This window comes from Pseudomonas sp. S3_C06, from assembly GCF_054667675.1.
The window spans coordinates 4,596,716-4,711,741 of record NZ_CP162747.1; the positions used below are offsets into that span (position 1 = coordinate 4,596,716).

97 protein-coding genes (2 of these 97 only partly in view) are annotated in these 115,026 nt (G+C 60.7%); 39 read left to right on the top strand and 58 right to left on the bottom strand.

What is annotated here, in order from left to right; all coding sequences use genetic code 11:
• The 3 genes from AB4N44_RS20360 to AB4N44_RS20370 form a co-directional block, all read left to right on the top strand.
• Window positions 1-682: the 3' portion of a DnaJ C-terminal domain-containing protein gene (locus tag AB4N44_RS20360; RefSeq protein WP_116031808.1), read on the top strand. 269 nt of this gene lie to the left of the window's left edge; the window shows 682 of its 951 coding nt (coding positions 270-951); its start codon lies off the left edge, out of view; the stop codon is at window positions 680-682.
• 23 nt (window positions 683-705) lie between these two features.
• A complete protein-coding gene (locus AB4N44_RS20365) occupies window positions 706-1,011 on the top strand; it encodes a chaperone modulator CbpM (RefSeq protein WP_102899419.1) in 306 nt (101 codons plus the stop codon).
• 203 nt (window positions 1,012-1,214) lie between these two features.
• Window positions 1,215-2,621: a hypothetical protein gene (locus AB4N44_RS20370; RefSeq protein ID WP_316917542.1), complete on the top strand. Its 1,407-nt coding sequence runs from the start codon at window positions 1,215-1,217 to the stop codon at window positions 2,619-2,621.
• A 60-nt stretch (window positions 2,622-2,681) separates the two neighbouring features.
• Here AB4N44_RS20370 and ureC read toward each other — a convergent pair whose 3' ends face one another.
• The 11 genes from ureC to urtA all read right to left on the bottom strand — a co-directional run bounded on the left by ureC (window position 2,682) and on the right by urtA (window position 13,330).
• Window positions 2,682-4,382, bottom strand: coding sequence for an urease subunit alpha (gene ureC, locus AB4N44_RS20375; RefSeq protein ID WP_127925650.1), 1,701 nt, complete (start codon window positions 4,380-4,382; stop codon window positions 2,682-2,684).
• Between the two features lie 139 nt (window positions 4,383-4,521).
• On the bottom strand, window positions 4,522-4,827 hold the full coding sequence (locus AB4N44_RS20380) for an urease subunit beta (RefSeq protein WP_127925651.1): 306 nt from the start codon (window positions 4,825-4,827) through the stop codon (window positions 4,522-4,524).
• Window positions 4,827-5,360, bottom strand: a complete 534-nt coding sequence (locus AB4N44_RS20385; protein WP_460107807.1) for a GNAT family N-acetyltransferase — start codon at window positions 5,358-5,360, stop codon at window positions 4,827-4,829. The genes AB4N44_RS20380 and AB4N44_RS20385 overlap by 1 nt, the downstream gene beginning before the upstream one ends.
• 5 nt (window positions 5,361-5,365) lie before the next feature.
• Window positions 5,366-5,899: a GNAT family N-acetyltransferase gene (locus AB4N44_RS20390; RefSeq protein WP_150775863.1), complete on the bottom strand. Its 534-nt coding sequence runs from the start codon at window positions 5,897-5,899 to the stop codon at window positions 5,366-5,368.
• Between the two features lie 9 nt (window positions 5,900-5,908).
• Window positions 5,909-6,211, bottom strand: a complete 303-nt coding sequence (gene ureA, locus AB4N44_RS20395) for an urease subunit gamma (protein ID WP_016984788.1) — start codon at window positions 6,209-6,211, stop codon at window positions 5,909-5,911.
• A 330-nt stretch (window positions 6,212-6,541) separates the two neighbouring features.
• On the bottom strand, window positions 6,542-7,381 hold the full coding sequence (locus AB4N44_RS20400) for an urease accessory protein UreD (protein WP_127925654.1): 840 nt from the start codon (window positions 7,379-7,381) through the stop codon (window positions 6,542-6,544).
• A gap of 43 nt (window positions 7,382-7,424) precedes the next feature.
• The gene (gene urtE / locus AB4N44_RS20405) at window positions 7,425-8,123 is read right to left on the bottom strand and encodes an urea ABC transporter ATP-binding subunit UrtE (RefSeq protein WP_460107802.1); all 699 of its coding nucleotides are present in this window, start codon (window positions 8,121-8,123) and stop codon (window positions 7,425-7,427) included.
• A gap of 134 nt (window positions 8,124-8,257) precedes the next feature.
• Entirely contained in the window at window positions 8,258-9,127 is an 870-nt protein-coding gene (gene urtD / locus AB4N44_RS20410) for an urea ABC transporter ATP-binding protein UrtD (protein WP_007918913.1), read from the bottom strand.
• Window positions 9,124-10,203 (bottom strand): urea ABC transporter permease subunit UrtC, encoded by a 1,080-nt coding sequence (gene urtC / locus AB4N44_RS20415; protein WP_460107799.1) that lies wholly within the window; start codon window positions 10,201-10,203, stop codon window positions 9,124-9,126. The genes urtD and urtC overlap by 4 nt, the downstream gene beginning before the upstream one ends.
• Window positions 10,203-11,705 carry an urea ABC transporter permease subunit UrtB gene (gene urtB, locus AB4N44_RS20420; RefSeq protein WP_322845743.1) on the bottom strand — a complete coding sequence of 501 codons (1,503 nt, stop codon included), beginning with the start codon at window positions 11,703-11,705 and terminating at the stop codon, window positions 10,203-10,205. Before urtB ends, urtC begins: the two co-directional genes overlap by 1 nt.
• A gap of 359 nt (window positions 11,706-12,064) precedes the next feature.
• A complete protein-coding gene (gene urtA / locus AB4N44_RS20425; protein ID WP_007914554.1) occupies window positions 12,065-13,330 on the bottom strand; it encodes an urea ABC transporter substrate-binding protein in 1,266 nt (421 codons plus the stop codon).
• 306 nt (window positions 13,331-13,636) lie between these two features.
• On the opposite strand from urtA, the gene AB4N44_RS20430 reads away from it, so the two are divergent.
• Complete coding sequence (locus tag AB4N44_RS20430) at window positions 13,637-18,439, top strand: DUF4329 domain-containing protein (RefSeq protein ID WP_460107795.1); 4,803 nt, start codon at window positions 13,637-13,639, stop codon at window positions 18,437-18,439.
• A gap of 41 nt (window positions 18,440-18,480) precedes the next feature.
• On the opposite strand, the gene AB4N44_RS20435 is transcribed toward AB4N44_RS20430, so the two are convergent.
• The 9 genes from AB4N44_RS20435 to cbiE all read right to left on the bottom strand — a co-directional run bounded on the left by AB4N44_RS20435 (window position 18,481) and on the right by cbiE (window position 27,343).
• A complete protein-coding gene (locus AB4N44_RS20435; RefSeq protein ID WP_150775127.1) occupies window positions 18,481-19,854 on the bottom strand; it encodes a PepSY-associated TM helix domain-containing protein in 1,374 nt (457 codons plus the stop codon).
• A gap of 161 nt (window positions 19,855-20,015) precedes the next feature.
• Window positions 20,016-22,136, bottom strand: a complete 2,121-nt coding sequence (locus AB4N44_RS20440) for a TonB-dependent copper receptor (RefSeq protein WP_460107792.1) — start codon at window positions 22,134-22,136, stop codon at window positions 20,016-20,018.
• Window positions 22,137-22,220: 84 nt separating this feature from the next.
• Window positions 22,221-22,667, bottom strand: coding sequence for a DUF2946 domain-containing protein (locus tag AB4N44_RS20445; protein WP_460107790.1), 447 nt, complete (start codon window positions 22,665-22,667; stop codon window positions 22,221-22,223).
• A gap of 21 nt (window positions 22,668-22,688) precedes the next feature.
• Complete coding sequence (locus AB4N44_RS20450; protein WP_127925662.1) at window positions 22,689-23,168, bottom strand: copper chaperone PCu(A)C; 480 nt, start codon at window positions 23,166-23,168, stop codon at window positions 22,689-22,691.
• Window positions 23,169-23,217: 49 nt separating this feature from the next.
• Complete coding sequence (locus tag AB4N44_RS20455) at window positions 23,218-23,616, bottom strand: DUF2946 domain-containing protein (RefSeq protein ID WP_134175775.1); 399 nt, start codon at window positions 23,614-23,616, stop codon at window positions 23,218-23,220.
• Window positions 23,617-23,663: 47 nt separating this feature from the next.
• Window positions 23,664-23,975 (bottom strand): hypothetical protein, encoded by a 312-nt coding sequence (locus AB4N44_RS20460; protein WP_127925664.1) that lies wholly within the window; start codon window positions 23,973-23,975, stop codon window positions 23,664-23,666.
• Between the two features lie 341 nt (window positions 23,976-24,316).
• Window positions 24,317-25,045, bottom strand: coding sequence for a cobalt-precorrin-6A reductase (locus AB4N44_RS20465; protein WP_460107787.1), 729 nt, complete (start codon window positions 25,043-25,045; stop codon window positions 24,317-24,319).
• Window positions 25,042-26,139 carry a cobalt-precorrin-5B (C(1))-methyltransferase gene (locus tag AB4N44_RS20470; protein ID WP_160038056.1) on the bottom strand — a complete coding sequence of 366 codons (1,098 nt, stop codon included), beginning with the start codon at window positions 26,137-26,139 and terminating at the stop codon, window positions 25,042-25,044. The genes AB4N44_RS20465 and AB4N44_RS20470 overlap by 4 nt, the downstream gene beginning before the upstream one ends.
• On the bottom strand, window positions 26,132-27,343 hold the full coding sequence (gene cbiE / locus AB4N44_RS20475; RefSeq protein ID WP_460107784.1) for a precorrin-6y C5,15-methyltransferase (decarboxylating) subunit CbiE: 1,212 nt from the start codon (window positions 27,341-27,343) through the stop codon (window positions 26,132-26,134). The genes AB4N44_RS20470 and cbiE overlap by 8 nt, the downstream gene beginning before the upstream one ends.
• A 132-nt stretch (window positions 27,344-27,475) precedes the next feature.
• On the opposite strand from cbiE, the gene cobG reads away from it, so the two are divergent.
• From cobG to AB4N44_RS20500, 5 genes are all read left to right on the top strand, one after another.
• Window positions 27,476-28,771: a precorrin-3B synthase gene (cobG, locus tag AB4N44_RS20480; protein WP_460107783.1), complete on the top strand. Its 1,296-nt coding sequence runs from the start codon at window positions 27,476-27,478 to the stop codon at window positions 28,769-28,771.
• Window positions 28,764-29,390 carry a precorrin-8X methylmutase gene (locus AB4N44_RS20485; RefSeq protein WP_150750043.1) on the top strand — a complete coding sequence of 209 codons (627 nt, stop codon included), beginning with the start codon at window positions 28,764-28,766 and terminating at the stop codon, window positions 29,388-29,390. The genes cobG and AB4N44_RS20485 overlap by 8 nt, the downstream gene beginning before the upstream one ends.
• Window positions 29,387-30,121, top strand: a complete 735-nt coding sequence (locus AB4N44_RS20490; protein WP_370872600.1) for a precorrin-2 C(20)-methyltransferase — start codon at window positions 29,387-29,389, stop codon at window positions 30,119-30,121. The genes AB4N44_RS20485 and AB4N44_RS20490 overlap by 4 nt, the downstream gene beginning before the upstream one ends.
• Window positions 30,121-31,821 carry a precorrin-3B C(17)-methyltransferase gene (gene cobJ, locus AB4N44_RS20495; RefSeq protein ID WP_460107780.1) on the top strand — a complete coding sequence of 567 codons (1,701 nt, stop codon included), beginning with the start codon at window positions 30,121-30,123 and terminating at the stop codon, window positions 31,819-31,821. The genes AB4N44_RS20490 and cobJ overlap by 1 nt, the downstream gene beginning before the upstream one ends.
• 400 nt (window positions 31,822-32,221) lie before the next feature.
• Window positions 32,222-39,274 carry a TcdA/TcdB pore-forming domain-containing protein gene (locus tag AB4N44_RS20500; RefSeq protein WP_460107779.1) on the top strand — a complete coding sequence of 2,351 codons (7,053 nt, stop codon included), beginning with the start codon at window positions 32,222-32,224 and terminating at the stop codon, window positions 39,272-39,274.
• 86 nt (window positions 39,275-39,360) lie between these two features.
• On the opposite strand, the gene AB4N44_RS20505 is transcribed toward AB4N44_RS20500, so the two are convergent.
• Window positions 39,361-39,957 (bottom strand): MarC family protein, encoded by a 597-nt coding sequence (locus AB4N44_RS20505; protein ID WP_025111770.1) that lies wholly within the window; start codon window positions 39,955-39,957, stop codon window positions 39,361-39,363.
• A gap of 4 nt (window positions 39,958-39,961) precedes the next feature.
• Between AB4N44_RS20505 and AB4N44_RS20510 the strand changes: the two genes are divergently transcribed.
• The 3 genes from AB4N44_RS20510 to AB4N44_RS20520 are packed head-to-tail and all read left to right on the top strand — an operon-like array spanning window position 39,962 to window position 42,388.
• The gene (locus AB4N44_RS20510; protein WP_224790082.1) at window positions 39,962-40,993 is read left to right on the top strand and encodes a hypothetical protein; all 1,032 of its coding nucleotides are present in this window, start codon (window positions 39,962-39,964) and stop codon (window positions 40,991-40,993) included.
• 55 nt (window positions 40,994-41,048) lie between these two features.
• On the top strand, window positions 41,049-41,750 hold the full coding sequence (locus AB4N44_RS20515; RefSeq protein WP_160038066.1) for a hypothetical protein: 702 nt from the start codon (window positions 41,049-41,051) through the stop codon (window positions 41,748-41,750).
• A complete protein-coding gene (locus AB4N44_RS20520; protein ID WP_150750039.1) occupies window positions 41,747-42,388 on the top strand; it encodes a hypothetical protein in 642 nt (213 codons plus the stop codon). The genes AB4N44_RS20515 and AB4N44_RS20520 overlap by 4 nt, the downstream gene beginning before the upstream one ends.
• A 22-nt stretch (window positions 42,389-42,410) precedes the next feature.
• On the opposite strand, the gene AB4N44_RS20525 is transcribed toward AB4N44_RS20520, so the two are convergent.
• The 12 genes from AB4N44_RS20525 to gcbA all read right to left on the bottom strand — a co-directional run bounded on the left by AB4N44_RS20525 (window position 42,411) and on the right by gcbA (window position 58,629).
• The gene (locus AB4N44_RS20525; RefSeq protein ID WP_460107776.1) at window positions 42,411-45,185 is read right to left on the bottom strand and encodes a hybrid sensor histidine kinase/response regulator; all 2,775 of its coding nucleotides are present in this window, start codon (window positions 45,183-45,185) and stop codon (window positions 42,411-42,413) included.
• A 99-nt stretch (window positions 45,186-45,284) separates the two neighbouring features.
• Window positions 45,285-46,580 (bottom strand): phosphoribosylamine--glycine ligase, encoded by a 1,296-nt coding sequence (gene purD, locus AB4N44_RS20530; RefSeq protein ID WP_127925676.1) that lies wholly within the window; start codon window positions 46,578-46,580, stop codon window positions 45,285-45,287.
• A 155-nt stretch (window positions 46,581-46,735) separates the two neighbouring features.
• The gene (gene purH / locus AB4N44_RS20535; RefSeq protein WP_007914589.1) at window positions 46,736-48,343 is read right to left on the bottom strand and encodes a bifunctional phosphoribosylaminoimidazolecarboxamide formyltransferase/IMP cyclohydrolase; all 1,608 of its coding nucleotides are present in this window, start codon (window positions 48,341-48,343) and stop codon (window positions 46,736-46,738) included.
• A gap of 83 nt (window positions 48,344-48,426) precedes the next feature.
• The gene (gene fis, locus AB4N44_RS20540) at window positions 48,427-48,747 is read right to left on the bottom strand and encodes a DNA-binding transcriptional regulator Fis (protein WP_003221275.1); all 321 of its coding nucleotides are present in this window, start codon (window positions 48,745-48,747) and stop codon (window positions 48,427-48,429) included.
• Window positions 48,744-49,754: a tRNA dihydrouridine synthase DusB gene (dusB, locus tag AB4N44_RS20545; protein WP_150750037.1), complete on the bottom strand. Its 1,011-nt coding sequence runs from the start codon at window positions 49,752-49,754 to the stop codon at window positions 48,744-48,746. The genes fis and dusB overlap by 4 nt, the downstream gene beginning before the upstream one ends.
• A 185-nt stretch (window positions 49,755-49,939) precedes the next feature.
• Window positions 49,940-51,217 (bottom strand): DUF3426 domain-containing protein, encoded by a 1,278-nt coding sequence (locus AB4N44_RS20550; protein WP_460107773.1) that lies wholly within the window; start codon window positions 51,215-51,217, stop codon window positions 49,940-49,942.
• A gap of 30 nt (window positions 51,218-51,247) precedes the next feature.
• Complete coding sequence (gene prmA / locus AB4N44_RS20555; RefSeq protein ID WP_460107770.1) at window positions 51,248-52,126, bottom strand: 50S ribosomal protein L11 methyltransferase; 879 nt, start codon at window positions 52,124-52,126, stop codon at window positions 51,248-51,250.
• 254 nt (window positions 52,127-52,380) lie between these two features.
• A complete protein-coding gene (gene accC / locus AB4N44_RS20560; protein ID WP_007914602.1) occupies window positions 52,381-53,739 on the bottom strand; it encodes an acetyl-CoA carboxylase biotin carboxylase subunit in 1,359 nt (452 codons plus the stop codon).
• Window positions 53,740-53,756: 17 nt separating this feature from the next.
• Window positions 53,757-54,218 (bottom strand): acetyl-CoA carboxylase biotin carboxyl carrier protein, encoded by a 462-nt coding sequence (gene accB, locus AB4N44_RS20565; RefSeq protein ID WP_007914603.1) that lies wholly within the window; start codon window positions 54,216-54,218, stop codon window positions 53,757-53,759.
• Between the two features lie 48 nt (window positions 54,219-54,266).
• Entirely contained in the window at window positions 54,267-54,719 is a 453-nt protein-coding gene (gene aroQ / locus AB4N44_RS20570; protein ID WP_007914604.1) for a type II 3-dehydroquinate dehydratase, read from the bottom strand.
• 241 nt (window positions 54,720-54,960) lie between these two features.
• Window positions 54,961-56,907: a methyl-accepting chemotaxis protein gene (locus AB4N44_RS20575; RefSeq protein WP_460158124.1), complete on the bottom strand. Its 1,947-nt coding sequence runs from the start codon at window positions 56,905-56,907 to the stop codon at window positions 54,961-54,963.
• A 51-nt stretch (window positions 56,908-56,958) separates the two neighbouring features.
• Window positions 56,959-58,629 (bottom strand): diguanylate cyclase GcbA, encoded by a 1,671-nt coding sequence (gene gcbA, locus AB4N44_RS20580; protein WP_127925682.1) that lies wholly within the window; start codon window positions 58,627-58,629, stop codon window positions 56,959-56,961.
• 434 nt (window positions 58,630-59,063) lie between these two features.
• Here gcbA and AB4N44_RS20585 point away from each other — a divergent pair, with 434 nt between their 5' ends.
• The 7 genes from AB4N44_RS20585 (at window position 59,064) to AB4N44_RS20615 (ending at window position 66,637) form a co-directional block, all read left to right on the top strand.
• Entirely contained in the window at window positions 59,064-60,131 is a 1,068-nt protein-coding gene (locus AB4N44_RS20585) for a DUF2333 family protein (RefSeq protein WP_016984927.1), read from the top strand.
• 3 nt (window positions 60,132-60,134) lie between these two features.
• A complete protein-coding gene (locus AB4N44_RS20590; protein WP_127925683.1) occupies window positions 60,135-60,692 on the top strand; it encodes an NUDIX hydrolase in 558 nt (185 codons plus the stop codon).
• Window positions 60,693-60,879: 187 nt separating this feature from the next.
• Window positions 60,880-61,251 carry a translation initiation factor Sui1 gene (locus AB4N44_RS20595; protein ID WP_007914613.1) on the top strand — a complete coding sequence of 124 codons (372 nt, stop codon included), beginning with the start codon at window positions 60,880-60,882 and terminating at the stop codon, window positions 61,249-61,251.
• Between the two features lie 219 nt (window positions 61,252-61,470).
• Window positions 61,471-63,384 carry an arginine decarboxylase gene (gene speA / locus AB4N44_RS20600; protein WP_102901631.1) on the top strand — a complete coding sequence of 638 codons (1,914 nt, stop codon included), beginning with the start codon at window positions 61,471-61,473 and terminating at the stop codon, window positions 63,382-63,384.
• Between the two features lie 231 nt (window positions 63,385-63,615).
• Window positions 63,616-64,953, top strand: a complete 1,338-nt coding sequence (locus AB4N44_RS20605) for a type VI secretion system Vgr family protein (RefSeq protein WP_150750034.1) — start codon at window positions 63,616-63,618, stop codon at window positions 64,951-64,953.
• Window positions 64,950-65,744, top strand: a complete 795-nt coding sequence (locus AB4N44_RS20610; protein WP_127925685.1) for a DUF4123 domain-containing protein — start codon at window positions 64,950-64,952, stop codon at window positions 65,742-65,744. The genes AB4N44_RS20605 and AB4N44_RS20610 overlap by 4 nt, the downstream gene beginning before the upstream one ends.
• 17 nt (window positions 65,745-65,761) lie before the next feature.
• Window positions 65,762-66,637: an alpha/beta hydrolase gene (locus tag AB4N44_RS20615; RefSeq protein WP_460107767.1), complete on the top strand. Its 876-nt coding sequence runs from the start codon at window positions 65,762-65,764 to the stop codon at window positions 66,635-66,637.
• Here the strand turns inward: AB4N44_RS20615 and AB4N44_RS20620 are convergent.
• Window positions 66,631-67,980, bottom strand: coding sequence for an MATE family efflux transporter (locus AB4N44_RS20620; RefSeq protein ID WP_460107764.1), 1,350 nt, complete (start codon window positions 67,978-67,980; stop codon window positions 66,631-66,633). The two genes, AB4N44_RS20615 and AB4N44_RS20620, sit on opposite strands and share 7 nt — an antisense overlap.
• A gap of 215 nt (window positions 67,981-68,195) precedes the next feature.
• The gene (locus AB4N44_RS20625) at window positions 68,196-68,489 is read right to left on the bottom strand and encodes a hypothetical protein (protein ID WP_064388791.1); all 294 of its coding nucleotides are present in this window, start codon (window positions 68,487-68,489) and stop codon (window positions 68,196-68,198) included.
• A 243-nt stretch (window positions 68,490-68,732) separates the two neighbouring features.
• On the opposite strand from AB4N44_RS20625, the gene AB4N44_RS20630 reads away from it, so the two are divergent.
• The 5 genes from AB4N44_RS20630 (at window position 68,733) to AB4N44_RS20650 (ending at window position 73,263) form a co-directional block, all read left to right on the top strand.
• Window positions 68,733-69,035 (top strand): MazG-like family protein, encoded by a 303-nt coding sequence (locus AB4N44_RS20630; protein WP_007914625.1) that lies wholly within the window; start codon window positions 68,733-68,735, stop codon window positions 69,033-69,035.
• Complete coding sequence (locus tag AB4N44_RS20635) at window positions 69,035-69,784, top strand: methyltransferase (RefSeq protein ID WP_127925688.1); 750 nt, start codon at window positions 69,035-69,037, stop codon at window positions 69,782-69,784. The genes AB4N44_RS20630 and AB4N44_RS20635 overlap by 1 nt, the downstream gene beginning before the upstream one ends.
• A 12-nt stretch (window positions 69,785-69,796) precedes the next feature.
• Window positions 69,797-70,411: a DUF4136 domain-containing protein gene (locus tag AB4N44_RS20640; RefSeq protein WP_460107761.1), complete on the top strand. Its 615-nt coding sequence runs from the start codon at window positions 69,797-69,799 to the stop codon at window positions 70,409-70,411.
• A 53-nt stretch (window positions 70,412-70,464) separates the two neighbouring features.
• Window positions 70,465-71,022: a DUF4136 domain-containing protein gene (locus tag AB4N44_RS20645; protein ID WP_127925690.1), complete on the top strand. Its 558-nt coding sequence runs from the start codon at window positions 70,465-70,467 to the stop codon at window positions 71,020-71,022.
• A gap of 237 nt (window positions 71,023-71,259) precedes the next feature.
• Window positions 71,260-73,263 (top strand): pilus assembly protein TadG-related protein, encoded by a 2,004-nt coding sequence (locus AB4N44_RS20650; protein WP_460107759.1) that lies wholly within the window; start codon window positions 71,260-71,262, stop codon window positions 73,261-73,263.
• On the opposite strand, the gene AB4N44_RS20655 is transcribed toward AB4N44_RS20650, so the two are convergent.
• Window positions 73,260-76,013 carry a PAS domain-containing sensor histidine kinase gene (locus AB4N44_RS20655; protein ID WP_160038088.1) on the bottom strand — a complete coding sequence of 918 codons (2,754 nt, stop codon included), beginning with the start codon at window positions 76,011-76,013 and terminating at the stop codon, window positions 73,260-73,262. The genes AB4N44_RS20650 and AB4N44_RS20655 overlap by 4 nt on opposite strands.
• Window positions 76,010-76,453 (bottom strand): TadE/TadG family type IV pilus assembly protein, encoded by a 444-nt coding sequence (locus AB4N44_RS20660; RefSeq protein ID WP_123376941.1) that lies wholly within the window; start codon window positions 76,451-76,453, stop codon window positions 76,010-76,012. Before AB4N44_RS20660 ends, AB4N44_RS20655 begins: the two co-directional genes overlap by 4 nt.
• Before the next feature lie 75 nt (window positions 76,454-76,528).
• On the opposite strand from AB4N44_RS20660, the gene AB4N44_RS20665 reads away from it, so the two are divergent.
• The 3 genes from AB4N44_RS20665 (at window position 76,529) to AB4N44_RS20675 (ending at window position 79,649) form a co-directional block, all read left to right on the top strand.
• The gene (locus tag AB4N44_RS20665; protein WP_150750028.1) at window positions 76,529-76,999 is read left to right on the top strand and encodes an A24 family peptidase; all 471 of its coding nucleotides are present in this window, start codon (window positions 76,529-76,531) and stop codon (window positions 76,997-76,999) included.
• 126 nt (window positions 77,000-77,125) lie between these two features.
• Window positions 77,126-77,914: a response regulator transcription factor gene (locus AB4N44_RS20670; RefSeq protein WP_460107755.1), complete on the top strand. Its 789-nt coding sequence runs from the start codon at window positions 77,126-77,128 to the stop codon at window positions 77,912-77,914.
• 1,372 nt (window positions 77,915-79,286) lie between these two features.
• A complete protein-coding gene (locus AB4N44_RS20675) occupies window positions 79,287-79,649 on the top strand; it encodes a DUF6124 family protein (protein WP_460107753.1) in 363 nt (120 codons plus the stop codon).
• A gap of 118 nt (window positions 79,650-79,767) precedes the next feature.
• On the opposite strand, the gene AB4N44_RS20680 is transcribed toward AB4N44_RS20675, so the two are convergent.
• Genes AB4N44_RS20680 through cpaB form a run of 8 tightly spaced genes read right to left on the bottom strand, consistent with a single transcriptional unit; the run spans window position 79,768 to window position 87,216 of the window.
• Window positions 79,768-80,040 carry a DUF3613 domain-containing protein gene (locus AB4N44_RS20680; protein ID WP_460158125.1) on the bottom strand — a complete coding sequence of 91 codons (273 nt, stop codon included), beginning with the start codon at window positions 80,038-80,040 and terminating at the stop codon, window positions 79,768-79,770.
• 10 nt (window positions 80,041-80,050) lie between these two features.
• Window positions 80,051-80,773, bottom strand: coding sequence for a hypothetical protein (locus AB4N44_RS20685; protein ID WP_460107750.1), 723 nt, complete (start codon window positions 80,771-80,773; stop codon window positions 80,051-80,053).
• A 22-nt stretch (window positions 80,774-80,795) separates the two neighbouring features.
• On the bottom strand, window positions 80,796-81,680 hold the full coding sequence (locus AB4N44_RS20690) for a type II secretion system F family protein (protein ID WP_460107748.1): 885 nt from the start codon (window positions 81,678-81,680) through the stop codon (window positions 80,796-80,798).
• 1 nt (window position 81,681) lies between these two features.
• A complete protein-coding gene (locus AB4N44_RS20695; protein ID WP_160038092.1) occupies window positions 81,682-82,566 on the bottom strand; it encodes a type II secretion system F family protein in 885 nt (294 codons plus the stop codon).
• Between the two features lie 18 nt (window positions 82,567-82,584).
• Entirely contained in the window at window positions 82,585-83,853 is a 1,269-nt protein-coding gene (locus AB4N44_RS20700; RefSeq protein WP_127925700.1) for a CpaF family protein, read from the bottom strand.
• Window positions 83,850-85,040 carry an AAA family ATPase gene (locus tag AB4N44_RS20705; protein ID WP_127925701.1) on the bottom strand — a complete coding sequence of 397 codons (1,191 nt, stop codon included), beginning with the start codon at window positions 85,038-85,040 and terminating at the stop codon, window positions 83,850-83,852. The genes AB4N44_RS20700 and AB4N44_RS20705 overlap by 4 nt, the downstream gene beginning before the upstream one ends.
• Entirely contained in the window at window positions 85,037-86,254 is a 1,218-nt protein-coding gene (locus AB4N44_RS20710) for a type II and III secretion system protein family protein (RefSeq protein ID WP_127925702.1), read from the bottom strand. Before AB4N44_RS20710 ends, AB4N44_RS20705 begins: the two co-directional genes overlap by 4 nt.
• Before the next feature lie 20 nt (window positions 86,255-86,274).
• Complete coding sequence (gene cpaB / locus AB4N44_RS20715; RefSeq protein WP_460107744.1) at window positions 86,275-87,216, bottom strand: Flp pilus assembly protein CpaB; 942 nt, start codon at window positions 87,214-87,216, stop codon at window positions 86,275-86,277.
• A gap of 330 nt (window positions 87,217-87,546) precedes the next feature.
• Here cpaB and AB4N44_RS20720 point away from each other — a divergent pair, with 330 nt between their 5' ends.
• The 4 genes from AB4N44_RS20720 to AB4N44_RS20735 all read left to right on the top strand — a co-directional run bounded on the left by AB4N44_RS20720 (window position 87,547) and on the right by AB4N44_RS20735 (window position 91,507).
• Window positions 87,547-87,756 (top strand): Flp family type IVb pilin, encoded by a 210-nt coding sequence (locus AB4N44_RS20720; RefSeq protein ID WP_007914649.1) that lies wholly within the window; start codon window positions 87,547-87,549, stop codon window positions 87,754-87,756.
• A gap of 18 nt (window positions 87,757-87,774) precedes the next feature.
• The gene (locus tag AB4N44_RS20725; protein ID WP_150750022.1) at window positions 87,775-87,987 is read left to right on the top strand and encodes a Flp family type IVb pilin; all 213 of its coding nucleotides are present in this window, start codon (window positions 87,775-87,777) and stop codon (window positions 87,985-87,987) included.
• A gap of 71 nt (window positions 87,988-88,058) precedes the next feature.
• Entirely contained in the window at window positions 88,059-88,466 is a 408-nt protein-coding gene (locus tag AB4N44_RS20730; RefSeq protein WP_127925706.1) for a response regulator, read from the top strand.
• A gap of 635 nt (window positions 88,467-89,101) precedes the next feature.
• Window positions 89,102-91,507, top strand: a complete 2,406-nt coding sequence (locus tag AB4N44_RS20735; protein ID WP_460107740.1) for an autotransporter family protein — start codon at window positions 89,102-89,104, stop codon at window positions 91,505-91,507.
• 78 nt (window positions 91,508-91,585) lie between these two features.
• Here AB4N44_RS20735 and AB4N44_RS20740 read toward each other — a convergent pair whose 3' ends face one another.
• The 4 genes from AB4N44_RS20740 to AB4N44_RS20755 all read right to left on the bottom strand — a co-directional run bounded on the left by AB4N44_RS20740 (window position 91,586) and on the right by AB4N44_RS20755 (window position 97,457).
• A complete protein-coding gene (locus AB4N44_RS20740; RefSeq protein WP_127925708.1) occupies window positions 91,586-93,256 on the bottom strand; it encodes a ShlB/FhaC/HecB family hemolysin secretion/activation protein in 1,671 nt (556 codons plus the stop codon).
• Window positions 93,257-93,390: 134 nt separating this feature from the next.
• Window positions 93,391-94,947, bottom strand: coding sequence for a collagen-like triple helix repeat-containing protein (locus AB4N44_RS20745; RefSeq protein ID WP_460107738.1), 1,557 nt, complete (start codon window positions 94,945-94,947; stop codon window positions 93,391-93,393).
• A gap of 299 nt (window positions 94,948-95,246) precedes the next feature.
• Window positions 95,247-96,101: a MaoC family dehydratase gene (locus AB4N44_RS20750; RefSeq protein ID WP_460107736.1), complete on the bottom strand. Its 855-nt coding sequence runs from the start codon at window positions 96,099-96,101 to the stop codon at window positions 95,247-95,249.
• 3 nt (window positions 96,102-96,104) lie between these two features.
• Window positions 96,105-97,457 carry a 3-oxoacyl-ACP reductase gene (locus AB4N44_RS20755; RefSeq protein ID WP_127925711.1) on the bottom strand — a complete coding sequence of 451 codons (1,353 nt, stop codon included), beginning with the start codon at window positions 97,455-97,457 and terminating at the stop codon, window positions 96,105-96,107.
• A 257-nt stretch (window positions 97,458-97,714) separates the two neighbouring features.
• Between AB4N44_RS20755 and AB4N44_RS20760 the strand changes: the two genes are divergently transcribed.
• From AB4N44_RS20760 to AB4N44_RS20770, 3 genes are all read left to right on the top strand, one after another.
• Window positions 97,715-98,992 (top strand): acetyl-CoA C-acetyltransferase, encoded by a 1,278-nt coding sequence (locus tag AB4N44_RS20760; RefSeq protein WP_455807466.1) that lies wholly within the window; start codon window positions 97,715-97,717, stop codon window positions 98,990-98,992.
• 474 nt (window positions 98,993-99,466) lie between these two features.
• On the top strand, window positions 99,467-100,363 hold the full coding sequence (locus tag AB4N44_RS20765; RefSeq protein ID WP_007914672.1) for a PA4780 family RIO1-like protein kinase: 897 nt from the start codon (window positions 99,467-99,469) through the stop codon (window positions 100,361-100,363).
• A 334-nt stretch (window positions 100,364-100,697) separates the two neighbouring features.
• Window positions 100,698-101,906 (top strand): MFS transporter, encoded by a 1,209-nt coding sequence (locus AB4N44_RS20770; RefSeq protein WP_460107733.1) that lies wholly within the window; start codon window positions 100,698-100,700, stop codon window positions 101,904-101,906.
• On the opposite strand, the gene cueR is transcribed toward AB4N44_RS20770, so the two are convergent.
• The 3 genes from cueR to AB4N44_RS20785 all read right to left on the bottom strand — a co-directional run bounded on the left by cueR (window position 101,860) and on the right by AB4N44_RS20785 (window position 105,241).
• On the bottom strand, window positions 101,860-102,273 hold the full coding sequence (cueR, locus tag AB4N44_RS20775; protein WP_025111722.1) for a Cu(I)-responsive transcriptional regulator: 414 nt from the start codon (window positions 102,271-102,273) through the stop codon (window positions 101,860-101,862). The two genes, AB4N44_RS20770 and cueR, sit on opposite strands and share 47 nt — an antisense overlap.
• The gene (gene cueA / locus AB4N44_RS20780) at window positions 102,270-104,663 is read right to left on the bottom strand and encodes a copper resistance metal-translocating P1-type ATPase CueA (RefSeq protein ID WP_460158126.1); all 2,394 of its coding nucleotides are present in this window, start codon (window positions 104,661-104,663) and stop codon (window positions 102,270-102,272) included. Before cueA ends, cueR begins: the two co-directional genes overlap by 4 nt.
• Before the next feature lie 194 nt (window positions 104,664-104,857).
• The gene (locus AB4N44_RS20785; RefSeq protein ID WP_093430287.1) at window positions 104,858-105,241 is read right to left on the bottom strand and encodes a hypothetical protein; all 384 of its coding nucleotides are present in this window, start codon (window positions 105,239-105,241) and stop codon (window positions 104,858-104,860) included.
• A 147-nt stretch (window positions 105,242-105,388) separates the two neighbouring features.
• On the opposite strand from AB4N44_RS20785, the gene AB4N44_RS20790 reads away from it, so the two are divergent.
• Complete coding sequence (locus AB4N44_RS20790) at window positions 105,389-105,586, top strand: cation transporter (RefSeq protein WP_127925715.1); 198 nt, start codon at window positions 105,389-105,391, stop codon at window positions 105,584-105,586.
• Window positions 105,587-105,675: 89 nt separating this feature from the next.
• A complete protein-coding gene (locus AB4N44_RS20795; RefSeq protein WP_127925716.1) occupies window positions 105,676-106,878 on the top strand; it encodes a multidrug effflux MFS transporter in 1,203 nt (400 codons plus the stop codon).
• A 6-nt stretch (window positions 106,879-106,884) separates the two neighbouring features.
• Here the strand turns inward: AB4N44_RS20795 and AB4N44_RS20800 are convergent, their stop codons facing one another.
• The 3 genes from AB4N44_RS20800 to AB4N44_RS20810 all read right to left on the bottom strand — a co-directional run bounded on the left by AB4N44_RS20800 (window position 106,885) and on the right by AB4N44_RS20810 (window position 108,558).
• The gene (locus AB4N44_RS20800) at window positions 106,885-107,058 is read right to left on the bottom strand and encodes a hypothetical protein (protein WP_007914687.1); all 174 of its coding nucleotides are present in this window, start codon (window positions 107,056-107,058) and stop codon (window positions 106,885-106,887) included.
• Window positions 107,059-107,218: 160 nt separating this feature from the next.
• The gene (locus AB4N44_RS20805) at window positions 107,219-108,232 is read right to left on the bottom strand and encodes a zinc-binding alcohol dehydrogenase family protein (RefSeq protein WP_460107728.1); all 1,014 of its coding nucleotides are present in this window, start codon (window positions 108,230-108,232) and stop codon (window positions 107,219-107,221) included.
• A gap of 32 nt (window positions 108,233-108,264) precedes the next feature.
• A complete protein-coding gene (locus AB4N44_RS20810; RefSeq protein WP_127925718.1) occupies window positions 108,265-108,558 on the bottom strand; it encodes a putative quinol monooxygenase in 294 nt (97 codons plus the stop codon).
• Between the two features lie 119 nt (window positions 108,559-108,677).
• On the opposite strand from AB4N44_RS20810, the gene AB4N44_RS20815 reads away from it, so the two are divergent.
• The 3 genes from AB4N44_RS20815 (at window position 108,678) to AB4N44_RS20825 (ending at window position 112,179) form a co-directional block, all read left to right on the top strand.
• A complete protein-coding gene (locus tag AB4N44_RS20815) occupies window positions 108,678-109,607 on the top strand; it encodes a LysR family transcriptional regulator (RefSeq protein WP_160038112.1) in 930 nt (309 codons plus the stop codon).
• 317 nt (window positions 109,608-109,924) lie between these two features.
• Window positions 109,925-110,659, top strand: a complete 735-nt coding sequence (locus AB4N44_RS20820) for an ArsR/SmtB family transcription factor (protein ID WP_127925720.1) — start codon at window positions 109,925-109,927, stop codon at window positions 110,657-110,659.
• Window positions 110,660-110,796: 137 nt separating this feature from the next.
• Window positions 110,797-112,179, top strand: a complete 1,383-nt coding sequence (locus tag AB4N44_RS20825) for an MFS transporter (RefSeq protein ID WP_460107724.1) — start codon at window positions 110,797-110,799, stop codon at window positions 112,177-112,179.
• 121 nt (window positions 112,180-112,300) lie between these two features.
• On the opposite strand, the gene AB4N44_RS20830 is transcribed toward AB4N44_RS20825, so the two are convergent.
• The 3 genes from AB4N44_RS20830 to AB4N44_RS20840 form a co-directional block, all read right to left on the bottom strand.
• Window positions 112,301-113,254: an adenosine deaminase gene (locus AB4N44_RS20830; protein ID WP_008082147.1), complete on the bottom strand. Its 954-nt coding sequence runs from the start codon at window positions 113,252-113,254 to the stop codon at window positions 112,301-112,303.
• A gap of 80 nt (window positions 113,255-113,334) precedes the next feature.
• Window positions 113,335-114,300 carry a 2-oxoglutarate and iron-dependent oxygenase domain-containing protein gene (locus AB4N44_RS20835; RefSeq protein ID WP_460107721.1) on the bottom strand — a complete coding sequence of 322 codons (966 nt, stop codon included), beginning with the start codon at window positions 114,298-114,300 and terminating at the stop codon, window positions 113,335-113,337.
• A gap of 148 nt (window positions 114,301-114,448) precedes the next feature.
• Window positions 114,449-115,026 carry the 3' portion of a BMP family ABC transporter substrate-binding protein gene (locus AB4N44_RS20840; protein ID WP_460107719.1) on the bottom strand. The gene runs 496 nt beyond the window's last position, so the window shows 578 of its 1,074 coding nt (coding positions 497-1,074); the start codon falls outside the window, past its right edge; the stop codon is at window positions 114,449-114,451.

Sequence of the window (115,026 nt, forward strand, 5' to 3'; positions counted from 1 at the left end):
TGGCGGTGGCGGTGGCGACACCGGCGACTTCTCGGACTTCTTCAGTTCGATCTTCGGCAATCGCGGCCCCGGTTTCGGTGGCGGCGAAGGTCGGCAACAACGCAGTGCAGGGCGCCGAGGGCAAGACGTGGAAATGGAACTGCCGATCTTCCTCGAGGAGACGCTGGCGAACGAGTCGAAGAAAGTCACCTTCCAGGTGCCGCAATACAACGCCAACGGCCAGCACGTCAGCAATACCAGCAAGAGCCTTAACGTGAAGATCCCGGCGGGCGTGACCGACGGCGAGCGCATCCGCCTCAAAGGCCAGGGCGCACCGGGCGTCGGTGGCGGGGCGAATGGCGATCTGTACCTGACCATTCGTTTTGCGCCGCACCCGAAATTCGATGTCGAAGGCGAAAACCTGATCATCACCCTGCCACTGGCTCCGTGGGAGCTGGCGCTGGGTGCCGAAGTGGCGGTGCCGACCCTGACCGGCAAAATCAACCTCAAGGTGCCCGCTGGCAGCCAGAACGGCCAGCGCATGCGCGCCAAAGGTCATGGCCTGAAAAACAAGGCCGGTGAGCGCGGTTATCTGTTTGTGCAACTCAAAGCGGTGATGCCGAAAGCGGCCGACGACGAGGTCAAGGCGCTGTGGCAGGAACTGGCGAAGAAAGCCGCCTTCAATCCGCGAGAGAACTTCTGAATTCGACGACGGAGTAGCCCATCATGAGCAGCCCCCTGATCGTTCAACTGGACCTGGCAGAATTCTGTGAGGCGGCCGATTTGTCGGACGTCTACGTGATCGAAATCGTCGAACACGGCATCCTCGAACCTCAGGGCGCGCAGCCCCGGGAATGGCGCTTCACCGATTACGAATTGGCCTTGGCCAAACGGGCGGTGAAGTTGCGTCGTGATCTGGAGCTGGAGTGGGAAGGCGTCGCCCTGGCGCTGGATCTGTTGGAAGAGGTGCGTGAATTGCGCGCTGAAAACCGCATGTTGCGCCAGCGCCTTGGGCGTTTGGTGGTCGAGTAGTTTTGCGCTGGGTTTGCATGGCCGGATCGACCTTGTTCGCGAAGCGTAGCCGCTTGCGCAAGGTTATTGTTTGCAGGTGTTTCTCCGGTTTTAACCGGCGAATCTCTCTGATAGTTTCGAGTAAGGATCGGCAATGGACGCCGGTCACCGCAGCGCCAGCCATGCCGGCGGGCGCTGCGTAACGCTTACAAGGAAACGTAAAAATGCCAGTCAAACCCAAACCGCCAACGCCGGCAACGGGCCGGGTCGATGTTCCCGCGAGTCCGCGTACATCCGCTGATGCGGACTCTTCAGGAACCGGGACACCGCATGTCGCCCCAGACCCCTTTCTTCGCAAAACGCCCGGTACTACGCCTGAAACGGCTGATGGCACGCCTGAGTCCTCGGTGGCTGCGGCGACGTCGAGAGTGCATGTGCACGAGTCGACGTCCGTTTCCGCCGGGGTCAGTACTTCCGATGCCCCTGGGCTGCAGCAATACCTGATCCCCGCGTCGAGCGCGTTACCCGGCGCCGATGCCGAGGGTTTTCGCACTTTCAAGGGCCGGCAGTACGCCGATATTCAGGGTGGCGGCACGGTGTTGCTTGCCGTCGATCCGCAAACCGGTCTGCACAGGGCCCGTCTGGCGAGCGAACTGCAGCCGTCAGGGCCGGCGCTTGCATTTGATCTCGCGAGCAATCACTGGTTTGAATTGCAGGACTTCTCCGTTTCCACGCCGCAGGCTGTCATGCCGCGCAAGAGTCGTCGCTCTCCGCACAAAAGTGACGATGAGTTCGAGTTGGCCCTGGAAGAGTTGCCGCGCAATGACGCCGGTGCGTCGGAGCAGTTTTATCTGGCCTCCGAATCCATGCCGATCAAACCGTACACGACTCAAGAGCTGATGATGATGCGCAGTGAAACACGCTATTCGTTTCTCGGTAATCAACTGGGCACTTACAACCGCGCAAATAACGGCAAGTACCCGCTGCGGGACATTGCCGGCAGGCCGATCCGCATCCGTAAACTGGAGACCAAAGTGCGTCTTGTAGAAGGCGATTTGTTTACCTCCGAACAGATCAAGCCCTATATCAAGTTTGAAGGTCATGAAGACGTCGCGATGCTTTATGAGCAGAAGCTGCAATGGCGATTGTTCACCGCGGCCGATGTAAAAGTGCCCGGTGAAAAAGCCTTGATCGGGCAGTCCATGGTGGTGGCGAACAGACGCATCGCCAAGGGTGAGGCGATTGGTGTCTATGGCGGAGTCATTACCCCGGCACGCTTCGTAGGGCCCCATGAACAGACGTTCAGCATGCTGGCCGGAATGCGTTTGCAGTATGGGCCGGGACAATTTCTGCCCGACCCGTTGGCCATACTGGGCGACAACATCATTTCCAGAATCAACTCCAACTTTGAGTACGACGCTACAGGCAAGCCCGTTCGCCAGGCGCCGGATGGCTATAACGTTGTAGCGGTGCCATTCAATATCGAGGCGCAGCAGTGGGTCGGCAAGCAATTGGTGACCAAGGACTTTATCCTCAACGCCGTGTTCGCCTCGCACGACATACCGGCAGGCACTGAGCTACGCCTGGATTACAACTACAACGAGCAACAGATGTCGTGGGCATTTCCCTGATTGATCAGGCAACGCCGCTGAATACGGATTTCAACGTCCGTATTCAGACGGCGACGCTTGTCAGAACAGGAAATAGCGCTGCGCCATCGGTAGTGTTTCCGCTGGCTCACACCACAACAGCACGCCATCAGCCTTGACCTGATACGTCTGCGGATCGACATCGATGTCCGGCAAGTAGTCGTTGTGAATCAGATCGGTTTTCTGCACATCACGACAGCCTTTGACCACGCCGATTTTCTTCTTCAACCCCAATGCCTCAGGCAGCCCGGCTTCCTGTGCCGCCTGACTGATAAAGGTCAGGCTGGTGGCATGCAGAGAGCCACCGTAACTGGCGAACATCGGGCGGTAGTGCACTGGTTGTGGCGTCGGAATCGAGGCGTTGGCATCGCCCATCAGGCTGGCGGCAATCGCGCCGCCCTTGAGAATCAGCGTCGGTTTCACGCCGAAAAATGCCGGGCGCCAAAGCACCAGATCCGCCCACTTGCCGACCTCGATCGAACCGACTTCATGGCTGATGCCATGGGTGATCGCCGGGTTGATCGTGTACTTGGCGATGTAGCGTTTGGCGCGGAAGTTGTCATTGCCTTCGCCATCCTGAGGCAGCGGGCCACGCTGTTTTTTCATCTTGTCGGCGGTTTGCCAGGTGCGCGTGATGACTTCGCCGACGCGGCCCATGGCCTGGCTGTCGGAGCTGATCATCGAGAACGCGCCGAGGTCATGGAGGATGTCTTCGGCGGCAATCGTTTCGCGGCGGATGCGGCTTTCGGCAAACGCGACGTCTTCGGCAATGCTCGGGTCGAGGTGGTGGCAGACCATCAGCATGTCGAGGTGTTCATCGATGGTGTTACGGGTAAACGGCCGGGTCGGGTTGGTCGAACTCGGCAGCACGTTGGGGAAACCGCAGGCCTTGATGATGTCCGGCGCATGGCCGCCACCGGCACCTTCGGTGTGATAGGTGTGGATAGTGCGGCCCTTGAACGCGCCGAGGGTGGTTTCGACGAAACCGGATTCATTGAGGGTGTCGGTGTGGATCGCCACTTGCACGTCGAACTGATCGGCGACGCTCAGGCAGTTGTCGATGCTCGCCGGCGTAGTGCCCCAGTCTTCGTGCAGTTTCAGGCCGATCGCGCCGGCCTTGACCTGTTCGATCAACGGCTCCGGCAGGCTGGCGTTGCCCTTGCCGGTGAGGCCGATGTTCATCGGGAAGGCGTCGGCAGCCTGAAGCATGCGCGCCAGATGCCACGGTCCGGAGGTGCAGGTGGTGGCGTTGGTCCCGGTGGCCGGACCGGTGCCGCCGCCGATCATGGTGGTGACGCCGCTCATCAGCGCTTCTTCGATTTGCTGCGGGCAAATGAAATGGATGTGCGTGTCGATGCCGCCAGCGGTGAGGATCATGCCTTCACCGGCGATCACTTCGGTGCCGGCACCGATGGCGATGGTCACGTTCGGCTGCACATCCGGGTTGCCGGCCTTGCCGATCGCGGCGATGCGCCCGTCCTTGAGGCCGACGTCGGCTTTGACGATGCCCCAGTGGTCAATGATCAGCGCGTTGGTGATCAGGGTGTCGACCACTTCGGCAGCCAGTAACTGACTTTGGCCCTGACCATCGCGGATGACTTTGCCGCCACCGAACTTCACTTCTTCGCCGTAGGTGGTGAAGTCTTTTTCGACCTCGATCCACAGCTCGGTGTCGGCCAGGCGCACCTTGTCGCCGACGGTGGGGCCGAACATGTCGGCGTAGGCTTGACGGGAGATTTTCATTCGTTCGCCTTGGGATTCAATTGGTTTTGAGATCGCTCGCATTACTCGCTTTCGCGAGCAGGCTCGCTCCCACATTTGATCGCGTTCTCATGTGGGAGCGAGCCTGCTCGCGAATGGGCCAGTGCGGACACCGCGTTAGTTACAGGTCGCCCATGATTCGTCCGGCAAACCCGAACACCCGCCGATGCCCGGCGTAATCGACCAGCTCCACCTCACGACTCTGCCCCGGCTCAAAACGCACCGCCGTGCCCGCCGGAATATTCAGACGCATGCCCCGGCTGGCCGCGCGATCGAAGGTCAGCGCGTCGTTGGTTTCAAAAAAGTGATAGTGCGAGCCGACCTGAATCGGCCGGTCGCCGCTGTTGGCGACTTTCAGGCTGAGGGTGCGGCGGCCGACGTTGAGTTCGATATCGCCGGGCTGGATCTGGTACTCGCCAGGAATCATCACTGGGCTCCTTGCAGAATCTTGTAATAGAGGGCGGTCGCGCGATAGGTGCCGTTCGGGTCGCAGGCGTAATCAGGAATTTCGCCGGCGCGGCTGTAGCCCAACGACTTGTAGAAATCTTCAGCCGGCGAACCCGCCTCGGTGTCGAGGTAGAGCATGCCGCGCTTGTGATGGCGCGCTTCCCGCTCCAGCGCGCTCATCAATTGCTGTCCGAGCCCGCGCCGACGGGCGTCTTCACGCACCAGCAGTTTCTGCACTTCGGCGCGATTGAGGCCGTTGGCTTTCTGGCACAACCCCAGTTGCACACTGGCCAGCACTTGCTCGTCCTGGACCACCACCCAGAGCAGCACGCTGCCTTTGTTCACATTGTCCTGAACGTCATCGAAGTAAGCGTGCGCCTGCGCGGCATCGAGATCGGCCATGAAGCCGACGCTGGCGCCGTAACCCACGGCATCGAGCAGCAGATCGATCAGACCCTGACGGTAGTGGGCAAAACTTTCCGCGTTGACGCGGCGCAGCTGGGCGGCATTCATCGGTGTCACTCCTTGTTGGTGTCAGGCGGCTCCGCGCCAGGGTTGAGGGTCAGTTGCATGAAGGTCAGGTCGAGCCAGCGGCCGAACTTGGTGCCGACCTGCGGCATCTGCCCGGTGATGCTGAAACCGGCGCGTTCGTGCAGGCGAATCGAGGCGGCGTTGCCGCTTTCAATGGCGGCGACCATCACGTGTTTGCCGCAGGTCCTGGCCCGCTCGATCAGCGCGGTCATCAGTTGCGGGCCGAGGCCGTTGCCGCGCTGATCGCTGCGCACGTAGACCGAGTGCTCGACGGTGTGACGGAAGCCGTCGAACGGCCGCCAGTCACCGAACGAAGCGTAGCCGAGCACGCTGTTGTCGGCGTCGACGATCACCAGAATCGGATAAGCCTGGGCCTGACGCGCGCTGAACCACGCTTGACGATTGCCGAGGTCGACGGCCTGTTCATTCCAGATCGCCGTGGTGTTGAGTACGGCGTCGTTGTAGATGTCACGGATCGCCGGCAGGTCGGCGTGAACAGCATCGCGAATGGAGTAAGTCACGGCGCGGCCTCAGACGATCGGTTGGTGAACGGTGACCAGTTTGGTGCCGTCGGGGAACGTCGCTTCGACCTGGATTTCCGGGATCATTTCCGCGATGCCTTCCATCACTTGCTCGCGGCTGAGCAGGGTGGTGCCGAAGTGCATCAGCTCAGCGACGGTCTGACCGTCACGCGCACCTTCGAGCAGCGCGGCAGAAATGTAGGCCATGGCTTCCGGGTAATTGAGTTTCACGCCGCGCGCCAGTCGCCGTTCAGCGACGAGGCCGGCGGTGAAGATCAGCAGCTTGTCTTTTTCGCGTGGGGTCAGGTCCATTGTGGGGTTCCGTCAGGGCAGTTTTGTGAGGTTCTTGCGGGCGAGGGGTGCCAGTTGGAGCAGCCCCTCACCCTAGCCCTCTCCCGAGGGAGAGGTGACTGATCTCGGTTGTTTTCAATGGCCGGTTCAGTCAGCGGTATTCGTTCAGGCAGTTAAATTCATTTCAAACGACTCGGTCGGGCGCCCTCTCCCGAAAGAGAGGGGACTGATCTCGGTTGTTTTCAATGGCCGGTTCAGTCAGCGGTATTCGTTCAGGCAGTTAAATTCATTTCAAACGACTCGGTCAGGCTCCCTCTCCCTCCGGGAGAGGGCGGGGGGTGAGGGGCTTTTTCAGGTACTCCATATTCGCGGCGATACCGCTTCGCGGCCCAGCAGCACCGGGCGCAGCAAGCGCCATAAATCGATGAGCCACGCACGGGCGAGCAACGCTTCGCTGGCCAGACAACGAGCCACCAGCAGCCCAGGCAACTGGGTCAAATCCCCACGCACTTCATGGCCCAGCGAGCGACAACGCTCAAGCAACTCGGCATCAATCTCACCGGTCACCAACAACGTCGCAAACACCGGATTGCCATCCAGTCCGATCGGCGAATCAAGCAAACCGTCGCCACCGACAATGCGCTGGCGCTCATGCCAGAGCAATCGGCCATCGCGGCGAATATCCAGGTGCGCCTGAAAATGCCCACGGTCGAAACGCTCGCCACTGGCCGGACGACCCAGCGCAACCACGTCCCAGTAGAACAGTCGCGCGTCACCTTGAAGATCAATCGAAGTGCTGAGCTCCGCCTGTGCGGCGCTGTAGACGATGGTCTCCTGCGGCAGCCATTCCAGCGTCGCCCCGGCCGCCACTTTCAAGTCGAGCTGCTGATAAGCCGGCCCACCGGCGCGATACCACTTGGCCGCGCCGGGGCTGGTGATCTGCGCCCAGGCGTCTTGCTCGACGCGGGCGCTGATGTCCAGTCGATCACCGCCGGCAATCCCGCCGGGCGGGTGGACGATGATGTGCTGGCAGACCTCGGGGCCTTCGGCGTACAGGTGCTTTTGCACCCGCAGCGGGCCGAGGTGCCGGCGCAGGACCGGGCGCGTGCAGTCGCCGAAACGGGCGTAGGCGAGTTCCAGCTCGGCGTGCCAGCTCGGGGTAAACAGGGCAGGTGCAACAGTCGAATTCATGGTGTGTAATTATCGTTAGGAAGCTACAGATTAGTTCGTTGTACTAGATCGTTACCAGCCCGCGTACACCCTCCGCCTCCATATTTTCACCGCGACCCTGCTGAACGATCTCGCCCCGGGACATCACCAGGTATTGATCGGCCAGTTCTGCGGCGAAATCGTAGAACTGCTCGACCAGCAAAATCGCCATATCACCGCGCTCCGCGAGTTTCTTGATCACTGCGCCGATCTCCTTGATCACCGAGGGTTGGATGCCCTCGGTGGGTTCGTCGAGGATCAGCAAACGTGGACGACTGGCCAAGGCGCGGCCAATCGCAAGCTGTTGCTGCTGACCGCCGGAGAGGTCACCGCCGCGACGCTGCTTCATTTGTAGCAGCACCGGGAACAATTCATAAATGAAACCTGGGACTTCTTTGGCTTCACTGCCGGGAAAGCGTGACAGTCCCATCAGCAGATTTTCTTCCACGGTCAGGCGTCCGAAGATCTCCCGGCCCTGTGGCACGTAGGCGATCCCGGCGTGAACGCGCTGGTGTGGCTTGAAGGTGGTGATCGGTTTGCCTTCCCAATTCACCATGCCTTCTTTGGCCGGCAGCAGACCCATCAGGCACTTGAGCAGAGTGGTTTTACCGACGCCGTTGCGGCCAAGCAGGCAGGTGACTTCGCCGACTTTCACGTCGAACGAGAGGCCACGCAGGATGTGGCTACCGCCGTAGTACTGGTGCAGCTTGTCGACTTGCAGCATGTTCAAATTCTCCCCGGTGATCGTTCCCACGCTCTGCGTGGGAACGCATCCCGTGACGCTCCGCGTCACATAACGGCGGACGCAGAGCGTCCATGGCGGCATTCCCACGCGGAGCGTGGGAACGATCTGAGTCCTTAGCGGCCGAGGTAGACCTCGATCACGCGCTCGTTTTCCTGCACTTGTTCAAGCGAGCCTTCCGCCAAAACGCTGCCCTGGTGCAGCACGGTCACATGGTCGGCAATCGAGCCGACAAACCCCATGTCATGCTCCACCACCATCAACGAATGCTTGCCCGCCAGGCTCTTGAACAGTTCAGCGGTGAACTCGGTTTCCGCATCAGTCATCCCCGCCACTGGCTCATCGAGCAGCAACAATTGCGGGTCCTGCATCAACAGCATGCCGATCTCGAGAAACTGCTTCTGTCCATGAGAGAGCAACCCGGCTTGACGATTGACCGAGGTGGTCAGGCGAATCGTCTCCAGCACTTCGCTGATCCGGTCCTTCTGCTCACCACTCAAACGCGCACGCAAACTGGCCCACACCGACTTGTCGGTTTTCTGTGCCAGCTCCAGGTTTTCAAACACGCTCAGCGCCTCGAACACTGTCGGCTTCTGAAACTTGCGGCCGATGCCAGCCTGGGCGATCTGCACTTCGCTCATTTGCGTCAGATCCAGCGTTTCGCCGAACCACGCCTTGCCGTGACTCGGGCGGGTCTTGCCGGTGATCACGTCCATCAGCGTGGTTTTGCCCGCACCGTTGGGGCCGATGATGCAGCGCAATTCGCCGACGCCGATGTACAGATTGAGATTGTTCAGTGCGCGAAAGCCATCGAAGCTGACGCTGATGTCTTCCAGTGTGAGGATCGTGCCGTGACGGGTGTCGAGGCCCGGACCGACGCGCTGGCCGAGGCCGATCGAATCGCGGCTGGTGCCGGCGTCCTTGTTCGGTTCGACGGGGAAGAAGGCCGGTTCCAACATGAATTCAGCGCTCGCCGTGACTCTCATTGTTCACCTCGTTTCTTCAGCAGGCCGATCACGCCTTTGGGCAGGTACAGCGTCACGACGATGAACAGCGCGCCGAGGAAGAACAGCCAATACTCGGGGAACGCCACGGTGAACCAGCTCTTCATGCCGTTGACCACACCGGCGCCGAGCAACGGCCCGATCAAGGTGCCCCGACCGCCGAGGGCTACCCACACCGCCGCTTCAATCGAGTTGGTCGGCGACATTTCGCTGGGGTTGATGATCCCGACTTGCGGCACGTACAACGCACCGGCCAGACCACACAACACCGCGCTCAACACCCACACGAACAACTTGAAACCGCGCGGGTCGTAGCCGCAGAACATCAAGCGGTTTTCCGCATCGCGCAATGCTGTCAGCACGCGACCGAACTTGCTCTGCGCCAGGCGCCAGCCGATGAACAGACTCGCCACCAGCAACAACACCGTGGCCAGAAACAACACCGCGCGAGTGCCCGGTTCAGTGATGCCGAAACCGAGAATCGTGCGGAAATTGGTGAAGCCGTTGTTGCCGCCAAACCCGGTCTCGTTGCGGAAAAACAAGAGCATGCCGGCGAAGGTCAGGGCCTGGGTCATGATCGAGAAATACACGCCTTTGATCCGCGAGCGGAAGGCGAAGAAACCGAACACCAGCGCCAGCAAGCCCGGCGCCAATACCACCAGACACATCGCCCAGACGAAGCTGCTGGTGCCGGTCCAGTACCACGGCAATTCGCTCCACGACAGGAAAGTCATGAACGCCGGCAAGCCATCACCGGCAGCTTGACGCATCAGGTACATGCCCATCGCATAACCGCCGAGGGCGAAGAACAGACCGTGACCCAGCGACAGCAAACCGGCATAACCCCAGACCAGATCCAGCGCCAGGGCGACGATGGCGTAGCAGAGGATTTTACCAATCAGCGTCAGCGTGTACGCCGAGACCGACAGGGCATTTTCCGCCGGCAACAACGACAGCAGCGGCAGGGCGATCAGCAGGGCGAGGATCACCGCACCGACGGCGATCGTGACTTTCGGGCCGGCCTTTTGTGTGGCCGTGACTAACAGAGGCTGGTTCATCAGTCGATCACCCGTCCTTTCAGTGCGAAGAGGCCTTGCGGACGTTTCTGGATAAACAGAATGATCAGCGCGAGGATCAGGATCTTGCCGAGCACCGCACCGATCTGCGGTTCGAGAATTTTGTTGGCGATGCCCAGGCCGAACGCGGCGAGCACGCTACCAGCCAATTGACCGACGCCGCCGAGTACCACCACCAGGAACGAGTCGATGATGTAGCTCTGGCCGAGATCCGGGCCGACGTTGCCGATCTGGCTCAGCGCCACACCGCCGAGGCCGGCGATGCCCGAGCCGAGGCCGAACGCGAGCATGTCCACGCGCCCGGTCGGCACACCGCAGCAGGCGGCCATGTTGCGGTTCTGGGTGACGGCGCGAACGTTGAGGCCGAGGCGGGTTTTGTTCAGCAGCAGCCACGTCAGCACGACGACGAACAAAGCGAAGGCGATGATGACGATGCGGTTGTATGGCAGCACCAGATTCGGCAGCACTTGAATGCCGCCGGACAGCCATGCCGGGTTGGCGACTTCAACGTTCTGCGCGCCGAACAGCAAGCGCACCAGTTGAATCAGCATCAGGCTGATGCCCCAGGTGGCGAGCAAGGTTTCCAGGGGGCGGCCGTAGAGGTGGCGAATCACCGTGCGCTCCAGCGCCATGCCGATCGCCGCTGTGACGAAGAACGCCACCGGCAGCGCGATCAACGGGTAGAACTCAATCGCCTGTGGTGCGTAGCGCTGGAACATCAACTGCACCACGTACGTCGAGTAGGCACCGAGCATCAGCATCTCGCCGTGGGCCATGTTGATCACGCCGAGCAGGCCGAACGTGATCGCCAGACCGAGTGCCGCCAACAGCAGAATCGAACCGAGGGACATGCCGCTGAAGGCTTGACCGAGGATCTCGCCGATCAGCAGTTTGCGTTTGACTTGAGCAAGGCTGGTTTCGGCTGCGGTGCGTACGTTGGCGTCGGCTTCAACGCCGGGTTCGAGCAAACCTTCGAGGCGCGTGCGTGCCAGCGGATCACCGGTTTCGCCGAGCAGGCGTACTGCAGCGAGGCGCACGGCCGGATCGGTATCGACCAGTTGCAGATTGGCCAGCGCCAGGCTCAGGGCGGCATGGACGTTTTCATCTTTTTCGCCAGCCAGTTGCTGGTCGAGGAATTTCAGCTGCGCGGGTTTCGCGCTTTTCTGCAATTGCTGCGCGGCGCTCAGACGGATTTTGGCGTCGGCGGCGAGCAATTGGTGGCTGGCCAGAGCGGTGTCGATCAGACCCCGCAGGCGATTGTTCAGGCGCAGGGTTTTGGGTTGGCCGTCGATGGTCAGTTCGCCTTGTTGCAGAGCGTTGATCAATTCGATACGGGCCGGATCGGGCTGCGCGGCCCAGGTTTCCAGCAGTTTGGCTTGCTGCACAGGATTGGCCGCGACGAAGTCTTCGGCGTCGCCGGCGTGGGCCAGCATCGGCAGCAATAGTGCGATGGCTATGAGAAAGCGGTGTATGGCAGTGGGCATTAGTGGTGTTTCCTTTCTTGCGGTGGCCGATGGAGCGGTGTTCGGCTGTGAATCCGCCCCTCACCCTAACCCTCTCCCAGAGGGAGAGGGGACTGACCGGGTTGTCAGGTCATCCAACACCGACCTGACATTCCTGCGTCGAACTCAGGATCTGAAAGCCATAGAGATCTGCTCCCTTCCCCCACTCCCGGAGGGAGAGGGGGCTGGCCGAGGTGTCTGGACGATGTGCTGCGACCTGCGAATTCGAGCCGAACTCAGGCTTTGAAAAACATGAAGATCGGCTCCCTTTCCCCTCTCCCTGAGGGAGAGGGCTGGGGTGAGGGGGAAATCTAAAGCCCACCTCAAAAACTGAATCCGCCTCAGTTGCTCTTCACCGCATAATCGGGCTTCTTGTCGTTGCCCTGAATGAACGGGCTCCACGGTTGCGCGCGAATCGGCCCTTCGGTCTGCCAAACCACGTTGAACTGACCATCAGCCTGAATCTCGCCGATCATCACCGGTTTGTGCAGGTGGTGGTTGGTCTTGTCCATGGTCAGCGTGTAGCCCGACGGCGCGGCAAAGGTCTGGCCGGCGAGGGCCTCGCGGACTTTGTCGACGTCTGTCGATTTGGCTTTCTCAACCGCCTGCGCCCACATGTGGATGCCGACGTAAGTGGCTTCCATCGGGTCATTGGTCACGGCTTTGTCGGCGCCCGGCAGGTTGTGTTTCTTCGCGTAGGCTTTCCAGTCCGCGACGAATTTCTTGTTCTGCGGGTTCTCTACCGACTCGAAGTAGTTCCACGCCGCGAGGTTGCCCACCAGCGGTTTGGTGTCGATGCCGCGCAGTTCTTCTTCGCCGACCGAGAACGCCACAACCGGTACGTCGGTCGCCTTCAGACCCTGGTTGGCCAGCTCTTTATAGAACGGCACGTTGGAGTCGCCGTTGACCGTCGAGATCACCGCAGTCTTGCCACCAGCGGAGAATTTTTTGATGTTGGCGACGATGGTTTGATAGTCGCTGTGACCGAACGGCGTGTAGACCTCTTCGATGTCCTTGTCGGCCACGCCTTTGGAGTGCAGGAACGAGCGCAGGATCTTGTTGGTGGTGCGCGGGTAGACGTAGTCGGTGCCGAGCAGGAAGTAGCGCTTGGCACTGCCACCTTCTTCACTCATCAGGTATTCAACCGCCGGGATCGCTTGCTGGTTCGGTGCAGCGCCGGTGTAGAAGACGTTCGGCGACATCTCTTCGCCTTCGTATTGCACCGGGTAGAACAGCAAACCGTTGAGCTCTTCGAACACCGGCAGCACCGATTTACGCGACACCGAGGTCCAGCAGCCGAACACCACGGCGACCTTGTCCTGGGTCAGCAACTGCCGGCCCTTTTCGGCGAACAGCGGCCAGTTCGACGCCGGGTCAACCACCACCGGCTCAAGCATCTTGCCGTTGACGCCGCCCTTGGCGTTGATCTCGTCGATGGTCATCAGCGCCATGTCTTTGAGCGACGTTTCGGAGATCGCCATGGTGCCGGACAACGAATGCAGAATCCCGACCTTGATGGTCTCGGCGGCCTGGACGGTCCAGGTCATGCCCATTGCGGCAATGGATGCCGTGAGTGTGAAAGCCTTGATCAAACTGCGACGCTTCATTGTGCGATCTCCATGAACGTTTGAAGTTTTTCTGGTTGGCAGATGCGGACGACTGAAGGTGTGTTTTGCAAGGGCTGTGCCCGGTCGGGATCGGGCAGGAAAATGTCGTTTCAGAGCGCTCGCATGACCGCGGTGCGCACCACGAACGGACAGGGTGTGGGCGTTGGTGCGTCGAGGTGCGCCAGATTGGGGCGCGGCCTGACGCTATAGATGCGGATACATAAACGATAAACATGTACCGCGGCTCGCTTGGTCCGCAGGCACACACTCATTCGCAGCCATCCCGATTTTCTCCCAGGATTTTTTATGAATGATGTGTCTGGCCGATCCGGCCGCGCTGCAAGGACTTCCGCAAAATTCAAGCTGCCCCCTCTGAGCCCGGCGTTTCTGACTGAGGAGGACGCGGCGTATTGGGCCCACACGCGCATTGCGCGGAAATCGGACAAGGAGTACGGCAGCGTTATTCTGCTGCGTCCGGATGGAAAATTCGTGGTCACCTCACCGATAGCGGGTGAACCCACACGCTTCGACTTTGGCTCCCTTCTCGAAATCGATGCCGCTGGCATGATGCTCCATCCGCTGGGCTACCGATGCGTCGCCAGCTTGCATAGCCATCCGCCGCTGCATGATGAGTTCCGCAAGGACAATCCGCGTCAGGATGAAAGGCTGGTCAGGCTCTTCATCAGTTTCTTTTCGGCGGCCGACTTCATTGGCGATGTGACGGCGCGGGATTTTTTTCGCAGCGCTTATCTGTCGGGTGCCGACGGCACATTGCTCAAATATGTGTCGAGCGGCTCGCCTGAGGAGCGCGATTACTACCTCTGGCATCAATCCGGCGCGCCTTCTGGGCATCCGTCGGGGGCTTATGAGTTGATGAGCCTGATCAACAAGCTCGCGACCGTGGGAGAACTCAAAGTCATTGTTTCGAGTGCCGACTGGGGACATTCCGTTGGGCAGGTCCCCGCAGCCTGGAAAGCCGGCGCACCTTTTTCCGCCGGTGTGATCACCGAGCTGCCTCTGATGACGCGCGTCTGCGTCAATGCCGAACGTGCCGTGCTCGCAGCGCTGAAATCCCGAGGTGCGCAGACGACGGGCCTGCTCTTGAAAAAGCGCGGTGCAGAAGAATATGTCGCGACCCATGCGCGTCCTGCCGGGCTGGACGCGTGGGATCCGGAAAAAATCTTTCCGCTGGAGGCCAGCGGTCAATTGCGCCTGCCGGCCGGCTATGCGCTGGAAGGCTTTTACTTTGCGTCACGCCCTGACCCGACGCAGTTTCCGCCGGTGCAACCGTGGCTCTATGAGAACTTTTTCACCCCGCAGGAAATGGCTCTGGCCATCGCAGCCCGTGCCCGCAGTCAACGCTGGTTGGCTGCCAGCCGGCCATTGTCGCTGTTCATGCAGGCCACAGACTACGCGATGCTGCAATACCAGTTCAGCGGCAGTCCGGTCGAAGCGGCGCTGAGTGTCGAACAGGCCGACGGCACGATCGGCGACAACGGGGTGCAATCCAGACTGCTGGCTGACACGCTTCGTCCGCGTATGTTTGTCTCGATGCTGGTGTTGGCCGGCAGGCTCAACGTCGTGCGTGGCAGTGCCTTGTGGGCGCAACTGGGGCCGGTGGATCTGCAATGGCAACCTTTCGCGCATTTCCCCTGGCCGGTGCTGAGCCGGGATTTTCTGAGCGCCGATGACGCAGCCCGGTATGCCCATGATCAGATCGGCATTCGCCGTGATCGACAGTATGCCGGGTATGTTTTTCAGCGCAGCGACAAACGCTTCGTCGTGACCGAGCCGCGGGAAGGCGATATCGACACGCTGAGCCAGGGACGGCTCTATCCGCTGGACAACCACGGGCAGACGATATTTCCCGATGATCATCGCTTGCAGGCGCGCTATGTGTCCCATGTTGCGTTGTCGCGGCTCGATCCGGTGCACGTCGGGTATCACCGCTGGACGCCGCGGGAGGCGTTGCTCAGCCTGCAGATGTTGAGCGTCGAAGAAGTGCGCCAGGCTTTGGCCGACACGCTTGTTCTGTATTGCTCTGGCGGCCGGGACAGTCTGATCCGCTACACGCCTTCAGTGACCCTGGCCGCGAAGGATCTTGCCACTCGCCTCGGCACTCGCCAGCACCCCGGCACGTTGGCCAGGGATCTGGACGCGGGAAGCAAGCGGCCGCAGGCGTTTGTCCGTGAGCAGGCGGCAGCCGGCGAGTTGGTGAGCCTGATCGATGATGCGTTGTGGGGGTATCGAGGGCCGATAGTTGCAGGCTGGGCATTCGCAGAGTTACCCCTGCCAGCGTCAACCGAGCCCCCGCCTCCCGAATTGCCTGGTCCGCCGTTATCCCAGCCGGATCTGCCGCCGTACCCCGAACTGACGCCGCCCGGGCCGACTTCGCCAGCACCGTTGCCGTGGAAACGACCGGTGCACCTTCTGTACGGCGCGCTCTTCGCGTCGGCGGACGAAGCGGCGCAGAGTCAGTACGCTCGCGATACGCGCTTGCAGGACGACAAGCGCGCATGGTTCGGATTCATTCTCAAGCACAGGGAGCGGGAGGAATTTATCGCTACCGAACTGATTCCGGTCAGTGAACGGCGCGACAACCTGTTCGATCTGGATAGCGTGTTTGCCTCTATGACCACCGAGCCCTGGTATCGATATCCCGAAGGCTTCGATCTGTTTGCCAGCTTTTATTCGCATCAGCGCGTAAAGGATCTGTCTGAGCGGCCCGCCGACTGGCTGGCGCATTACTTCATCACGCCGGACGATCTCACCGTTGCGATGTATTACTCGCCGCGGCGTCCGCTGGTCGCTTCGGACTTGCCGGCAGCGTTGTATATCGCCAACCGAGAGGGTGCGCTGTTGAAATACCGGCGCAGCGCGACCAGTAAACTGTTTCATGACAACACCTCGCAAGCGACGCTCGACAGCATCAAGCGCGATCTGCTTTCCGGTGCGAAGGTCGCGACGGATTTCGTCCATGTGGTGGCCAGCAGTGGCGAACTGTCGGTCATCAGAACGAGCGAGTGCTGGGATCGCCCGGGCAAGGTCAAGCCGACCTGGCAGCCTTTTGCAAACCTGGAGCGGCGCTGGCTCAGCCCGGCTTTCCAAAGCGCTGACGACGCGGCGGTGTATGTCCGATCGCTTCTGCCCAGCGCTAGCGAGAAGACGTGGGGTGGCCTGATTCTGCGCCGAGCGGATGCGCTGTACGTGGCCACGCTACCGGTCGAAGTTTCACGGGAAAATTTCGACAGCACAGAGATCTTCCCGGATGAGAGCAAGCGCGCAGGCCTGTTTCCCTTGGGTTGCAAGATTGCGGCACGCTATCGATCCCGGGTCGTTCGGGAATTGTCGGTCACGTTTTCGCCGGTTCAGAAGCAGATTTACCTGAACATGCTGTCGGTCGACACCGTGTACTCGGCGTTCACTCGCCACTTCAAGGATTGGGATGAATACCTGTTCGCCCCGGACGGTGCGTTGATCTGCTATTACCCGGGTTTGTGGGAGCGCTTGCGGGCTGACCTTGCAGCGGCGCTGTCGGACAACACCAAGGTTCCCGCCGCTCTCGATGCAGACGCCATCAGACAGCGCATCCGCAACGGTGAGTTGCAACCGGTTGCCTGGATCAACTCCTTGGCCAGAATCGGCTATTTGCAGGTTGTGACCGGCAGCGAAATCTGGGGCTCGCCCCGCGCCGTGGAGCAATGGACACCTTATGCCAACGATCTGCGATCTGCCGCTGACTACACTCAAGCCATGCGTGACCCGGTGTGCAGTCCGCTGTTCCTGCAGGCCGATGCGACTGCCCGTTACGTGCATGAGGCTTCGGTCAGTCGCGACACACTGACGTTCGGATTCGTCCTGTACGCTCGCGAGGGCGTGTACCTCGCCACGTTGCCGCTGCCAGCGCAGCGTTCCGAGCTGGCGCTGGATCGGGTTTTCCCCCAAGGCCGATGGCTGCGCGGATATGCCTGGGACGCGCTGTATCTGCGTGCGCCGTTGCCGCCGGTTGGCGTTCGAGCCGATGATGTGCGCCATTTCCTTTTTGCGCCAAACGATATTCAGCAAGCCTGTAGGCGCGCCAGCACGCCTCAGGGGTACAAGCTGATTTACTTGTCCTGCGCCGACGGCGCTCTGTTGAAATGGCAATTGCATGCGTTCGAGCCTGGCGAGTTTTATGACGAGTTTGGCCAGATCAAGCTGCTTCCCAACTCGTTCGTATCGCCTGAGCAGGCAACGGTCGATGAGCGCGATATGGCCAGAGGCCGGTTCAGTTTGGCCGGGTACGTTCAGCGGATGGCCAAAGCTGGCCGACTCGAGGTCATTGAAACCAGTGACTGCTGGTCGCGTCATGGTCAGGTGACAGAAGACTGGCAGCCGCAACTTGCCGATACGCCCCACGAGCAGCGTTGGCAACGTCATCCGGTGCCGGCACTGGGACCGATTTTCCATCACCCCGACGATGCCGCGCGCTATGCCCAGCAGCGAGTGGATAAAGAAACACTTGGCCGAACCGGGTACGAAGGGGCGATTCTGGCGCGGTCGACGCGCCAGCGCTTTGTGCCCCTTGAACCGATTGCCGGTTTCGCCAATGGTGACCGTCTACGTGAGCAACTATTCAATACGGCCAAGGATTCTTCGTCTCGCAATCCTGCGTTGAGTCTGTTCGACGGTTACACGTGTGTGGCCAGCCACCAGTTCAATTTGTCGCCCAACATCACGCTGTCAGCGGACGTCGAGCAAGTCAGGGCCCATTTCCCTGCGCCTGATCGAATGCATGCACATACCCATGCACTGAAAAACAAAGGGCTGAATATTCAGGCCTATTACTATTCGACGCCCGAGCAAGTGTTGCTCAAGTACACCCCCGATTATTCCGCCGCCGAAAATGATCTGCTGCTGTCGGCTCGATCGCTTGTTTTCAAGGACGGGCGGTGGATCAGTCGGTTAAGCCCTGCCGAGTTTGTCTCGCAACTCATGCAATTGGGCGAGTTGCGCGTGCTGGTCGCCGGACGCTACTGGCGTCAGACGGGGCGAATGGGCGATGGCTGGAAAATACGTCGTCAGCAATCATCGGTTGAAGGCACCGTGCGCAGAAAAGACGAGCTGTAAGACGCAGGCGCGGGCAGATGAGGCTGCCCGCGCCTGTGACGTCAGGGCGCCAGATCGGCGGTGCGCTGGGCGAAACGGGTCAATAAGAGCCTGTCCAGCAACCACACCACCACCAGCGAAGCCCCCACCAGCGGAAAGACCACCGCCAGCGCCAGCATGATCACCACGCCGGTTTTCCATTTCGGCAGGTCATGACGCAGCGGCGGTACGCCGAACTTGCCCTGTGGCCGGCGCTTCCACCAGATCACCACGCCGCTGACGGCGCTGAGCAGAATCATCAGGCAGATCAGCAGCACGACGATCTGATTGAAGGTACCGAACATCTTGCCTTCGTGGAGCATCACGCCGATTTCCGTGGCGCGGGCAACGCTGCCGTATTGTTCGAAACGCACATCGGCGAGAACCTTGCCGGTGTACTGATCGACATGCAGGGTCGCATCGTTGCGTGGGTCATCGGCGAACACAGCGATGGTGAATACACCGGTGGCGGTGGTCGGCAGAGTGATGCTGTAGCCCGGTTCGACTTTGCGCTGAGTGGCGATGTTCTGCACGTCTTGCAGGCTGATCCCCGGTGCGGCGGGACCGGCGTTGGCGTTGCCGTGGGCCATGTGTTCGGCATGGTCGCCGGACATCGGCATCGGTGTGTTTTCCATCGCCCATGGCACGGTCTGGCGGGTGGCGGTGTTAAGGGTGCGCGCCTCGATGTCGGAGGTCGGTACGTTGTCCCACATCGCGGCTGGGAACACGTTCCACACCTGGGCGTATTGCTTGCCCCAGAAACCGGTCCAGGTCATGCCGCTGAGCAACATCACCAGCAGCAGGGTGGCGCCCCAGAATCCGGTCACCGCGTGCAGATCACGCCACAACACGCGGCCGCGACTGTTCAGGCGTGGCCACAGAATGCCCGCTGCCTGACCGCGCGGCCACCACAGAAACAGGCCCGACACCACCAGCACCACACCCCACCCGGCAGCCATTTCGATGAGGCGGTCACCGACGGTGCCGATCATCAATTCGCCGTGAATGGCGCGAGCGATGGCTTGCAGGTTTTGCTTGGCATCCTGTTCGCCAAGGATGTCGCCATGGTACGGATCGACGAATACATTGAGTTCCTGGCCGGCGTTCTTCACCACAAACTGTGCGCTGCGTTCAGCATTCACCGGCGGCAGGTACTGGGTGATCTGACCTTGTGGATAAGCGCTTTTTACCCTCTGCAGCAGGTCATCGGCTGGGACAGTGTGATGGCCGGCCGGGACGTTGAGCAGGCTGCTGTACATCAGCGAATCGAGCTGCGGTTTGAACAGGTAGATGATGCCGGTCAGGGCCAGCATCACCATGAACGGGGCGACGAACAGGCCGGCGTAAAAATGCCAACGCCAGGCCAGGTTGTAGAAATTCGGTTTGGGCTGTTTCATCACGTGTGCTCCGCTTGGCTTGGATCTTCTAGTTGTTCTGCAACCCTGTGGGAGCGACGGTGCGACGATTCGACCTGCTCGCGAAGGCGTCGTGCCAGACGACATCAACGTTGGATGTGCCGTCCCCTTCGCGAGCAGGCTCGCTCCCACATGGGTGGGTGTTAGAAACTCATGTCGACCTTGGTCCAGAGCGTGCGCCCCGGTTCATTGATCGCTTGCGGGTCGTTGGCCGGGTAGCCGAATCCGGCGTTGCCCGCCAGGTTCAGGTGTTCGGCGTAAGCCTTGCCGAACAGGTTGTCGACGCCGCTGCTGACCTTCCAGTGTTTGTTGATCCGATAGGCACCGTTGAGTGAGAACACGCCGAAGCCGGAACTCTTGTCGTAATCCTTGCCGACCACGTTGCCCTTGTTCTGGTCGATACGGTTTTGCGCGGCAACCACCCTCCACAGTGCGCCAGCGCTCCAGTTGTCTTCGGTATAGGTCAGGCCGAAGCGTGCATCCAGTGGCGGCATTTGCGGCAGGGCCGTGCCGTCGCTGCTGTTTTTGCCCCAGGCGTAAGCCAGGGTCGCATCGGCTTTCCAGTTATCGGTGAGTCTGTACGCGGCACCGAGTTCACCGCCCATGATTCGCGCGTCGATGTTCTCGGCGCGCGAAGTGCTCATGCCCATCATTCCCGGGGTGTAGTCGAAGAGGATGTAATCGCGGATCACGCCGACGTAACCCGAGGCCCAGGCTTCGAGTTCGGCGCTCTTGTAGTTCACGCCGAAGTCGAACTGGGTGGTCTTTTCCGGTTTGATCGAATCGAACGCGTTGACCGATCCGGCCGGGCCGGACTTGGGCGAAAACAGCTCCCAATAATCCGGAAAGCGCTGCGCGTGACCCAAACCTGCATAGAGCGTGGTCGGACTGTCGGCCAGGTCATGCTCGTAGCGAATGAACCCGCTGGGCAGGGTGTCGGCGCGGGTATCGTCGGCGGTCGGGTTGGGGCGGCTCATCATTCCCGAACCGGTGGTTTGCCGGTAATCCTTGGCCGAAGCGCGGTCGACACGGGCGCCGTTGATCAGCCGATCACGGTCGGCGGCGTACCAGGTCATCTCGCTGAACACACCGTAGTTATGGAAATCGGCGTCCTTGGTGTACGGCTGATCCTTGTAGGTGTCGATGCCCATGCCGCTGCGTTGGCGGTGTTCGTTGGTCTGCGCGTCGAGGCCGGTGATCAGCTGAATATCAGCCCAGCGCCAGGTCGCCTTGATCCGTGCGCCGAGGGTGCGGCGGTCGACATTGGACGCCATCGGGCCCGCCATCATCCCGGTGCCGGACGGCGTGCGCAGGGTGTAGTTGTCCATCACGTGGTCGGCGTAGTTGTAGTAGACCTGCGCTTCGAGTTTCTCCAGCACGTCGGTGATGCTGGATTTTTCCAAACGCAGGCCGAGGCTTTCCCGCAGGAACTGCGAACCGTCCATGCCGCGCCCGGCGTAGCGCGCTTCACCGTCGCCCTTGCCGGCGGTGAGTTCGATCAGGGTGTCGGCGTCCGGGGTCCAGCCGACGGCGATATCGCCGTTCCACTTGTCGTAGCGCGAGGCGACGATATCGTTGTTGCCGTCGCGGTAATCGTCGGAATGCGCGGTGTTGCCGATCATTCGCACGTAGCCCAGCGGGCCACCGGCAGCGGCGTCGACGACTTTGTCGAAGCGTCCGTGGGAGCCGGCCAGAATGCTCGCATTCACCCGTGTGCCGAGTTCGCCAAAGCTCTCCGGCTCACGATCAAACAGCACCGTACCCGCCGACGCGCCCGGACCCCAAAGCACGGTTTGCGGGCCTTTGATCACGGTGAGTTTGTCGTAGGTTTCCGGCGAGATGTACGAAGTCGGCGCGTCCATCCGGCCGGGGCACGCACCGAGCATCATGCTGCCGTTGGTGAGGATGTTCAGGCGTGAGCCGAACATGCCGCGCAGCACCGGATCACCGTTGGTGCCGCCATTGCGCACCAGGGCGAAGCCCGGAATGGTCTTCAGATAATCGCCGCCGTCACTGGCCGGCACCGGTTGGCGCGGATCTTTTGGATTGGTGACGATGGTCAGTGGCGAGCTCGGCGCAATTGCGGTGATCACCGTTGGACTGAGTTCTTCGTTGTGGCCGGCGTGATCATCGGCCAGCACCAGCGGGGACAGAAGAACGCCGCAAAGGACGGCGGTAGCGTGCCTGAAACGAATCCGCGATTCGGTCAAAGCGAAGGACGCCGGGGCACAGCCCGAGCGTGAAACAGCAGCAAACCTGGACATGACAATTTCCATCAAACAGTCGTAAACGACACGGCCGGCAGCCTGAAGCTGTCTTCTCAACCGTGTGCAATCAAAGGTGCGTGTTTACGTGGCGATGGGCGGGGCGCGGGTGCGGGCGCCGGGGAAGAAGGGTTGCCGGGCATGGCCCAGGCGTGGGGAGGGCGGGGTGAAGGTGTTGAGCGGTGGGATGTTGAAGGCGACGAAATCGCCGCCGCCGGTCAGTGCCGGGCAATTGAACAGCAGGCTGCAATAGCCGCACTTTTCCCACAGCACGTGGTGCGAGGATTGTGGCGGGCAGTGTTCGGCTGAGGGCTTGGCGTCGTGGCCGCTGTGATCCATGCGCGGCATGTCCATCGACATGTCCATGCTCATCGGCATCGATGTCGAGGCGTGCTGATCCATCGGCATCGACTGAGAAATCAGTGGGCCGATGAAGATCATCAACATGGCGAACAGGGCGATCCAGCTGCCGCGAGTCAGAGTTTGAGTCTGACGGCGTTGCCGCAAAGGCCTGGCGCTCAGCGGGCGCATGGGCGGAGTCTGCCGAAAGGCTTACTGAGCGTGCGCGTGGGCCTGCGTGGTTTCCGGTGGCTTCTTCTGCACCGAGACGTCGACGGTGACGTCACCGGCCTTCTCGAAATGCATCGTCAGCGGGAAGCGTTTGCCATCGCTGAGCAGGCTGCGATCGGTCGGGTTGAGCAGCATCACGTGCCAGGCCATCGGCGCGAATGTCACGTTGCCGCCGGCCGGGATTTCCACGCTCGGCACTTGCTGCATCTTCATGAGATCGCCCTGCATGACGTGCTCGTGCAGTTGGGCTTCGGGGGCGATGGGCGAGTCGACGCTGAGCAAACGGTCGGCAGTTTTGCCTGCATTGTGAATGATGAAATACGCGGCGACGGTCGGCGCGTTGGGCGGCAGCTCCTGCGACCATGGGTGGGCGATTTCCAGTTCGCCGGCCTTGTATTCGTGGGCATGGGCAAAGCACGCCGGCAGCAACAGCGCAGCGATTACGATGAGTTTGTTCAACATGGCAGTCTCTCCAGAACGATTTGAAACGCAGGTCAATTGCGCGAACAAATCAAACCAGAGGGGAAGCACGGGGATTGAGACTCGGCCATTGCTGGCGCGGCGTGGGTGTTTGCAGTGAGGCGGGCGCCACGCTGCGATTACTTTCATAACGGGCGAAATACAGCTGCGGCGAGTGCGCCGGCAGCGCCACCAATGGCGCCGAGCCCGAGCAGCACCAGCAATGCTGCATGTTCGAATGAGTGTCGTTGGTCGGGGCTTTTTGATCGCTGGCGCCGATGTTGATCGCCACCATCTTGGTTCCGCTGCCGGTGCAGAAACTGCTCCAGAGCCATTGTTCGGCCGGTGAATTGGCCGCCTGCGCCATCGCCCCGGTCATCGGCATGGCGAGCATGTTGAACAGCACTGCAAAGCAGGCGATCCAGGCAATTGCTAGCCGGTGTCGGTTCATGGGACAGATCCATTGGGTGGGCGATCAGGCGCGGCTATTTAGCCTGATCAGGGCCGATAAGTAAAAAAGCGTCGTGCGGTTTGGTGTCGCAGCGCTGCCTGCAAGAGCTTGAGAAGCCTGCGCCCCAGCTCGATTTCGCCGTTATAAATGAGTGTAGCGGCTTCGATTCGCATTGCCTGGGCGAAATTCGAGTCGCTTTCTATTCGTGCACGAATGGTCTGCTTGTAGTCTCGGAGCGCCACCCGGTTGAGCTGCCCATCGCCCGAGTCTTCGATCTCACAACCCTTGATGTATTCGCTAAGATCGGCAGGCGTTTTGAGGTAATCCTTGACGTCGAAACGGGAGAATTTTTCTGACATTGGATGTGTACGCCCTTGGAATCAAAGACGTTGAGCGTAGAGGTGGACGCTGACTGCCGATAGTCAGTGATTCGTTAAGTTGTTGTGGGCAGTGTCCGGCGCGTTTGTAGGATTCAAGTCAGATATCCAGTCGAGCTCGTGACATTGTGGGAGCGAGCCTGCTCGCGAAAGCGGTGGGGCAGGCAATGATGTGCAGACGTTGCCGACGTCTTCGCGAGCAGGCTCGCTCCCACAGTGGTCGGTGGCGAACACGTAGTCTGTGTACGTCGCGAACCTTGTGGAAGCGGCGGTGCGACTATTCGACTTGCCCGCGAAGGCGTCCGTGAGAACTGCGCTTGTTTTTAGATAAGGTTAACGGTCGCGAGGGCCATGAGGATTTCGTCGACCGAGGCAAACTCCCGATCAACCCCCGGTAACCCGGGTCGCTTCAACACCAGCACCGGCACCCCACGCTCACGCGCGACTTCCAGCTTCGGCTCGGTCGCGGTGCTGCCGCTGTTCTTGCTGATCAACACATCGACCTGCCGCCGCTCGAACAGCGCTCGCTCATCCTCCAGCAGAAACGGCCCGCGTGCGCCGATCACTTCGCAGCGTTCATTGCCCGGATAGACGTCGAGGGCGCGCAGAGTCCAGAACTGCTCCGCAGGGATTTCATCGAGGTGCTGCAGCGGTTCGCGGCCGAGGGTGAACAATGGACGGCGGAAAGGCTTGAGGGCAGCGATCAACTCGGCCCAGTCGCTGACTTCGCGCCAGTCATCACCGGGCTGCGGCTGCCACGCCGGACGGCGCAAAGCCCAGCAGGTGATGTCGGTCAGTCGTGCGGCGGTCGCGGCGTTCTGGCTGATCTGTGCGGCATAGGGATGCGTGGCATCGAGCAGCAAGTCGATGCCTTCGTCGCGAATGAACTGCGCCAGCCCTTCAGCGCCCCCGTAGCCACCGACGCGCACCTGACAAGTCAGATCCGTCGGCACCCGGCCAACACCGGCGAGGCTGTAGATATGTTCTGGCCCGAGCGTGCGGGCAATCGCCAGCGCTTCCGTCACGCCGCCCAACAGCAGAACCCGCTTCATGCAAAACCTCCGGCGTGCCCGACGATCCCGCCCTGACGATCAATCGCAAACACCTCGACCTGCACCTGCGCCGGCACCACGCTGCGGGCAAAATTCAGCGCATGGCGGCAGACTTCATCACCGAGCGCGATCCCTGCCGCACTGGCCATGGCCAGCGCCTGCTGACTGGTATTGGCCTCACGAATGCCTTGCAGCAATGGCTCATCGGCGCCTATCGCTGCCGCCCACTCCGCCAGTTGCGGCAAATCAATACTCGAGTGCCGCGAATGCAAATCCATGTGCCCGGCGGCCAGTTTGCTGATCTTGCCGAAGCCGCCGCACAAGCTGAGTTTATCCACAGGTACTTTGCGCAAATGCTTGAGCACCGCGCCGACGAAGTCACCCATTTCGATCAGGGCGATTTCCGGCAGATCGTAGACCCGGCGCATGGTGTCTTCGCTGGCGTTGCCGGTGCAGGCAGCGATGTGCAGATAACCGTTGGTTTTCGCCACGTCGATGCCTTGATGAATCGAGGCGATGTAAGCCGCGCAGGAAAACGGCCGGACAATGCCGCTGGTGCCGAGGATCGACAGCCCACCAAGAATGCCCAGTCGCGGATTCATGGTTTTCAGTGCCAGCGCTTCGCCGCCCTCGACGTTGACCGTGACGTCGAAGCCGCCGGCATAACCAGTCTCGGCGGCGAGCAGCGTCAGGTGATCGCTGATCATTTTGCGCGGTACCGGGTTGATCGCCGGCTCACCGACCCCGAGCACCAGTCCCGGCCGGGTCACGGTGCCCACGCCGGCACCGGCATTGAAGCGAATCCCCGGCTCGGCCATTAACCTTACCCGCGAATAGAGCAGGGCACCGTGAGTCACGTCGGGATCGTCGCCAGCATCCTTGATCGTTCCGGCCTCGGCGCCGTCATCGGTCAAACGACAGAACTCCAGTCGCATCTGCACCTGTTTGCCTTTGGGCAAAACAATCTGCACCGCATCGGCGGAGTGTCCGCCGAGCAACAGACGCGCGGCGGCAAGGCTGGTGGCGGTGGCGCAACTGCCAGTGGTCAGGCCGCTGCGCAGCGGCGCAGGTTGTTCGGCAGTTTCGTCACGCATCGAGGGGTTTGACCAGATCGAGCAGGGTGATCGGTAGCGCCTGACGCCAGGTGTCGAACTCGCCGAGCGGTTGCGCCTGGGCGACATGGATACGCGTGAGTTCGCCGCCATGGCGTTCGCGCCAGTTCATCAGGGTGACTTCGCTTTGCAGGGTCACCGCGTTGGCGACCAGACGGCCACCGGGCTTGAGTTGCTCCCAGCAGGTTTCGAACACGCCCTCACGGGTGACGCCGCCGCCAATGAAAATTGCATCCGGGCGTTCCAGTCCGTTCAGCGCCTGCGGCGCCTTGCCGCGAATCAATTGCAGACCGGGCACGCCCAACGCATCGCGGTTGTGCTCGATCAATTGCTGGCGGCCGTCATCGGCTTCGATGGCCACGGCGCGGCAACTGGGGTGCGCGCGCATCCACTCGATACCGATCGAGCCGCTGCCGGCGCCGACATCCCAAAGCAATTCGCCGGGGGTCGGGGCTAGGCGGGCGAGGGTGATGGCGCGTACGTCGCGTTTGGTCAATTGGCCGTCGTGCTGGAATGCCGAGTCTGGCAATCCAGCTAGGCGTGACAGGCGCGGGGCGTCGGCATCGGCCAGGCATTCGATGGCGATGACATTGAGGTCGGCTATCGGCGCGTCATCCCAGGCGCTGGCGCTGCTGTCGATGCGTCGTTCGGTGTCACCGCCGAGATGCTCGAGAACGCACATCCGGCTCGAACCGAAGCCGCGCTCACGGAGCAATTGTGCAACAGCAGCCGGGCTCTGACCGTCGCTGCTCAGCAACAACAGACGCACGCCACTGAATAATTGCGCATTGAGCGCCGCCAGTGGTCGGGCCACCAACGACAGCGTTACCACGTCCTGCAACGGCCAGCCGAGACGAGCGGCGGCCAGCGAGCAGGACGACGGTGCCGGCAGGATCAGCATCTCGTCGCTCGGCACCTGACGGGCGAGGCTGGCACCGACGCCGTAGAACATCGGGTCCCCACTGGCCAGCACGCAGACCGCTTCGCCACGCTGGGCCAGCACCGGCGCCAGGGAAAACGGGCTCGGCCACAATTGCCGTTCACCGCGAATGCACACCGGCAACAAATCAAGTTGGCGCTGGCCACCGACGATCCGCGAGGCGCCCAACAGGGCACGCCGGGCGTTTTTGCCCAGGCCCTTGAAGCCGTCTTCACCGATTCCCACTACCGTCAGCCAGGGTGACATCTATATTCCTCTAAACACGCCGTTCCGACGGGCAGACTTTTCATGCCAGCGGACAAAGCAGGCATAATACCGCGCCTTCGCCCGCGAAGCGCTTTTCCCACGCAGCCGGTCCGCCCCTTGAACGAACGCCCGATGTCCACCGCCTTACGCCCCTCGGCCTGCCCGGGGTTGCTGCGTATCGTCCAGGCACTGGACGGCGGCATCTGCCGGATCAAGCTCAATGGCGGTTCGATCAGCGCCGATCAGGCTGATGCAGTGGCCGATGCAGCCGAACAGTTCGGCGGCGCGATCGAGGCGACCAACCGCGCCAATCTGCAGATTCGCGGGATCGGTAAGCAATCCGCAGCGCTGATCGAGCGTCTGCTCGCCGCCGGTCTCGGGCCGCGCACGGCGGCCGGTGACGATGTGCGCAACCTGATGCTCAGCCCTGCGGCCGGGATTGATCGGCAGATGCACTTCGACACCCGGCCCCTCGCCGAACAGATCCTCGACACGCTGCAAAGCCATCCACGTTTCCACGAGCTGAGCGCCAAGTTCGCCGTGCAACTGGATGGCGGGGAAGCCTTGGCGATGCTCGAACATCCCCATGATCTGTGGTTGTCGGCGTTCGAGCGTGACGGTGAAGTGTTGCTGGCGTTCGGTCTGGCCGGATGTCCGGCGGATCGCGCGGTCGGCGCGGTGGCACTGGAACACGGCCATGCACTGGTGGTGGCGGTACTGGAATTGTTTCTTGAGTTGGCGCGCCCCGAGCAAACACGCATGCGCCATTTGCTCGACGAGTTGCCGCTCTCGGCGTTTATCGAGCAACTGAGCACGCGCTTGCCGATCAAGCCTGTCAGCCATTGGCAGCGCACGGCCGTTGCGGACGATCTGCACATCGGCGTTCATCCGCAAAATACCTCGGGGCGGGTGTACCTCGGCGCGGTGCCGGCGCTGGGCCGTCTCGATCCGGCAATGCTGCGCGGGGCCGCGCAACTGGCCCGCCATTTCGGCAATGGCAGCCTGCGTTTCACGCCTTGGCAAAGCCTGCTGGTGCCGGATGTGCAAGCCAGCGATGCGGCGCAAGTACTGCAAGGTCTTGAACAACTGAACCTGTTGACCCGCGCTGCCGAACCCCTTGCACGCCTGATCGCCTGCACCGGCTCCAATGGCTGCGGCAAAGGCCTGGCCGACACCAAGCAGGACGCCCGCCATCTGGCAACGTTGCTGCCCTCGGCCTTCAATGTGCACCTGAGCGGCTGCACGCGCTCTTGCGCCGCCGCCCACTGTGCCCCGGTGACGTTACTGGCCGTCAGTGCCGGTCATTACGACCTCTATTTTCGCGATGCAACGCAGCCGGGTTTCGGCGCGCTGCACGCACGCAACCTTACTATTGAAGCGGCCGCGATCTTGCTCGACGCCCGCTCTCGGAGCCCCCTTGATGCTTGATTACATCCGCGATGGTCAGGAGATTTATCGCAACTCCTTCGCGATCATTCGCAGCGAGGCCAATCTGGCGCGCATCCCGGCCGATCTGGAAAAACTCGCAGTGCGGGTGATTCATGCCTGCGGCATGGTCGAGGCGGTCGACGGCCTGCAATTCTCCGAAGGCGCGGGCAAGGCCGGGCGCGATGCGCTGGCCGCCGGTGCGCCGATCCTCTGCGATGCGCGGATGGTCTCCGAAGGCGTGACCCGTGCGCGCCTGCCGGCCAACAATGAAGTGATCTGCACCTTGCGTGACGAGAGCGTGCCTGCGCTTGCCCGTGAACTGGGCAACACCCGTTCCGCCGCCGCGCTGGAGTTGTGGCGTCCGCATCTGGAAGGCAGCGTGGTGGTAATCGGCAACGCGCCGACAGCGCTGTTCTATCTGCTGGAAATGCTCGACGCCGGCGCACCGAAACCGGCGCTGATTCTGGGCTTCCCGGTCGGTTTCGTCGGCGCCGCCGAATCGAAAGCCGCCCTGGCCGCCGACAGCCGTGGCGTACCGTTTGTGATCATGCAGGGCCGTCTCGGTGGCAGCGCCATGGCCGCCGCCGCCGTTAACGCCCTCGCCACGGAGATCGAATGATGCAGGCCAAAGGACGTTTGATTGGCCTGGGCGTCGGCCCGGGTGATCCCGAACTGATTACTGTCAAAGCCCTGCGCCTGCTACGTGAGTCGCCGGTGGTGGCGTACTTCGTCGCCAAGGGCAAAAAGGGCAACGCGTTCGGCATCATCGAGGCGCACCTGCAAGAAGCGCAGAACCTGCTGCCGCTGGTCTACCCGGTGACCACCGAAGCGTTGCCGGCGCCGCTTTCCTACGAGCAAGTGATCAGCGACTTCTACGATGAAGCCGCCGAGACGGTCGCGGCGCATCTGGACGCCGGTCGCGATGTCGCGGTGATCTGTGAAGGTGATCCGTTCTTCTACGGCTCCTACATGTACCTGCACGATCGCCTCGCGACACGCTATGAAGCGCAAGTGGTGCCGGGCGTTTGTTCCATGCTCGGTGGCGCTTCGGTGCTGGGCGCGCCGCTGGTGTATCGCAATCAGAGCCTGTCGGTGCTCTCCGGCGTGTTGCCCCATGAAGAATTGAAGCGCCGTCTGGCCGATGCCGACGCGGCGGTGATCATGAAGCTGGGGCGCAACTTCCCGAAAGTGCGTCAGGTACTCGAAGAACTGGGTCTGGCCGAGCGCGCGCTGTACGTCGAACGCGCAACCATGGCCAATCAGAAGATCGTGCCGATGGATCAGGTCGAGCCGATGTCGTCGCCGTACTTCTCGCTGATCATCGTGCCGGGCGAACGGTGGCAAGGCTGATGACTCAATCCACGCCAGCCATCGTCATTCTCGGTCAGGGCAGCCTGGCCACCGCGCGGCGCATTCAGCAGGTCTACCCAGCGGCGCAGATCCACGGCCTTGCCGGGCGCGTCGACGGCGCTGATTGCACCTACCAGGAATTTGGCGCGACCCTGCGTACGCTGTATCAACAGGACACGCCGATCATTGCCCTGTGCGCGGCCGGCATCGTCATCCGCACGCTGGCGCCGCTGCTGCTGGAAAAGGGCGCTGAACCTGCGGTACTTGCCGTGGCCGAAGACGGCAGCGCCGTGGTGCCGCTGTTGGGCGGCCTCGGCGGGGTCAATGTCATGGCGCGGGACATCGCAGCCGGACTGCAAGTCGCCGCGGCGATCACCACCAGCGGCGAGTTGCGTTTTGGCACCTGCCTGCTCAATCCCCCGACTGGCTACGCGCTGGGCGATCTGGAAATGGGCAAGCGATTTGTCTCCGATCTGTTGGCCGGCCATAGCGTGCGCATCGAAGGCGCGGCGCCGTGGCTGGATCAGGCGCAATTGCCGGAAGATCCGCAGGCACAGCGCTCGATTCATGTCGGCAGTGCCGCGCGTGAAGCGAGTGCCAGTGAGTTACTGATCTATCCACGCAGTGTGGCGGTGGCGGTGAGTGCTGAAACATCAGACCTGACGGATGCCGTTCGCAGTGCCTTGCAGCAGGCGAAAATCGCCGTGCAATCGTTGGCCTGTCTGTTGGCCAGCGAGACGCAAATGGCTGCGCCACTTTTGCGTGAAGCGGCGCTTGAGCTGGGTGTGCCGCTGCGCTTTGTCGCGGCGCAGAGCGACATCGAAACCCTGGCGCGAGTCGCAGTGCCCGCGGCGATAGTCGTGGCCGGCCACGGCATGGCAATCGCAGTTGCCGAGCAGCCTCTGGATGTTTCAAAGATTGGCCGGCCACGCGGTCGTCTCGCGGTGATCGGCCTCGGCCCCGGCGCTGCCGAACTGATGGTGCCGGCGGTGAAAGCCGAGCTGGCCCGCGCCACCGATGTACTGGGCTACGAAACTTACGTGCGCATGGCCGGGCCGTTTCGCGACGATCAGGTGCAGCACTGCACCGACAACCGCGAAGAGATGCAGCGCGCCCGTCACGCCTTCAGGCTGGCCGCCGAGGGGCGCTCGGTGATCGTCGTGTCGTCGGGCGATCCTGGCGTGTTCGCCATGGCCGCTGCGGTGCTTGAAGCGTTGCACGAGTCGGCTGATCCGGCGTGGCACAGCGTCGACCTGGAAATCCTCCCGGGCGTGTCGGCCTCGTTGGCTACCGCCGCGCAGGCCGGTGCGCCGCTGGGCCATGACTTCTGCGTGATGTCGCTGTCGGACAACCTCAAACCCTGGTCGATCATCGAGAAACGTCTGGATCTGGCCGCCGAAGCGGATCTGGCGTTGGCGTTCTACAACCCGATTTCACGCGCGCGTCCGTGGCAACTGGGCCGGGCACTGGAAATCGTCGCGCAGCATCGTGCACCTGAAACGCCCGTGGTGTTGGGCCGCGACATCGGCCGTCCGGGTCAGACCTTGCGCACCACGACGTTGGGCGCGTTGACGCCGGAGCAGGTGGACATGCGCACCATGGTGTTGATTGGTTCTTCCACTACCTGCACCTTTCCCCGCGCCGGCGGGGGTGATTGGGTCTACACGCCGCGCTGGTATGGCGAAAAACCGCTTTCCTGAGCATCACGCCGAGGCAAGTTGTAAATAAGTTGCCTCGGTGAGATATCAAGTCGAAATTCCCTGTCAGCCGATAAGGTTTAAAACAGAGCGGTGTCTCCGTCAGGAGCACCGCTTCGTTTGTTTATCGAACCATTCGTCATGCAGCTGTTTGTTACCGGATCATGCGTGCGATGAACTTATCTGTCGTTTGATGTTTCTTGAGAAATTATTTGAGTTTTGTGCTTTTTGAAGTTGTCGCGCCGGCAGAATAACTTCGTCCAGGATTCTCTCAATGAATAAAGGATGAAGTCTGATGGGTGTCATGGAGCAATATGTCGGCGCGTTCAATTTTATTTCGCCTGATGAATATTCTGCGCTGAAGCGAACATTCAAGGCACTTTCCGGCTCTGCCGAATATGCAATGTTGGTAGCGCTTTACGAAAATGCCGGGCAGGCCACGAGTCTCACTGAAAAACTGCAAGTTGTAACACTCTTCCTGCAAAACCTTGAGCGCCTGTCACATCGCAACTCAGCGCCCGTGCCGGCGTTGATCAATACAGTTGAAGATAAACTACGAGACTATGCCAGCCGTTTGGCCGGCACTGTCAACATGCTCAGTGATGTACCCAGCCCGGTACCCGCAATCATGCACTTTGTCTGGGTGGGCGGCAGTGAAGTTGGCAATATCCAGCGCGATTACATGAATATCTGGCGCCAGGTGCTGGCTGCCGAAAATTACCAGTTCAATCTTTGGTATGACAGCGATGCATTGCTCGCTTTCGAAATGAATCGGGTTATATCCGACAGTGCCAGAGTAGATGCGATGGAGTCGGGCGGCGACACGCTGACCAGCCCCAGTGAGCTGGCAAAGATGATTGAAGATCGTGCGCGTGTATTGAAGCGCGAGATGTTTGAATACCTGCAACTACCGCAATGGCAAGGCCGCGCTGATCAGGCCCGGATCGATTTGATGGTGCGTGCGTACGGCAAGGACCGCGCAACGCTGGAAGCCTTTCGTCAACGCTGTTTGCAAAGCCATCAGCAAATGGCCGGCACCGATTTGCAGTTACGCGATGTCGGACGGGAGTTTGCCGGGCACTTTTTACAGGATGTCTATCAACGCGAAGTGTCCATGCGCGGTAACTTTGCAGCAGCCAGCGATGTTGTGCGCTTGCAGGCCGAGTATCTGGAGGGCGGTCGTTACACTGACATGGATTACTTGCCGCCGCTGGCCGACAAACCGGGCGGAGTCGACATAAGCGGTTTCAGTGACGAGCAACGACTGGGCGTGTTGCAGCTGTTGCTCAATCATGACGAAACCTTGATGCCGGGACGCGACCGCCTGCGCTACACCGATCACACGGATACGTTGTCAGGCACCGATCTGGATGCACTGCTGGCCTTTGCCCGCAGCAAACCCGGCGTCGAGCATATATTTGTCGCGCCGCGTGAAGTCCACAGCCCGCAACACGGTCTGCGAATGGGCGCGCAATTCAGCCGAGAGATGAACGCTTATCTGCTGGCACACCCGCAAAGCGAGATGACGCTCGCGGTCATGCAATTGATCCGCTTCAACTATGACTGTCTGCAAGCCGTTGAAAAGTCGGCAATAGCATCGTCGGTAGACTGGTCACAGACGGAGCGATTGCTCGATGTAATTGAAAACGTGATGAACGAGAAAATCGCGCAGGGGCAACTGACACGCACGCTGCAGGATTTTCTGGGTAAGTTGAGCGAGTCGATTTTAAGTTACTACCGCGATGGCATTCGCGTCGGAGCGCGCGGCACCATTGCGCTTACCGGCCCCGGAGCGGCAGTCACCGGATTGAAAAACCATGTCGAGACTCACCTGCTGCCGGACAACGAGGTCACGGTTCAGGAGCGCCTGCGCCTGGCGGAGGGTTACAACGTCCAGACCGAGGAGGAGGCGATCTCCGGTTGGACCGTTAATGACGACGAGGCGCAGTGGCTGGCCAAAGAGCAGGAACAGTGGAAAGCCGGCAAACTCAAATCGCGGTATACCGGCCAACTGGCGGATCTGCTTCAACCGCAACAGACGCTGACGTTCAAACAAGGCTGGCCCGTGGTCGGCGGTAAACCGGTGCTGTTGACGGCAGTCCTGCAACAATTGATGGATGATCTGGGCGAACCCTTTGTGCGCGCCATGAGGGACAAGCTGAGTGGTGAGATCACCTTCACCAAGGCCTTTTCCATCGGCTTTGATAATCGTCAGTTGATCCTTGCGCAACCTGTGCGCGCACTGCCCGTTTCCCAAGGCGCGGAATCATCGAGCAACCTCAACGAACTGTTCAGCCGCATTGCCCATGACTCTTTGCCGCTTGAGCAGCTGAGCCCGTTGGTGCGCGTCATGCTCGGGGGCATTTTCGGTGCGACAAGTCTGGACGACGCCAGCTTCACCGAGGTCTGGCAAACCGTGCGCGACCTGGCTGTTGAAACCGATGGCGACGGCACGTTCGCCCGTTATGACGCGGTGGAAAAAGCCGTCCGCCAGCGACAATCGCGCGGTTTCGAGACCGGGCTGGCGCGTGGCGAGGCGGATGGCCTCCTGACGGCGCGCGAACTCAAGGTGCAGGCACTGTTTGAGCCGCTGACCTTGCGGCAATGGGGCGAACGTATCGGCCAGATCAATCGCACGGCGCAGGGTGAGTACCGTTCGCGGATTCTCCAGCGCAGTGCGCAGGTGCGCGAGATGTTCGTCGAGGCCGGCGCGACCTCGGCCCGGCAACTGTCGCAGGATTTGCTGATGCACACTGCCAGTGACCCTGGGCGTCGGTGTTATCCGCTGGCATTGCTGATGGGCGCAGCGGTGGCTGTCGGCGAGTCAGCCGAACGGACGTTGGTGGGACATGTCGCCACAGCTAACGTCAACCATAGGGAACCCAGTTCACTGGCATTGCTCAGTGCGTTGAACGAGCTACGGGCCTTGCCCGGCAGTGCCATCGGTGAATCCCGCGGCTTGCAGAGTCTGGACACGGTCATACAGACACTGGAGGCGAAAACGGCGTCCACGGTCTTCTTGCTCGACACTGGTGATCACGCCTTGCTGGTGGCCAAAGTGCAGGCTGGAGACCAGTTCGTCTACCGCTTCTATGACCCGAACTTTGCCATTTACGCGTTCGCCAAAGGCGCGCAGGTGAAGCTCGGCGTTGAGCGTTATCTGAGCGCAGGCGACAGCGCACTGGCGAAGTTCTACGGGCTGGGCGATATGGCCGCAGCGCGGTTCAACGTGATCGAGTTGAACACTGCGGCGATCGCCGCCCGCAAGCTATCGAGCGGTTTGCGCCTGGACAGTTTTTTGCGCCTGCCTTCGAGTGATTCAGGCCGTGTCCCGGTCTGGGCAAAACAAGCCGTGGCGCGCCAGCGTTCGCTCAGTGAAAACGCGCGGATGGGCGCCAGCCTGGCGCAAATGGATGCGCGCTATTGGGCGCAGGAGTTTGCTCAGGCCACGCAGCAGTTGCGCAGTGAACATTCGCTCGGGCGGGAATATTTGCCTTTGCTGGAAACGCTCAAACCGCAGGCGGACGGTGCTTATTCGGTGACGCTGGTCGATGCGCAGAATCGCCATCCAGCGCGCACCGTCAGCACAGCCGACCCGCGCTTCACTCAGCTCAAACAGCATCTGCAGCAGAGTGTGAAGGCAGGCAACCCCAGTGGTCCGGCGGAAGCGGATGGCGGCAGTCGCTTGAGTTTCGCCTTTGCGATCCAGACGCTGATCAGCGAAATGCGTCATCGCGAATACCAGGCCGGTGATCAGGTGCCAAGCTTGTCGATCGCGCTGCAAGTACAGGTCTACGTCAGCTATGCGCAGTTGGGTTTTGGCGTGGTCAGCGATACCGCACAGATGATCAACCTGGTGCGGCAAGCGCTGGCCAGTGAACAGGCGCTGCTCTTGCGCCAGTCGTCGTTGTCTGGCCGGGTGCTCGGTCGCGCGGCAACCGGGGTTGGTTTTGCGTTTTCGCTGGTCAATATCGGCTTCGATATTTACAACCTGTCACTGGCGGACAATCACGAGCAGCGCTCGCGCTTCTCCACGTCCCTGGCGTTCAACACAGTGGCGTTGGGATTGGACATTGCCGCATTGGCAGCAGGCGGAACAGTAGGGGCCGCCGCAGCTTTTCTGTCTGTGCCTTTACTCGGCATCGGCATCGGCGCCACTGCCATCGCCAGCAATCTGGGGCAGATTGCCGACAAGGCAACGGCGGTCGGCAATCACCTGCGAGCCATCCACAATGCCTACCAACCGGGCGCTTTCACTGTGGAAGAGGGGGTGTTGCAGTTCCCGCCGGAAGCCGTCATCACCCACCTGGATCTGCAGGACCGGCAGGTGCGCTTTGACAGTCAGCGATTTTATCCGTGGGGCGGCGGTGCACTGGAATTGCCGCAATACAACGATGATCCCAGGCAGATACACCGTTCCCTCAATATTCGGCACGCGTTCGGTCTCCCCGAGAGTGCAGCGCTGAACATTCGCAAGGCTGCTGCGCCTCATACCGTGGTGTTGCCGTGTACGCCGCTCTGCTATTACGGCTACGAATATCAACTGGGAGGCGCGGGCTACGTCTACGAGCCACTGCCGGGAGAGCAGGTCGAGCCTCGCGACGCCAGTGAAATACCTGGGCCAGACTGGTACTCGTTATTCAATCCATTCACGGCATTGACCGACACGCTGAAGACCCATATGGATGAGCGCATCCACACTCGCTATCCGCAATTGCGCAACAGTGTGGCGGACAAGCTGGAATACGACGAGCAGGGCAAACGGCGCTTTTATCTGCACAGTACGCCGTCGCTCAAGCACATCCTCTACAAACTGCATCCGGTCTATAAACCGACAACGATCAGCGTGGTGCTGGACGAGCAGGTGCGCCAACTGGCGGTGCCGACGTTGCCGATGGAGTGCCAGCAAAAGCTGTCCTACGAAATCAGCGCGACGTCAGACCGCTGCCAGCTTCGTCTGACGCCGGGATTGAAAACGGTGAAATTCAATGGAGCGACCCAATGGCTGGTGCATGCCCCTTGGGTCAGCATCGAGCAGGTCAGCTTTGATGACGTACCCAGGATGGATGACGGCGCCCCGCAAACGTACCTGGCGGGGCGTCAACTGACGGTCGACGGTATCGTGCTGTCGGCGTTCGATGGGCTGATCGAGTTGGCCGGGGGAGAGTTGTTTCAACTGGACTGGCAAGGCAATGCGCTGCACCTGGTTTCCATCACCCTGGGCGATGATAAAAACAATCCGCGTGATGTGCTTGCCCACCTGCGCAAACGAGAGAAGGAGATGCGCCTCGGCACGGGATACGTCACGCTTCAGCGGTTCAAGGTTGCGCTCAACCCAGCCAGCCTCGATGTGCGCACGACAGCCTTTTACGATGTCGCTCAAAAACGCTTGTTGTATGCGCGCGATCTGCCGGGCGAAGTCAATGAGGGCTTGATGCTGGGCGCCGCCAGCACGACTCATGCGTGGTTTTATCATCCCGACCATGCCACGGTCTGGCGCGTCGATGTGATCACTGCTTCGGTCGTCCATCGTTATCGGTTACTGAGCCTGGAACTCGGCACGAAAATCACCACTTTCGGGCAACTGGCTGACGGCACGCTGCGAGTCTCGCAGCAGTTGGTAGAACAAAAGTCCATGAATGTGCGCACGACGCTGGAGTTTCATCTGACCGATAGCGAAGTGACCCTGACGGACATCCACATGTGGTCGCCCGGTCTGGAAAGTTCTTTCCTCAAGCCGGAAGAGGGAACGCGAATCGCGTTTTTCCGCCATCGCCAGAAAAAGCACCGCCCCTACGCAGATGAAACACCAGGCATGGCTTCGCCGGTCACTACCTGGACTTACGCGCCCTATGTTCATGCCCGTGCCTGGTCCTTCGATCGGCTGCTTGAGCGAGCATGGATTGCCGCGCATCACGACAGGTACTTGCGCGCTGGCGCTGACAGTGAAGGGGACAGGGTGATGCTCATGCCGCGAGCGTCTGACCCGGCGGCTGCGCTGCTGTTTTACAGCCAGCAAAGCCAAATGCTCAGCCATGGCATCGAACTGCGCGACAACGTCTTCTGGCACAAGGCGCTGGCGAAAAACGTGATCGAGGTTACCCGTGTGGGTGAAAGCTACCTGGCCACTCAAAGCGACGGACGACTGTTCGAAATCGACCTCGGTGCCAAGGATGACAACTGGCTGTCCGAGCTTGATAGAAATGTTCTGAAGTTTGTCGGCCTCAGCCGGCATTGGCTGCAACAAAATCCGGATTGGCTGGCGGCATTACCGGCGCTTGCCAGGGAATACAGCAGCGCAGCCTTTGCGATCATCGGTTTGCGTGCCCAGCCGGGTCAGCCGTTTCTGGCTGCGTGGTGCGTTGATGAAAAGCTCGTGCTGATGGACGCAACGGCTAACCGCGAGCTCGCGTTATTGGGGCTGACGCCTGATCGGCAGGCCGTTTGGTTGCTTGATGCGAGCGCCGGGCAGCTTTGGCGCCAGACGCTGGTTTGCGTCGATACGATGCGCACGGCGTTTGGTAACGGCAGCGTGTTGCTGCATCGCGAAGCCTTGCCCCAGGCCGAACAGGTCTGGTCGTCGTGGGCGTTCAGCGAAGTGCTACCGCACGCAGACGGCCTGCTCGGGCGTACCCGTGAAGGTGTGACGCTGCTACTGCGGGATCAGCAACCGGCACGGATTATCAGCATGGAAAACCGATGGTCACACGCTCCAGGTCAGACGCCAGGGCAGCTGCAGGAACGTTTGAAACGGCGGCTGGAAGGGCAGTCCCATGCCGCGTTTCTACCCATTGAAAATACCGGCAATCGTTATCAGTACTACGTTCCGATGCTTGATCGGCTGTTTGAGGTGTCCGCACGGGACGATGGGCAATGGGCAACATTTCTCGGTACGCGTGATGCGGCCAATCCGCTACTGTTCGACCCCATTGACGAATTGCTCTTCAGTGCCGGAACGGTCGATGGCGTTTGGTTGCCGGGCAGTTATGCGCATCGTGACGAGGAAGTCATGGCGCTGGAATTGACTGATGATCTGGCCGAGGTACAGCCATTGCTTGCCGACGGCGTTGAAAGGTTGATTCTGACCTTCGGTTCGCGCACGGAAGGTTATCGGATATCGGCCGAAACCTGGCAGCGTCTGGATTGCATTGTTGTTGATGTGCGACGTCCATCCGAGGGGCGGGTGCCGGAACCTGGCTTGCTGGTGCTGGACGTGGCGGAGGGCGGGCATTTTCTGATGTCGCAGGTCGCTGGCCACCTGGTGCTGACCGACCCGGACAATGGGCACAGTCTGATCGTGCGCGGCGTCGAGGAGCAGGGTGAGTGCGAACTGGCTGTCAAAATGGCTGGCCGTCATTATCTGTTCGCACTCGAGCAGTGGTTGCAGGCTTTTGCGGCTGTGCAGGACGGTGACGCCATTGCCAGCCTGGCGGTGGTGGCTGAACATTTGCCCTGAGCGGTAAATTCATCTGAACAATAAAACGCCGCGGACATTGTCGTTCGCGGCGTTTTTGTTTTGGCAGTTAAACCGAGGTCGGGCGCTCAAGGCACCAGATAACCTTTGACCCCGGTAAAAATGATCTGCGCCGCCAGTGCGCAGACAAACAAACCCATCAAACGACTGACGATCTGCAAACCCTGATCCCCCAGAATCCGTTCGATGCGGTTCGACAGATACAGCACCACGCCCACCGTGAAACTGGCCAGCGCAATACTCATGATCGCAGTGAGCTTATCGTCCCAGTGCGGCTGGCTGACCCCCATCACCAGCAGGGCGCCGATGGTGCCCGGGCCGACGGTCAGCGGAATGGTCAGCGGCACGATGGTCACGTCCTGCTGCACGTTGTCGGCCTGCACCGCCGGTTTGCCCTGCGCCATGCCCAGCGCCGAAATGAACAGCACGCTGCCGGCACCGATGCGAAACGCATCCACGGTGATGCCGAACACATCGAAAATCACCCGCCCGAACAAATACAGCAAGACGCTGGAGACCAGCGTCGCCACCGCAACTTTCCAGGCCAGCCGCCGTTGCTCCTTGCGCGAGTAGCCACGGGTCAGGCTGATAAAGCAGGACAACACGAAGAACGGGCTGTAGAGCACCAGCATCTTCAGGTAAACGCTGAACAACACGTGGAGCATGGTCATGTCTCGCAGGGAAGGAGAATGGGGATGGAGTCTATCAGCGCTTTACGGGGTTGGGGTATCGACTTTTAGAATGCTGCTTGTTATTGGATTAGTTGTTTTTTTAGTTGCGCTTTTGATGGGTTTGGCAAGTAGTGTTACATGTTTTTGTTTGTCGGTTGTTGGTGGCTTTGGTTATGGTTGTTTTCGCAAGTTAATGAAGGCTTGCTTAAATGATGATAAGGAATTCAAAGTGAATAACCCAGTAATGCAACAACTCTATGTCGCTAATTGCATTAGTGCTTTGCAGCAATATGAAATTGATGAAGTTCCAACTATTCAAGCTCGTGGTGTTGCCTTGACCCTTAACTCCGGTGACGCCGTGGAAGCGCCGACAAAGGCGGCAGTTGTTGGCGAGGGGCTTTTGGCATTTTCTGCTCATCTGACGGATGACAATCGGACCGACGCACAAAATGCCTTTCTTTTCGCGACACTTGTCGCCAACAAGAAATTCCCGCTCGAAAGCCAGGGCCTGGAGTGGTATCTGCTGTTTCGCGAGGTCATGACCAACTCAGGCTGGACGCCTGTCACCAAGTACTACAACGATCTGGAGGTTGCGGGCACCAGCGTACGGATGGATAAACTGGTCCTGGAAATTCTCGGCTCGGTGGTAGCGGGTCTTGCGGTGCCTGGCCCTGCAACTGCGCTGATGCTGAAGACGGCGAGCGACGCCATCACCGCTCTGAAAAAACGTGACACCGCATTGACTCTGTATGAACGCAATCTGCTGAACCACGGCGTTGGTGGCATCACCGCTGGCGTCTGTACCGAAGTTAATGGCGAAGCCATCATGGCCGTCGGCGCTGTGCGTTTTCTGCGTCGCAATACTTCCACTAAAGTTATGTTTGTCGATGTAGATATTCGCAATGTGAAGTTGTACACCGGTGAAACGATCTTTGCCAAGAATACCGAAATTGCTGATAAGGCGCGCATGGCCATCAGGACTAAACTGGGTCTGAACGTTGTATCGAAAATCGAAGAGTATGAAGTCTGATTAACAGAAGAAGGGCAGTCATGGCGACTGCCCTTTTTTATTACGGAGGCCTGACATGAATGATGAATGTTTAATTTTGGTTGTCGGGGCTTGCGTGGTGATTATTCCCGATGGTGAGCGGCTGGAAGTTTATAGCGATCTGGTCAATTCGATTTTGCTGGCGCAACGGGTTGCCAATAAGAAACATGAAAAATCCCTGTCCCCGGATTGGTACGGCACGTACGTGAGTGTCCTTGATGATTTCTGGTTGCGCCATCAGAAGTCGAAGCAGACATGGCAGGTCAGCAATCCCGGAAATCAGTCCGCGCTGGAGTTTTTCAATACAGCGTTAAGCAATGATGCAATGCCTGAAACCCGAATAATGGGCGCAGTTCTGCAGCGAATGGCACACATACCGGGCGACGAACTCGCCATCCAGCGATTGCGCAGTTTCATGAAAATATCGGTTACGGCCGAGTCGGACAGCATGCCAGCGCCGTTGGCGAAGGTGCATCTACTGGTGATTGTTGCGAACGCTGCCGATGCGATCGCAAGCGCGTTTGTTGAGTTCGAGACGTCACTCGAGTTAAGCCAAAATCCATTTCAACAGTTGTATCAATGCGAAGAGGTTCAAGGCTTGGTCCATGTGCATCACGCCCGGGCAAGTCTGTCCGAAATGCGCTACAGCGGCGCGCGTGAAGCCATTGCCAGGAAAGTCAGGGACAAACTTGCGGACAGCGTGGCAGTGCTGAATCTGCCCAAGGAGATTACGGCATGAAGGACTTGATTACACCGCAGGCTGCGGTGGTGGGCGGCAGTGTCGTGGCGTTTGCCGGTGGCCTGCCTGCGACCCATCGAGATGATATCTACATGAGCACAGCCTATGCGCAAAGAGCAACGCGCGCGGCGTTCGAGGACGGGCTATCGGGGGACTGGTTCGAGTACTACAGGAATGTCCTGAAATTTGTCGGATGGGACGTGCCGAAACCGCAAACCTTGACTCCGTCGCGCAATAATCTGATGGCCGGTCAGGCAACGCAGCGTATCGCGGCGGTATTGGGTGAGCAGTTCGGCGAACCTATGCGGCGTGCGTTGCGGGTGATGGAACGTAACACATTGGCACTCAGGCTGTTCGAGTCCACGAGCCTGCGTGCCAATGTCGGATATTTTCAAATGATCCCCTGCGTGATGAGTGGCCCGAACAAAGTGGAAATGGGCATCTATCACCGTCAGTTCCAGATCGAGAGAGAGGCCAGCGGGTTTTTGTTCAGCAAGGATGAAACACTTGTCCACAACAGCGTTGAACAAATTGCGGCCATCACATTCAACACGCTGCATTACGCTCAGTTTCGCGAAAAGGTCAAAAACTCGGTCATCACCGGCTCTCTCAAATACCTTGATGGCCTGGAGATCTGATCGAATAACAATACGATCCTGCTCAGAAAGTCGACGCCGTCCGGTTTTGCTGGTCACGCTGGGCGACCCAGTGCTCGATCAGCTCGCGCAATTGCGACAACTCGACTGGCTTGGACATGTGCCCATCCATCCCGGCCTGCCGCGCGCGCTCCTTGTGCTCGGCGAGAATGTGCGCCGTCAGCGCCACGATCGGCGTGCGAATGCGTTGGTTGCTGACTTCCCACGCGCGCAGTTGCTGGGTCGCCGAGAACCCATCGAGGATCGGCATTTCGCAGTCCATCAACACCAGGTCGTAACGCTGGGCCTTCATCGCTTGCAGCGCCTCTTCGCCGTTGGCAGCGGTGTCCGGTTGCAGGTTGAGTTTGCCGAGCATGCCGCGAATCACTTTGGTCGAAATCGTGTTGTCTTCGGCGACGAGGATGCGGAAGTCGCTTGGCACTTTGGCGGCCGTGGCCGGGGTGACCACTTGCGGCTGGAACACCACCTGGCCTTTGTTGCGCTGATTGAGCTCGTCGGCCAGGGTGGTTTTGAGCGTGTAGCCGGCCACCGGTTTGGCGAGGATGCGTTTGATCCCCGAGTTGCGCGCGATGATCTTGCTCGGCGCATTGCTGATGCCGGTGAGCATGATCAGCAGGATGTCATGGTTCAGGCTCGGGTCTTCCTTGATCTTGGCCGCGAGCTGCATGCCGGTCATGCCCGGCATGTTCTGATCGAGCAATACCACATCAAAATAGTCACGCAAGTGCGCCTTGGTGCGCAGCAGGGCCAGCGCTTCCTTGCCCGACGGCACGGCGCTGACATTAAGGCCCCAGGCACTGCACTGCTGCACCAGCACTTTGCGGCAGGTGTCGTTGTCATCGACCACCAGCACCCGCGCGCCTTGCAACGGGCTGTCGAGATCTGACGTCGGGTGTTCGAGGCGATCGGGATCCAGCGGCAGGGTCAGCCACAAGGTGCTGCCCTGATTGGCGCCGCTCTTGATGCCGAATTCGCCCTGCATCAAGCGGATCAGTTGGCGTGCGATCACCAGCCCCAGATTGCCACCCAGACGATTGGCCGAAAGGAAGTGCTTGCTGTGCAGCTCGGCGTGCATCAGCGCATCGCGCTCTTCCTGATCCATGGGCTGGCCGCTGTCCTGCACGGCAATGCGCAAACGCGGTTTACTGCTGCGCTCGTCGAGCGCGACGACGATCAGCACTTCGCCTTCGTCGGTTTTCTTCAGGGCGTTTTCCAGCAGGCTCAGCAGGGTCTGGCGCAGGCGTGTCGGGTCGCCGCTGATTACTCGCGGCACTTGTGGCTGGATAAAGCTGATCAGCTCGACGTTCTGTTGTTCGGCCTTGGCCCGGTAGATGCTCAGGCAGTCATCGATCAGGGCATTAAGGTCGAACTGCACGTCGTCCAGCTCGATCTGGCCGGATTCGAGCTTGGAGATGTCGAGGATCTCGTTGATCAGCGTCAGCAGTTCGTTGCCGGCGCTGTGGATGGTCTGTACGTAGTCGCGTTGCTTGACCGACAACGGCGTGCCCAGCAGCAGTTCGGTCATGCCCAGCACGCCGTTCATGGGCGTGCGGATTTCGTGGCTGATCTTGGCGAGGAATTCGGCTTTGGCGTTGATCTCGGCATTGCTCGCGGCGAGGTCGCGGCTGACGCTGAAACGGCTTTCGGTGATGCTGCGCTGCCGCTCGCCCAGGGCGATGCTCATCAACAGACCGCTGATGCAGATGAACGCCATCAGGGTCATGATCAGGCCTTGCGGCGACACCAGCGTCAGGCCCAGCAGCGCAGGCAAGATGATCAGCGTGCCGATGTTGAACACCACCATCGCCGCGACGAACAAGCGCGCTGGGCGATAACCCTTCTGCCAGTGATAGAACGCGACAAACAACATGCTCAGGCCGGCCAGCGCCACCAGTGCATAAGTGATGATGTTCAGCGGCAGGGTGTTGACGAACAACAGCAACAGGCTGCAGGTCACGATAAACAGGATATCGCCGATCAACAGCTTGTTCAGCGGGTGCGGGCCGAGCGGGGCGAAGAAGCGATAGGCGAACATCAATCCGGCCGGAGCGGTCAGCAACAGTGCCAGATAGGCGCCCGGCGTCTGCACCGCATGCCAGTTCGGCAGCCACGGGCCGGCGAGATTGAGCAGCAGCAACAGGCTGAGGCCCAACAGGCCTTCGCAGACCGCCAGCCACAAACTGCTGCGCGAGCGTGAATAGGCGTAGCGCACCAGGTTGTGCAACAGCAGCATGCCGAGGCAGCCGAACAATAAGCCGAAGACCAGCGTCTGATTGTGGTTGGCCGCGCTCATCACCGCCGATTGCAGGGTGACGTGCGGGCGCAACTGATGGTCGGAGACCATGCGCAGATAGACATCGAGGGGGTTGTCGCTCTGTGGCAACGGCAGCATGAAGTCGCTGCTCGGCAACGGCCGTTCGGCCTGCGGCTGGTCGGTGCCGGTGTTGCGTTGCTCGATCAGCTTGTCACCGTCGAGTACATAGAGATTGAGCTGTGACAGGTCCGGGGCAAAGATGCGCAGCACTTGTTCGTGCTTGCCCGGCGTCAGCCTGAAACGCAGCCACAAGGCGCCATCGGGCTCGGACGCGGTGAGGCGGTCAAGGTCGATGGGGCTGAATTGATTGGTGTAACGAGCGGAGCGGATGTCGCTCAGTTGCAGATTGCCCTGATCGTCGAGCAATACCGACCAGCCACTGCCTTGCGCGGCCTGGACCGGGAGCATGCAGAGCAAGGTCAGCAATGTGACGGTGAAGCTTATGGCAATCCTGAGCCAGCGCACGGCGAAATCCCTTCGTAGGTTGATGCCAGAATATAACGATGCGCGGCGGCGGAACAGCCCGGCGAGGAACGGTATCCCTCGCCGGACCTGAGGTACAGCTTATTCCTGGGTTTCGCCACGTTCACGGGCAATGGCACGGTAGCCAATGTCCTTGCGGTAGAAGCAGCCTTCCCAGTCGATGGCCGCTGCCAGCTTGTAGGCTTGCTGTTGCGCTTCGCCGACGCTGGCGCCCATTGCGGTGGCGCAGAGTACGCGACCACCGGCGGTGACGACGTTGTCATCTTTCAGCGCGGTGCCGGCGTGAAAGACTTTGCCTTCCAGCTTCGCCGCTGCGTCCAGACCGTTGATCGCTGCGCCCTTGGCGTAATCGCCCGGGTAACCGCCAGCCGCCAGCACGATGCCGACGCTCGGACGTGGATCCCACTGCGCTTCAACCTTGTCCAGCGCTTGCGCCAGAGCGGCTTCGACCAGCAGCACCAGGCTCGATTGCAGACGCAGCATCACCGGTTGGGTTTCCGGATCGCCGAAGCGGCAGTTGAACTCGATGACTTTCGGGTTACCGGCCTTGTCGATCATCAGACCGGCGTAGAGGAAACCGGTGTAGACGTTGCCTTCTTCAGCCATGCCGCGCACGGTCGGCCAGATGACCAGATCCATCACGCGCTTGTGCACGTCGGCGGTGACCACCGGGGCAGGGGAGTAAGCACCCATGCCACCCGTGTTCGGGCCGCTGTCGCCGTCGCCAACACGTTTGTGGTCCTGGCTGGTGGCCATCGGCAGCACATTCTTGCCGTCAACCATGACGATGAACGAAGCTTCTTCGCCGTCGAGGAATTCTTCGATGACCACACGCGAACCGGCATCACCGAAAGCGTTGCCAGCGAGCATGTCGCGCACTGCGTCTTCGGCTTCAGCCAGGGTCATGGCGACGATCACGCCTTTACCGGCGGCCAGGCCATCGGCCTTGATCACGATCGGCGCGCCTTTTTCACGCAGATAAGCCAGAGCCGGCTCGATCTCGGTGAAGTTCTGGTAGTCGGCGGTCGGAATCTTGTGGCGCGCGAGGAAATCCTTGGTGAAGGCTTTCGAACCTTCCAGTTGCGCGGCACCGGCGGTCGGACCGAAGCAGTCCAGACCACGGGAGCGGAACAGATCGACAACGCCAGCCACCAACGGTACTTCCGGGCCGACGATGGTCAGGGAAACGTTTTTCTCGGCGAAGTCGGCCAGTTGCTCAAGGGCCAGCACGTCGATGGCGACGTTCTCGCACTTGGCTTCAATGGCGGTGCCTGCGTTGCCCGGTGCGACGAAAACCTTCTGCACGCGCGGATCCTGAGCCACTTTCCAGGCCAGGGCGTGTTCACGGCCACCGCTGCCAATGATCAAAACATTCATTTCAAAAACCTCGGATGACGCTAATTCTGTTGAGCGCCGCAGGGACGCTTTTCTGTAGGAGTGAGCCTGCTCGCGATTGCGGTGTGTCAGTCACTGCAGCTTTGACTGATCAATGGCTATCGCGAGCAGGCTCACTCCTACATTGGAACGTGTTCTTAGTGACGGAAGTGGCGCATGCCCGTAAAGACCATCGCGATGCCGGCTTCGTCAGCGGCGGCAATCACTTCAGCATCACGCATCGAACCACCCGGCTGGATCACCGCAGTGATACCGACCTTGGCTGCGTTGTCCAGACCGTCGCGGAACGGGAAGAACGCGTCGGAGGCCATCACCGAACCGGCCACTTGCAGGCCGGCGTGCTCAGCCTTGATCGCGGCAATACGCGCCGAGTTTACGCGGCTCATCTGGCCCGCGCCGACACCGATGGTCTGACGGTTCTTGGCGTAGACGATGGCGTTGGATTTAACGTACTTGGCGACTTTCCAGGCGAAGATCAGGTCGTGGATTTCCTGTTCGGTCGGCGCACGTTTGGTCACGACTTTCAGGTCGTCGGCGCTGATCATGCCGATGTCGCGGCTCTGTACCAGCAGACCGCCGTTGACGCGCTTGTAGTCCCAGGCCGCGGCGCGGTCAGCCGACCACTCGCCACAGGCCAGCAGGCGCACGTTGGCTTTGGCTGCAACAATGGCGCGAGCTTCTTCGCTGACGCTTGGAGCGATGATCACTTCAACGAACTGACGCTCGACGATCGCCTTGGCGGTCTCGGCATCCAGTTCACGGTTGAAGGCAATGATGCCGCCGAACGCCGATTCGGTATCGGTGGCGTAAGCCAGTTCGTAGGCCTGACGGATGCCGCCTTCAGCGTCCGGGCTGACGGCCACGCCGCACGGGTTGGCGTGCTTGACGATGACGCAGGCTGGCTTGACGAAGCTCTTCACGCATTCCAGCGCGGCGTCGGTGTCGGCGACGTTGTTGTACGACAGCTCTTTGCCTTGCAGTTGGGTCGCAGTGGCGATGCCGACTTCGGCAGGCTTGGCTTCCACGTAGAACGCCGCGCTCTGGTGCGGGTTCTCGCCGTAGCGCATTTCCTGGGCCTTGATGAACTGGCTGTTGAAGGTGCGCGGGAATTCGCTGCGGCCTTCAGTGCTCAGGGTTTCAGCGGCCTGGTTCACGGTGCCCATGTAGTTGGCGATCATGCCGTCGTAGGCAGCGGTGTGTTCGAAAGCCTTGAGCATCAGGTCGAAACGCTGAGCGTAGGTCAGGCCGCCGGCCTTGAGGCCTTCGAGCACGCTGGCGTAATCGCTGGCATTTACCACGATCGCTACGTCTTTATGGTTTTTCGCTGCCGAACGGACCATGGTCGGGCCGCCGATGTCGATGTTTTCGATGGCGGTCGGCAGGTCGCAGCCTGGCTTGTTGATGGTGGCTTCGAACGGGTACAGGTTGACTGCAACCAGATCGATCGGCTTGATGCCGTGCTCGCTCATGATCGCGTCGTCGATACCGCGACGACCGAGGATGCCGCCGTGGATTTTCGGGTGCAGGGTTTTCACCCGACCGTCCATCATTTCGGCGAAACCGGTGTAATCCGCGACTTCCACTGCGGCAACACCGTTGTCGCGCAGCAGCTTGAACGTCCCGCCGGTGGAGAGGATCTCGACGCCCAGAGCTTCAAGCTCCTTGGCGAATTCGAGGATCCCGGTCTTGTCGGAAACGCTGATCAAGGCGCGGCGGATCGGCAGGCGGGTAGTCTGGTCGGTCATCTCAATTTCCATCAAAAGCAAAGGAAGTCAGCAAAAAAGGCGACCGTTTTTTACGCGGGCGCCTTTCTGGTTTGATTGAATGCTTACAGCAGATCGTACTGCTTGAGTTTCTTGCGCAGCGTGCCGCGGTTAAGTCCCAGCAGCTCGCTCGCCTTGGTCTGGTTGCCCTTGACGTAGTTCATCACGCTTTCGAGCAGGGGCGCCTCGACTTCGGAGAGCACCAGGTTATACACATCCGTGACGGATGCGCCCTCAAGGTGGGCGAAATAATTGTGCAGCGCCTTCTCGACACTCCCGCGAAGGGTCTGACCTTCTTCGCTCGGGGTATTGAGGTGCTGTTTCAAATTCACGTTGTCGCTCACGGGTGCTGTTCCACTCACTAAAGTCTCGGTCATCATCGTCATGCGGCCACCCCTTCTTCGTCCCCTGTCAGGCTCTTGTAACGCTCGGCGAAGAACTCCCGAACGTTGGCGCATTGTGTTTCCGTACCATCCAAACGATTGAAGTGGGCGCGAAACTCCCTGGCGCCCGGCAAGGTTGCGAGATACCAGCCCACATGCTTGCGCGCAATGCGCACGCCCATCACATCCCCATAGAAAGCGTGAAGTGCGGCCAGATGCTCCAGCAGTATGTGTTCCACCTCGATCAGCTCCGGTGCCGGCAATTTCTCGCCGGTACGCAGGAAGTGTTCGATCTCGCGAAAAATCCATGGCCGCCCTTGGGCGGCGCGGCCTACCAACAGGCCATCGGCACCGGTCGCGTCAAGGACGTAACGGGCCTTTTCCGGCGAATCGATATCGCCATTGGCAAACACCGGGATCGACACCGCCTGCTTGATCGCGGCAATCGTGTCGTATTCGGCTTCACCCTTGTACAGATCGGCGCGAGTGCGGCCATGCACTGCCAGCGCCGTAATGCCGGCCTGCTCGGCGATCTTCGCCACGGTCAGGCCGTTCTTGTTGTCGCGATCCCAGCCGGTGCGGATCTTCAGGGTGACCGGCACATCAACCGCCGCCACAACGGCCTGCAGGATCTCGGTCACCAGTGCTTCGTCCTTCAACAACGCGGAACCGGCGGCCTTGTTGCAGACCTTCTTTGCCGGGCAACCCATGTTGATATCAATAATCTGTGCGCCCAGTTCGACGTTGGCCCGGGCTGCATCCGCCAGCATCTGCGCATCACCACCGGCAATCTGTACCGAGCGTGGCTCGGGATCGCCTTCGTGGATCATGCGCAGGCGCGACTTGCGGGTATTCCACAGGCTCATGTCGCTGGTGACCATTTCCGAGACTACAAGCCCTGCGCCCAAACGCTTGCACAGCTGACGAAAGGGCTGGTCGGTGACCCCCGCCATCGGGGCGAGAATCAAGCCGTTCTGTAATGTGTATGGGCCGATGCGTACCGCCGACATAGGACTTCCCTGAGGTGGGGCCGGATCATGAGAGTTCGAAAAAGGGTTGGCATGATACCCGCTCTCGATGACTGGATAAAGGCTGAATTGAACAAAATCTGAACAGTTATTCTGTTATCGCCACGGGTTTGGTTGTGGATGGCAAAGTCAGAAAACCGCCGTCAATTCGAAAGCGATGAAGCGCGTCACTCGGGCGAGTGGAAACTCAGGCTGTAATTCACCGCTTTGGGGCCTGGATCGAGAATATCCAGCGCGATGTGGATCGGCGTCTGCGGCGGCATTTCCGCCAGACCTTCGAGGTCCCCTCTCAGGTATTCGCCGGGTTTGAAGCGACGACTGGCAATCAGGTGGCCGTTGAGGTCGGCGAAGCGCAGTTCCAGTAATGGAAACGGCTGAGAGAACGTCGCACGGTTGTAAATGATCGCATCGACCACCAACGCGCCGTTGAACTCCGGATGGCTGCGCACCACCAGATTGCTGCTCTTGATTCGTGCGATGTCGACCTTGGACGGCACCGTGCAGCCGATCTGCGGGCAGATTTGCTGGAACCACGGGCGATACTGATCCTGTCGGGCCAGCTCTTCGAAATGATAAGAGATGTACTGGGCGGCCAAGCCTCCCGCCGCCAGCAGGACCAACAGCAGCCAGAGCATACGTCGGCCCCACGGCGAGCGGCGCTTCTGCCAGTCCAGTTGCAGCGGGTCGTCGGTCAGGTCTTGCAGGACTTCGGCGCGTACGCCGGGCTCTGCGCGCTCGCGCTTTTTGCGCAGCGGCTCGATCGATGGCAAATCGTCGTCATCGGCTTCGTCGCTGGCCGACAGGCGTTCGCGGCGGGCATTGGGGTCGATCGGGTCGTGCAGGCGCAGATGCGGAATCGCTGGTTCGTCATCCAGATCCACCGGTTCCAGTGACAGCGAAGGCTCGGTGCGCTCGGATTTGACCGGTTCGATGTCGGCGATTTCTGCCTCGTCGTCCTCGGGCTCGGCCGTGTGTTCATCGGCGCGCTCGCTGAACAGACTGTCGCGCCAGAGCGTTTCATCTGGTTCAGGGTTGTCGCGGCGTGCGCTCAGGGCATCTTCGCGTGGATGACCGAATTCGGTGGTCGGCTGGATTTCCCGTTGTTCGAGGCGGGCCAGTTCTTCGTCCAGATCGAGGCTGTCGAGATCCAGCTCGGACGCGCTCCACTGCTTTTGGCTGATGGCACGCGGCGCGGGCTGTTCGACGATGGCCGGCGCCTGGACAACGGGCGGGGCCTCGATAATCGGCGGCTGCTCGACAATCGAGGGTGCAACCGGTGTCACCGCGTCCTTGCCGGCGTGTTGCTCCAGCAGCTGTTTGGCCGCATTGAACACTTGCAGGCAGGAGCCGCAACGAACCACCCCGCGGGCCACGCTCAATTGAGCATGGCTGACACGGAAACTGGTTTGGCAATGCGGGCACTGGGTGACGAAGCTGTCGGTCATGCGGCGATCCGGATTATGCAGGCGCCCATATTAACGCCGACGGCCGGTGATGCGCACCCAGCCATCGCGATTGGCGATCGGGTCGAGATCAAAGTCCTGCGCATAAGCGGCCGCAACTTCATCACCTTGCTCGGCAAGGATGCCCGACAACGCCAGACGGCCACCGGATTTCACCAGGCCGGACAGTTGCGGCGCGAGAGAAACCAGTGGGCCGGCCAGAATGTTGGCGACCAGTACGTCGGCTTTGACCTGTGGCAGATCTTCCGGCAAGTACAGCGGGAACAGTTCTTCGGCAATGTTGTTGCGCCCGGCGTTATCACGCGAGGCTTCCAGCGCCTGCACGTCGATGTCGGTGCCGACCGCTTCCTTGGCGCCGAGCAGCAGGGCAGCAATCGCCAGAATCCCCGAGCCGCAGCCGAAGTCGAGCACATTGCAGTCTTTCAGGTCCTGACCGTCGAGCCATTCCAGGCACAGTGCGGTGGTCGGGTGAGTGCCGGTGCCGAAGGCCAGACCCGGATCGAGCAGCAGGTTGACCGCGTCAGGCTCAGGCGCGGCATGCCAGCTCGGCACGATCCACAGGCGCTGGCCGAAACGCATCGGCTGGAAACCGTCCATCCAGCTGCGTTCCCAGTCCTGATCTTCGATGACTTCGCTGTGATGCTCAGGCAGCGGGCTGCCGGTCAGCAGTTCCAGGTGGGCCAGAACCGGTGCCGGTTCGGTGCCGCCCTCGAACAGCGCCAGCAGGTGCGTGTGCGCCCACAGCGGGGTGGTATTGAGTTCCGGCTCGAAGATCGGCTGATCTTCGGCGTCCATGAAGGTCACCGACACGGCGCCCACTTCAAGGAAAGCGTCTTCGTAGGTTTCGGCTTGTTCCGGGCTGATGGCGAGACGTACTTGCAGCCAAGGCATGGCGGGCACCTTTGAAAAATATTGATTGCAGCCTAGCGGCCGGCGAGAAGCGCGCAAGTTTACGCGAGCGCAGGCGGTTTGTGGGAGCTGGATTTGTAGCGCCAATCCCTTGTAGGAGTGAGCCTGCTCGCGATGGCGATGTTGCCGTCAACACAAATGCTGAATGTGCCAGCCTCATCGCGAGCAGGGGCTTTTGAAACCTGCAGAAACAACAAAGCCGCCCGAAGGCGGCTTTGTCTGGTGCGGGCCGAAGCTTAGTGCTTCTCGCCAGCCAGCTTGTGCTCGAGGTAGTGAATGTTCACACCACCTTTGCAGAAGCCTTCGTCGCGAACCAGATCACGGTGCAGCGGGATATTGGTCTTGATCCCGTCAACCACGATTTCGTCCAGGGCATTACGCATGCGTGCCATGGCTTCGTCGCGGGTCGCGCCGTAAGTGATCAGCTTGCCGATCAGCGAGTCGTAGTTCGGCGGAACTGCATAACCGCTGTACAGGTGCGAATCGACGCGAACGCCGTTGCCGCCTGGAGCGTGGAAATGCTTGACCGTACCCGGGCTCGGCATGAAGGTTTTCGGGTCTTCAGCGTTGATCCGGCATTCCAGCGAGTGACCGCGGATAACCACGTCATCCTGCGTGAACGACAGCTTGTTGCCAGCGGCGATGCTGAGCATCTCCTTGACGATGTCGATACCGGTGACCATTTCCGAAACCGGGTGCTCCACCTGAACACGAGTGTTCATTTCGATGAAGTAGAAACGACCGTTCTCGTACAGGAACTCGAAAGTACCCGCGCCGCGGTAGCCGATGTCGATGCACGCCTTGACGCAGCGAGCCAGTACTTCTTCGCGCGCCTTCTCGTCGATGCCCGGTGCCGGCGCCTCTTCGAGAACTTTCTGGTGACGACGTTGCAGCGAGCAATCGCGGTCGCCCAGATGGATGGCGTGGCCCTGGCCGTCGGACAGCACCTGCACTTCGACGTGACGCGGGTTGGTCAGGAATTTTTCCAGATAGACCATCGGGTTACCGAACGCCGCGCCAGCTTCGGTGCGGGTCAGTTTGGCGAAGGCGATCAGGTCTTCTTCCTTGTGCACAACACGCATGCCGCGACCACCACCGCCGCCAGCGGCTTTGATGATCACCGGGTAGCCGACTTCACGACCGATGCGCAGCGCCGTTTCTTCGTCTTCCGGCAGTGGGCCGTCGGAGCCTGGAACGGTAGGCACGCCTGCTTCGATCATCGCGTGCTTGGCCGAAACCTTGTCGCCCATCAGGCGAATGGTTTCGGCTTTCGGGCCGATGAAGGCGAAGCCGGAGTTCTCGACCTGCTCGGCAAAATCGGCGTTTTCCGCGAGGAAACCGTAGCCTGGGTGAATGGCGGTAGCGCCAGTCACTTCAGCGGCAGCGATGATGGCCGGGATGTGCAGGTAAGAGTGCGCGGCAGAAGCCGGGCCGATGCAGACGGATTCGTCTGCCAGACCCAGGTGCATCAGCTCTTTGTCGGCCTTGGAGTAAACGGCGACGGTCTTGATGCCCATCTCTTTGCAGGCACGCAGAATCCGCAGGGCGATCTCACCGCGGTTAGCGATCAGAACTTTTTCCAACTTCGCAGTCATCAAAGGCTCTCCGCAGTTCAAACGATGGTGAACAGCGGTTGGTCGTACTCAACCGGCTGGCCGTCTTCGACGAGGATGGACTCGATCACACCGCTGGTTTCAGCTTCGATGTGGTTCATCATCTTCATGGCTTCGACGATGCACAGAGTGTCGCCTTTCTTCACGGTCTGGCCGACTTCAACGAAGGACGGCGAGGTTGGCGAAGATTTGCGGTAGAACGTGCCGACCATCGGCGAACGGGCAACAGTGCCGTTCAGCGCTGGAGCAGCAGCGGCAGCCGGAGCTGCGGCTGCAACCGGAGCAGCTGCAACAGGTGCGGCAGCCGGTGCTTGCATCGGAGCTGGCGCGTAGTACTGCTGAGCCGGGGTCTTGCTGTGACGGCTGATGCGTACGGACTCTTCGCCTTCCTTGATCTCGAGCTCGTCGATGCCGGACTCTTCCAGCAATTCGATCAGTTTCTTAACTTTACGGATATCCATGAATCATCAACTCCCAAGGGTCGGTCAGGGGCGCTTAACGCTTGTAGTTCAAGTCGTTGCCTGTGTTTCAAGCTGTTCTAGTGCAGCCTCCAGGGCCAGTCGGTAACCGCTGGCGCCAAGGCCGCAGATCACTCCCACCGCTACATCGGAGAAGTAAGAGTGATGGCGGAAAGGTTCGCGTTTGTGCACGTTGGACAAATGCACTTCGATGAATGGGATGCTCACTCCCAGCAACGCGTCACGTAATGCGACACTTGTGTGCGTAAAAGCTGCTGGATTGATCAGAATGAAATCGACACCTTCGCCGCGCGCGGCGTGGATGCGGTCGATCAATTCGTACTCGGCATTGCTTTGCAGATACAGCAGATGATGACCGGCTTCACGGGCGCGGCGCTCCAGATCCTGATTGATCTGCGCCAGGGTCGTTGAACCGTAAGTGCCGGGTTCGCGGGTGCCGAGCAGGTTCAGGTTGGGGCCGTGCAGCACCAGTAGGGTTGCCATCTGCGTAGTCCTTGTTATGAATGAGCAATCGTCAGAACCCGGCGACTATGCCGCAAAGACTTTGTGACTGTCCAGTTCTATGCAATAGCCAGCACGATGGCCGATGTTTGCGCGAAATATGTGACCAAGTGATTTGATTCGGTCACTTGTGGTGTCTGGACTGACGCCTTCGCGAGCAAGCTCGCTCCCACAGGGGTATGCATCCCAATGTGGGAGCGAGCTTGCTCGCGAAGGCGATTTGTCAGACGCGAAAGGCCTGAACGGCCGTATGCAGTTGCCCGCCCAATACCAGCAGGTTCTCACCCTGTTCGCGCCCACGGCCGATACGCACCAGATTATCCCCACCCAACTGATGAATCCGCTCGCTGTGATCGCGAATCTCGCTGACTGCACCGCTTTGCTGCGCGGTGATATCGGCAATGCGGATTGCCGTGTCGGAAATGGTCTGGATCGCGCCGACGATTTTATCCAGCGCACCGTCCGCCGCTTGCGCCTGATTGGCTGTGGCTTCGGCATGTTCAACCTGCGCCCGCATGCCTTCGACCGATTGCCGTGCCGCCGTTTGCAGGCCGGCAATCAGCGTCTGGATTTCGGCAGTCGCGCCGGCAGTACGCTGGGCAAGCGAGCGCACTTCTTCAGCCACCACGGCAAAGCCACGACCCATTTCCCCGGCGCGCGCCGCTTCAATCGCCGCGTTGAGGGCCAGCAGGTTGGTCTGGTCGGCAATCGAGCGAATCACCGTCAACACGCCACCGATGGTTGCCGACTCTTCGGCCAGATGTTCGATCATCTGCGCGTTGCCTTGTACCTCACCGACCAATGCGTGCAGGCCGGTGAGGCTCTGGCCAATTACCGTCTGGCCATGCTCGACCGCCAGTCCGGCATGACGACTGGCGTCAGCGGCCTGCTGCGCATCGCCGGCAACCTGCTGGATTGTTGCTTCAAGTTCGCCGAGGGAGTCGCGGATCAGCGCGGTGTCGCCAGCCTGATGTTCGGCACCGCTGTGCAAGTCGTTACTCAGTTCGGCCAGGGTGCGGCTACTGCCCGCGACTTGTTCGGCATTGCCGCGAATGGTCCCGACCAGATCCACCAGATACGCGCGCAATCGATTGAGCGAGGCTTCGATGTCACGCAGTTCACGGTTGGTTTTGCCCAGATGAATGTCACGACTGAAGTCGCCCTCGGCCCAGGTTGAAAGCGCCGGCGCGAGATTGGTCAATGTGCGCGCCAGGCGCCGTTGCAAAGTGTCGATCAGTAAAGCGATCAGCAGAATCAGGCCGATCATCACGCCTTGCATCAGCCGCACTTCGCCCTGAATTTGCCCGTGTTGGGCGCGTACGACGGGTTCCAGGCCGGCGATGGCCTGTTGCACGGCGGCAATTTTCTGGTGCGTCGCGGTGCTCAGATCCGCCCGTTTCTGAATCTGGTCGCGGGTGCGCTCAAGCTCTGCCGGATAGCGTCCGAGCAGGCTGTTGAGTTCACGTTTGAGGCCGACACCGGCGTCTTCGGCGACAGTTTTCTCAGTGTTTTCGATACCCATCAACGCGGCAAAATCGTCGCTGTTCGACTCGTTGCTGGTGACGACGCCGAGCAAGGGCAGGGCATCAATTGCCTGAGCTTGCGTACGGATGTTGGTGACCTCGCGCTCAACATCGGCCGTCAGTTCGCTGCGCCCGCTGCTGACCAGCTTGTCCCGCGCCAACGACAGTTTGCCCAGATGCTGCGAAGCCGCAAGCAACGGCGTCAGATAGCTCGCGTTGCCGTTGGCATAAGTGCTGAGTTGCTCAAGGCTGGCGCTCAATTCGCGCTCGGCCTGCAACAGCAACGCCTGCGGATCGCCCGCCAGTTTGCCGGCTGCGAGCAAGTCGGTTTTGCTGAACTCCTCCAGGCCCGACAGGCTCGGGTGCAGCGTTTCAGCCAGCGCCGGCGGCAATTCAGCGAGTTCTTTGCGCAAGCTGTCGATGGCCTGGCTGGCGCTGCTCAGGCGCAAGGCGTCGCCGCTGGCGAGGTAATCCTCGACGTTGCGTGCGACCTCGTTCTGAAACTGCTGCGACAGTCCCAAATACCGCTCCATCAACAGATACGGGCGTTCGAGGGCTTTTTGCGACCACCACAGCGTGGCGCCGAGTGCGAGGCACACGGCGACCAGCAGCAGCGTATTGAGATTGGTGAGCAACTTCAGGCGCATGACGGCTACCAACGGCAGAAATGGTAAGCGCCTGAATTTATTGCGGTTCTGTTACAGGGTTATGACCGAATCAGTGGAATCCGATGAAAAAGTGGCACTTTGCTTTGACTCGCGCGCAGTCTGCACGCGATTGCGCCCGGCACCCTTGGCGCGGTACAGCGCTTCGTCGGCCTGACTGGCCATCATCAGGCTGTCGCAGTCGTCGTGCATTTCCACCACGCCGGCACTGAAGGTGCACCACAAATCCTGCGGCTGCGCCGGGTAATGGATTTCGGCGAAGCGCTGGCGGATTTCGTCGAGGACTTTGTGCGCGGCTTCTATATCCGTGTCGGGCATGACGATGGCGAACTCTTCACCGCCGTAGCGGCCGATGAAGTCGGTCTTGCGTAAACGCTGCTTGAGAAACAGCGCCAGGCTTTTGATCACCCGGTCGCCCATCGGGTGGCCGTGGCTGTCGTTGACCCGTTTGAAGTGGTCGATGTCGAGCATGGCAAAACTCAGCGGCTTGTTCTCGCGGCGGGCGCGGAACGAGCAGTCTTCGAGCAATTGCAGAATGTGCGTGTGGTTATAGAGGCCGGTGAGGCTGTCGCGGACCATCCGCGCTTTCAGATTGCGCGCGCGGGCGGCGCGGTTGCGCACGGTGGTGATCAGATGGCGCGGCTTGATCGGTTTGGTCAGAAAATCATCGCCGCCCTCGCTCATGGCGTCGAGCTGCTTGTCCAGATCGTCCTCGGCCGACAGATAAATGATCGGCACGCTGACATAGCGGTCGTTGTGGCGAATCACTTTGGCCAGTTCGGTACCGGTGCAGGCCGGCATGTACATGTCGAGGATGATCAGGTCGGGCTGGAAATCCGCCAGTTCGGCCATCGCCTGAATCGGTTCGATCAAGGTGCGCGTGACGATGCCGGCGCTGTTGAGCAGGCGTTCGGTGTGCAAGGCCTGCGCACGCGAGTCGTCGATGATCAACACTTTATAAGGCTCGTACTGGGCGACGCAGGTGAGGACTTCGATCTTTTCCAGCAGGCTCGACGCTTCGAGAGTGCCGGTGAGAAATTCCTGGCCACCGGCACGCACGGCGGCAAGGCGCGTCGGCGTGTCGGTTTCGTGCAGGCTGAAGAACAGCAGCGGCAGCGGTTCTTCCAAACCGACCTGGGCTTCGGCGGCGAGTTTCAGGCCGATGCCGGCGCCGCTGAAATCCACGTCCATGACGATAGCTGCCGGCAGGCGCTCGACCATCGAGGAGCGAAAGGCCGAAACACTGTCCAGCGCCTGCGCGCTCAGACCGAAGAATTCAAGTTGTTTGGCCAGCCGTTCGGCGCGGTCGTGATCCTGCAGCATCACGTAGATCGGTTTACGCAGTGGCGGCAGGAAGGTCTGGTCGAGTTGATCGCCATGGCGCAGGCCGGTGCGCGACAAGCGCTGCATCAAGCGATTGAGGTCGGTGATCAGGCCACTGCTGAGACGGCCGCGATTGGCGTCCACCGCTTCCAGCGACTGGCTGATGTGGCGCGCGAGTTGAGTGTGTTCCGGCTGTTCGAAGCGCTCGGCAAAACGCAGCAGGCGCAGGTTGGCCTCGCTCAGTTCGGCGAGGTCGACAGTAGACCACTCACTGCGTTGCAGGCGCTGCCATATCTCAAGAATCTGACGTGCCTGATGAATTACCCGCTGGGCAAAGTGGTGCTTGAGACGCTCACGGCTGGGGTCTTCTGGCTCGGTCATATCCTGACTACTAGTTAGGCTGCATGCTGAGATCGACTGGTGGCTCTATGCTAGCACCTCTTTTCCCTTAGACGAGTGTCGTACGTCAATAATCTGCAGTGCGTCACCATTCAGTTTCTGACCGGGCGGTTTTGTTTTTGACCTTGTCGTCGCTCAAACCCACGTGGGACGGGCGCTCCCTGATTGATCAGGGCGATCTGGATGAGTTGTCAGTCGTACGTTCATCCGCGCGATGAATGGGCTTTGTGAGGGTTTTCAACAGCCTGCAATTTGATTGGCTGAGGCGCGGGCATCGGGGATTCCCTTAGTCGGCGTCGAAGCGTCATTCGCCCACATGATTTGCGGCTTATCGTTACGCGCGGGTGCCCGGCTCTGGCACGTTGTTGTATGGTTGTGGTCGAACCGTTGAACCCAAGATTTGAAAGGATATCGCCATGCTGGACTGGAAAAACCGCGCGGGCAGCGCGCCTGAACGTGCCGCCGAGCCCAAGTCGGCCACCCGCAGCTATGTTGGCGGGCTGCTGTTCAGCCGTGCCCTGGCCACGTTGATCGGCATTTATCTGCTGGTGACCATTGGCCTTGGCTGGTACTGGAGCCAGGAGCCGGCGCTATTTCCGGTTGCGCAAAACGCTCAGGTAGCTGCCGAGAAAGAAGGCAAGCAGATGGTGATCGGCTACACCACCGTCGAAACCCTCAAGACCGTCGCCGGCACCTTGCTCAACAAACCGGGCGGCTACATCTCCAATGACCGCTTCCCGCCAGGTCTGTGGATGGACAACACGCCGAGCTGGGAATACGGCGTACTGGTGCAGGTGCGTGACCTGACCCGTGCCCTGCGCAAAGACTTTGCCCGTTCGCAATCGCAGTCGGCAGAAGATGCCGATCTGGCCAAGGCCGAGCCGCGCTTCAACTTCGACAACAAGAGCTGGATCCTGCCGTCGAGTGAGTCGGAATATCAGGAAGGCATCAACTCGCTGAGCCGTTATCAGGCGCGTCTGTCCGATCCAACCCAGAAAAACGCGCTGTTCTATGCCCGCGCCGACAACCTGAACAACTGGCTCGGCGATGTCGGCACCCGTCTCGGCTCGCTGTCGCAACGACTGTCGGCCAGTGTCGGTCGGGTCAAACTCAACACCGCGCTGAAAACCGAAGTGCCGGCCATCGGCGAAGTGCCGCAGGTTGACGAGGAAGTCGTCGAGACACCATGGATGCAGATCGACAACGTGTTCTACGAAGCACGCGGTCAGGCCTGGGCGCTGTCGCATCTGTTGCGCGCCATCGAAGTCGACTTCGCCGATGTCCTGGCGAAGAAGAACGCCACCGTCAGCGTGCGTCAGATCATTCGTGAGCTGGAAGCCTCGCAGGAACCGGTCTGGAGTCCTATGATTCTTAACGGAAGCGGCTTCGGCGTGCTGGCCAACCACTCGCTGGTCATGGCCAACTATATTTCCCGTGCCAACGCTGCTGTGATCGATTTGCGTCAACTGCTCAATCAGGGCTGATTCATGAGTCAGAACGCCAAAGAGGCGGCCCATCGCGCCGCCTCGGATGCCGAACAGATCGCCTGGGTCGACGAGCAGGACAACCTGCTCGGCGCTCTGGTGCGTGCCGATCTGCGCGAGCGTGGGCTGATCGGTCGCGGCACCTACATCATGTTGTTCAATTCCGCCGGCGACCTTTGCGTGCACCGGCGCACGTTGAGCAAGGCGATTTATCCCGGTTACTGGGACGTCGCGGCGGGCGGCATGGTGCAGGCCGACGAGACTTACGCCGAGTCGGCAGCCCGAGAGCTGGAAGAGGAGTTGGGCGTCAGCGGTATCGAACTGACTGCCCATGACCATTTCTACTTCGAAGACACCGGCAACCGTTTGTGGTGTTCGGCGTTTTCCGCCGTCTGGGACGGGCCGCTGAAACTGCAACCGGAGGAGGTGCTCGAAGCACGCTTTATTCCGGTCGAGCAGGTCATGCAGGAAATCCAGCAAAAGCCTTATTGCCCGGACTCTCTGGCAGCCTTGAAGCGCTATCTGAAGGCGCAGCAAAGCGACGTCGCAAAGAACACATAAATTGGCGCCGATTGGCACTTAGCAAGTCGCATTTTTGCCGTTACACTGCGCGACCTTTTCAAGCTGCACCGTCCTGCTTTTATTGAAGCATCGGTGCAGTAGCGCTGCCCCTGCCTGAGTGGGGCTTCGCGGTCGATGACCTTGCCCAAGGTCGCGATCAGTCTTTGTCCTCCCAAGAGGATTGCCGGTGGCCAAAAAAGCCGCATCCTTCGCCGCCTTAGGTGGCCTGGTATTTTCCACCGACGCAGGTCGTCATTGCCCGGAATGCAGTAAGCCGGTGGACGCCTGTATCTGCAAACAAACCGTGATTCCGGCCGGCGACGGCATTGCCCGCGTGCGACGCGAGAGCAAGGGCCGCGGCGGCAAGACGGTGACCACCATCACCGGCGTGCCACTGGCCGAAGACGCGCTCAAAGAGTTGGCAACAACGTTGAAGAAACGTTGCGGCACCGGCGGGGCGTTGAAAGACGGCATCATCGAAATCCAGGGCGATCATGTCGAGCTACTCTTGGCTGAGCTGATCAAGCACGGTTTCAAAGCGAAGAAGTCCGGCGGCTAGCAGCCTCTGTGAAACCCACCTGCGGCTTGATCCGGCTCTGAATGTTGTCAGATCCGGCGTCGTCTCCATGGTTTTCACAGAGCCTGTTCATGACCGGTTTCTAAACTCCACGCAGTCAGTGCGGTCTACCGCCGCGCTGACGAACCGTCATTTTCATACTTTAGACTGCGCCGGCCTGAGATCAGGCGACGCACTATGACTTCTTTATAGGGGACTTCGATGTCCGTACGACGCACACGCAAAGACGATGGCAGCCAATGGACAGTTGCGGACAGCCGCAGTGTTTACGGGATTCGCCATTGGGGGGCCGGGTATTTCGCGATCAATGACGCCGGTCGCGTCGAAGTTCGTCCGAACGGCCCGAGCAGCTCGCCTATCGACCTGTTCGAGCAAGTCGACCAACTGCGCAAAAGCGGTTTGTCCTTGCCGTTGCTGGTTCGTTTTCCCGACATCCTGCAAGACCGTGTACGCCAGCTGACCGGTGCCTTCGATTCCAACATCGAGCGCCTGGAATACCAGAGCAAATACACCGCGCTGTACCCGATCAAGGTTAACCAGCAAGAAGCGGTGATCGAGAACATCATCGCCACCCAGGACGTTTCCATCGGTCTGGAAGCCGGCTCCAAGCCTGAACTGCTGGCCGTACTGGCGCTGGCGCCGAAGGGCGGCACCATCGTCTGCAACGGTTACAAGGACCGCGAGTTCATTCGTCTGGCGCTGATGGGGCAGAAGCTTGGCCATAACGTCTTCATCGTCATCGAGAAAGAATCCGAAGTCGGTCTGGTGATCGAAGAAGCCGCCTCGCTGAAGGTCAAGCCACAGGTCGGCCTGCGCGTGCGTCTGTCGTCGCTGGCGTCGTCGAAGTGGGCGGACACCGGTGGCGAAAAATCCAAGTTCGGTCTGTCGGCAGCGCAACTGCTGTCGGTGGTCGAGCGTTTCCGCGCAGCGGGCCTGGATCAAGGCATTCGCCTGCTGCACTTCCACATGGGTTCGCAGATTGCCAACCTGGCTGACTATCAGCACGGCTTCAAAGAAGCGATCCGTTACTACGGTGAGCTGCGCAATCTCGGTCTGCCGGTCGATCACATCGACGTTGGCGGTGGTCTGGGTGTCGACTACGACGGCACGCACTCGCGCAACGCCAGTTCGATCAACTACGACATGGACGATTACGCCGGTGTCGTGGTCGGCATGCTCAAGGAGTTCTGCGACGCGCAGAGCCTGCCGCATCCGCACATCTTCTCCGAGAGCGGCCGTTCGCTGACCGCGCACCACGCGATGCTGGTGGTGCAGGTGACCGACGTCGAGAAACACAACGACGAAATCCCGCAGATCGAGAACAAGGAAGCGCTGCCGGAAACCGTGCAATGGCTGGTTGACCTGCTCGGCCCGACCGACATCGAAATGGTCACCGAAACCTACTGGCGCGCGACGCACTACATGAGCGACGTGGCTGCGCAGTACGCCGACGGCAAACTGACCCTGGCTGAAAAAGCCCTGGCCGAGCAGTGCTACTTCGCGGTGTGCCGTCGCCTGCACAACTCGCTGAAAGCGCGTCAACGTTCGCACCGTCAGGTGCTCGACGAGCTCAACGACAAGCTGGCCGACAAGTACATCTGCAACTTCTCGGTGTTCCAGAGCCTGCCGGACACCTGGGCGATCGATCAGGTGCTGCCGATCATCCCGCTGCACCGTCTCGATGAAGAGCCGCTGCGCCGCGCGGTGCTGCAAGACCTGACCTGCGACTCTGACGGCAAGATCAACCAGTACGTCGACGAGCAGAGCATCGAAACCAGCCTGCCAGTGCACGGTTTGAATGAAGGCGAAGACTACCTGCTGGGCGTGTTCCTCGTTGGCGCCTATCAGGAAATCCTCGGCGACATGCACAACCTGTTCGGTGACACCGACTCGGTGAACATCTACCAGAATGCCGATGGCAGCGTGTACCACGCCGGCATCGAGACCCACGACACCATCGAAGACATGCTGCGTTACGTGCACTTGTCGCCGGAAGAACTGATGACTCACTACCGCGACAAGTGCGCCAGTGCCCGCATCAGTGCCAGCGAGCGCACGCAATTTCTCGATGCCTTGCGTCTGGGCCTGACCCGCTCCTCCTACCTGTCTTCCTGAGGCAGGTGTGATCTCGCCGGGTTGTCCGAATTTTTTCCGAAAGTGGCGGAAAATTCAGATGACCCGGTGGGATATCTCCCAAAATCCTCGCGAAATGCTTGGCTGTCCTGGCCAGCAAAGTCATCCGGTCTGCTTTTCGCGTAGGTCATTTCCTAAGTTGTACTTCAGCTCTCTACTCGGCCATGGCTCTCGGCGAGAATCCCCGACCGCCCCTCCTGTAGAGATCCGCCCATGTTCGATCCAGTCAACGAGTCGTCGTTTCGTCTCGATGTAGCGGGCCTGTCCGACCCCTTCGAAGTCCTGGCCTTTACCGGTAGCGAAGCCCTCAGCGAATCCTTTGCGTTCGAGATCGATGTATTGATCAACGATCCACACCTGGATCTCGCCGGCCTGCTTTACCGTTCGGCATTCCTCTGTTTCGGGCCGTCAGGGGAGGGCGTGCACGGGCAATTGCAGAGCCTTGTCCAGCATGAGTACGGCGAAGGCTTGCGGTTGAGCCGGATCCGTCTAGGGCCGAAACTCGGTTGCCTCGCGCTGCGCTTCAGCCAGCGGATCTTCAGTGGCCGCTCGGTGCCGCAGATCATCGAGCAGGTGCTCAGAGAGCACGGCATCGTCGCTGCCCAGCGCCGCTTTGAGTTGCGTGGCGACTACCCGGTCCGGACGTTCTGCACGCAATACCGCGAGTCCGATCTGCAACTGCTTCAGCGTTTGTGCGCGCAGGCGCGAATTCATTATTACTTTGAACACGAGCGTGATCGGCATTGCCTGGTTTTCAGCGATGATCCGGCGCAGTTGCCATTGGCGGGCGCCGCGAGCTATCAGCGCGAGGATGACGGACATGATGCTTCTCCCGCGTTGCACCAATGGAAATTGCAAAGTGCAATTCAGGTCAATTCGGCGGGTGGGCAACAGGCCGAAGGTCAGAGTGATCTGGCGACATTGCGCAGTGGTCATTGGTTGCGATTGGCCGGGCATCCCTTCGCCGAATGCAATCGCCCATGGTTGTTGACTCGCATTGAGCATCGCGCCGACCCGGCCCTCGAACCTGCTTACGCCAACCGCCTGTTCGGTGCGTTGCAACTGCCGAGTGCAGCGGCCACCGCGCCGCCGCGCTTGCGCATGCACAGCCTGCAACGGGCCTGGGTGGTGGCGGTAGATGAACCACAGCCCGATTGCTCGCGACCGGTAGCGGTGCAGTTCGACTGGCTCTATCAAGGCGAAGGCGCCGCGCCGAGTCATTGTTGGCTGCCCCTCGCGCCGTCTCTGCAGCAGACGCCAATGACGGCGCTGAGCGATGGTGTCGAGGTGGTGGTGAGTTTCTTTGAAGGCGATCCGGATCAGCCGATGATCAGCGGCGTCCTGCAGCCGCCAATCGCCGAGACTGACACGGGCGATGTCGCGCCTCTGCCCGACCGTCTGGTGAGTGACGGCTTGCAGCAATTGCTGGCGTCCGGTGAGCCGTTGCTGCTGCTGTGCCTGATCCCCGGCGGCGGCAGTTTCAGTCACTGCGCAGAACCGGTGTGCAGTTGTCGACTGGTCACTGCGCTTGAACAGAGCGGCGCAACATGAGTGGCGCGGTGCATGAGCCTATGGCGCAATGGCTGTTGCTCGATGGCCCGGATGCCCCACAGGCCTTGCTGACCTTGCGCCAGGCTTTTAGCGGGGTGCGGCGCTTCAGTTTGTTCGAGGGTACCGAGTTTGAACCGGTCAGCGAGTACGGCCCGGTGCTGCTCGAGTTGCGCGATTGCCCGGCGTTGGCCGCCTTGTGTCACAGCGATCCAGACACCTGGCGCGGGCTGTTGCTTGGCAGCGAGGCATCGGCACAACAGCTGCTGGGCCACTTGCAACGCATGCTCACGGTGTCGTTCGGCTTGAGCCATCGGGCCTTGCTCAGCTATTACAACCGGCAGACCGCGAGCTATTTTTTCGATGCCTGCGACGCCGCTGAATTGAGCCGCTGGCTTGGGCCGATCCGCCAGTTGCGCTGGTTCGGCGGCACCTGGGCCGACCGCGCGATTGGTAGTCAGGGCTGGCAGCAGTTGCGCAATCCGGGACTTGCCGTCGAGCCACTGAGCATCGAAGAAAGCCTGACCCGGCGCCAGCGCGAACGCTTGCAAGCCTGCCTGCTGGAGCAGCATATCTGGCGCTGGTGCCAATCATTGGGAACCGATTACGCGACGATGTCCTCCCATGTCCAACAGGGTCTGACGCTGGGGTTCAGCGACCGCACCGTGCTCGATGGCTGGTTATGGTTACGCTTGCTGCATCCGCGTGCCGTACTGGTGCCGCCGCCGGTGGGACTGACCCAGCAACAACGGCTCGACCATGTGCGGCGTCAATGGCGCGGCGATCAGCTCTGAAGCGAGGTTCGGCGCGTATGGCACGGTTATTCCGGCAAGGGTTTGGTGCAGTGATCGGCGGGGTGTTGCTGCTGGCGCTGGGCGGATGTTCGCCGGTGCAATTGCTCAATGCGCTGACCCCGGACAGCACGTACGACAAGACGACGGGCATCGCTTATGGTGAAGATCCGCGGCAGAAGCTTGATGTGTACGTGCCGCATCAGCCGATGCCGGGCGCACCGGTGGTGGTGTTTTTCTATGGCGGCAGCTGGAACAGCGGATCGCGCGTCGACTACCGCTTTGTCGGTGAAGCGCTGGCGTCCAAGGGGATTGTCACGGTGGTGGCGGATTACCGCTTGTATCCGCAAGTGCGTTATCCGCTGTTTCTGCAGGATGGAGCGCAGGCGGTGGCGTGGACCAAAGCGCATATCCGCGAATTTTCCGGCAACCCGCAGCGCTTGTATCTGATGGGCCACAGTTCCGGCGGATACAACGCGGCGATGCTGGCGCTGGACGGCGAACTGCTCGCTTCGGTGGGCATGTCACCCAGGGATTTGCAGGGCTGGATCGGCCTGGCCGGGCCCTACGACTTTCTGCCGATCAAGAATCCCGAGGTGCGCCCGGTGTTCTTCTGGCCGGACTCGCCGCCGCAATCGCAGCCGGTCAACCATGTCAGTCGCGGCGCGCCGCCGGCCCTGTTGATCGCCGCGACTGAGGATGATCTGGTCAACCCGACACGCAACACCGGCGGTCTCGCCAGCAAGCTGCGCGCGGCAGGGGTGCCGGCACAGGATCTGTATTACTCGCGGCCCAGCCACATAACCCTGGTGGCGACCCTGTCGCGTCCGTTGCGGCATCTGGCGCCGGTGCTCGATCAGGTGGTCGGGTTTATCGCGCGCACACCGACTCAGTGAACGCCGCCAGAGAACCAGCCATCGTTGCGCTTGAGCCACCAGGCTTGCGCACCGAGGGTCAGGCTGCGTAACACCATGAACAGCAGAAAAGATATCCACAGCCCGTGGTTGCCGTAGCCTTGCAGTGCCCAGGCAAACGGCAGCAGCAGAGCCACGGTGACGAGCATGCCGTTGCGCATTTCGCGTGCGCGGGTGGCGCCGATGAACAGACCGTCGAGCAAGTAACTCCAGACCGCAATCAATGGCAGCACGGCGAGGTAGGGCAGGTAGATGAACGCGGTGTCGCGTACGCTCTGGATATCGGTCTGCATCTCGATGAACAGGTGCCCGGCGAGCAGAAACAGCGCGGCAAATCCGAGGCTGGCGAACAGCGACCAGCCGCCCGCCACCACCAGCGAACGACGCAGGGCCAGGCGATCACGGGCGCCGATGGCGTGTCCGCACAAGGCTTCGACGGCATGGGCCAGGCCATCCAGCGCATGCGCCGTCAACAGCAAGCCATTGAGCAGCAGCGCGTTGGCGGCAACCGTCGAATCGCCCAGCCGCGCGCCTTGCACGGTGATCAGGAAAAACACCGATTGCAGCGCCAGACTGCGGATAAAGATGTCACGGTTGACCGCCAGTAAAGGGCGCCAGCTCTGCCAGACCCTCAACGCCGCCCAGACGATGTGCCCCGGATACGCGCGCAGCGCTTTGCGGGTCAGCAGCAGGCCGAGCAGGGCGCCGGTCCATTCGGCGATCACCGAGGCGCGCGCCGAACCGACCACGCCCCAGTCCAGGCCAATGACGAACCACAGATTGAGGACGATGTTGATCAGGTTGGTGGTCAGCAAAATCGCCAGTGGCGCCCGGGCGTTTTGCGTGCCGAGGAACCAGCCGACCAGCGCATAACTGGCCAGCGCGGCCGGCAAGCCGAATAGACGCGTGTGGAAGAAATCCCGAGTGAGCTGATCCAGCTCCGCCGACGGTTGCATGAAGTGTAATGCAACCCCGCTCAGCGGCACGCCCAGCGTACCCAGCACCAGCGCCAGTCCCATCGCCAGCAGCAAGCCTTGCAACAGAATCTGTCGCAACGCCGCACCGTCGCTGCGCCCGGCAGCCTGCGCGGCAAATCCGGTGGTGCCCATGCGCAGAAAGCCCATGGCCCAGGCGAGAAAGGTGTACAGGCTGGCGCCGACCGCCACCGCACCCAATTGATGGGCATGGGGCAAGTGGCCGATGACGGTGCTGTCGACCAGCGCCACCAGCGGCACGGAAATATTGGACAGAATCATGGGCGCGGCGAGCGCCCAGACCTTGCGGTGAGTCGGGCGGTCGCGCCAGTCGGCGATCAGAGTGGACATGCGGGCTCCTTGGGGAGCGGCATTGTAGCGGTAGAAGCCACCCTCACCCCAGCCCTCTCCCAGAGGGAGAGGGGGCCGATCTCGGTTTAATTCCTATCCCGAGTTCGACTCGGTATCTCAGGTCGGTGTACTTCTCGAAAACACCCCGGTCAGTCCCCTCTCCCTCCGGGAGAGGGTTAGGCGGGCGGCGTTCCGATGAGGGGCTCTTCAAGCGTTTAATGAATAATCCAGCTCAACAACCACAACCCCAGCAACAACCAGATGATCCCGGCAATGATCGACGCATTCATGAACGCGCGAATCGCCGACCACAACAGCATCAGCCCGACAATCAGCGCGATGATGCTGATGATCGAGGTGTCCATGCCCAACGTCTTCGCCAGCCCGTCGACAAAGTTGCCACCGGCATTGCTCAGAATATTGAACAAGCCACTGAGGCCGTCGACGATAAAGCGGATGATCGAACCGAGCGCCTGGCCGAGCCATTCGAAAAAGCTTTCTACCTGCATGTGTGCATCCTGATGAAAGAGCTGAGCCTTGGGCCACAACGCAGGTGGCCGAGTTCCCTGCATGATAGAAGGTTTGCACCCATTCTGTGTGGGAGCGAGCCTGCTCGCGAAGGCATTGTGTCAGTGAATCAATGGTTGATGACATATCGTCTTCGCGAGCAGGCTCGCTCCCACAATAGATCGTCTGCGCTGCTTGCCTTCAGGGCGTATCCCCCCGAAGCTATACGCCTTCAGGAGAGCCCGATGAACCTTGTTGAACTGACCGAACGCCTGCACGCCATTCGCGACCGCAATGACTGGCGGCAATTTCACAGCCCGAAAAACCTCGCCATGGCGGCCAGTGTCGAGATGTCCGAGCTGGTGGAAATCTTCCAGTGGCTGACAGAAGACCAGTCGCGCCAGTTGCCCGCTGACAAACTCGCCCACGCCGGGCAGGAAGTCGGCGATATCGTCCTGTATCTGTTGCTGCTGTGCAGCGAGTTGGGGTTGGACATGAATGAAGTGGTGCGTGCCAAGCTCGCCGACAGTGAACGGCGGTTCAGCTGATGAGCGACCGGCATTTCGATCAGTTGGCGACGCGTTTCGCCGAAAAAATCTACGGCGGCGCCAAAGGCGCGATTCGTCTCGCGGTGTTACAGGCTGACCTGGCCGAAGCGCTGCCGGATCGTCCGTTGCGCGTCCTCGACATTGGCGGCGGTCTTGGCCACATGTCGCTGTGGCTGGCCGAACGCGGTCACGAGGTGACCTTCACCGAGCCGGCCGCACCGATGCTCGAAGGCGCGCGCCAGCGTTTCGCCGACGCCGGGCAAACCGCGACGTTCATTCAGGCGCCGTGGCAGGAACTGCTCGGCCAACTCACCGAACCGTACGATCTGGTGATCTGCCACGCGGTGCTCGAATGGCTCGCCGAACCCCACGCGATCCTGCCAGTGCTGCATCAACTGACCAAGCCCGGTGGCTGGTTGTCGCTGGCGTTCTACAACCGCGATGCGCTGATTTATCGCAACCTGCTCAAAGGCCATTTCAAGAAAATGCGCAAGAACGTCATGGCCGGCGAAAAGCAGAGCCTGACCCCGCAGCAGCCGCTCGATCCAAGGGAATTGGCAACGCAACTCGAAGGCTTGTGGCAGGTCGAAAGCCAGAGTGGGATCCGCGTTTTCCATGACTATATGCCGGTGGAATTCCAGGCCCGCGCCGAACTCGTCGATTTGCTCGAGATGGAGCTCGCTCACCGTCGTCACCCAAGCTTCGCCGGGCTTGGGCGTTACTTGCACTGGATCTGCCGGCCGATCTGATCGGAGCGCGACATGAAAGCTCAATCCGCGTTACTGCTGATGTGTCTGGGCTTGGCTGCTTGCCAGAGCAGCAACCCCTACGTGGCGCAATCGCGGCCCTTACCGCCGGCACCAGCGCAAGCCGCCACCACCTTCGACCGCAGCGCGTACCCGGCGCCGCCGCGTGATTATGGGCGTTATCGCAGTTGGACCTGGCTCAATGGGCAACTGCCACCGGGCACGGCCTGGGCCGATTCGGCGCAAGTGGCCGAAGCGGTAAGCAATGCCCTGGATCAGCGCGGCTTGCGTCCATTGCACGACAACCGCCCGGCCGACCTGTTGGTCAGCGCCGATCTGCGTCTGGAAACCCGTTTGCGCCAGGTTCAGGATGACTACGGTTATTACGGCGGTGGATACGGCAGCTATGATCGATATGGACGCGGTTACGGTATGTACAACACGGTGCCGATCGTACGCACGTATTCCGAGCAAGTCGTGGTGGTGCAGGTCAATCTGTTCGACGCTGGCAGCGGGCAACCGGTGTGGAGCGCCAGTGCCGAAACCGCGAACAAGGGCAGCGAAATCGATCGCACCGATTCGATCCGCGAAGCTGTGGAAAAAGCCATGTCGGCGTATCCTCCCAGTTAGCTCCTGCCCATCAGAAGCTGCCGCAGGTTCATGTCTTCAACCGGAGAAAACCCATGTTCCGCCGTCTCGCTCTACTGGCCATGGTCGCGCTGCTCAGCGCTTGCGCCGCCAACCAGGTCAATCACGACTTCGATGCCAACCGCGACTTTGCGGCCTATCGCAGCTGGAGCTGGAAAGACCCCGCCCTGCAATACCGCCCCGATGATCCACGGATCAAGAGCGACCTGACCGAGCAACGCATCCGCCAGGCCGTGGCCGATCAGCTCGACCAGCGCGGTTTGCGTCCCGCGGCGGCGGGCGCCAAGGGTGACTTGAATGTGCAGACTTATCTGATCGTCGAGGATCGTCAGCAGCAAGTGACGACCAACTACGGCGGCGGCTGGGGCGGCCCGTGGAACGGCTATTGGGGCGCGCCGATGTACAACGAAACGCGCAACATTACCTACAAGGTCGCGACCATCCAGATCGACCTGCTCGACGGCAAGGACGGCAAACTGGTGTGGCGCGGCAGCGATGAGCAGATGCTCTCCGGCAAGCCGAATCCCGATGATCGCAGCAACGCCATCCGCGAGACGGTCACGCGGATTCTGGCCAACTATCCACCGCGTTGAATCCGTTAAAAAGTGCGAGCTGTTGAGCTCCCGTTTTTTTGCTCCACCCTAAATTCCAATGGGGGAGCGAGCCTGCTCGCGAAAGCAGGGTGTCATTCAACTGCTATTTATCTGACACGACGTCTTCGCGAGCAGGCTCGCTCCCACAGGGATGTTTGTCTGTTCGAAATGGCGCGTTGCCATTAGGCGCGTCTACACTCAGTTGCACCAATGGAGCTAGCGGCAAAGGAGTGCGCCATGTCGCCTCGTTCGCGATTCAACGGCCCGGCCCGCCAGCGCGGGGCGATCGGCTTGATGGCGGCGGCCACGCTCAGTCTGGCGGTGGTGATGATGTTGCTGGTGGTCGACACCGGCCGCTTGTACATGGAACAACGCAAGTTGCAGCGGGTGGTCGACAACGCCGCCCTCGAAGCCGTCAGCCGTGGCGGCAATTGCCTGCCGGGCCTGAGCGCTGCCAGTTACGCCGGGCAAAGCGCCGTGCGCAATGGCTACATAGTCGATGCCGGCAACACCCTCGCCACCACGTGCGGCACCCTGGTCACTCCAGCCTCCGGCCTGCGCACGTTCGCAGTGGATGCCACGCAAGCGGCAGCGGTCAAAGTCGTCGCCAGTCGCACGGTGACCACCAGTTTTGCCGGTGGCGTACAGGCCTTGTTCAGCGGCACCCCGGTCAGTCTCAACACCACGCTCAATGCCTCGGCGGTGGCCGCCAAACCGCAGCCGACGGTGGCCCAACTGAATATACGCAGCACCTTGGCCAGCATTGATACGGCGCAGTCGAACATCCTCAATCCGCTGTTTTCCGGATTATTGGGCGGCAACGTCAACCTCACGGCTCTGGGCTGGGATGGCCTGCTGAACACCGACATCAACTTGCTCAAATACCTTGATCAACTGGCGATCAATCTCAACGTCGCGGCGGGCAACTACACGCAATTACTCAACACTCAGGCCACGGTGACGCAACTGATTCAGGCGGCGGCAACGGTGGTGCAGCTCAATGGCGCGACCGCGCAGGTGATCACCGCACTGGGCCAATTGCAGGTGGCCGCGATCAACGCGGCGCCGGTCAAACTGGGTGACATCCTGCAATTGCAGACCGGCACCACGGCGGCGGGGCTGGACGCCCATCTGCAACTGCTGCAACTGATTCAGGGCGTGGTGCAACTGGCCAACAGCAAGAGTGCGGTGGCGGCGACATTGCCGATCAGCGTGCTGGGGCTGGCGAATGTCACGGTGCGGGTGAAAGTGATCGAGCCGCCGCAGTTCTCTGCGATTGGCGACCCGGCGCGGGCGAAGGCCAATCCCGACCCGCATGCGCCAGATCGGATTTATGTGCGCACGGCGCAGGTTCGCACGATGTTGTCGGTGAGTTTGCCGGTGCTGTCCGGGGTCACGGGGCTGGCCAATGCGGTGTTGGGATTGGTCGGTACCTTGACCCCGACGCTTAACGCACTGCTGAGCCTGAATCTGGTGGACACACTCAACTCGCTTGGCTGTTTGTTGGGGGCCGGTTGCGAGCAGCTTGATCCGAAACTGCTGCCGTCGCCGCAAATCGATATCGCTCTGGATGCCGGTGGGGCACAAAGCTATGTCACGGATTACAGCTGCCCGACCGGCAATACCGGCAGTAAAAGTCTGACCGCCACAACCGTCACCTCCATCGCCGATCTCAAGCTGGGAAAAATCGACCCGAGCAGTGCATTTTCCTCGTCTGCCCCGCCCGCGGTCGCACCATTGCCACTGGTCGATCTTGGTATCGTGACGTGCCACAAGATTCTAGGCATCGGCAGTTGTGACCCTGCCACCCATGTTCAATACGGCGCAGGCGGCATCGCGATCAAACTCGACACCAGCGTCGCGCAGAATACCCAGAACCTGGTGTTCTCCAGCAGCACACCATTCGCCACCCCGGCCAATCTCAAACTGCCGCCGAGCATCTTGCCGGCGGTGCCGACCAACAATATCGTCGGCAGTCTGTCGAGCACCCTCGCGGGGATCAATCTGATTGTCTACAAACCGCAGGGCAGCAATCCATTGGGTGCCGTCGTCACTGGCGTTGCCTCTTTGATCAGCGATGTCACCAGCAAATTGCTGCCGGTGGTGACCAACCTGATCAGCCCGTTGCTCGATCCGCTGCTGAACAACCTGCTCAAAGGCCTGGGCATCAACCTGATGGACGTCGACGTCGGCGCCAATATGACTTGCGGCCAGACCGGCAAGGCCTATCTGGTGATCTAGGCGTCTACGGCAACCGGCAACTCGATGCAGAACCGCGCGCCTTGCGCCGAATTGCGCACGCTCAACTGGCCGCCCATGTTGTCGATGATGCCGTAGCTCACCGATAACCCCAGCCCGGTGCCGATGCCGATCGGTTTGGTGGTGAAAAACGGCTCGAAGATACGCTCCAGCAGACGCGGATCAATGCCGCCGCCGTTGTCCTCGACCCACAACCGCACGCTCTGTTCATCGCGTTCGGCATAGATCGAAATCCACGGTTTGAAGGATGAATCCTTCTCGCGCTTGCTCAGCAAGGCGTCGCGCGCGTTGACCATCAGGTTGATCAGCACCTGCTCAAGCTGATCGACGTAGCCGCGCACCTGAACCTCGAACCCGGTCTCGCTGATGCGCAGATCCACACCTTTGCCGCGCATGCCTTCGGCCAGCAACGACAGCGTGCCTTCAATGGCCGAGGCCGGGTTGAACAGTTGCTGTTCGATCTCCGAACGCCGGCCAAACACGCGCATGTGATCGACCACTTTCGCGGCGCGCTGCACCTGCGCGTCGATGCGGTTGAGCTTGTCGGTCAGGTAATCGATCTGTACATCACCGTTGCCCAGACGCTTGAGCACATTGACGATGGCCATGCGCATCACGTTCAGCGGCTGATTGATCTCGTGGGCCAGGCCGGTGGCCATTTCGCCGAGTGTGGCCATTTTCGCGCTTTGTGTGAGCTGTTGTTGCGAGCGGCGCACCTCGGTGTTGTCGCGGCCCACTGCTTGCACTTCGATCAATTGGCCGTGTTCATCGAACACGCCGCGATCGGACCACACCCACCAGGCGTGTTCGCGGCCGGGCAATTGCAGGCTGATTTCTGCAGTGCTTACCGGCTGCTCCGCCGTCAGTGAAGCGAGGCGCTGGATGAACGCGGCGCGTTGCTCGTCGGACATCCAACTGCCCAGATCGACCCCCGGCAACTCTTCCGGCGTGCATTCCAGATAGGTCGCCAGCGGCCGGTTGCCGAAAGTCAGAGTCAGGTCCGGGCGGTAGCGACAGATCATCGCCGGCGAGTCCTCCACCAGGATCCGGTAGCGCTCCTCGCTCTTTTTCACCTGCTCGGCCGCCAGGGTCGCTTCGGTGACGTCCAGCCACAACCCGACCGCTTCCACCGGCAGGCCAAGGTCATTGCGCAGCAGCCTGGCTTCATCGAGCAGCCAGTGATATTCGCCATGCCGGTCGCGCAGCCGATAACGCGCGCGCACTGAGCCTTCACGCAGCAACTGGCGGCTGCGGGCGAAATACAGGTCGCGATCGTCAGGGTGGATCATCTCGATCAGTGCACTGTTGCCGCAGTCCGCAAGACTCCAGCCCAGCAGCGGTTGCAGGCTGGCACTGAAGAACGCCGGGATCAGCGCGCCTTCGTGATACTGCTGGACGTAAATCACCGCCGGCGAACTGGCGATCAGGTTGTCGAGCCGTGCATGCGCGGCGGCGGCTCGTTGCTGCTGGTTCTGGATGTCGCTGATGTCGAGCATGAAACCGACTCGCCGGCGATGCTCGCCGCTGCCAATCACTTGGCCTTGCACGCGATACCACGTTGGCGCCTGCGCGGGATCGCCATTGCGCAGGCGCACCGACAGCGTCAGGGCTTCGCCATGTTGCTGCAAGGCCTGTAGACGGCTGCGCAACTCGTCGCGGTCGGCGGGATGGATCTGTGCCAGCCAGTCTTCCAGCGCCAGTCCGTCATTGTTCAGTTGCAGGGACGCAGCCAACGCAGGCGCCAGTTGAATGTTGTCGTCACCGCCGAGGATTTCCCACCAGCCTGCACCCAACAGGGTTTGCAGCGCTTCGATGCGCTCCAGTTGCCGGTGATGCTGCTGTTCGCGCAGGCGCCCGAGCAACGGCCCGGCCAGCGCGGCGAGCAGCGCCATCCAGTCACGTTCGGTCAGGTACGGCGCGGCGCTGTCCACGGGATAAAACCCGCAGAGCAGCCAAGCCACCACACCGCGTTCATCGCTATACGGCACCGCGAAACCTTCGGCATTGCCAAACAGAGCCTGCACCCGTGAATGTTCATCGAGGCCATGGTGCGCGCCGACACGCTGCGGCGCAGCGCCGTTGAGGCTGTCCAGCGGCGTGCCGAGACGCTGATCGTCATGCCACAAAGTCGGCGCATCGTGGGCGCGATACTGGCGATAAATCTGCCAGCCCTGCGTCTCATCATCGAGCAAGGCCAACGCCAGACAAGGGATGTGCCAGTGCTGGGCAATCACCTGCAGTTGTTCGCTGACGATCACCGGCAAACGCAGCGGGCTGCACGCGCGCAACTGTTCGCTGATCTGCCCGGCAATCAATTGGCAGGCGTCACGCTGGCGCGATTGCTGGCGTTCGAACAGCAGGTCGGCGATATCGATCAACTGCATCAACCAGCCTTCGCCCTGCGGTTGCACCCAGCCACGCAAGTGCAAGGGCTGCTCGCCCAATCCCGAAAAGTCGAGATCGAGCAGTAGCCCTTGCCACTCCCTCGGCCGACCTTCGATGGTCAATGTGCTGTGGGGCAACAGATAGGCGCTCAGTGGCAAGGGTTGCTGGTGCGGTTTGTGCTGCGCCAGCAGATGGCGCAACGGGCCGGCCATTTGCAGCACGCCAGCGTCGTCGTTCAGGTACAGGTGCAAGCCTGTTGCGGGTGAGCCTAGTGGGTCGGGCAACTCGTGGGCGGCGGGCGGCGTGCGTTTGAGCAAGCGCCCGAAGAGTTTGTCCCCCGACGTCAAAATTGCAGACTCGATTTGGCGGTCAGATAGGTGGGCAGACTGGGCACTGTACCAACGACCGGAAGCACCAGGAACGGCATCACCTGATTCAACTTGCTGACCGGATAATCCACTCGCACCGTCAGCAGGCCTGACGCGCTGTATTGGCTGCTGGTATCAACGCCGACCACCAGGTTGAAGACCGGCGGAATCCAGGACAATTGCTGGGTCAGCGTGGCGTTCGCGGTGTTGAGCACGACCGTTGAATAGTTGGGAGTGTTGGGGTCGACCGCGACACTGCGGCGCACCGCCTCGGACGTGGCCTGATTGAATGATTGCATCATCACCAAGGGCAGGCTGTAGCTGACCAGACCGTAAAATACGGCGAAAAAGATGATGAACACCAAGGCGAACTCGATCGCCACCGCACCTTTTTGCGACTTCCGAAAGCCGGTTTTCATGAGTGCGTCTACCCTGACTGTCACTGCGTAGTATCAGCATAGAATCATTCAGCAAAAACGGACGGTTTTTACCGGATGCACAGTTTTATCCTCCTGATCTGGCTCGTGCTGTGCGCGGCGCAAGACGTCCGCCAGCGCCGCATTGCCAATGCGCTGACCCTCGGCGTCGCCGCGCTGGCGCTGATCTGGCTGTTGTGCACCGGCAGCACCTGGCTGGGCGCGGAAGCGGGGCAGGGCGGTTGGGCCTGCCTGATTGCGCTGGCACTGACCCTGCCGGGTTTTTTCATGGGCCGCATGGGCGCCGGCGATGTGAAATTAATGACAGCTCTGGGGCTTGCGACGGACGGTCTGTTCATTCTTGGGGTATTTATTGGCGCTGGGCTCGCCAGCGTGGTCTGGATGCTGCTGGCGCCAAGAGTCTGGCTTCATATGAGTCAAGGGCTTAGAGATCGTCTGCGATATCTGGGGCCAACTATGTCAAAAAAGCTGCCATTTGCACCGTTTGTGCTGCTTGGGACCATGCTTGTTCTGCTTTGGATCCATTAGTCGCCAAGCGCCACTAGTCCTATGTACATAGTCGGAAAGTACGTCTACTTTCAAAGGAACTGGTTATACAGCCAAAGGCTGGCAGTACAGGAATGGTCAGCTTTGGCCTGGGACATGGAGTAGCACGTGAACAAGCTTACGTCTGCGGTAAAAGTCCTCGTGGTCGACGATCAGCCGTTGATTGTGGAGGAGTTGTGCGAGTTTCTTGAAAGCAGCGGTTATCGCTGTGTGCCGTGTGAGTCCAGTCAGCAGGCGATCGAGCGTTTCAGTGAGGACGCGGAAATCGGTCTGGTGCTGAGTGATCTGCACATGCCGGACATGGATGGCATTCAGTTGATCCAGGCATTGCAGCGGCTGGCGGGCAAGCATCGGGCTTTTGAGGCGATCATGCTCACCGGGCGTGCCGACAAGCAGGATGTGATCAAGGCGTTGCGTGCCGGGATTGCCGATTATTATCAGAAACCGATTGATCTGGATGAGTTGCTGGAAGGTGTGCGGCGTCAGGAGGTGGCTCTGCAGGAGCGGCAGAAGAATCTGCAGCTGGGGCATTTGAATCAGAAGTTGCAGTATTTGTCTGAGTCGATTGATGACCTGTACCAGGATCTGGACAAGGTGCGGCGCAATCCTGCGGCGGTGACTCGCGATGTGTCGGGTGGTGAGCCTGGCGAGGCTGAGGCGCAGGAGATGCCGGCGATTTTCAATCAGTTGTCACCGCGACAGCTGGATGTGGCGCGGTTGGTGGGCAAGGGGCAGACCAATTATCAGATTGCCTGTGAGTTGGGGATTACCGAGAACACGGTGAAGCTTTATGTTTCGCAGGTGTTGCGGTTGACGCATATGCATAATCGGACGCAGTTGGCTTTGGCTTTGTCGCCTAGTGCTTCTGCTTTGCGGCAGCGGGTTACGGCGCATTGACTTGGCGGCCTGTGGGCCGACCAGGTTCTTGGGTTTTTGGGTGAATATCCGTTGCTGCGGGGGTTGCCGCTGACGGTTCCGCTCTTACAGCGGGTCACTTTTTCAGACGCCAAAAAGTAACCAAAAGGCTGGGCCCCGGCGTTCGGCCCCTCGCTAGGGCTCGGGGTTCCTTCGTTCCGGGATATATCCGGGGGCATCGCCTACGGTTTGCTTCGCTGCACCTCCTCTCGATGTGTTTGGCTTCGCCAAACGGTCGCTGCGCTCCCACCCCCGGATAAATCCCTCCACTCAGCCTGCCGAAGGGGCCAGCAGATCAAAAGCTGCAGCCGAGCTAACGCTCATCCTGTTGAGTGGTTAGGAGCGGGTTAGGGGCTTTTGATCGGTTTCAGAGTCTGAATTCGCCCCGGTCTTTCACGTCGGCGTACCTCTACTAAACACCGCGGTCAGTCCCCTCTCCCTCTGGGAGAGGGCTAGGGTGAGGGACTTTTGATCTGTTTCAGAGTCTGAATTCGACCCGGTCTTTCACGTCGGCGTACCTCTACCAAACACCGCGGTCAGTCCCCTCTCCCTCTGGGAGAGGGCTAGGGTGAGGGGCTTTTGATCTGTTTCAGAGTCTGAATTCGACTCGGTCTTTCACGTCGGCGTAGCTCTCCCAAACGACTCGGTCAGTCCCCTCTCCCTCTGGGAGAGGGCTAGGGTGAGGGGCTTTTGATCTGTTTCAGAGTCTGAATTCGCCCCGGTCTTTCACGTCGGCGTACCTCTACTAAACACCGCGGTCAGTCCCCTCTCCCTCTGGGAGAGGGCTAGGGTGAGGGGCTTTTGATCTGTTTCAGAGTGTGAATTCGACTCGGTCTTTCACGTCGGCGTACCTCTACTAAACACCGCGGTCAGTCCCCTCTCCCTCTGGGAGAGGGCTATGGTGAGGGGCTTTTGATCTGTTTCAGAGTCTGAATTCGACTCGGTCTTTCACGTCGGCGTAGCTCCCCCAGACAACTCGGTCAGTCCCCTCTCCCTTTGGGAGAGGGCTAGGGTGAGGGTTGGCTTTTGGCTGTTTAAATTTGTGTCAGATAATCAGACCCTTCCCACACTGTTTTCAGGTTGTCCGTCGGACGTGCGCTCTCTAGTCTCTGGCTGTCGCTGAACACTCAGCGATCGGGTGTGAGAACCCGGCAATTTATGGTCATCCAGTCCTTGTGCACGCATAATTGCCGCCAGCTTGTCTGCTGTCTGCAATGTGTCATGGCGGCTGTGTGCGGGCAGACTTCGGTCTGGCCGGGTGTCCATAACCGGTATTCTCACCCCGCATACAGCTGCCACCTTTTGCCCCGTGAGAATGGCAGTGGGTGGTGGCAAAGACTTTGGAGTTGTTTCAATGGACAAACTGATCCCCGACCCACCCACCGAATCCACCACCCCGCTCGAAGAAGCCATCCGCGCCGACGACCTCGTCAAGAGCCGCGAAGCCATCAAACGCGCCCTCGATTTCTACCTCTGCCCCGAACCTGCGAAACCTCACCAACCCACCACGATGTTCCTCATCCATCCGAAAATCGATACCGAAAGCCTGCTCGCCCACGCCTGCGAATCCCTAGCGTCGGCCAATACGCTGGCCGGTAACTTTGCCGATCAGTTGGGTCGGCCCGAGCGCAATACCGCGCTGGCGATTCAGCAGATCATCATGCTCGCCGAACTGGCAGTAAACCGGGCATTGGATCGGGTAGATCCGCAGACCTGATCCGGCAGCCACACCGTATCATCGTTCTTCGCGAGCAGGCTCGCTCCCACAGGTGGAGTGCATTTCAAAAGGTGGGAGCGAGCCTGCTCGCGAAAGCGCCCGCAAGGTCACCACATCACTAATTCTTGCTCTCGATCTTCCCACCCGCATCCGGATCATAAAAATCCGGAATCTCGTATTTGTACTTCTTCAACCAGCGCTGCATCGCCAGATCCCGTTCGGTCGCGGTCGCTGTCTGTGGCTTGGGCGAGGCGGCTTTGTTGCGGCTTTGCAGGACCAGCCAGCCCTCGGTTTCCTGTTGTTGCGCCGAGGCGGGGCCGGCGTCGATGGCGGCGGCGCTGAGGGGCAGGCTGAGGAGGGTCAGGTAGCACAGGCCTTTAAGGGGGTTCATGGCTGTCTCCTTATTTGAGCGATGACGGCAACGGGTCAGCGACGGCGGCCACTTGATTGCTGGTGGCCGGTTTGGTCTTGACCGGGGCTTTGAGTTTTTCTGCGCGCTCCTGGGCTTCGGTGAATTGTTCCGGGTTCAGTTTGGCGCGGCTGACGATTTCGGCGGCTTGTGGCCAGTCGTTCTGGTACAGCAGCAGGGTGACCATGTTCAGGGTTGCCAGTTGGTTGTTCTGCTTGAGTTCGATGGCGGTAAGGAACTCGAAGCGGGCGTCGTTGAGGCGTAGCTGGTTGAGGTAGACCACGCCGAGATCGTTGCGGATTTTTTCGTCGGTGGGGGCCAGGCGGGCGGCGCGTTGCAGATGGGCCTGGGCTTGGCCGTTGTCGCCACGGGCGGCGTAGAGTTGGCCGAGGCCGTGTTCGGCTTCGGCGGTCAGGCAGCCGCCAAGCAGGCCGCGGTACAGCGGCTCGGCTTCGCTGCGGCCGAGCAGGCGATAGACCTTGGCTTTGCGCAGGCGAACTTCGCTGATGTTGTCTGGCAGGCTTTGCAGGTTGGCCAGGCTGGCGTGCAGTTTGCCGTCGCTGGCCAGGTCGTCCGCGAGGTTCAGGGCCAGCTCCTGCTCCTGGGTCATTTTGCTGCAACTGCTCGGTGACAGCAGCGCCGTCCACGGTGCCTGACCGTCGGTGGCGCAACCGCCGAGCAGCAACAGACTTGCCATGACTATCAGTACTTTCATCAAACGCTCTCCATGAACAAGGTCAGTTGGCGAATGCCCGGGCTATCGCGGTGAAGCCCGGGCCGGCGAGGACGATCAGCAGTGCCGGAAACAGAAACAGCATCATCACCACCGACATCTTCGCGGACATTTTCGAGATGTATTCCTGCAAGCGGGTCAGGCGGCGGTCATCCAGCAGTTGCTTGAGCGCCAGCAGCGATTTCATCGCGCCGCCGCCCTGTTGAATCAGTTGCTGGAGGATCACGCAGGTGTCGCTGAACTCATCGACGGCGAGCATCACCGCCGCTTTGTTCAACTCCTGGCCAAGTTCCAGACCGGAGTCGACACGGGTCAGGATCAGGCGCAATTCGCTGGTCAGTTCCGGCAGCAGTTTTTGCGCCTCAATGCTGAGCACACGCAGGGCCTGTTCGACGGCCATGCCGGATTCGAAGAGGATGCGCAGCAGCGGAATGAACGTCGACACCTCCACGGCGATGGTGTTCTGCCGACGTGCCGCCGCGTAGGCCAGCAAGCGCTTGGGCAGCAGATAACCGCCGCCGGTAGCGAGCATCGGCACGATCCAGCGGTTGCTGGCCTGGGGGAAAAACACTTCTTGCAGAAAGATCGCCAGGCCCAGTGTCAGCAGCGGCGTGCCGATCTGGCAGGCCGCGAATAGCGCTCGTTCGTTGGCGCGGCGCCAGCCGATGCGGTTGAGCAGGGTCTGGGTTTCGCTGTCGATGCTCACCGAGCGTTGGCCGAACTTGCTGCTGCCCAGTACGCGCAACCAGCTGCCGAAGCGATTCTCGCGCACCAGATGCCCTTGCAAGCGCTGATTGACCTGACGCACCCGACGCCGTTCGGTCAGCAAGTGATTGACCACCAGCAGCAGGGAACCGAGCAGCAACATCAGAGCCGCGAGCCAGACCATGTCAGACGCTCCGTAACATGCGCCACAGCGCCAGGCTGCCGAACACTTGCAACACGGCAGCGCTGATCAGCATGTGCTGGCCGCTCGCGTCGTTCCACATCCCGAGCATGTAGCCAGGATTGGTCAGCATGAAGTAACTCACCAGCAGAAGCGGCAACGAGCCGAGCACCCAGGCGGTCATCCGCGTTTCGCCGGTGAGCGCACGCAGTTGCCGCGCGCCCTGGTCGCGTTCGCGGATCAGTTTGATCAGGTTCTCCAGCAGCTCGCTGGCGTTGCCGCCGTAGCGATGATTGACCTTGAGGCCGAGGGCGAACATGCGCAGTTCGTCTTGTTCATACAGTTCGGCAAAGTCGCTGACGGCGTCCGGCAAGTTCACGCCCAATTGCACGTTGCGCTGGACCCGGCCCATGGCTTTTTTCAGTGGGTCTTCACTGGCTTCGATGCCGCCCATGACCGCGTCACTTAGGGTGCGCCCTGACTTCAGGCTGCGCACGGTGTGATCAAGCAACTGCGGCAGTTGCTCGATCATGCGTTTGACCCGGCGCTGGTAGAGCACGGCGATGTACAGCCGCAGCGCCAGTGGCGGAACGAAGATCATCAGCAGCAGCCCGATCCAGTCGGCGAGAAAATAACCCAGCGCCATCGCCAGCGCCCACAGACTCAGCCACAGGCCGAAACGCTCGGTCGGGCGGCCCAGTCCGGCACGCAGAAACATCCGCTCCAGTCCGACCCACACAGGTTTTTCTGGCGCCAGTTGCGGCTGTCCGGCGGCGAGACGGTTGAGCACTTTTTCCGTTGCGGTCTTGCGCAGGCCTTGCAGGAACAGACGGATCGACAGCCCCAGCAGCGTCAGGCAGATAACAATGAGAATGATCGGTCCCAGCATGCTCGGTGCTCCTTGCCGTCAGCCCAGATGCGCTTCGTGGCGCAGCTTGTCGCCGGCCGGATTGACGGCTTCGCGCAGGAAGCCGAAACCGCTGCGGCGGTCGAGGCGGAACAGGGTGTTGGTGACGTAGACGTCCTCGCGAATGCCGACCACCTCCACCACTTCACTGACGCAGCGGCGCCCGTCAGGCATGCGCGTCAACTGGATGATCACGTCGAGGGCGGCGCAGATCATCTGGCGCAGGGTGCGTTCGGCGATGGAGCGGCCGGTCAGGCCGACCAGTGTTTCCAGGCGCAGCAGGGCATCCTGCGCATTGTTGGCGTGCACGGTGCTCATCGAGCCGTCGTGGCCGGTGTTCATTGCCGTGAGGACGTCGACCACTTCGACGCCGCGAATCTCGCCGAGGATGATCCGGTCGGGGCGCATCCGCAGGGCGTTGCGAATCAGGTCGCTGGCCTTCACTTCACCGTGGCCTTCGGCATTCGGCGGCCGCGTTTCCAGGCGCACCACGTGCGGGTGACCGAGCTGCAATTCGGCGACGTCTTCGATGGTCACCAGACGTTCATGCGGGTTGATCAACTGGCTGAGAATATTCAGCAGCGTGGTTTTGCCGGTGCCGGTGCCGCCGCTGATCAGGATGTTGCAGCGCTTGCCGACCGCATCCTGGAAAAACTCGAAGATCGACAGGTCGATGGTTTGCATCGCCATCAGGTCGGTGCTCTTGAGCATGTCCTTGCGAAATTTACGGATCGACAGGCATGGGCCGTCGAGGGCGATCGGCGGAATGATCGCATTGACCCGACTGCCATCCGGCAGGCGCGCGTCAACCATCGGCGAAGACTCGTCGAGGCGCCGGCCGAGCGGTGCGAGGATGCGCTGCATCACGCGTTCGACGTGATGCGCATCGATAAACCGCAGGTCACTCTGGTGCAGCACACCGTCGCGTTCGATGAACACCCGGTGCGGGCCGTTGACCAGAATCTCGGTCACCGACTGATCGCGCAGCAACACTTCCAGTGGACCGAAACCGGTGAGCTCGTCGACGATCTCTTCGGCCAGACGCTCCATTTCGTAGCGGGAAATCGCCAGGTGCAAACGCGCGATGTATTCGGCGACTTTGTCGGTGACAAACTGCGCGAGTTGTTGGCGTGAACCTTCCAGCAGGTTTTTCCCGGACTCTTCGAGGGCGTCGATGATGTAGCGATGCAGGACCAGTTTCAGGCCTTCGTGATCGCTGTTGCCGACGCCACTGCGGGGCGCCGCGCCGAAGAGTTTTTCTGCGCTCATGAGGTGCCTCGCAAGCGGTCGAACCAGGTCACTTTCGGTTTGGCCAGGCCTTCGGAACGTTTGGCCAGACGTTCGCCGAGGGCGCGCAGGCTCTGGGTGAGTTTTTCCCGCGGGGCCAGCTCGAACAGGCTGACGCCCTGGTTTTTCGCGTTCAGGCGCACTTCGGGGGTGAGGGCCAGCGTGGCGATTACTTCCAGATTGAAGGTCTTGCCGAGGGTTTCCGAATTGGGCGCGACGTTGCTCAGGTAGCGGTCGATCAGCAGGCGTCCATGGTCGAGCTTCATGCCTTTTTCCCGCCACAGATTGAGCACGGCGAGGTTGCGTCGGCAGTTGAGCACGTTCTGGTCGGTGTACCACAGCAACTTGTCGCAGTGGCTGACAAAGGTGCGCAAGGCTTCGCTGTCGGTCTGTCCGGTGAGGTTCACAACGATGTGCTGGAAGTGCTGGCGCAAGGCGCTGAGCAACATGTACAGCTCGGCGGCGCTGGTGTTTTCCAGCGGTTCATCGTTGCTGGCGTAGGCGAGAATCCGCAGGCCGGCTTCGGCGCTGGTGAAGGCGCTGTCGATCAGCGTGGCGTCGAGCCTTCGCAAGTGGCGCAAGGCATCGCCGAAGTGAAAAGAACTCTCCAGCCCGAGCAGGGCGAGGCTGTCACCGCGCGGCAAACCGAGATCGAGCAGCAAGGTTTGCTGGCCGCTCTTTTGCACCACCATCGCCATGTGGTTGGCCAACAGTGCGCCGTCGGAACTGCTCTGCACGCCATACATGACCGTGAGCCCGCCCAGTTGCGTGTTCGGTGCCACGGGTGGCAGGCGTTTGCTCAAGCGCCGTACCAGTCCGGCGACTTCACTGGAACGCGAACCGTAGGCGACAAAATCCCGGGCGCCGGCGCGCATGGCGTTGAGCACCAACTGATTGTCCATGCCGTCGCCGAGGGCGACGATCGCCAGCATCGGTTTGGCCTCCAGCGCGCCTTCGATCAGCGCGCTTTGAGCGACCACGTGCTCACGATCAAGACCGACGAAGACCAGGCTGGCAAAGGTCACGTCGACCAGCGCCAGCAGTTCATCGAGGCTGCCGCCCCCGGCGCTGACCACCTGACCGAGCGGCGCGAGCGCGCCCTGCAGCCACTCCAGATCGGTGCTGTTGCGGGTGATGGCGAGAAAGGTCTGGCTCAGGCTCTGGCTCATTGCGATAACCCGCTGCGCTTGTCGAAGTTGCCGTTTTCAAGGAAGAACATGCGGTAGAAATTCGGATCGTAATTACGCAGTTTTTCGCCCGGTAGCGACGGCAGTTGCGCATCGGCGGCCAATGGCTGGACCAGATGCGGGGTGACGATCATCAGCAGTTCGCGTTCTTCGCGCTTGATCTGCGAGCCCTTGAAAAACGCACCCAGCACCGGGATATCGCCGAGGCCGGGAAACTTGTTCACTTGCGAGCTGTTGGTGGTGCTGATCAAGCCGCTGATGACGAAGCTCTCGCCATCGCCGAGTGACACGCTGGTGTCGGTGCGGCGGATGGTCAGAGCGGGCACGGTGGTGCCGGCGATCTGCACGGCATTGCTGAAGTCGAGTTCGCTGACTTCCGGGGCGACCTTCAAGGCGATGCGATCGCGGCCGATGATGGTTGGCGTCAGGGTCAGGCGGATACCGAATTCCTTGTATTCGATCGACACGCTGTCGCTGCCGGAACTGGGCACCGGAATCGGAATTTCACCGCCGGCCAGAAAGCTTGCGCTCTGCCCGTTCAACGCGACCAGACTCGGCCGCGCGAGGGTGTAGGCGAAGCCGCTGGTTTCCAGGGCATTGATGATCGCCATGGTCTTGCCGCCGACCCACGAGAAGTTGAACAGCGAATTGTCCACCGGCAGACGTGGCTGCGGCACGCCATCAATCGGTGGCAGGGTGCCGGGCGAGCCGAACAGAAAGTTGCCGCGCGTGCCGATCAGTGAGGCGGTGGCTTCCTTGAGTTTGGTGCGGCTGACTTCGACGAAGCGGATATCGGTCTGCACCTGGGACGGCAGGCTCGGATCATCCGACGGCAGGCTGGTGCTCAGCGCAGCGGTGGCGGCGCCCTGCACGAACACCATGCTCTGGCGCGGTTCGCTCGAACACGACGTCCAGACCATCAGGCTGGTGGCGCCGGGCGCAACACCGGTGAGCAGAAAGGACGAGCTGCCGTTGGCGTGTACGTCAGCGATTTTCGGGTCGCCAATCGCCAGGCGGGTGATCGCCACCGGCGATTGCACGTCCTGCTGAAAGCCTTCGCCGATTTCGATCACCGGCGGCATGCGCCCCAGCGCCGAGCAATTGCCGACTGCCGCCAACGCGGCGTCCATCGACAGTCCCATCAGCAGCAGGGCGCGCAGCATGGGTTTGAATGTCGGCCTGAAACGACTCTGCATGCCCTTGGATCCTTGCGCAGTCATGGGTTTTGTTGGGTGATCTGATTGCCGCGAATAATTTCCACGGCCGGCTTCTGGGCTGCGCCGGATCCACCACCGGCAGGCGCTTTCGGTCCGGCGCCCAAGGCCAGTTGGGTGAACTGGAAGAGTTGGCTGTTGGCACTGCTCAGATGTGCTGGCGCCTGAGCTTCGCCGGCCCAGTATTTGGCCAGGCGTTGTTCTTCGCTGCTGCGTACGGCCAGACGCAAGGTGCCGACTTGCGTTGCCAGCATCAGTCGGCTGAGCAGTTGTTCCGGCACCGCCAGCACCACGGTGCGCGCGGCGATGCGGTGTTGATCCTGTTTGAGTTTTTCATCGGCGCTCAGCGCCGGCGAAGCAGGTTGGCCGTCGTTGGTCAGTCCATATTGATCGCCAACCCCGAGCACCCGCATGGCCGGGACGACGATCTGCGCGGACTGTTCCAGATTGCTGGTGTCCTGGCGCAGATACAGCAGCACATCGACGTAATCGCCGGGGATCAGTTGCCCGGCCGCGCCGATCACTTCGTCGACGGCCACGGTGAGGGCACGTTCATCGCTGTGAATCATGCGTGCCAGTGAGCCGCCGGCGGTGAAGCTTTCATCGTTCAGCCAAGTGCCGGCGCTGAGGTGCCGCCAGGGTGTGCGGCCGATGGCCTGATCGACATTGCTCAAGCTGCCGGCCGGTGCACTGCGCAGTTTTTCCACCGCGACATCGGCCGCCGTCAGCGCGGTGAAGGGCGGTACATCGTGCAGCAATACCACCACCGGTTGGCGAGTCTGGTCTTCGGCGATCGCGACAGTTTTTTCAACGGTGACGGCTGGAGCAACGGGGGCTTCGGCGACGGGTGCCGGTTGACGACTGAGCACCAGCCCCCAGTAACCGACAAAGATCGCTCCAAGCAGAAGGATGGCTGCAAGGCCCATGGTGACGCGACTGTTCATGACGGCTCTCCCTTTCCTGCTGCACTACCCACTGCACTTGCTTACGAGAGAAGTTCCCAATCCGGCAGCTATGAACATGCAACTATTTCGCTATTTCCACGCTAGCTGATCCAAGCCAAAACGCCATTAGTGACAGGAAAATAACCCACTAAAGTATGAGTCTTGGCCAATTAACAGCAGCAATCGGCAACTTCGCGATGTGATTAATCCTTTGTGATTAATCCGTTCTTACAGTTGTTGGGTGGGGCTTTGTTGACAATGCTCAAATGGCACGGTGGTTTTTGCCGCAGCAGCGTGACATGGGCGCCACAGGCGCAAAGGAGTAGTCGTATGTGTCGGATGATCCTCGATTATTTGATGGCCAGAGTCCGTTTGCTGGTCAAAAACGAAGAAGCCGCGTCGGCGATCGAATATGCGATCGTGGTGGCGATGGTTGCCGTGGTCGTGGTGGCTTTCGTCACGCCGCTGGGTAACCGCGTGTTGGCTTACTTCAACAATATTCTGACCGGGCTGGGTGGCACAGCGGTAACCAGGCCCTGACTGGCGAGGAGAATGGCGATGCTCTTTGATTATTTGAAAGTGCGTGTCCGCGGCTTCTTTGCCAGTACTGAAGCCGCGTCGGCAATCGAGTATGCGATTGTCGTGGCGATGGTGGCGGTGGTGGTCATCGTGTTCGTCACCCCCGTTGGCGCCAGGGTACTGGTGATGTTCAACAATTTGCTGGTGGCACTGGGCGGCACTGCCGTGACGGCCCCCGCACCGCCGCCCTGAGTTGAATGAAACTGCTGCCTGGTTGATGCCGCGCTACACTCGGGTTCACTTTCAGTTTTCAGGGATTGCCCATGACTGCTTCCTCGCTGCCGCGCCAACAGTTGCTTCTGGTTGACGATGAAGAGGACGCGTTGCTGGAGCTGGCAGAGTTGCTGGAGGGTGAAGGGTTTACTTGCCATACGGCGACGTCGGTGAAGCTGGCGTTGCATCATCTGACGCGGTATCCGGATATCGCGTTGGTGATTACTGATTTGCGTATGCCGGAGGAGTCCGGGATGTCGTTGATCAAGCGCTTGCGTGAGCATACTTCTCGGCAGCATTTGCCGGTGATTGTGACGTCGGGGCATGCGGATATGGAGGATGTCAGCGACATGTTGCGGTTGCAGGTGCTGGATCTGTTTCGCAAGCCGATTTATCACGTCAGGTTGTTGGAGACTTTGGATAATCTGTTTCCCAAGCCTAAGGTTCAGGTTGGCTGAGGTTGAACTCGGCGGCCTTTGGGCCGACCGTGCTTTGGGTGTTTTTGGTGAATATCCGTTGCTGCGGGTGTTGCGGCTGGCGGTTTCGCCCTTACGGCGAGGCACTTTTTCCAGACGCCGAAAAAGTACCCAAAAAGGCTTGCTCCTACGTGCGGCCCACTCGCTAAAGCTCGGGGTTCCTTCGCTCCGGGATCGATCCGGGCGCAGCGCCTACGGTTTGCTTCGCTGCACCTCCTCTCGCTGTGTTTGGCTTCGCCAAACGGTCGCTTCGCTCCCACCCCCGGATCGATCCCTCCGCTCAGCCTTCCGACGTCGCCCGTGGATCAAGATCAAGAGCTGCAGCCGAGCTAACGCTCATCCTGTTGAGTGGTGAGGAGCAGAAGGGATGTGCGATTTGCGCTGTTCTTGCGTTTGTTTTTCTGTGGGAGTGAGCCTGCTCGGGATGGCGGACTGACAGTTGGTCGGTTTCTTTGAATATTTGACGTCATTTCTTTGACTTTTTGATGGTGTCAAAGTGATGGCTCGTGTACATTCCCCGCGCCCGAGCCAGGACACCTGGCGGGCCGGTAGGGATGCCTGAATGAATACGTGAACCCTGCTGAAACTGTTTTTCATGTTTTGGAAGGGAATCTCGTTTGAATACTTCTTGTCTGCGCCGCTCTTTGCTGGCGCTTTCTGTGGCGGCTGCCGTTGTTCAGGCTCCGGGTGTCGGCGCTGTCACGCTCAATTACGATCTGGGCACGGGGCCATTGGTCAGCGTCAAGCAGACGTACGATTTTCTGAATCTCGTGGGCACGGCGAATGTTGTGGAAAGCTCTTCGTCGGCGATGACCAGCGCGGCGCGGTTCACCGGTTTGTCGGTCAATAGCGAAATCGTCAACAAGGCCAGGATCACCATCGATGGCGCCACCCACGGTGTCGGGATCGACATAGCGCCGGCGGCGGGCGTGTCGTGGGCGCAGCTCGGCTACAACTTCAGCAACGAGGGTTCGGTCACGGTCAATGGCCTGGCTGCCAGCGGTGAATCGACGGGTATCGCGCTGAAGGGCACTCCGGTTCGTGGCACCTTCATGAACTCAGGTCCAATCACGGTGAGCGGCAATAACGCCACCGGGGTTGCGCTGGTCGACACTTCGTTTGGCCGCGGTGTGATCAACTCCGGCCCCATCGTCGTCAGCGGCACCAACGCCCGTGGCCTTTATCTGGAAAACACCGCACTGTCCGCCGCCGTCGTGAGCCGGTCGACGCTCAGGGCCACCGGCAGTGGCGCCGAAGCTTTGGTGTTGAACGGGGTGCAGCTTGTGTCTGCATCGAATGCGAGCCAATACGGTCTCTACAACTACGGCAACGTATACGGCGAGAGCATCGGCATTCATGTGTACAACCAGCCCGCAGGACAAGGTCCGCTCAACATTGTTCAGTCATACGGCACGATCGAGGGCGGTACGGCGGCCATTCAAGTGGACGATGGCCTGAGTTACTTTTACTGGAATAACGGCGATGTCAAAGGCGACTTGCTGGGTCTTTCCGGGGTGTCGATTGATGGCGAGGTCAACTTCGATGGCGCGACGATCAAGTCCGGTTACGTCACGGTACAAGAAGGCACGCTGACCCTGGCGCGGGCACATACCACGATCGTCGGCGATCTGGACATGGAAGAAGCGGACTCGGTGATTGCGATGTCGGTCGGCAATGACACCGACATCAACCGGGCGATTCTGACCGTCACCGGCACCACCGAGATCGCGCCGGGCGGCCATGTGCAATTGCAGGCACGCTCCAGCGATTTTCGCACCGCCGCTGGTGGCAACCGTTACACGTTGATCCGTTCGGGCAATCTGATCGGCGGCGAAAACCTTACGGTCGAGTCGTCTTCGGCGTTGCTGGAAGTCAAAAGCTTCGGCGTGGAAGGCAACGACGTCAAGGCGCTGGTCAGCACCAAGTCGCAAGATGTGTTGACGCAAAACACCCTCGATGCGGGAGGCACCCGAAATGCTGCTTCTGCGCTGGTCGGACTGTCGGCCTCGCTGATGTCACGTCTTGGTGAACAGGATCCGGTGTTCCAGGCGTTCGCCAATGCCAGCACCGACACGCAACTGGCGCGGCTGGCCGAGACACTCAGCCCGGACGTCAGCCGTGGTGTCCTGCACGCCGCCACCAACAGCCAGACGCTGGTCTCGGGCGTGATCAACGACCGCGCCAATCGCGCACGTACGGCCACCGGCAGCCTGGAAAAAGGCGTCTGGCTGCAAGCCCTCAACAGCGATGCCGATCAGGATGCCCGTCGCGGTGTCGCTGGTTATGACGCCGACAGCCAGGGGATTGCCGTAGGCGCCGACGGCCAGTTGAACGCCGACACATCGATCGGTCTGGCTTACAGCTACCTCGACACCGATGTGAAATCCGATATCGGCAGCAAAACCAAAGTGACCGGTCATGCGCTGACCGCTTACGGCAATTGGATGCACGACAACTGGTTCGTGGACGCTTCACTGATGTATGGCTGGAACGACAACGAATCCAAACGCTACATCGCCGGCACCCGTGCCAAAGGCGATTACGACAGCGATGTATTCGGCGTCAGCGCCTTGGCCGGTTATACCCTGCGCCTGACCCCGGGTGTGGTGCTGGAGCCGCAGGTCGGTGCGCGTTACGCCAACGTCGGCATGGATTCTTATCGCGAGAAGGGCAGTTCGGCCGCGCTGAATGTCGGCAGTCAGCGTTATGAAGTCGGTGAAATGGGTGTGGGCGCGCGCCTCGCTGCAGCGTTTGCAGTGGGCACCGGCAGTCTTGAACCGGAAGCGAAACTCATGGCCTGGCACGACTTCATCGGCGACAAGGTCGGCACGACGTCTTCGTTTGTACTGGGCGGCGATTCGTTCACCAGCCGGGGCACCACGCCGGTGCGCGACAGTTACGAACTGGGTCTGGGCGCCAATTATCGGATGGGTGCGTGGAGTGTCGGTGGCTCGTACGACTACGTAACGGCCAGCGGGTTTGATTCCGACGGCTTTACCGCGAAGGTGCGTTACGCGTTCTGATCCGCATCACGTAAAACCTGTGGGAGCGAGCCAGCTCCCACAGTTGTTTTGACTCAGGGCTGGCGTGCAATCTCGGCCCTACAACTGATAACTGAAGCTGATGCTGTACCGAGGCCTGCGATTGAACGTATCCAGTGCTTCATCCGACATCGCCTTCGCTGCCTCCAGCGCAATGTTGTAGTACTTGGCATCGCCAAACCGCAGGCCGATCGCCGCCGATGACAGATTGTTGGCCCGCACCGGCAATTCGTTGAACCAGCTGCGCGAGCGATCGAGCACGACATACGGTTGCAGGATGCGCACCCAGTTGCCGTCGCGGTTGAAACTGTAGTTGACCTCGTAAGCCACGCCCCAGCCCTTGTCGCCGGACGCTTGATCGTCGGGATAACCGCGACCGAAATTCTGCCCGCCGAACACCGCGCGCTCGCTGTCGGGCAGGCTGTCGTCGCTCCAGTACAGCGCGGCCGACAGCACGCCTTGCCAGTTGTCGAGGAACTTGTCGCTCTGCACGCCGGACAGGCGCAGGCGGAAGAAGTCGAGGTCGATGGCGTCGTTGTTGGTTTTCGCGCCCATGCTGTCCAGGCCCTGGTACACACCGCCGCTGAGGATCCGCAGTTGTCGGGCATCAGCCTTGCGCCAGTCACTCTCGAAGGCGAGGGCGCGGATGTCGGTGCGCTCTTCGACGCTCAGCGGGTAGCCGATCACGTTGTAGCGGGTCTTGTCGTTGACTGCGTAGAGCCTTGAGCCGGCCGTCAGCAGTTCGTTGGAAGCGGCAATCAGTGGCAACGTGAGGCCGATCGAGTAGCGATCGTTTTCGCGGTGCGGTTTGAGTTGCAGGCCATTGTCGAGCACGACATTGGTGCCGGGGTCCGCTCGGTAGCGTGAAGCGGACAAGGCCAGTTGCGCACCCTCGTCATTGAGAAACTGGCTGTAGTCGAGGCGGTAGTAATGTTCGTGATCGTCACCGGGCGGAAACAGGCCGCTGAGGGTCAGTTGCTCGCCCATCGAGGTCTGCGAGTTGCTGCTGACACCGAGCAAGGCCTGGGTGCCGTTGCGGTTGTCTTCGGTGGTGCTCAGGGTGCTGGTGAACGGTTTGCGGCTGGCCTGGGCGATCAGCGTGGTCGCGCCATCGGTGGTGCCCGGTGGTGGCACCTGGGCCTGAATCGTCACGCCGGGGATGCGCGTCATCAGCGTGGTGTAGCGCTCGAAGGTCTTGCGGGTCAGCGGCCGTTCGGCCTGGATTTTCGCCGCCAGTTTGTCGAGCAGGGCTTTGACCCGACCCACATCGCCCTGAATCTGGATATCCCGCACGTAGCCTTCCACCAGCACGACACGCGCTACGCCATCATTGAAGTTTTGCTGCGGCAAGAACGCGTAGGACAGCAGATAACCGTCCTGCTGATAGCGACGAGTGATGCTGCGCGTGGCTTCGATCAGGTCGGCGAGCGTGGCTTGCCGGCCGATCAGGGGCTTATAGATTTCAGCGAGTTCGTTAAGCGGGTAGAGGGTTCCGCCTTCGATCTGCACGGTTTGCAGATTGATTTTGGTGTCCATCAGCAGTGGCTGCGCGGCGGCTGCACCGGCGTCTGGCACTTGCACCGGCGTGGCGCTCGGGCGATAGGCGTCGGCCGGCAGGTTGGGCACAGGCAGATTGCGGATGGTTTCGTTGCTGTTGAGAAAGCTGGGCAGGGTGTCGGCGAGGGCGGCGGAACTGAGACTGAGGAACAGCAGGGATGCCATTACGCGCATAGGACACTCCATGGTCAGATCACAGCACTTGGCTGAATTCTCCTAAGAAAAAAGGCGGAAGACTCGTGGGAATCTTCCGCCCTCAACCAAGCGTAGGCGCTGTAGGTGAGGCCGTCGAATCGGCCAGGTGCAATTTAGCGTGTGTTGCCTCCCAAGGCGCCGGTCAGACCGCCGAGTACGCCGCCCAGACTGCCTCCGGTGGTGCCCCCGCTGGTACCGCCGTTGACCAGTCCGCCGACGGCGGCAACGGTGCCGCCGACGTTAGTGACCAGACCACCGACCGCGGTGGTGACCGGGTTGTTGGTGGCGGCAATGCTGCCGCCGATACTGCTGACCGCACCGCCCACCTGGCCAGTGAGACCTGCAACGGGAGAGCCGATACCGGTAGCCGCGCCGAGTTGCTGAGTCACGTTGGTAACGCCACTGGTGACCGGATTCAGACTAGTGCCCAAGGTGGCGCCAACAGTGGCCAGCGGTGAGGTAGTTGCGGTGAGCGGGGTGCCGGATCCGCCGAGTACAGTGTTAAGCGAAGCCACCGTGTTGCCAGCCGCAGCGAGGACGTTGCCAGGCGCTGCGAGAGTGCCGTTGCCAGCCGCCAGACCTGAGCCGACATTGACCACCGCGCCGCCAACCGTTTGCAGCAGGCCAGTGCCACCGAGGCCACCGCCTACGCCGCCAGTGCCTGAACCGGTGCCGTTGGACACCAGACCACCGGCCTTGGCGACTGCGGTGCCGGTATCGCTCAACGCGCCGCCAAGTGTATTGGTCAGGGCGTTGCCGTTACCCGCATCGGTAACATTGCTGCCCAATGTGTTCACCGCGCCACCGACTTGCGCCACCACGCCTTTGAGCGGGTCGCCGAGACCGGTCGCATCGCCGACTTTGTCAGTGGTGCTTTCAACCATCGCAATCACCGGCACCAGGCTACTGCCGAGTTTGTTCGTCAGTTGACTCGTCGGGCCGCTGGTCAGCGTGGTGTCGAGGGTATTGCCGAGCATGGTGACTTTCTCACCGACCCCATCAACCAACGGCGCGACTTTGGTGACCACACCGCCCACCACTGGCACGCTGCTGGTGGCAGTGGACAGCTTGGCACTGAGGTCGGAGACGCCGTTGCCGACATCCGTCACTACACCGCCAACCGAAGCAACGGTGGTGGTCAGGCCATTGGGATCGGTGGCCAGTTTGCCAACGCCATCGGTGATGCCATCACCCAAGGTGCTGACAACATTGCCTGCGGTGTTGGCCGCACTCTGCACCACGCCACCGACCACAGGCACGGTGCTCAGGGAATCGCCGATCTGGCCAACGCCATCGCCGACGCCAGCGACGGTTGTACCGACATCCTGCACCAACGTGGTGGTTACCAGCGGTGTAGTGGTTGGATTGGTCGGGTTGGTTGGATCAGTCGGATCGGTCGGATTAGTCGGGTTGGTCGGATCGGTACCACCGGTTCCGCCAGTACCGCCTGTGCCACCGGTTCCGCCAGTGCCTGCAGTATCACCGGTGCCACCCGTGCCACCCGTACCGTCAGTACCCGATGTGCCGCCAGTCCCTGCGGTGCCGTCCGCCGCCGAACTGCCGGAACTGCTCTTGTGACCGCCACCGCCGCTGCTGCAACCAGCGAGGCCAAGAGAGAGCATCAATGCGATAACAATTGCTGATTTGCACCACACGTTTTGAGTTTTCATGATGGAGATTCCTTGCACCTGTCACAACGTACGTTGTCTTCGATGGCTCGCCGGTCTGTCGCCGGAGATGCCTTCGCCCGTTGTGCTCAATCTCAGTCCCCGGGCAGGTTTCACACCATTCTCAAGTTGGTATTAACGCCTTTATATAGAGGGTGAAGTTCAGCGCCTAAGAACTAATACCCACGATATAGCCGCACAAAAAAAGGCCTTGATAATCAAGGCCCGGGTTTTTTCAGTGGAAGGGGGAAGGACGGCGAAAACTTAAGTTATATACATACAATTAACGGTGTACCGCGTGCTCAGGCAATGGGTTGCCACTGCCCGACCATGTGTTCCAGGTCTTGTGCACCGATCAGCCGCAACTCACCACTGGACCCCGCCGCACTCGCCAATAAGGTCACCTCACTGGGCAGGCGTACCGGTTTGCGAAAGTGCACGGCGATCTCGAGGTTGGCCTTGGGCAAATGATCGCTCAGTGCCGCGAGTGTGCGTGCCTTGTTCCACAGACCATGGGCGATCGCTGTCGGAAAGCCGAACAACCTGGCACTCGCCGCACTCAAGTGAATCGGGTTGTAGTCTCCGGAGACTTTGGCGTATTGCCGCCCGATATCGGCCGGGGCTTTCCAGCGCGCCACCTCCACCAGCGATTGCGAGGGTTCCCAGTCTTGTTCGACAGCTTCGCCCTCAAGCTTCACGCCGCGACAGAGCATCTGGCTTTCGGCTTCCCACAACGGCCCGAGCTGATCATCCAGCGTGGTCAGCAGATCGAACGTTGCACCTTTGGGATGCACTTGCAGATTTGTCACGCGCACGCTCACTTGCGCCCGACCGATGCCGCCCATCGGGCGCAACACGCGAATGCGGTTGCTCAGATGAATCAACCCCAGCAGCGGAAACGGAAACCCCTTGGCGGTGAGCAATTGCATCTGCAAGGCGAAGGCGAGGATGTGCGGATAGGTCGGTGGCAGCAGGCCGTCATCGACAAAACCGCAGACCTTGCGATAAGCCGCCAGGCGCTTGCCATCGACATCGACCCAACAGCGCAAACCACTGTCGGGCAACCGGGTGCCGGTGATTTTCCGTCGCGTCGCCGCCCGCGCGTACAGCCCGGGCAGACTCGGTTCGCGATCCAGCGTGTGCCATTCGATGCTCATTGCCTAAGCCCCCAGAACACTTTGTCCACAGACCCGCAGCGCCTGCCCGGTGAACGCGCCGGTGCCCGGTTGCGCCAGCCACGCGACCGCTTCGGCAACGTCCTGCGGCAAGCCGCCCTGGCCCAGCGAGCTCATGCGCCGCCCGGCCTCGCGCAGACCGAACGGGATGTGTGCGGTCATCTGCGTTTCGATAAAACCGGGAGCGACGGCGTTGATGCTGATGCCACGTTCCAGCAACGTCGGAGCCCAGGCTTGCGCCAGCCCGATCAAACCGGCCTTGCTCGCGGCGTAGTTGGTTTGCCCGCGATTGCCGGCGATGCCGCTGATCGAGGCCAGCAGAATCACCCGCGCGTTGTCGAGCAACGTGCCGCTGTCGAGCAGGGCTTTGGTCAACACTTGCGGGGCATTGAGGTTGACCGCCAGCACCGCGTCCCAGAACTCCGGCGTCATGTTGGCCAGGGTTTTGTCGCGGGTGATGCCGGCGTTGTGCACCAGAATGTCGAGGCCGTCGGGCAGCTGTTCGATCAGTTGCGTGGCGGCGTCTTCGGCGCAGATATCGAGGGTGATGGCGCGCCCGCCGAGGCGCGCGGCGAGGGCTTCAAGATCAGTCTTGGCCGGTGGTACATCGAGCAGGATCACGTCGGCGCCATCGCGGGCCAGCGTTTCGGCAATGGACGCGCCGATGCCACGCGCAGCCCCGGTGACCAACGCCTTGCGCCCGGCCAGCGGGCGTGTCCAGTCAGTCACTGGCGTCGCGCAAGCCGTCAGACGAATCACTTGCCCAGAGACGAAGGCACTTTTCGGCGAAAGGAAAAACCGCAGCGGACCTTCCAGTTGATCTTCCGCGCCGTCGCCGACGTAGATCAATTGCAGCGTGCCGCCGCTGCGCAGTTCTTTGGCCAGCGAACGGGAAAACCCTTCCAGCGCTCGTTGCGCACTGGCGGCAAACGGATCACTCAGGGTTTCCGGGGCACGACCGAGAATCACCAGATGCGCGCTGTGCTCAAGGTTTTTCATTAGTGGCTGGAAGAATTCGCGCAGCTGTTTGAGCTGATCGGTGTGCAGCAATTCGCTGGCGTCGAACACCACGGCTTTGAGTTTCGGCCCGTGACCGGGAATCCATTCGGTGGCGCTCGCCGGTTGTTCGCCGTAGCGGTAGATGCCGTCGGTCAAACGGTTGGCGAAGGCACTGATGCGCTCGGCCAGCGGCCCGCCGCCGATCAGCAGCGCACCTTCCACCGGCCGCAGGCGCCCGGCCTGCCAGCGTTCCAGTCGCACCGGCGACGGCAGACCCAGCGCCCCGACCAGACGATGGCCGATGGACGAGTTGGCGAAGTCGATATAGCGGTCAGACATGGAACGCTCTCCAGAAGTTGGGGTTCAAAGTGTGGACTGTCGATGGCAATCAATCGTTCGATCCACGCAATAAAGCCTACGCTAGACACTGAGGTTTAGCAGGTCTTGCAGAGGAGCGCGGTACTTGTGGGAGCGAGCCTGCTCGCGAAAGCGATCTGTCAGCCACCGAAGATGCTGAATGTGCCGGCGTTTTCGCGAGCAGGCTCGCTCCCACAGGGGAACGCATCAAATTCGATCAATTTGAAAAGGAGTTATTCATGAGTCAGCTGCGCCGCGTCGCGATCATTGGCGGTAACCGCATCCCCTTCGCCCGTTCCAACGGGCCGTACGCCACGGCCAGCAATCAGGCGATGCTCACCGCAGCCCTCGAAGGCCTGATCGAACGCTACAACCTGCACGGCCAGCGCATCGGCGAAGTGGTGGCAGGCGCGGTACTGAAATTGTCACGAGATATGAGTCTGACCCGTGAATGCGTGCTCGGCTCGCGTCTGTCTCCGGCGACGCCCGCCTACGACATTCAGCAAGCCTGCGGCACCGGCCTGGAAGCGGCGATCCTGGTGGCGAACAAAATCGCCCTCGGCCAGATCGAAAGCGGTATCGCTGGCGGTGTCGACACCACGTCGGACGCCCCGATCAGCGTCAGCGAAGGTCTGCGCAGAATCCTCCTGCAAGCCAACCGCGCCAAGACCACCGGCGACAAGCTGAAAACCTTTCTGCAACTGCGGCCCAAACATCTGATTCCGGATTTCCCAAGCATCGGTGAACCACGCACTGGTCTGTCGATGGGTCAGCACTGTGAATTGATGGCGCAGGCCTGGCAGATCCCCCGTGAAGAGCAGGATCAACTGACCCTCGAAAGCCACCACAAACTCGCCGCGTCCTACAGCGAAGGCTGGCACAACGACCTGATGACGCCGTTCCTTGGCCTGACCCGCGACAACAACCTGCGCCCGGACCTGACCCTGGAAAAACTCGCGGCGCTGAAACCGGCCTTCGAAAAAAGCGCGAAAGGTACACTGACGGCGGGCAACTCCACGCCGCTGACTGATGGTGCCTCGGTGGTGCTGCTCGGCAGCGAAGAATGGGCGAAGGAACGTGGTTTGCCGATCCTCGCGTATCTGCGCGATGGCGAAGCGGCGGCAGTGGATTTCGTCAACGGCGCCGAAGGGCTGCTGATGGCGCCGGTCTACGCCGTGCCACGGTTGCTGGCGCGCAATGGGCTGACCTTGCAGGATTTCGACTATTACGAAATACATGAGGCATTCGCCGCGCAGGTGCTGTGTACGTTGAAAGCCTGGGAAGATCCCGAATACTGCAAAACCCGACTGGGCCTCGACGCACCGCTGGGCTCGATAGATCGTAGCCGACTCAATGTGAAGGGCAGTTCGCTGGCGGCCGGGCATCCGTTTGCCGCGACTGGCGGGCGTATCGTCGCCAATTTGGCAAAGCTGCTGGATGCGGCGGGCAAGGGCCGGGGCCTGATTTCGATTTGCGCAGCGGGCGGCCAAGGCGTTACCGCCATCATCGAACGCTAGAAGAGCCCTCACCCTAACCCTCGGGAGAGGGGACAGATTGGGGGATGTTTGAGGGATACGCCGACCTGAACGTGCTTCACCGAATCCATAATCGACGGTGTTTCAGTCAGATGGTTAGCCCAATCCATAATCGACGTGTTTCAGTCAGATGTTTATTCCAATCCATGATCGACGCGGTATTTCAGGTCGATGTATAACGCCAGACACCTCGGTCAGCCCCCTCTCCCTCGGGGAGAGGGCTGGGGTGAGGGTAAAAGGCTAAAACCGCAAATGTCAGATTCTGTCGCAAATACCCTCAACGGCCGATACCAACATTCAAGGGCGGCTCAGCTATGATTCGCAGCGGTCGATTTTTCGGCACAGTGTGTGCATTCACAGGTTCACAGGTCGGCAACCCCTCCCCGTTGTGCGAGGATTGCCGTATAACGAGTGACATTCGCGTGTTTGGTAATAAAGGACCCACAATAAAAGCTGATGAAGACTCCAAAACGCATTGAACCCCTGATCGAGGACGGTCTGGTCGACGAAGTGCTGCGCCCACTGATGAGTGGTAAAGAAGCAGCTGTTTATGTGGTGCGCTGCGGCAATCAGTTACGTTGCGCAAAGGTCTACAAGGAGGCGAACAAACGCAGTTTCCGCCAGGCGGCCGAGTATCAGGAAGGCCGCAAGGTTCGCAACAGCCGACAGGCTCGGGCGATGGCGAAAGGCTCCAAGTTCGGTCGCAAAGAGACCGAAGATGCCTGGCAGAACGCCGAAGTGGCGGCACTGTTCCGTCTGGCCGGCGCCGGGGTGCGGGTACCAAAACCGTATGACTTCCTCGACGGCGTGCTGTTGATGGAGCTGGTGGCCGACGAATTCGGCGATGCCGCGCCGCGTCTGAACGACGTGGTGCTGGAGCCGGATCAGGCGCGCGAGTATCACGCGTTCCTGATTTCGCAGATCGTGCTGATGTTGTGTACCGGTCTGGTGCACGGTGACCTCTCGGAGTTCAACGTGCTGCTGACGCCGACCGGCCCGGTCATCATTGACCTGCCGCAAGCCGTCGACGCAGCCGGTAACAACCACGCGTTCAGCATGCTGGAGCGGGATGTCGGCAACATGGCTTCCTACTTCGGTCGCTTTGCCCCGGAGTTGAAACTGACCAAGTACGCCAAGGAAATGTGGGCGCTGTACGAAGCCGGCACCTTGCACCCGAACAGTGTGCTGACCGGTGAGTTCGATGATCCGGAAGACCTGGCCGATGTTGGCGGGGTGTTGCGCGAGATCGAAGCGGCGCGCCTCGACGAGGAACGCAAGCAGGCCATCCGCGCGGCGGACGATGAGCCGAAAGGCAAGTCTGACGAACCGCCTCCACCACCGTGGATGCAGTGATTGCTTGATGAGAAACCCGGCTTCGGCCGGGTTTTTTTGTTTGAGGCAGAAGCACCCTCACCCCAGCCCTCCCGAAACGTCGGACCGCCCAGAGGGAGAGGGGGCCGACCGAGGTGTATTGCGTCATACATCGACCTGAAACACCGGGTCGATTATGGAGTGGGCTACCGCGTTGATTATGGATTCGATACAGCACGTTCAGGTCGGCGAACCTCTGACGCATCCCCCAATCAGTCCCCTCTCCCCCTGGGAGAGGGTTAGGGTGAGGGCCCTTTCGGATCAACGCAATTTCGCGTCTACTGTCCACCGCTCCAACCACACTCAAGGACTGAATGTGACCACCCCGCGCAACACCCACCTGATCGTCACCGCCCGTCTGATCTCCGATTTCGGCGCCTTCCTCAACATGGTCGCGCTGGCCACCTACGTCTACCTGCTGAGCAACAGCGCGATGAGCGTCGGGATCTTTCTCGCCAGTCGCGTCGGCGGGGGGATTTTTGCCAGTCTGATCGGCACCGCGTTTTACCGTCGCTGCAGTGGGCGCGCACCGCTGATCGCCTTCGACCTGCTGCGCGCCAGTGTGCTCGGTCTGTTATTGATTGTGCCCGTCAGCCAGCAAGCCATGCTGTTGCCGGTGATAGCGTTTGGTCTGGGCCTGGGCAACTCGATGTTTGCAATCGGTCTCAACAGTCAGTTGCCGCGTCTGATCCCCGCCGAGCAATTGCTCAAGGCCAACGCCTGGATCACTTCGGCGTCTTCAGCGGCCATGGTCGGCGGCAGTCTGGTTTCAGGTTTGCTGGTCGCGGGTTTTGGTTTTGAAACAGTGTTCGCCCTGAATGCACTGACCTATTTGCTGGCAGCGTTGTTGATCGTGCCGCTGCGTTTCGAACCCGCAACAGTCAACGAAGCACCCGAACGCGGCGAATGGACCGCACTCAAGCAAGGTCTGCGTTCGGCACCGGTGATTGCCGCGATGCTGGCGGTGACCATGGCCGATACCTTGGGCAGCGCCGCGCACAACGTCGGCTTTCCGATCATCTCCAAACTGCTCACGCCAGAGTCGGCGAGCACCACACTGGGCCTGATGCTGGCGGTGTGGGCCAGCGGCAAACTGCTGGGCGCGCGAATCGCCAGCCGTCTCAAAGGCTCGGACAACATCCACCTCGAACGACGGTTTTTCTTCGGTGTGGCGCTGATGTCCTGCGGCTTTATCCTGATGTTCCAGCAACACAGCCTCTACGGTCTGCTGCTGTTTTCCTTGCCGGCGGGGTTGGGAGACGGTTTTTCAGAAGTCGGGCTGATGTCGCGCCTGCAACGCGAACCCGAGCAGTTGCGCCTGCCGATTTTCAGCGTGCTGACCTTGCTGCAAATGAGCGGATTCGGCATCGGCATGCTCATCGCCGCGCCGTTCTACGGGTGGTGGACGCCGGGTGCCGTGGTCATGCTGTTCCACGGCATTCCCCTCGGCACATTGCTCACGGTGAAAGTGCTCGCCCTCAAGCGCGGGCGGGTTGCGCGCAGCAGCCCGACGCCAGCTCCTTGAGGATCGGGCAATCCGGGCGATGGTCGCCGTTGCAGTGCTCGACCAGATCCTGCAGGGTGTCGCGCAGTTCGCCGAGTTCGCGGATCTTCTGATTCAACTCGTCGATGTGCTGGCGCGCCAATGCTTTCACATCGGCGCTGGCACGCTGGCGATCCTGCCAGAGGGTCAGCAGTTTGCCGACCTCTTCCAGCGAAAAGCCCAAGTCCCGCGAGCGCTTGATGAAGGCCAGCGTGTGCAGGTCGTCGTCGCCGTAGACCCGGTAACCGCTGTCGGTGCGATGGGCCGCCTTGAGCAGGCCAATCGACTCGTAATAACGGATCATTTTCGCGCTCAGGCCACTGTGTCTGGCCGCTTGGCCGATGTTCATCGGTGTTCCTCCAGATCCTTGGGTTTCCAGGTTTTCAACAGTAGCGCATTGCTCACCACGCTGACGCTCGACAGCGCCATGGCCGCACCGGCCAGTACCGGGTTGAGGAAGCCGAACGCTGCCAGCGGAATGCCGATCAGGTTGTAGACGAAGGCCCAGAACAGGTTCTGACGGATCTTCGCGTAGGTCTTGCGGCTGATTTCCAGCGCCGCCGGCACCAGCCGTGGATCACCACGCATCAGAGTGATACCCGCCGCGTGCATGGCCACGTCAGTGCCGCCGCCCATGGCGATGCCGATGTCGGCAGCGGCGAGCGCCGGGGCGTCGTTGATGCCGTCACCGACCATGGCGACTACGCCGGTTTTTTTCAGCTCGGTGACGGTGGCGGCTTTGTCCGCTGGCAGCACTTCGGCGTGGACATTGCTGATGCCCAAGGCCTCGGCGACCACGCGAGCGCTGCCGCGATTGTCGCCGGTCAGCAGATGGCTATGGATATCGCGTGCAGCGAGTTGTTGCACGGCTTCCAGCGCTCCGGGTTTCAAGGTGTCACCGAAGGCGAACAAGCCGAGCACTTTCGGCTCCGGACTTTGCTCGATCAGCCATGACAGGGTGCGGCCTTCGGTTTCCCAGGCTTGGGCGGATTCGCCCAGATTACCGGCGCTCAAAGCGCTTTCCTCCAGCAACCGGCGATTGCCCAGCGCCAGGCGCCGGCCGTCGAGATTGCCGGCGATGCCGCGACCGGTGAGCGACTGGCTGTCGCTGACATCCGGTACGTGCAGTCCTCGTTCCGCTGCGGCATCGAGCACCGCTTTGGCCAACGGGTGTTCGCTGCCGCGTTGCAGCGCGCCGGCCAGTTTCAGCAGAGTGTTTTCGTCACCGTCGACTGCGGTGAAATGGGCGATACGCGGCGTGCCGGAGGTCAGCGTGCCGGTCTTGTCGAACACCACGCTGCTGACTTCATGGGCGCGTTCCAGCGCTTCAGCATCCTTGATCAGAATGCCGTGGTGCGCGGCCACGCCGGTGCCGGCCATGATCGCGGTCGGCGTGGCGAGGCCCAGTGCACACGGGCAGGCGATGACCAGAACCGCGACCGCATTGATCAACGCGGTTTCGAGCGGTGCGCCGTAGAGCCACCAGCCGATCAGTGTCGCCAAGGCAATCAGCAACACGGTTGGCACAAAGATCTGGCTGACTTTATCCACCAGTTTCTGGATCGGTGCCTTGGCCGCCTGGGCGTCTTCGACCAGACGAATGATCCGCGCCAGTACGGTTTCGGCGCCGAGCGCCTGAGTGCGCACCAGCAAACGCCCTTCGCCATTGATCGCGCCGCCGGTGACTTTGTCACCCGGTTGTTTCGGCACCGGCAAGCTTTCGCCGCTGATCAATGCTTCGTCGGCGTGGCTCTGGCCTTCGATGACTTCACCATCGACCGGGAAACGTTCGCCGGGTTTGACCAGCACCAGATCGTTCAGGCGCAACGCGCTGATGGCGACATCCTGCTCGCGACCGTCGATCACTTGAATGGCCCGTTCCGGGCGTAACGCCTCGAGGGCGCGGATGGCACTGGCGGTCTGACGTTTGGCGCGGCTCTCCAGGTATTTGCCGAGCAGCACCAACGCGATGACCACCGCCGACGCTTCGAAATACAGATGCGGCATGCGCCCGGCAGCGGTGGCCCATTCATAGAGGCTCAAGCCGTAACCGGCACTGGTGCCGAGGGCGACCAGCAAGTCCATGTTGCCTGCTCCCGCCCGCACGGCTTTCCACGCGGCGACATAGAAACGTGCACCGAAAACAAACTGCACCGGCGTGGCGAGGGCGAATTGCGCCCAGGCCGGGAGCATCCAGTGGATGCCAAACGGTTGCAGCAACATCGGCGCCACCAGCGGCAGAGCCAGGGCGATCGCGCAGATCAGTGCCCAGCGTTCATGTTTCAGGCGCTGTTGTTGGTTATCGGTTTGTGGGTGTTCGGCTTGCCAGACGCTGGCCGAGTAGCCGGCCTTGGTGACGGCTTCGAGCAGGGTTTGCGGATCGACCTGACCGAGCAATTGGAGGTGGGCGCGTTCGTTGGCCAGGTTGACGCTGACGCTTTTCACTCCCGGCACTTTGTTCAGGGCGCGCTCGACGCGACCGACGCAGGAGGCGCAGGTCATGCCTTCGATCTTCAATTCGATAGTCTGCTGCGGGACGCTGTAGCCGGCGCGCTCAACTGCGTCCATCAAGGCCGGCAGACTGCCGCCGGGTGCCTGCACACGGGCCTGCTCGGTGGCGAGATTGACGCTCACGGCACTGGCGCCGCTGACTTTGCTCAACGCCCGCTCGACACGGCCGGCGCAACTGGCGCAGGTCATGCCGGCAATCGGCAGATCGAACGTGATGGAATCGGACATCGGTCGTACTCCCTGTAGTAGATGCCTACAAGGATCAACCTTGCCATGCGGGCAAGGTCAAGCGCCATTCTTTGACTCGCCGCAAAACAAACTGTGGGAGCGAGCCTGCTCGCGAAAGCGGCGGGTCAGTCAACATCATCGCTGAATGACCCGCCGTATTCGCGAGCAGGCTCGCTCCCACAATTGGGATTTGCTTAGTATTCGAGATCGGCGCGCTTCAGATAGACGCCTTCCGAATTCATCGCCAAGCGATACTTCAGCACATCACCGGCATGCAATTTGATCTCCTGCGAACCCGGCGCGAGCATCCCCGGGTTGCAACCGGCGACTTGTCCCGGCAGCAACTTCAAGCGTAGCGAAACAGTGCCCGGCGGCAGGTTGAAGGAAATGCTTTGCTCCTGCAGCAACCGCGCCGAGAGCTGATCCTGGATGTACACGCCGATCTCGCAGGAGGTCGACACTTCCAGACGCTCACGGGAAATGATCAGCACCGCATAGTCCTCGCCAGCGGCTTGCACTTGAGGAACGGCGGCAAAGAGGCTGAGAAAGCCAAACAGGCTGAAAGCTGACCAGCGCATGGCTGAATCTCCTGAATCGAGTCATTGATGTACGCAGCTTGGCCGAGCGCGGCGCCGATTGCCAGCCCGGCAGTTTATTGAAGAACTTGACCTTGCCATCGTGGCAAGCTCGAAACTGCCGGCAACCTCACTCAAAGGAGTCATTCCATGCAAGTGTTCAACGTTCAAGGCATGTCCTGCGGCCATTGCGTCAAAGCCATCACCAACGCTCTGCAGGTCAAGGATCCGGCGGCCAGCGTGCGGGTCGATCTGGCGGCGAAAGAGGTGGGCGTCGAGAGCGCGTTGACCAGCGATCAGGTCATCGAGGCAATCAGCGAAGAAGGCTACGCGGTGAAACTCGTCTGAAGTTTTATAGTTAGCGAGCTATCGGAATGTTCAAGGCGTCCGGGCGCGGCTAGACTGTCGGGCTGCCGACTTGCCAACCTGGATGCCTGATGAACTTCCGTACCATTCTGATCCTCGGTGCCTTGACCGCCTTCGGGCCCTTGGCGATCGACTTCTATTTACCTGCATTTCCCTCGATGGCGCTGGCGTTCGGCACCGACGAGAAACATGTACAGATGACGCTGGCGGCGTATTTCGCCGGATTGTCGATTGGCCAACTGCTTTACGGCCCCGTGGCGGATCGCTTTGGCCGCCGTATTCCGCTGCTCGTAGGGCTCACGCTGTTCACCCTGGCATCGCTGGCCTGCGCCTATGCGCCGAACCTCGAATGGCTGATCGGTGCGCGTTTTGTCCAGGCGTTGGGCGGTTGCGCGGGGATGGTGATTTCCCGGGCGGTGGTCAGCGACAAATGCGACGCGGTCGGCTCGGCGAAGGTCTTCTCGCAATTGATGCTGGTGATGGGCCTGGCGCCGATTCTGGCGCCGATGCTCGGCGGTCTGTTGGTCAACACCACAGGCTGGCAGTCGATCTTCCTGGTGTTGACCGGGTTCAGCGCGCTGGCCGGTTTGGCCGTGGCGCTGGGGCTGCCGGAAAGTATGCCAGCGCACATGCCGCGCCAGCCGTTGTCCGGCGCCCTGCGCCAGTACGGGCGCTTGCTCAAGGATCGGGTTTACCTCGGTCATGCCCTGACCGGTGGCATCGCCATCGCCGGGATGTTCGCCTACATCGCGGGCTCACCGTTTATTTTCATCAAGCTGTATGGCGTGCCGGCCGAGCATTTCGGCTGGCTGTTCGGCACCAATGCGGCGGGGTTCATTCTGGTGGCGCAGGTCAACGCGCGGATGTTGGCCAAGCGCGGCCCGGCGTTCCTGCTGTCGCGGGCGGTGTGGGTTTACTTCGGCGCCGGGCTGGCGTTGCTCGCGGTCAGCGCAATGCACACCGAATCCTTGTGGCCGCTGCTGATTCCACTGTTTATCTGCGTGTCGAGCCTGGGTTGCATCAGCCCGAACGCCGCTGCTTGCGCGATGAACGGGCAGGGCGCACGCGCCGGCAGTGCGTCGGCACTGCTCGGCTGCATGCAATTCAGCGTCGCCGCCGGGGCTTCGGCGCTGGTAGGGGTGTTGCACGACGGCACCGCCGTGCCGATGGCAATAGTCATCAGCGTGTGCGGTTTGCTGGTGGTGTGCGTGGCGCTAATCACCCGCCGTCTGCAGAACGCCCGGGCACTGGCGCAAGCTCAGGCCGAGGCATAAATAACCTCAGCCGGCGGCGCGCTGCTGGCTGCGATCGGGAATCTGATGGGGCGCGCAAAGTCGCGCTTCGAGGGTGCGGGTGAAGGCCAATGCTTCGGCTTCACTGCGGAATGTCACGGCGTGTTGGTCCAGACGAACCTGCCATTGAGACTTTGCCACTTCTTTTATCAGGATCTTCATTGCTGACCTCCCTTGCGTAAAAGATGTATCGCAGAGGCTTCGATTGTAGACCTGAATACGATCGCAATTGTGACAACGGTCAAGCATCGGACTGACGGCAAAAAACAGCGCAGCCCCGCCGACCGCTCTAGGTTCGGCGAAGGCTGCGCTGTGCGGTTTTTTAGAAACCTTCTAAAACAATTTTTCCCTTGGCTTTGCCACTTTCCAGCAACTCATGGGCGCGGCGCAGGTTCGCCGCATTGATCGTGCCGAAATGCTCGCCCACCGTGGTCTTCAACGTCCCCGCATCAATCAGCCCGGCCACGCGGTTGAGCAGTTTGTGCTGTTCGATCATGTCCGGCGTCTCGAACAGCGAACGGGTGTACATGAACTCCCAGTGCAGCGACAGGCTCTTGCGCTTGAGTTTGCTGATGTCCAGCGACTTCGGATCGTCGATCAGTGCCAGTTTGCCTTGCGGCGCCAGCGCTTCGACCAGTTGATCCAGGTGCTGATCGGTCTGGGTCAGGCTGGCAACGTGGGTCACGCTGTCGATCCCGGCGCGTTTGAGCTCTTCGCTCAGCGGTTGGCTGTGATCGATGACCAGGTCGGCGCCCAGGTCTTTTACCCAGTCGCGAGTCTGTTCGCGAGAAGCGGTGCCGATCACTTTCAGCCCGGTCAACTGTTTCGCCAGTTGAGTGAGGATCGAGCCCACACCACCCGCCGCGCCAACGACCAGCAGGCTCTGGCCTTCATCGGTTTTGCCCTCGCGAATTTGCAGACGTTCGAACAACAGTTCCCACGCGGTGATCGCGGTCAGCGGCAGGGCGGCGGCTTCGGCGAAACCGAGCGACTTGGGCATGCGGCCGACGATGCGCTCATCGACCACGTGCAGCTCACTGTTGCCGCCGGCACGGGCGATGGAGCCGGCGTAGAAGACTTTGTCGCCGGCCTTGAACAATGTCACTTCGCTGCCGACTGCCTTGACCACACCGGCAACGTCCCAGCCCAATACTTTCGCTGCACCGTTTTCCGGCACCACGTTCTGCCGCACCTTGGTGTCGACCGGATTCACCGAAATGGCTTTGACTTCCACCAGCAGGTCGCGCGGGCCGGCGACCGGTTCTGGCAGCTCGATGTCTTGCAGGGATTGGGCGTCGCTGATCGGCAGGGAAGCGTAATAGGCGATGGCTTTCATGAGTGGCTCCGTACAGGTAATAGAAGAAGGAATCAGACAATCGCGCCGAGGCGCTTGAGCTGGAAATGTTCGATGGTGTCGCCGGCGCTGGCCTGGAAGTGTCGAAAGTGCGCGCTGTTGTTGTGCGCCTCAAGAATCGCTTCGCTGGCCCAGTGTTCGATCACATAAAAAACCTGCGGGTCGGCGAGGTCGCGGTGCAAGTCATATTGGCTGCAACCGTCTTCGGCGCGGCTCGGCTCAACCAGTGCGCGCAGGCCCTGTTCGAGACGATCCTGCTGGCCGGGTCTGGCGATCAGGGTGGCGATGGCGGTGAATGGCTGGGACATGCTCGGCTCCAGAGAAGCGGGATGAATTCGATGGAGAGATGATTGGCTATTTCTCTGCGAGATAAAACCGGCTAAAAGAGCAGTCTCTTTCAATATTTTTTTGATAATCGAGGCTGACCATGTTGCGTTTCGATGACTTGCAGTTGTTTGTCCGGGCAGCGGATCTGGGCAGTCTGTCGGCGGCGGCGCGGGTGATGGACATGTCCGCCGCCGTGGCCAGCGCGGCATTGAAGCGGATCGAACAGCAATTGGGCGCACGCTTGCTGGCGCGTTCGACCCGCAGCCTGCGCCTGACCGCCGAGGGCGAAGGCTTTCTCGAATACGCGCGGGCGGCGCTGAGTAATCTTGATGAAGGTCGGCGTTTGCTCGCCAGCAGCCAGGATCAGGTCAGCGGGGTCTTGCAGTTGTCGGCGCCTTCGGACTTTGGCCGCAACCTGTTGCTGCCGTGGCTCGATGAGTTCCAGCGCGAGCACCCGAAGCTGACCGTGCGTTTGCTGCTTGGCGACCGCATCGCCGATCTGTTTCGGCAACCGGTGGACATTGCCTTGCGCTATGGCGAGCCGGAAGACTCAAGCCTGGTCGCCTTACCCATCGCCCCGCACAACCACCGCGTGCTGTGCGCTTCCCCGGCGTATCTGGCCCGGCACGGCGAACCGCGCCAGCTCGAACAGCTGGCCCAGCACAACTGCCTGCTGTACATGCTCGGCAGCCGGGTGCATGACCACTGGAGTTTTCACGACGGCAAACGTGAAGTCGGTCTGACCGTCAGTGGTGACCGTTTCAGCGACGACGCTGACGTCGTGCGCCTGTGGGCGGTGGCCGGTGCCGGGATTGCCTACAAATCGTGGCTGGACGTCGGCGCCGATGTGCTCGCCGGCAGGCTCAAAGTGCTGCTGCCGGAGCTGCTCTGTGAGCGCGCACCGCTGAATCTGTTGTGCGCCCATCGCGCCCAATTGAGTAAGCCGGTGAACCTTCTGAGGGAAATGCTCGCCAGCCGATGCGCTGATTTGAGTAGTCAATTTCCCGTTTTTCCCAAAGATGATCATTAGTCGCAGGTAAATAGAGAAATTTCTGTCAGGAACAATCACCACCTGTGCAGGCCCCGGCGCGGGACGCGGGAGCTAACCCGCTTATACTAGCGCCCGCCTCACGCCAGCACCGACACCCCGGCCCGGAGACCCTCGCACCGCGTCGCCAGTCTTCGAGTGACGGTCGCGCAACTGCTGCGGGTTCTGTGCCGGAGCAGGCTGCGTCAGTAGCTTGCCTCGCCCCGGTTCATGGCGATTTTCGCGTCTTGGCCGATGACTCATTACCGGCCAAGATGTCTCCGAGCAGTAGACGATACGATTCAACAGGGAGTGAACACATGGAACATGCACCTTGCATCAGCCAGATCGCCACGTTGCTGGCCGACCCCAAGCGCAGCGCGATGATGTGGGCGTTGATGGATGGCTCGGCCCGGCAAACCGAGGAGCTTGCGCTACTGACAGGGCTGTCGCCATCGTCGGCCAGCGCGCATCTGGCGCGGCTATCCACGGGTGGTCTGTTGAAGGTCGAAGTCCGTGGTCGCAAACGGTTTTTCCGTCTCTCGGCACCGGAAGTCGGTGCTGCGATAGAAGCATTGGCCAGCGCCACCATCGCCAGTGCTCCACGGGACATTCCCGAGGTGTTCAAGCGCGCCACCCCCATGGCCAAGCCGCAAACTGCGCCGTCCTCGCTGCTGCGCGCGCGTTTTTGCGATGACCACCTGGGCGGTACGCTGGCCGCCGATCTGTACCAGCGGCTGCTGGATGCCGGCTGGATCGAACAACTTGAACAACGCGTCGTGGTGACTCTCAAGGGGGCAAAATTGCTGGCCGGCCGTGGCGTGTTCATCCAGGCGCTGGCCCATCGCAATGTGCAAGTGGCGTGCGCTTGTCCGGACTGGAGCGAGCGTCGCCCGCACATGGGTGGCTCGCTCGGTGCGGCGTTGTTGCAGTTGTTCATGCAGTCCGGCTGGCTTACCCTGCCCAACGACTCTCGGGCCTTGCAATTGACGGCTACCGGCCAACGGGAGCTGCATCGTTTCGCCAAGGAAACCGAGCTGGAAATGGCGTTGTAGAGCTCTCGCATTCGACGCCTGGCAAGCACCGGTGCTTCTGGCGTCGTCCACGACTGCGAACAGGTCGCATCCAGCACGAACGCCGAAACGCTATCGCGCACACTCGATCCGGGGACATTTCGGATGGGGGAAGCGGCATGGACACACATGGCTACAGCGCGGCAGAACGCTTGGAACGACTGCCGATCAGCGGTTATCACCGGATCATTTTCATCATCATCGCCCTGGCGTTTTTCTTCGACTCCATGGACCTGGCGATGATGACGTTCCTGCTCGGCTCGATCAAAGCCGAGTTCGGTCTGAGCAGCGCGCAAGCGGGTCTGCTCGCCAGTTCGAGCTTCTTCGGCATGGTGCTGGGGGCGTCGCTGTCCGGCATGCTCGCCGATCGTTTCGGGCGCAAACCGGTGTTTCAGTGGAGCATCGTGCTGTGGGGCGTGGCCAGCTACCTGTGTTCGACGGCGCAAACGGTCGAGACGCTGACGCTGTTCCGCATCTTGTTGGGGATTGGCATGGGCATGGAATTTCCGATTGCCCAGTCGATGCTGTCCGAGCTGATTCCGGCGCAACGCCGGGGTCGTTACATCGCGTTGATGGACGGCTTCTGGCCGCTGGGTTTCGTGGCGGCCGGCGTGCTGTCTTACTTCCTGCTGCCGCTGATTGGCTGGCGTGACATCTTTCTGGTGTTGGCGGTGCCGGCGGTGTTTGTGCTGGCGATCCGCTTTTTCATTCCCGAGTCACCGCGCTGGCTGGAGCAGGCTGGAAAGCATGAGGCGGCAGACAAGGTGCTGAACGGCATCGAGGCGCGGGTGCGTTCGTCGCTTGGCGGTGCCGCGTTGCCGGAACCGATTCGTTTGCCGCGCACGGTGACGCCGCCGGGCAACTTCTTTGCGGCGCTCAAGCAGATCTGGTCGCCGCAGTATCGCCAGCGCACGACGATGATCTGGAGTCTGTGGTTCTTTGCATTGCTCGGTTTTTATGGGCTGACGTCGTGGCTCAGTGCGTTGCTGCAACAATCGGGTTTTGCCGTGACGCAGTCGGTGTATTACACGGTGCTGATTTCCCTGGGCGGGATTCCGGGATTTTTGATGGCCGCCTGGCTGGTTGAGCGCTGGGGGCGCAAACCGGTGTGCATCGTCACGTTGCTCGGCGGCGGGGTGATGGCGTTTCTCTACGGCCAGAGCGCGGTGTTCGGCGGCAACGTTGCGCTGCTGATCAGCACCGGACTGTTGATGCAGTTTTTCCTGTTCGGCATGTGGGCGGTGCTCTACACCTATACGCCGGAGCTTTATCCAACGTCGGCGCGGGCAACCGGTTCGGGCTTCGCCTCGGCGATTGGCCGGGTTGGCTCGCTGCTCGGGCCGTTGGTGACCGGGTTGGTGTTCCCGATTACCGGGCAGGGCGGGGTGTTTGCGCTGGGCGCGGCGTGCTTCGCGATAGCGGCGGGGGTGGTGTGGCTGTTCGGGATGGAGACGCGGGGTAAGACCCTGGAAGAGCTGACTGAAAGCCAAATCCCAGGCTAAACAAAGAACCCACTGTGGGAGCGAGCCTGCTCGCGAAAGCGGAGTGTCATTAAACGAAAATGTTAACTGACACTCCCTCTTCGCGAGCAGGCTCGCTCCCACAATGGTTATTGGGTGTTGCTTACGGTTTTACCAGTCGCGCATCCAGGCTGTTCTGCGCCAGGCGCTTGGCCTGATCCTGGGTCATGCCCAAATGCTCATGCAGCGCGTAGAAGTTCTCGGTCACATAACCACCAAAGTACGCCGGGTCATCGGAGTTCACCGTGACCTTCACGCCACGCTCGAGCATGTCGAGAATGTTGTGCTGCGACATGTGATCGAACACGCAAAGCTTGGTGTTCGACAACGGGCACACGGTCAGCGGGATCTGTTCGTCGATGATCCGCTGCATCAGGCGCTCGTCTTCGATGGCGCGCACGCCATGGTCGATACGCTGGATTTTCAGCAGGTCGATGGCTTCCCAGATGTACTCCGGCGGGCCTTCTTCGCCAGCGTGGGCAACGGTCAGGAAGCCTTCGTGACGGGCACGATCAAACACACGCTGGAACTTGCTCGGCGGGTGACCCATCTCGGAGCTGTCCAGACCGACAGCAACAAACGCGTCACGGAACGGCAGCGCTTGGTCGAGGGTTTTCTCGGCTTCTTCTTCGCTGAGGTGGCGCAGGAAGCTGAGGATCAAACCGCTGGTGATGCCCAGTTGCTGCTCGCCATCCTTCAATGCGGCTGCGATGCCGTTGAGCACCACTTCGAACGGGATGCCGCGGTCGGTGTGGGTCTGCGGATCGAAGAACGGTTCGGTGTGAATCACGTTCTGTGCTTTGCAGCGCAGCAGGTAGGCCCAGGTCAGGTCATAGAAATCCTGCGAGGTGCGCAGCACGTCGGCGCCCTGGTAATACAGGTCGAGGAACTCCTGCAGATTGTTGAAGGCATAAGCCTTGCGCAGGGTTTCGACATCGTTCCACGGCAGGGCGATCTTGTTGCGCTCGGCCAGGGCGAACAGCAGCTCGGGCTCCAGCGAGCCTTCCAGGTGCAGGTGCAGTTCAGCCTTGGGCAAGGCGTTGAGCCAGTCGTACATATTCTTTTCTCATCAGGTGCAATGGCGGCATTCTACAGATGCTCGTCGAAACAATTGGCAAAACCTGACCAAGCGATCCATCACACGGCTTCCTGCTCGCGACGATAGGCGTAGGTATCGGCGAAGCGCGACAGCAGGAATTCGGCGCAAGTGGTCGTCGGATATTTCGCCGGATGCTGTGCGTCCTGACAACCGGGCAGGCATTCGATGCGCGTGTCCGGGTGCGGCTCGGCAAAGAACGGCATCGAATAGCGATCCACCCCGAGCGGGCTGATCACCCGGTGCGGGGTCGAGCGATAACGGTCGTTGCTCCAGCGCGCCATCATGTCGCCGAGGTTGACCACGAAGGTGCCGTCGATGGGTGGCGCGTCGATCCATTCACCCTTGACGTTTTTTACCTGCAGGCCGCCGGCGCTGTCCTGATAGAGCAGGGTGATGCAGCCGTAATCGGTGTGCGCACCGGCACCTTGCTGCTCGGGGGAGCTGGCGGTGTGGCGAGGAGGGTAATGGATCATGCGCAGCACGCTGACGGGGTCGTTGAAACGGCTGTCGAAGAAGTCGCGTTCGATGTTCAACGCGATGGTCATCGCTCGTAACAAGGTTTGCGCGAGGGCCTGCATGTCGAGGTAATGCTGCTCCATCAACTCAGCCCATCCGGTTTGCGCCGGATGACGGTTCGGCCCGCGCAGCGGTTTTTCGGCGAGCACGTCGGGATGGTTGGCTGGCAGGTGCAGCCCCATGTCGAAGGTTTCTTTGAGGTCGCTGGGTTTGCTCGGGTCGAGTTGCTCGGTGGCGATGGCGCCGTAACCGCGATGGTGGCGGGTTTGGGTGATGTCGATCTTGAGTTTTTCTGCGACGGGCAGGGCAAAGAAACGCTGAGTCTGATCAAGCACCGCGTCGATGCGCTGCGCGGAAATCGGATGACCCTTGATGTAGAAGAAACCCCATTCGCGGCAGGCGTGGTCGATTTGTTCAGCCACGGCAGGCCAGGCGTTTTCGTCGTCGCTATAGAGCGGGCTGATGTCGATGATCGGAAGCTGATCCATACACAATCCTTGAAAAGTACGGGAGATCGTTCCCATGCTCCGCGTGGGAATGCCTCAATGGACGCTCTGCGTCCGCTTTTGGCAGGGACGCGGAGCGTCCCGGGCGGCATTCCCACGCAGAGCGTGGGAACGATCCGGGTCAAATGGATTACTTCGGCATCTCAGCCTTCATGCCTTCAACGTAATAGTTCATCGACGCCAGTTCCGCCGTGGTCGCACTTACGCCCGCCGGGATTTTCTCGACGCCGGCCTGATCCTTGATCGGCCCGGTAAATGGCTGCAATGCACCGCTCTTGATGTCGGCAATGATCTGCTCGGCCTCGGCTTTCACTGGCGCCGGCACCAGACCGCTGATCGGCAGTTCAACCGTGCCTTCCTTCAACCCGCCCCAGTAGTCCTGGGATTTCCACGTGTGGTCGATCACGCTCTGCGTCGCCTGAATATAGTGCGGCGCCCAGTCGTTGACGATCGAGGTCAGCACCGCTTTCGGCCCGAAGTGCGCCATGTCCGAGGCGTAACCTACGGCGTATACGCCACGACGTTCGGCGGCCTGAATCGGTGCCGGGCTGTCGGTGTGCTGGAACACCACGTCGACGCCCTGATCGATCAGCGCGTTGGCCGCATCGGCCTCCTTGCCAGGATCGAACCACGAGTTGACCCACACCACTTTGATCTCGGTGCCAGGGTTGTATTTGTTCAGGGCCAGTTGAATCGCGTTGATATCGC

What these genes read in the sequence shown, in the direction of transcription:
- AB4N44_RS20365 (WP_102899419.1), top strand. Translation starts at nt 706, where the DNA reads ATGAGCAGCCCCCTGATCGTTCAACTGGACCTGGCAGAATTCTGTGAG.
- AB4N44_RS20370 (WP_316917542.1), top strand. Translation starts at nt 1,215, where the DNA reads ATGCCAGTCAAACCCAAACCGCCAACGCCGGCAACGGGCCGGGTCGAT.
- ureC (WP_127925650.1), bottom strand. Translation starts at nt 4,382, where the DNA reads ATGAAAATCTCCCGTCAAGCCTACGCCGACATGTTCGGCCCCACCGTC.
- AB4N44_RS20380 (WP_127925651.1), bottom strand. Translation starts at nt 4,827, where the DNA reads ATGATTCCTGGCGAGTACCAGATCCAGCCCGGCGATATCGAACTCAAC.
- AB4N44_RS20385 (WP_460107807.1), bottom strand. Translation starts at nt 5,360, where the DNA reads ATGAATGCCGCCCAGCTGCGCCGCGTCAACGCGGAAAGTTTTGCCCAC.
- ureA (WP_016984788.1), bottom strand. Translation starts at nt 6,211, where the DNA reads ATGGACCTGACCCCACGCGAAAAAGACAAGCTGCTGATCTTCACCGCC.
- AB4N44_RS20400 (WP_127925654.1), bottom strand. Translation starts at nt 7,381, where the DNA reads ATGAATTCGACTGTTGCACCTGCCCTGTTTACCCCGAGCTGGCACGCC.
- urtE (WP_460107802.1), bottom strand. Translation starts at nt 8,123, where the DNA reads ATGCTGCAAGTCGACAAGCTGCACCAGTACTACGGCGGTAGCCACATC.
- urtD (WP_007918913.1), bottom strand. Translation starts at nt 9,127, where the DNA reads ATGAGAGTCACGGCGAGCGCTGAATTCATGTTGGAACCGGCCTTCTTC.
- urtC (WP_460107799.1), bottom strand. Translation starts at nt 10,203, where the DNA reads ATGAACCAGCCTCTGTTAGTCACGGCCACACAAAAGGCCGGCCCGAAA.
- urtB (WP_322845743.1), bottom strand. Translation starts at nt 11,705, where the DNA reads ATGCCCACTGCCATACACCGCTTTCTCATAGCCATCGCACTATTGCTG.
- urtA (WP_007914554.1), bottom strand. Translation starts at nt 13,330, where the DNA reads ATGAAGCGTCGCAGTTTGATCAAGGCTTTCACACTCACGGCATCCATT.
- AB4N44_RS20430 (WP_460107795.1), top strand. Translation starts at nt 13,637, where the DNA reads ATGAATGATGTGTCTGGCCGATCCGGCCGCGCTGCAAGGACTTCCGCA.
- AB4N44_RS20435 (WP_150775127.1), bottom strand. Translation starts at nt 19,854, where the DNA reads ATGAAACAGCCCAAACCGAATTTCTACAACCTGGCCTGGCGTTGGCAT.
- AB4N44_RS20440 (WP_460107792.1), bottom strand. Translation starts at nt 22,136, where the DNA reads ATGTCCAGGTTTGCTGCTGTTTCACGCTCGGGCTGTGCCCCGGCGTCC.
- AB4N44_RS20445 (WP_460107790.1), bottom strand. Translation starts at nt 22,667, where the DNA reads ATGCGCCCGCTGAGCGCCAGGCCTTTGCGGCAACGCCGTCAGACTCAA.
- AB4N44_RS20450 (WP_127925662.1), bottom strand. Translation starts at nt 23,168, where the DNA reads ATGTTGAACAAACTCATCGTAATCGCTGCGCTGTTGCTGCCGGCGTGC.
- AB4N44_RS20455 (WP_134175775.1), bottom strand. Translation starts at nt 23,616, where the DNA reads ATGAACCGACACCGGCTAGCAATTGCCTGGATCGCCTGCTTTGCAGTG.
- AB4N44_RS20460 (WP_127925664.1), bottom strand. Translation starts at nt 23,975, where the DNA reads ATGTCAGAAAAATTCTCCCGTTTCGACGTCAAGGATTACCTCAAAACG.
- AB4N44_RS20465 (WP_460107787.1), bottom strand. Translation starts at nt 25,045, where the DNA reads ATGAAGCGGGTTCTGCTGTTGGGCGGCGTGACGGAAGCGCTGGCGATT.
- AB4N44_RS20470 (WP_160038056.1), bottom strand. Translation starts at nt 26,139, where the DNA reads ATGCGTGACGAAACTGCCGAACAACCTGCGCCGCTGCGCAGCGGCCTG.
- cbiE (WP_460107784.1), bottom strand. Translation starts at nt 27,343, where the DNA reads ATGTCACCCTGGCTGACGGTAGTGGGAATCGGTGAAGACGGCTTCAAG.
- cobG (WP_460107783.1), top strand. Translation starts at nt 27,476, where the DNA reads ATGTCCACCGCCTTACGCCCCTCGGCCTGCCCGGGGTTGCTGCGTATC.
- AB4N44_RS20485 (WP_150750043.1), top strand. Translation starts at nt 28,764, where the DNA reads ATGCTTGATTACATCCGCGATGGTCAGGAGATTTATCGCAACTCCTTC.
- AB4N44_RS20490 (WP_370872600.1), top strand. Translation starts at nt 29,387, where the DNA reads ATGATGCAGGCCAAAGGACGTTTGATTGGCCTGGGCGTCGGCCCGGGT.
- cobJ (WP_460107780.1), top strand. Translation starts at nt 30,121, where the DNA reads ATGACTCAATCCACGCCAGCCATCGTCATTCTCGGTCAGGGCAGCCTG.
- AB4N44_RS20500 (WP_460107779.1), top strand. Translation starts at nt 32,222, where the DNA reads ATGTTGGTAGCGCTTTACGAAAATGCCGGGCAGGCCACGAGTCTCACT.
- AB4N44_RS20505 (WP_025111770.1), bottom strand. Translation starts at nt 39,957, where the DNA reads ATGCTCCACGTGTTGTTCAGCGTTTACCTGAAGATGCTGGTGCTCTAC.
- AB4N44_RS20510 (WP_224790082.1), top strand. Translation starts at nt 39,962, where the DNA reads ATGTCTCGCAGGGAAGGAGAATGGGGATGGAGTCTATCAGCGCTTTAC.
- AB4N44_RS20515 (WP_160038066.1), top strand. Translation starts at nt 41,049, where the DNA reads ATGAATGATGAATGTTTAATTTTGGTTGTCGGGGCTTGCGTGGTGATT.
- AB4N44_RS20520 (WP_150750039.1), top strand. Translation starts at nt 41,747, where the DNA reads ATGAAGGACTTGATTACACCGCAGGCTGCGGTGGTGGGCGGCAGTGTC.
- purD (WP_127925676.1), bottom strand. Translation starts at nt 46,580, where the DNA reads ATGAATGTTTTGATCATTGGCAGCGGTGGCCGTGAACACGCCCTGGCC.
- purH (WP_007914589.1), bottom strand. Translation starts at nt 48,343, where the DNA reads ATGACCGACCAGACTACCCGCCTGCCGATCCGCCGCGCCTTGATCAGC.
- fis (WP_003221275.1), bottom strand. Translation starts at nt 48,747, where the DNA reads ATGACGATGATGACCGAGACTTTAGTGAGTGGAACAGCACCCGTGAGC.
- dusB (WP_150750037.1), bottom strand. Translation starts at nt 49,754, where the DNA reads ATGTCGGCGGTACGCATCGGCCCATACACATTACAGAACGGCTTGATT.
- AB4N44_RS20550 (WP_460107773.1), bottom strand. Translation starts at nt 51,217, where the DNA reads ATGACCGACAGCTTCGTCACCCAGTGCCCGCATTGCCAAACCAGTTTC.
- prmA (WP_460107770.1), bottom strand. Translation starts at nt 52,126, where the DNA reads ATGCCTTGGCTGCAAGTACGTCTCGCCATCAGCCCGGAACAAGCCGAA.
- accC (WP_007914602.1), bottom strand. Translation starts at nt 53,739, where the DNA reads ATGACTGCGAAGTTGGAAAAAGTTCTGATCGCTAACCGCGGTGAGATC.
- accB (WP_007914603.1), bottom strand. Translation starts at nt 54,218, where the DNA reads ATGGATATCCGTAAAGTTAAGAAACTGATCGAATTGCTGGAAGAGTCC.
- aroQ (WP_007914604.1), bottom strand. Translation starts at nt 54,719, where the DNA reads ATGGCAACCCTACTGGTGCTGCACGGCCCCAACCTGAACCTGCTCGGC.
- AB4N44_RS20575 (WP_460158124.1), bottom strand. Translation starts at nt 56,907, where the DNA reads ATGCGCCTGAAGTTGCTCACCAATCTCAATACGCTGCTGCTGGTCGCC.
- gcbA (WP_127925682.1), bottom strand. Translation starts at nt 58,629, where the DNA reads ATGACCGAGCCAGAAGACCCCAGCCGTGAGCGTCTCAAGCACCACTTT.
- AB4N44_RS20585 (WP_016984927.1), top strand. Translation starts at nt 59,064, where the DNA reads ATGCTGGACTGGAAAAACCGCGCGGGCAGCGCGCCTGAACGTGCCGCC.
- AB4N44_RS20590 (WP_127925683.1), top strand. Translation starts at nt 60,135, where the DNA reads ATGAGTCAGAACGCCAAAGAGGCGGCCCATCGCGCCGCCTCGGATGCC.
- speA (WP_102901631.1), top strand. Translation starts at nt 61,471, where the DNA reads ATGTCCGTACGACGCACACGCAAAGACGATGGCAGCCAATGGACAGTT.
- AB4N44_RS20605 (WP_150750034.1), top strand. Translation starts at nt 63,616, where the DNA reads ATGTTCGATCCAGTCAACGAGTCGTCGTTTCGTCTCGATGTAGCGGGC.
- AB4N44_RS20610 (WP_127925685.1), top strand. Translation starts at nt 64,950, where the DNA reads ATGAGTGGCGCGGTGCATGAGCCTATGGCGCAATGGCTGTTGCTCGAT.
- AB4N44_RS20615 (WP_460107767.1), top strand. Translation starts at nt 65,762, where the DNA reads ATGGCACGGTTATTCCGGCAAGGGTTTGGTGCAGTGATCGGCGGGGTG.
- AB4N44_RS20620 (WP_460107764.1), bottom strand. Translation starts at nt 67,980, where the DNA reads ATGTCCACTCTGATCGCCGACTGGCGCGACCGCCCGACTCACCGCAAG.
- AB4N44_RS20625 (WP_064388791.1), bottom strand. Translation starts at nt 68,489, where the DNA reads ATGCAGGTAGAAAGCTTTTTCGAATGGCTCGGCCAGGCGCTCGGTTCG.
- AB4N44_RS20630 (WP_007914625.1), top strand. Translation starts at nt 68,733, where the DNA reads ATGAACCTTGTTGAACTGACCGAACGCCTGCACGCCATTCGCGACCGC.
- AB4N44_RS20635 (WP_127925688.1), top strand. Translation starts at nt 69,035, where the DNA reads ATGAGCGACCGGCATTTCGATCAGTTGGCGACGCGTTTCGCCGAAAAA.
- AB4N44_RS20640 (WP_460107761.1), top strand. Translation starts at nt 69,797, where the DNA reads ATGAAAGCTCAATCCGCGTTACTGCTGATGTGTCTGGGCTTGGCTGCT.
- AB4N44_RS20645 (WP_127925690.1), top strand. Translation starts at nt 70,465, where the DNA reads ATGTTCCGCCGTCTCGCTCTACTGGCCATGGTCGCGCTGCTCAGCGCT.
- AB4N44_RS20650 (WP_460107759.1), top strand. Translation starts at nt 71,260, where the DNA reads ATGTCGCCTCGTTCGCGATTCAACGGCCCGGCCCGCCAGCGCGGGGCG.
- AB4N44_RS20660 (WP_123376941.1), bottom strand. Translation starts at nt 76,453, where the DNA reads ATGAAAACCGGCTTTCGGAAGTCGCAAAAAGGTGCGGTGGCGATCGAG.
- AB4N44_RS20665 (WP_150750028.1), top strand. Translation starts at nt 76,529, where the DNA reads ATGCACAGTTTTATCCTCCTGATCTGGCTCGTGCTGTGCGCGGCGCAA.
- AB4N44_RS20675 (WP_460107753.1), top strand. Translation starts at nt 79,287, where the DNA reads ATGGACAAACTGATCCCCGACCCACCCACCGAATCCACCACCCCGCTC.
- AB4N44_RS20680 (WP_460158125.1), bottom strand. Translation starts at nt 80,040, where the DNA reads ATGAACCCCCTTAAAGGCCTGTGCTACCTGACCCTCCTCAGCCTGCCC.
- AB4N44_RS20685 (WP_460107750.1), bottom strand. Translation starts at nt 80,773, where the DNA reads ATGAAAGTACTGATAGTCATGGCAAGTCTGTTGCTGCTCGGCGGTTGC.
- AB4N44_RS20690 (WP_460107748.1), bottom strand. Translation starts at nt 81,680, where the DNA reads ATGGTCTGGCTCGCGGCTCTGATGTTGCTGCTCGGTTCCCTGCTGCTG.
- AB4N44_RS20695 (WP_160038092.1), bottom strand. Translation starts at nt 82,566, where the DNA reads ATGCTGGGACCGATCATTCTCATTGTTATCTGCCTGACGCTGCTGGGG.
- AB4N44_RS20700 (WP_127925700.1), bottom strand. Translation starts at nt 83,853, where the DNA reads ATGAGCGCAGAAAAACTCTTCGGCGCGGCGCCCCGCAGTGGCGTCGGC.
- AB4N44_RS20705 (WP_127925701.1), bottom strand. Translation starts at nt 85,040, where the DNA reads ATGAGCCAGAGCCTGAGCCAGACCTTTCTCGCCATCACCCGCAACAGC.
- AB4N44_RS20710 (WP_127925702.1), bottom strand. Translation starts at nt 86,254, where the DNA reads ATGCAGAGTCGTTTCAGGCCGACATTCAAACCCATGCTGCGCGCCCTG.
- cpaB (WP_460107744.1), bottom strand. Translation starts at nt 87,216, where the DNA reads ATGAACAGTCGCGTCACCATGGGCCTTGCAGCCATCCTTCTGCTTGGA.
- AB4N44_RS20720 (WP_007914649.1), top strand. Translation starts at nt 87,547, where the DNA reads ATGTGTCGGATGATCCTCGATTATTTGATGGCCAGAGTCCGTTTGCTG.
- AB4N44_RS20725 (WP_150750022.1), top strand. Translation starts at nt 87,775, where the DNA reads ATGCTCTTTGATTATTTGAAAGTGCGTGTCCGCGGCTTCTTTGCCAGT.
- AB4N44_RS20730 (WP_127925706.1), top strand. Translation starts at nt 88,059, where the DNA reads ATGACTGCTTCCTCGCTGCCGCGCCAACAGTTGCTTCTGGTTGACGAT.
- AB4N44_RS20740 (WP_127925708.1), bottom strand. Translation starts at nt 93,256, where the DNA reads ATGCGCGTAATGGCATCCCTGCTGTTCCTCAGTCTCAGTTCCGCCGCC.
- AB4N44_RS20745 (WP_460107738.1), bottom strand. Translation starts at nt 94,947, where the DNA reads ATGAAAACTCAAAACGTGTGGTGCAAATCAGCAATTGTTATCGCATTG.
- AB4N44_RS20750 (WP_460107736.1), bottom strand. Translation starts at nt 96,101, where the DNA reads ATGAGCATCGAATGGCACACGCTGGATCGCGAACCGAGTCTGCCCGGG.
- AB4N44_RS20755 (WP_127925711.1), bottom strand. Translation starts at nt 97,457, where the DNA reads ATGTCTGACCGCTATATCGACTTCGCCAACTCGTCCATCGGCCATCGT.
- AB4N44_RS20760 (WP_455807466.1), top strand. Translation starts at nt 97,715, where the DNA reads ATGAGTCAGCTGCGCCGCGTCGCGATCATTGGCGGTAACCGCATCCCC.
- AB4N44_RS20765 (WP_007914672.1), top strand. Translation starts at nt 99,467, where the DNA reads ATGAAGACTCCAAAACGCATTGAACCCCTGATCGAGGACGGTCTGGTC.
- cueR (WP_025111722.1), bottom strand. Translation starts at nt 102,273, where the DNA reads ATGAACATCGGCCAAGCGGCCAGACACAGTGGCCTGAGCGCGAAAATG.
- cueA (WP_460158126.1), bottom strand. Translation starts at nt 104,663, where the DNA reads ATGTCCGATTCCATCACGTTCGATCTGCCGATTGCCGGCATGACCTGC.
- AB4N44_RS20785 (WP_093430287.1), bottom strand. Translation starts at nt 105,241, where the DNA reads ATGCGCTGGTCAGCTTTCAGCCTGTTTGGCTTTCTCAGCCTCTTTGCC.
- AB4N44_RS20790 (WP_127925715.1), top strand. Translation starts at nt 105,389, where the DNA reads ATGCAAGTGTTCAACGTTCAAGGCATGTCCTGCGGCCATTGCGTCAAA.
- AB4N44_RS20795 (WP_127925716.1), top strand. Translation starts at nt 105,676, where the DNA reads ATGAACTTCCGTACCATTCTGATCCTCGGTGCCTTGACCGCCTTCGGG.
- AB4N44_RS20800 (WP_007914687.1), bottom strand. Translation starts at nt 107,058, where the DNA reads ATGAAGATCCTGATAAAAGAAGTGGCAAAGTCTCAATGGCAGGTTCGT.
- AB4N44_RS20805 (WP_460107728.1), bottom strand. Translation starts at nt 108,232, where the DNA reads ATGAAAGCCATCGCCTATTACGCTTCCCTGCCGATCAGCGACGCCCAA.
- AB4N44_RS20810 (WP_127925718.1), bottom strand. Translation starts at nt 108,558, where the DNA reads ATGTCCCAGCCATTCACCGCCATCGCCACCCTGATCGCCAGACCCGGC.
- AB4N44_RS20815 (WP_160038112.1), top strand. Translation starts at nt 108,678, where the DNA reads ATGTTGCGTTTCGATGACTTGCAGTTGTTTGTCCGGGCAGCGGATCTG.
- AB4N44_RS20820 (WP_127925720.1), top strand. Translation starts at nt 109,925, where the DNA reads ATGGAACATGCACCTTGCATCAGCCAGATCGCCACGTTGCTGGCCGAC.
- AB4N44_RS20825 (WP_460107724.1), top strand. Translation starts at nt 110,797, where the DNA reads ATGGACACACATGGCTACAGCGCGGCAGAACGCTTGGAACGACTGCCG.
- AB4N44_RS20830 (WP_008082147.1), bottom strand. Translation starts at nt 113,254, where the DNA reads ATGTACGACTGGCTCAACGCCTTGCCCAAGGCTGAACTGCACCTGCAC.
- AB4N44_RS20835 (WP_460107721.1), bottom strand. Translation starts at nt 114,300, where the DNA reads ATGGATCAGCTTCCGATCATCGACATCAGCCCGCTCTATAGCGACGAC.